This is a genomic window from Selenomonas sp. AB3002, from assembly GCF_000702545.1.
GTDB lineage: Bacteria > Bacillota > Negativicutes > Selenomonadales > Selenomonadaceae > Selenomonas_B > Selenomonas_B ruminantium_A.
In genome coordinates this window covers 512,153-627,495 of record NZ_JNIO01000002.1, presented here as the reverse complement: position 1 = coordinate 627,495, position 115,343 = coordinate 512,153, and the positions used below count along the sequence as shown (strand labels likewise).

The 115,343-nt window shown below is 51.7% G+C and carries 103 protein-coding genes (2 of these 103 running past the window's edge); 85 read left to right on the top strand and 18 right to left on the bottom strand.

The window, feature by feature from the left end; all coding sequences use genetic code 11:
• The 3 genes from P159_RS0103215 to P159_RS0103205 form a co-directional block, all read left to right on the top strand.
• A protein-coding gene (locus tag P159_RS0103215; RefSeq protein WP_029541358.1) for a YdcF family protein crosses the window boundary here: on the top strand, positions 1 to 306 show its end. 492 nt of this gene lie to the left of the window's left edge; only the last 306 of its 798 coding nucleotides appear in the window; its start codon lies beyond the left edge, outside the window; the stop codon is at positions 304 to 306.
• A complete protein-coding gene (locus tag P159_RS0103210) occupies positions 303 to 1,661 on the top strand; it encodes an MATE family efflux transporter (protein ID WP_029541356.1) in 1,359 nt (452 codons plus the stop codon). The genes P159_RS0103215 and P159_RS0103210 overlap by 4 nt, the downstream gene beginning before the upstream one ends.
• 165 nt (positions 1,662 to 1,826) lie before the next feature.
• The gene (locus tag P159_RS0103205) at positions 1,827 to 3,509 is read left to right on the top strand and encodes a phospho-sugar mutase (RefSeq protein WP_029541355.1); all 1,683 of its coding nucleotides are present in this window, start codon (positions 1,827 to 1,829) and stop codon (positions 3,507 to 3,509) included.
• Positions 3,510 to 3,724: 215 nt separating this feature from the next.
• Here P159_RS0103205 and P159_RS0103200 read toward each other — a convergent pair whose 3' ends face one another.
• Together P159_RS0103200 and P159_RS0103195 are read right to left on the bottom strand one after the other, a co-directional pair.
• Complete coding sequence (locus P159_RS0103200; protein WP_029541353.1) at positions 3,725 to 5,062, bottom strand: hypothetical protein; 1,338 nt, start codon at positions 5,060 to 5,062, stop codon at positions 3,725 to 3,727.
• 150 nt (positions 5,063 to 5,212) lie between these two features.
• Positions 5,213 to 6,763: a DASS family sodium-coupled anion symporter gene (locus tag P159_RS0103195; protein WP_029541351.1), complete on the bottom strand. Its 1,551-nt coding sequence runs from the start codon at positions 6,761 to 6,763 to the stop codon at positions 5,213 to 5,215.
• Positions 6,764 to 6,997: 234 nt separating this feature from the next.
• On the opposite strand from P159_RS0103195, the gene rpsF reads away from it, so the two are divergent.
• From rpsF to P159_RS0103165, 6 genes are all read left to right on the top strand, one after another.
• Positions 6,998 to 7,285 (top strand): 30S ribosomal protein S6, encoded by a 288-nt coding sequence (gene rpsF / locus P159_RS0103190; protein ID WP_029541350.1) that lies wholly within the window; start codon positions 6,998 to 7,000, stop codon positions 7,283 to 7,285.
• A 30-nt stretch (positions 7,286 to 7,315) separates the two neighbouring features.
• Entirely contained in the window at positions 7,316 to 7,756 is a 441-nt protein-coding gene (locus P159_RS0103185; RefSeq protein WP_029541348.1) for a single-stranded DNA-binding protein, read from the top strand.
• 45 nt (positions 7,757 to 7,801) lie between these two features.
• On the top strand, positions 7,802 to 8,032 hold the full coding sequence (gene rpsR, locus P159_RS0103180; RefSeq protein ID WP_029541346.1) for a 30S ribosomal protein S18: 231 nt from the start codon (positions 7,802 to 7,804) through the stop codon (positions 8,030 to 8,032).
• A gap of 133 nt (positions 8,033 to 8,165) precedes the next feature.
• Entirely contained in the window at positions 8,166 to 8,786 is a 621-nt protein-coding gene (locus P159_RS0103175) for a DedA family protein (RefSeq protein ID WP_029541345.1), read from the top strand.
• Positions 8,787 to 8,947: 161 nt separating this feature from the next.
• Complete coding sequence (locus tag P159_RS0103170) at positions 8,948 to 9,376, top strand: PaaI family thioesterase (RefSeq protein WP_029541343.1); 429 nt, start codon at positions 8,948 to 8,950, stop codon at positions 9,374 to 9,376.
• Between the two features lie 82 nt (positions 9,377 to 9,458).
• Complete coding sequence (locus tag P159_RS0103165; RefSeq protein WP_051650072.1) at positions 9,459 to 10,277, top strand: hypothetical protein; 819 nt, start codon at positions 9,459 to 9,461, stop codon at positions 10,275 to 10,277.
• Between the two features lie 62 nt (positions 10,278 to 10,339).
• Here P159_RS0103165 and P159_RS0103160 read toward each other — a convergent pair whose 3' ends face one another.
• Both P159_RS0103160 and P159_RS0103155 read right to left on the bottom strand, forming a co-directional pair.
• Positions 10,340 to 12,247: a flagellar hook-basal body complex protein gene (locus P159_RS0103160; protein WP_029541341.1), complete on the bottom strand. Its 1,908-nt coding sequence runs from the start codon at positions 12,245 to 12,247 to the stop codon at positions 10,340 to 10,342.
• 256 nt (positions 12,248 to 12,503) lie between these two features.
• The gene (locus tag P159_RS0103155) at positions 12,504 to 12,701 is read right to left on the bottom strand and encodes a CopG family transcriptional regulator (protein ID WP_029541339.1); all 198 of its coding nucleotides are present in this window, start codon (positions 12,699 to 12,701) and stop codon (positions 12,504 to 12,506) included.
• A 209-nt stretch (positions 12,702 to 12,910) separates the two neighbouring features.
• Here P159_RS0103155 and P159_RS0103150 point away from each other — a divergent pair, with 209 nt between their 5' ends.
• From P159_RS0103150 to P159_RS0103120, 6 genes are all read left to right on the top strand, one after another.
• The gene (locus P159_RS0103150) at positions 12,911 to 13,249 is read left to right on the top strand and encodes a transposase (protein ID WP_029540641.1); all 339 of its coding nucleotides are present in this window, start codon (positions 12,911 to 12,913) and stop codon (positions 13,247 to 13,249) included.
• Positions 13,152 to 14,060, top strand: a complete 909-nt coding sequence (locus P159_RS18260; RefSeq protein ID WP_318253488.1) for an IS3 family transposase — start codon at positions 13,152 to 13,154, stop codon at positions 14,058 to 14,060. The genes P159_RS0103150 and P159_RS18260 overlap by 98 nt, the downstream gene beginning before the upstream one ends.
• 280 nt (positions 14,061 to 14,340) lie before the next feature.
• Positions 14,341 to 15,888, top strand: coding sequence for a flagellar hook protein FlgE (locus tag P159_RS0103140; RefSeq protein ID WP_029541338.1), 1,548 nt, complete (start codon positions 14,341 to 14,343; stop codon positions 15,886 to 15,888).
• Between the two features lie 104 nt (positions 15,889 to 15,992).
• Entirely contained in the window at positions 15,993 to 16,349 is a 357-nt protein-coding gene (locus tag P159_RS0103135; protein ID WP_029541336.1) for a type II toxin-antitoxin system RelE/ParE family toxin, read from the top strand.
• Positions 16,346 to 16,657, top strand: a complete 312-nt coding sequence (locus P159_RS0103130) for a helix-turn-helix domain-containing protein (RefSeq protein WP_029541334.1) — start codon at positions 16,346 to 16,348, stop codon at positions 16,655 to 16,657. Before P159_RS0103135 ends, P159_RS0103130 begins: the two co-directional genes overlap by 4 nt.
• A 257-nt stretch (positions 16,658 to 16,914) precedes the next feature.
• Positions 16,915 to 17,157, top strand: a complete 243-nt coding sequence (locus P159_RS0103120) for a hypothetical protein (protein WP_029541331.1) — start codon at positions 16,915 to 16,917, stop codon at positions 17,155 to 17,157.
• A 207-nt stretch (positions 17,158 to 17,364) separates the two neighbouring features.
• Here the strand turns inward: P159_RS0103120 and P159_RS0103115 are convergent, their stop codons facing one another.
• The gene (locus P159_RS0103115; RefSeq protein ID WP_029541329.1) at positions 17,365 to 18,471 is read right to left on the bottom strand and encodes a glycosyltransferase family 9 protein; all 1,107 of its coding nucleotides are present in this window, start codon (positions 18,469 to 18,471) and stop codon (positions 17,365 to 17,367) included.
• A 120-nt stretch (positions 18,472 to 18,591) separates the two neighbouring features.
• Here P159_RS0103115 and P159_RS0103110 point away from each other — a divergent pair, with 120 nt between their 5' ends.
• The 6 genes from P159_RS0103110 to P159_RS0103085 all read left to right on the top strand — a co-directional run bounded on the left by P159_RS0103110 (position 18,592) and on the right by P159_RS0103085 (position 30,065).
• Positions 18,592 to 22,011 (top strand): DEAD/DEAH box helicase, encoded by a 3,420-nt coding sequence (locus P159_RS0103110; RefSeq protein ID WP_051650071.1) that lies wholly within the window; start codon positions 18,592 to 18,594, stop codon positions 22,009 to 22,011.
• A gap of 522 nt (positions 22,012 to 22,533) precedes the next feature.
• Positions 22,534 to 23,562, top strand: coding sequence for an ABC transporter substrate-binding protein (locus P159_RS0103105; RefSeq protein WP_029541326.1), 1,029 nt, complete (start codon positions 22,534 to 22,536; stop codon positions 23,560 to 23,562).
• A gap of 371 nt (positions 23,563 to 23,933) precedes the next feature.
• Positions 23,934 to 25,448 (top strand): sugar ABC transporter ATP-binding protein, encoded by a 1,515-nt coding sequence (locus P159_RS0103100; RefSeq protein WP_029541324.1) that lies wholly within the window; start codon positions 23,934 to 23,936, stop codon positions 25,446 to 25,448.
• Complete coding sequence (locus tag P159_RS0103095; protein ID WP_029541322.1) at positions 25,445 to 26,530, top strand: ABC transporter permease; 1,086 nt, start codon at positions 25,445 to 25,447, stop codon at positions 26,528 to 26,530. Before P159_RS0103100 ends, P159_RS0103095 begins: the two co-directional genes overlap by 4 nt.
• Positions 26,527 to 27,558, top strand: a complete 1,032-nt coding sequence (gene yjfF, locus P159_RS0103090; RefSeq protein WP_029541320.1) for a galactofuranose ABC transporter, permease protein YjfF — start codon at positions 26,527 to 26,529, stop codon at positions 27,556 to 27,558. Before P159_RS0103095 ends, yjfF begins: the two co-directional genes overlap by 4 nt.
• 626 nt (positions 27,559 to 28,184) lie before the next feature.
• Positions 28,185 to 30,065, top strand: a complete 1,881-nt coding sequence (locus tag P159_RS0103085) for a CocE/NonD family hydrolase (protein ID WP_051650070.1) — start codon at positions 28,185 to 28,187, stop codon at positions 30,063 to 30,065.
• A gap of 51 nt (positions 30,066 to 30,116) precedes the next feature.
• Here P159_RS0103085 and P159_RS0103080 read toward each other — a convergent pair whose 3' ends face one another.
• From P159_RS0103080 to P159_RS0103070, 3 genes are all read right to left on the bottom strand, one after another.
• On the bottom strand, positions 30,117 to 30,797 hold the full coding sequence (locus P159_RS0103080; protein WP_029541317.1) for an MgtC/SapB family protein: 681 nt from the start codon (positions 30,795 to 30,797) through the stop codon (positions 30,117 to 30,119).
• A 257-nt stretch (positions 30,798 to 31,054) separates the two neighbouring features.
• Positions 31,055 to 32,476 (bottom strand): glycoside-pentoside-hexuronide (GPH):cation symporter, encoded by a 1,422-nt coding sequence (locus P159_RS0103075; protein WP_029541315.1) that lies wholly within the window; start codon positions 32,474 to 32,476, stop codon positions 31,055 to 31,057.
• Between the two features lie 38 nt (positions 32,477 to 32,514).
• Complete coding sequence (locus P159_RS0103070; protein ID WP_029541314.1) at positions 32,515 to 33,117, bottom strand: cytidylate kinase-like family protein; 603 nt, start codon at positions 33,115 to 33,117, stop codon at positions 32,515 to 32,517.
• A 478-nt stretch (positions 33,118 to 33,595) separates the two neighbouring features.
• Here P159_RS0103070 and P159_RS0103065 point away from each other — a divergent pair, with 478 nt between their 5' ends.
• From P159_RS0103065 to P159_RS0103000, 14 genes are all read left to right on the top strand, one after another.
• Entirely contained in the window at positions 33,596 to 35,407 is a 1,812-nt protein-coding gene (locus P159_RS0103065; RefSeq protein WP_029540396.1) for an IS1634 family transposase, read from the top strand.
• A 304-nt stretch (positions 35,408 to 35,711) separates the two neighbouring features.
• Positions 35,712 to 35,951 carry a hypothetical protein gene (locus P159_RS0103060; protein WP_029541310.1) on the top strand — a complete coding sequence of 80 codons (240 nt, stop codon included), beginning with the start codon at positions 35,712 to 35,714 and terminating at the stop codon, positions 35,949 to 35,951.
• 128 nt (positions 35,952 to 36,079) lie between these two features.
• Positions 36,080 to 37,207 carry a metallophosphoesterase gene (locus P159_RS0103055; protein WP_029541309.1) on the top strand — a complete coding sequence of 376 codons (1,128 nt, stop codon included), beginning with the start codon at positions 36,080 to 36,082 and terminating at the stop codon, positions 37,205 to 37,207.
• A 10-nt stretch (positions 37,208 to 37,217) separates the two neighbouring features.
• A complete protein-coding gene (locus P159_RS0103050; protein ID WP_051650069.1) occupies positions 37,218 to 38,591 on the top strand; it encodes a hypothetical protein in 1,374 nt (457 codons plus the stop codon).
• A gap of 135 nt (positions 38,592 to 38,726) precedes the next feature.
• On the top strand, positions 38,727 to 39,563 hold the full coding sequence (locus P159_RS0103045; protein WP_029541305.1) for a class I SAM-dependent methyltransferase: 837 nt from the start codon (positions 38,727 to 38,729) through the stop codon (positions 39,561 to 39,563).
• A gap of 108 nt (positions 39,564 to 39,671) precedes the next feature.
• Positions 39,672 to 41,090 (top strand): carbon starvation CstA family protein, encoded by a 1,419-nt coding sequence (locus tag P159_RS0103040; RefSeq protein WP_029541304.1) that lies wholly within the window; start codon positions 39,672 to 39,674, stop codon positions 41,088 to 41,090.
• Positions 41,091 to 41,275: 185 nt separating this feature from the next.
• Positions 41,276 to 42,721, top strand: a complete 1,446-nt coding sequence (gene uxaC, locus P159_RS0103035; protein WP_029541302.1) for a glucuronate isomerase — start codon at positions 41,276 to 41,278, stop codon at positions 42,719 to 42,721.
• A 32-nt stretch (positions 42,722 to 42,753) separates the two neighbouring features.
• A complete protein-coding gene (locus P159_RS0103030) occupies positions 42,754 to 43,254 on the top strand; it encodes a hypothetical protein (protein WP_029541299.1) in 501 nt (166 codons plus the stop codon).
• A 64-nt stretch (positions 43,255 to 43,318) separates the two neighbouring features.
• On the top strand, positions 43,319 to 44,728 hold the full coding sequence (locus tag P159_RS0103025; RefSeq protein ID WP_051650068.1) for a potassium transporter TrkG: 1,410 nt from the start codon (positions 43,319 to 43,321) through the stop codon (positions 44,726 to 44,728).
• Between the two features lie 21 nt (positions 44,729 to 44,749).
• A complete protein-coding gene (locus tag P159_RS0103020; protein ID WP_029541296.1) occupies positions 44,750 to 45,406 on the top strand; it encodes a TrkA family potassium uptake protein in 657 nt (218 codons plus the stop codon).
• A gap of 393 nt (positions 45,407 to 45,799) precedes the next feature.
• On the top strand, positions 45,800 to 46,870 hold the full coding sequence (locus P159_RS0103015; protein WP_029541294.1) for an ABC transporter ATP-binding protein: 1,071 nt from the start codon (positions 45,800 to 45,802) through the stop codon (positions 46,868 to 46,870).
• Complete coding sequence (locus P159_RS0103010; RefSeq protein ID WP_029541292.1) at positions 46,863 to 47,708, top strand: ABC transporter permease; 846 nt, start codon at positions 46,863 to 46,865, stop codon at positions 47,706 to 47,708. The genes P159_RS0103015 and P159_RS0103010 overlap by 8 nt, the downstream gene beginning before the upstream one ends.
• Positions 47,705 to 48,508, top strand: coding sequence for an ABC transporter permease (locus tag P159_RS0103005; protein ID WP_318253485.1), 804 nt, complete (start codon positions 47,705 to 47,707; stop codon positions 48,506 to 48,508). The genes P159_RS0103010 and P159_RS0103005 overlap by 4 nt, the downstream gene beginning before the upstream one ends.
• Positions 48,505 to 49,581 (top strand): ABC transporter substrate-binding protein, encoded by a 1,077-nt coding sequence (locus P159_RS0103000; protein WP_029541288.1) that lies wholly within the window; start codon positions 48,505 to 48,507, stop codon positions 49,579 to 49,581. The genes P159_RS0103005 and P159_RS0103000 overlap by 4 nt, the downstream gene beginning before the upstream one ends.
• 88 nt (positions 49,582 to 49,669) lie before the next feature.
• On the opposite strand, the gene P159_RS0102995 is transcribed toward P159_RS0103000, so the two are convergent.
• Entirely contained in the window at positions 49,670 to 51,361 is a 1,692-nt protein-coding gene (locus tag P159_RS0102995) for an AAA family ATPase (protein WP_037376849.1), read from the bottom strand.
• A gap of 172 nt (positions 51,362 to 51,533) precedes the next feature.
• Between P159_RS0102995 and P159_RS0102990 the strand changes: the two genes are divergently transcribed.
• From P159_RS0102990 to P159_RS18255, 4 genes are all read left to right on the top strand, one after another.
• Complete coding sequence (locus P159_RS0102990; RefSeq protein ID WP_029541283.1) at positions 51,534 to 52,016, top strand: MarR family transcriptional regulator; 483 nt, start codon at positions 51,534 to 51,536, stop codon at positions 52,014 to 52,016.
• A gap of 69 nt (positions 52,017 to 52,085) precedes the next feature.
• The gene (locus tag P159_RS0102985; RefSeq protein ID WP_029541281.1) at positions 52,086 to 53,198 is read left to right on the top strand and encodes an HlyD family efflux transporter periplasmic adaptor subunit; all 1,113 of its coding nucleotides are present in this window, start codon (positions 52,086 to 52,088) and stop codon (positions 53,196 to 53,198) included.
• A complete protein-coding gene (locus tag P159_RS0102980) occupies positions 53,179 to 54,366 on the top strand; it encodes an ABC transporter permease (RefSeq protein WP_029541280.1) in 1,188 nt (395 codons plus the stop codon). The genes P159_RS0102985 and P159_RS0102980 overlap by 20 nt, the downstream gene beginning before the upstream one ends.
• A gap of 261 nt (positions 54,367 to 54,627) precedes the next feature.
• Positions 54,628 to 55,191: a universal stress protein gene (locus tag P159_RS18255; protein ID WP_029541278.1), complete on the top strand. Its 564-nt coding sequence runs from the start codon at positions 54,628 to 54,630 to the stop codon at positions 55,189 to 55,191.
• A gap of 175 nt (positions 55,192 to 55,366) precedes the next feature.
• Here the strand turns inward: P159_RS18255 and P159_RS0102970 are convergent, their stop codons facing one another.
• From P159_RS0102970 to P159_RS0102960, 3 genes are all read right to left on the bottom strand, one after another.
• The gene (locus tag P159_RS0102970) at positions 55,367 to 56,023 is read right to left on the bottom strand and encodes a hypothetical protein (RefSeq protein ID WP_029541277.1); all 657 of its coding nucleotides are present in this window, start codon (positions 56,021 to 56,023) and stop codon (positions 55,367 to 55,369) included.
• Between the two features lie 101 nt (positions 56,024 to 56,124).
• The gene (gene rpmF / locus P159_RS0102965; RefSeq protein WP_029541274.1) at positions 56,125 to 56,304 is read right to left on the bottom strand and encodes a 50S ribosomal protein L32; all 180 of its coding nucleotides are present in this window, start codon (positions 56,302 to 56,304) and stop codon (positions 56,125 to 56,127) included.
• A 330-nt stretch (positions 56,305 to 56,634) separates the two neighbouring features.
• A complete protein-coding gene (locus tag P159_RS0102960) occupies positions 56,635 to 59,127 on the bottom strand; it encodes a cell division FtsA domain-containing protein (protein WP_080705887.1) in 2,493 nt (830 codons plus the stop codon).
• A 138-nt stretch (positions 59,128 to 59,265) separates the two neighbouring features.
• On the opposite strand from P159_RS0102960, the gene P159_RS0102955 reads away from it, so the two are divergent.
• The 4 genes from P159_RS0102955 to panD all read left to right on the top strand — a co-directional run bounded on the left by P159_RS0102955 (position 59,266) and on the right by panD (position 63,210).
• Positions 59,266 to 60,516, top strand: a complete 1,251-nt coding sequence (locus tag P159_RS0102955) for a DAK2 domain-containing protein (RefSeq protein WP_029541270.1) — start codon at positions 59,266 to 59,268, stop codon at positions 60,514 to 60,516.
• 478 nt (positions 60,517 to 60,994) lie between these two features.
• The gene (locus P159_RS0102950) at positions 60,995 to 61,945 is read left to right on the top strand and encodes a bile acid:sodium symporter family protein (protein ID WP_029541269.1); all 951 of its coding nucleotides are present in this window, start codon (positions 60,995 to 60,997) and stop codon (positions 61,943 to 61,945) included.
• 14 nt (positions 61,946 to 61,959) lie between these two features.
• The gene (panC, locus tag P159_RS0102945) at positions 61,960 to 62,823 is read left to right on the top strand and encodes a pantoate--beta-alanine ligase (protein ID WP_029541267.1); all 864 of its coding nucleotides are present in this window, start codon (positions 61,960 to 61,962) and stop codon (positions 62,821 to 62,823) included.
• Complete coding sequence (gene panD / locus P159_RS0102940; RefSeq protein ID WP_029541265.1) at positions 62,824 to 63,210, top strand: aspartate 1-decarboxylase; 387 nt, start codon at positions 62,824 to 62,826, stop codon at positions 63,208 to 63,210.
• 68 nt (positions 63,211 to 63,278) lie between these two features.
• On the opposite strand, the gene P159_RS0102935 is transcribed toward panD, so the two are convergent.
• The gene (locus tag P159_RS0102935; RefSeq protein ID WP_029541263.1) at positions 63,279 to 63,800 is read right to left on the bottom strand and encodes a PilZ domain-containing protein; all 522 of its coding nucleotides are present in this window, start codon (positions 63,798 to 63,800) and stop codon (positions 63,279 to 63,281) included.
• A 252-nt stretch (positions 63,801 to 64,052) separates the two neighbouring features.
• On the opposite strand from P159_RS0102935, the gene P159_RS0102930 reads away from it, so the two are divergent.
• The 4 genes from P159_RS0102930 (at position 64,053) to P159_RS0102915 (ending at position 67,001) form a co-directional block, all read left to right on the top strand.
• On the top strand, positions 64,053 to 64,907 hold the full coding sequence (locus P159_RS0102930) for a GTPase (protein ID WP_051650067.1): 855 nt from the start codon (positions 64,053 to 64,055) through the stop codon (positions 64,905 to 64,907).
• 25 nt (positions 64,908 to 64,932) lie between these two features.
• Positions 64,933 to 65,868, top strand: coding sequence for a hypothetical protein (locus P159_RS0102925; RefSeq protein ID WP_029541260.1), 936 nt, complete (start codon positions 64,933 to 64,935; stop codon positions 65,866 to 65,868).
• Positions 65,869 to 65,934: 66 nt separating this feature from the next.
• The gene (locus P159_RS0102920) at positions 65,935 to 66,432 is read left to right on the top strand and encodes a nitroreductase family protein (protein WP_029541259.1); all 498 of its coding nucleotides are present in this window, start codon (positions 65,935 to 65,937) and stop codon (positions 66,430 to 66,432) included.
• A 158-nt stretch (positions 66,433 to 66,590) separates the two neighbouring features.
• A complete protein-coding gene (locus P159_RS0102915; protein ID WP_029541257.1) occupies positions 66,591 to 67,001 on the top strand; it encodes a hypothetical protein in 411 nt (136 codons plus the stop codon).
• Positions 67,002 to 67,127: 126 nt separating this feature from the next.
• On the opposite strand, the gene yqeB is transcribed toward P159_RS0102915, so the two are convergent.
• From yqeB to queF, 4 genes are all read right to left on the bottom strand, one after another.
• On the bottom strand, positions 67,128 to 67,985 hold the full coding sequence (yqeB, locus tag P159_RS0102910; RefSeq protein ID WP_051650066.1) for a selenium-dependent molybdenum cofactor biosynthesis protein YqeB: 858 nt from the start codon (positions 67,983 to 67,985) through the stop codon (positions 67,128 to 67,130).
• Positions 67,986 to 68,947: 962 nt separating this feature from the next.
• The gene (locus P159_RS0102905) at positions 68,948 to 69,607 is read right to left on the bottom strand and encodes a TatD family nuclease-associated radical SAM protein (protein WP_029541251.1); all 660 of its coding nucleotides are present in this window, start codon (positions 69,605 to 69,607) and stop codon (positions 68,948 to 68,950) included.
• Between the two features lie 175 nt (positions 69,608 to 69,782).
• On the bottom strand, positions 69,783 to 70,613 hold the full coding sequence (locus tag P159_RS0102900; protein ID WP_029541249.1) for a pyridoxamine kinase: 831 nt from the start codon (positions 70,611 to 70,613) through the stop codon (positions 69,783 to 69,785).
• Positions 70,614 to 70,790: 177 nt separating this feature from the next.
• Complete coding sequence (gene queF, locus P159_RS0102895) at positions 70,791 to 71,282, bottom strand: preQ(1) synthase (protein ID WP_029541247.1); 492 nt, start codon at positions 71,280 to 71,282, stop codon at positions 70,791 to 70,793.
• A 131-nt stretch (positions 71,283 to 71,413) separates the two neighbouring features.
• On the opposite strand from queF, the gene P159_RS0102890 reads away from it, so the two are divergent.
• The 26 genes from P159_RS0102890 to P159_RS0102765 all read left to right on the top strand — a co-directional run bounded on the left by P159_RS0102890 (position 71,414) and on the right by P159_RS0102765 (position 99,539).
• On the top strand, positions 71,414 to 72,097 hold the full coding sequence (locus P159_RS0102890; RefSeq protein ID WP_185753583.1) for a phosphoribosyltransferase family protein: 684 nt from the start codon (positions 71,414 to 71,416) through the stop codon (positions 72,095 to 72,097).
• A 124-nt stretch (positions 72,098 to 72,221) separates the two neighbouring features.
• Positions 72,222 to 73,910 carry a biosynthetic-type acetolactate synthase large subunit gene (gene ilvB, locus P159_RS0102885; protein WP_029541243.1) on the top strand — a complete coding sequence of 563 codons (1,689 nt, stop codon included), beginning with the start codon at positions 72,222 to 72,224 and terminating at the stop codon, positions 73,908 to 73,910.
• Between the two features lie 26 nt (positions 73,911 to 73,936).
• Positions 73,937 to 74,437 (top strand): acetolactate synthase small subunit, encoded by a 501-nt coding sequence (gene ilvN / locus P159_RS0102880; RefSeq protein WP_029541241.1) that lies wholly within the window; start codon positions 73,937 to 73,939, stop codon positions 74,435 to 74,437.
• A gap of 188 nt (positions 74,438 to 74,625) precedes the next feature.
• Positions 74,626 to 75,036 (top strand): flagellar protein, encoded by a 411-nt coding sequence (locus tag P159_RS0102875; protein WP_029541239.1) that lies wholly within the window; start codon positions 74,626 to 74,628, stop codon positions 75,034 to 75,036.
• A gap of 139 nt (positions 75,037 to 75,175) precedes the next feature.
• Positions 75,176 to 75,460 (top strand): flagellar biosynthesis anti-sigma factor FlgM, encoded by a 285-nt coding sequence (gene flgM / locus P159_RS0102870; RefSeq protein WP_029541236.1) that lies wholly within the window; start codon positions 75,176 to 75,178, stop codon positions 75,458 to 75,460.
• A gap of 32 nt (positions 75,461 to 75,492) precedes the next feature.
• Positions 75,493 to 75,972, top strand: coding sequence for a flagellar protein FlgN (locus P159_RS0102865; RefSeq protein ID WP_029541235.1), 480 nt, complete (start codon positions 75,493 to 75,495; stop codon positions 75,970 to 75,972).
• 29 nt (positions 75,973 to 76,001) lie between these two features.
• Positions 76,002 to 76,499, top strand: a complete 498-nt coding sequence (gene flgN / locus P159_RS0102860; RefSeq protein WP_029541233.1) for a flagellar export chaperone FlgN — start codon at positions 76,002 to 76,004, stop codon at positions 76,497 to 76,499.
• A gap of 27 nt (positions 76,500 to 76,526) precedes the next feature.
• Positions 76,527 to 78,380, top strand: coding sequence for a flagellar hook-associated protein FlgK (flgK, locus tag P159_RS0102855; protein WP_029541232.1), 1,854 nt, complete (start codon positions 76,527 to 76,529; stop codon positions 78,378 to 78,380).
• Between the two features lie 41 nt (positions 78,381 to 78,421).
• Positions 78,422 to 79,795, top strand: coding sequence for a flagellar hook-associated protein FlgL (gene flgL / locus P159_RS0102850; RefSeq protein WP_029541230.1), 1,374 nt, complete (start codon positions 78,422 to 78,424; stop codon positions 79,793 to 79,795).
• Positions 79,796 to 79,847: 52 nt separating this feature from the next.
• Positions 79,848 to 80,426, top strand: a complete 579-nt coding sequence (locus P159_RS0102845) for a DUF6470 family protein (protein ID WP_029541229.1) — start codon at positions 79,848 to 79,850, stop codon at positions 80,424 to 80,426.
• Positions 80,427 to 80,451: 25 nt separating this feature from the next.
• Positions 80,452 to 80,892, top strand: a complete 441-nt coding sequence (fliW, locus tag P159_RS0102840) for a flagellar assembly protein FliW (RefSeq protein ID WP_029541227.1) — start codon at positions 80,452 to 80,454, stop codon at positions 80,890 to 80,892.
• Positions 80,893 to 81,030: 138 nt separating this feature from the next.
• Positions 81,031 to 81,264: a carbon storage regulator CsrA gene (gene csrA / locus P159_RS0102835; protein WP_029541225.1), complete on the top strand. Its 234-nt coding sequence runs from the start codon at positions 81,031 to 81,033 to the stop codon at positions 81,262 to 81,264.
• A 109-nt stretch (positions 81,265 to 81,373) separates the two neighbouring features.
• The gene (locus P159_RS0102830; RefSeq protein WP_029541223.1) at positions 81,374 to 81,808 is read left to right on the top strand and encodes a flagellar protein FlaG; all 435 of its coding nucleotides are present in this window, start codon (positions 81,374 to 81,376) and stop codon (positions 81,806 to 81,808) included.
• A gap of 13 nt (positions 81,809 to 81,821) precedes the next feature.
• A complete protein-coding gene (gene fliD / locus P159_RS0102825; protein ID WP_029541222.1) occupies positions 81,822 to 83,729 on the top strand; it encodes a flagellar filament capping protein FliD in 1,908 nt (635 codons plus the stop codon).
• A gap of 188 nt (positions 83,730 to 83,917) precedes the next feature.
• Positions 83,918 to 84,331 (top strand): flagellar export chaperone FliS, encoded by a 414-nt coding sequence (gene fliS / locus P159_RS0102820; protein WP_029541219.1) that lies wholly within the window; start codon positions 83,918 to 83,920, stop codon positions 84,329 to 84,331.
• On the top strand, positions 84,321 to 84,674 hold the full coding sequence (locus P159_RS0102815) for a flagellar protein FliT (RefSeq protein ID WP_029541218.1): 354 nt from the start codon (positions 84,321 to 84,323) through the stop codon (positions 84,672 to 84,674). The genes fliS and P159_RS0102815 overlap by 11 nt, the downstream gene beginning before the upstream one ends.
• Before the next feature lie 364 nt (positions 84,675 to 85,038).
• Positions 85,039 to 86,580 carry a flagellin gene (locus P159_RS0102810; protein WP_029541216.1) on the top strand — a complete coding sequence of 514 codons (1,542 nt, stop codon included), beginning with the start codon at positions 85,039 to 85,041 and terminating at the stop codon, positions 86,578 to 86,580.
• Positions 86,581 to 86,870: 290 nt separating this feature from the next.
• Positions 86,871 to 88,433: a flagellin gene (locus P159_RS0102805; protein ID WP_029541213.1), complete on the top strand. Its 1,563-nt coding sequence runs from the start codon at positions 86,871 to 86,873 to the stop codon at positions 88,431 to 88,433.
• A gap of 290 nt (positions 88,434 to 88,723) precedes the next feature.
• On the top strand, positions 88,724 to 90,265 hold the full coding sequence (locus tag P159_RS0102800; RefSeq protein ID WP_029541210.1) for a flagellin: 1,542 nt from the start codon (positions 88,724 to 88,726) through the stop codon (positions 90,263 to 90,265).
• A gap of 270 nt (positions 90,266 to 90,535) precedes the next feature.
• Complete coding sequence (locus P159_RS0102795) at positions 90,536 to 91,939, top strand: glycosyltransferase (protein WP_029541209.1); 1,404 nt, start codon at positions 90,536 to 90,538, stop codon at positions 91,937 to 91,939.
• A gap of 18 nt (positions 91,940 to 91,957) precedes the next feature.
• On the top strand, positions 91,958 to 93,220 hold the full coding sequence (locus P159_RS0102790) for a glycosyltransferase (protein ID WP_029541208.1): 1,263 nt from the start codon (positions 91,958 to 91,960) through the stop codon (positions 93,218 to 93,220).
• An 18-nt stretch (positions 93,221 to 93,238) separates the two neighbouring features.
• Positions 93,239 to 94,426 (top strand): glycosyltransferase, encoded by a 1,188-nt coding sequence (locus P159_RS0102785; RefSeq protein WP_029541207.1) that lies wholly within the window; start codon positions 93,239 to 93,241, stop codon positions 94,424 to 94,426.
• Positions 94,427 to 94,437: 11 nt separating this feature from the next.
• Positions 94,438 to 95,136, top strand: coding sequence for a methyltransferase domain-containing protein (locus P159_RS0102780; protein WP_051650064.1), 699 nt, complete (start codon positions 94,438 to 94,440; stop codon positions 95,134 to 95,136).
• A 50-nt stretch (positions 95,137 to 95,186) separates the two neighbouring features.
• On the top strand, positions 95,187 to 96,530 hold the full coding sequence (locus P159_RS0102775) for a glycosyltransferase (RefSeq protein ID WP_029541201.1): 1,344 nt from the start codon (positions 95,187 to 95,189) through the stop codon (positions 96,528 to 96,530).
• A gap of 16 nt (positions 96,531 to 96,546) precedes the next feature.
• Positions 96,547 to 98,136, top strand: a complete 1,590-nt coding sequence (locus tag P159_RS0102770; protein WP_080705885.1) for a hypothetical protein — start codon at positions 96,547 to 96,549, stop codon at positions 98,134 to 98,136.
• A gap of 167 nt (positions 98,137 to 98,303) precedes the next feature.
• Positions 98,304 to 99,539, top strand: a complete 1,236-nt coding sequence (locus tag P159_RS0102765) for a glycosyltransferase family 9 protein (RefSeq protein ID WP_185753582.1) — start codon at positions 98,304 to 98,306, stop codon at positions 99,537 to 99,539.
• Between the two features lie 118 nt (positions 99,540 to 99,657).
• Here the strand turns inward: P159_RS0102765 and P159_RS0102760 are convergent, their stop codons facing one another.
• The gene (locus P159_RS0102760; protein WP_221174043.1) at positions 99,658 to 101,334 is read right to left on the bottom strand and encodes an AAA family ATPase; all 1,677 of its coding nucleotides are present in this window, start codon (positions 101,332 to 101,334) and stop codon (positions 99,658 to 99,660) included.
• Positions 101,335 to 101,422: 88 nt separating this feature from the next.
• Here P159_RS0102760 and P159_RS0102755 point away from each other — a divergent pair, with 88 nt between their 5' ends.
• From P159_RS0102755 to P159_RS0102700, 12 genes are all read left to right on the top strand, one after another.
• Positions 101,423 to 103,810 carry a glycosyltransferase family 2 protein gene (locus tag P159_RS0102755; RefSeq protein ID WP_029541192.1) on the top strand — a complete coding sequence of 796 codons (2,388 nt, stop codon included), beginning with the start codon at positions 101,423 to 101,425 and terminating at the stop codon, positions 103,808 to 103,810.
• A gap of 164 nt (positions 103,811 to 103,974) precedes the next feature.
• Positions 103,975 to 105,009 carry a heat-inducible transcriptional repressor HrcA gene (gene hrcA, locus P159_RS0102750; protein ID WP_185753581.1) on the top strand — a complete coding sequence of 345 codons (1,035 nt, stop codon included), beginning with the start codon at positions 103,975 to 103,977 and terminating at the stop codon, positions 105,007 to 105,009.
• 47 nt (positions 105,010 to 105,056) lie between these two features.
• Complete coding sequence (grpE, locus tag P159_RS0102745; RefSeq protein WP_029541187.1) at positions 105,057 to 105,677, top strand: nucleotide exchange factor GrpE; 621 nt, start codon at positions 105,057 to 105,059, stop codon at positions 105,675 to 105,677.
• A gap of 43 nt (positions 105,678 to 105,720) precedes the next feature.
• A complete protein-coding gene (dnaK, locus tag P159_RS0102740; protein ID WP_029541185.1) occupies positions 105,721 to 107,583 on the top strand; it encodes a molecular chaperone DnaK in 1,863 nt (620 codons plus the stop codon).
• Positions 107,584 to 107,718: 135 nt separating this feature from the next.
• Positions 107,719 to 108,885, top strand: coding sequence for a molecular chaperone DnaJ (gene dnaJ / locus P159_RS0102735; protein ID WP_029541182.1), 1,167 nt, complete (start codon positions 107,719 to 107,721; stop codon positions 108,883 to 108,885).
• Between the two features lie 52 nt (positions 108,886 to 108,937).
• On the top strand, positions 108,938 to 109,882 hold the full coding sequence (gene prmA / locus P159_RS0102730; protein WP_029541179.1) for a 50S ribosomal protein L11 methyltransferase: 945 nt from the start codon (positions 108,938 to 108,940) through the stop codon (positions 109,880 to 109,882).
• A complete protein-coding gene (locus tag P159_RS0102725; RefSeq protein WP_029541177.1) occupies positions 109,879 to 110,616 on the top strand; it encodes a 16S rRNA (uracil(1498)-N(3))-methyltransferase in 738 nt (245 codons plus the stop codon). Before prmA ends, P159_RS0102725 begins: the two co-directional genes overlap by 4 nt.
• Positions 110,617 to 110,874: 258 nt before the next feature.
• On the top strand, positions 110,875 to 112,173 hold the full coding sequence (mtaB, locus tag P159_RS0102720; RefSeq protein ID WP_029541175.1) for a tRNA (N(6)-L-threonylcarbamoyladenosine(37)-C(2))-methylthiotransferase MtaB: 1,299 nt from the start codon (positions 110,875 to 110,877) through the stop codon (positions 112,171 to 112,173).
• A gap of 171 nt (positions 112,174 to 112,344) precedes the next feature.
• The gene (locus P159_RS0102715) at positions 112,345 to 112,761 is read left to right on the top strand and encodes a SoxR reducing system RseC family protein (RefSeq protein ID WP_029541174.1); all 417 of its coding nucleotides are present in this window, start codon (positions 112,345 to 112,347) and stop codon (positions 112,759 to 112,761) included.
• Between the two features lie 31 nt (positions 112,762 to 112,792).
• The gene (rsxC, locus tag P159_RS0102710; RefSeq protein ID WP_029541172.1) at positions 112,793 to 114,148 is read left to right on the top strand and encodes an electron transport complex subunit RsxC; all 1,356 of its coding nucleotides are present in this window, start codon (positions 112,793 to 112,795) and stop codon (positions 114,146 to 114,148) included.
• Entirely contained in the window at positions 114,145 to 115,209 is a 1,065-nt protein-coding gene (locus P159_RS0102705; protein WP_051650062.1) for an RnfABCDGE type electron transport complex subunit D, read from the top strand. Before rsxC ends, P159_RS0102705 begins: the two co-directional genes overlap by 4 nt.
• On the top strand, positions 115,209 to 115,343 hold the start of the coding sequence (locus P159_RS0102700; RefSeq protein WP_029541169.1) for an RnfABCDGE type electron transport complex subunit G. It continues 417 nt past the right edge of the window; only the first 135 of its 552 coding nucleotides appear in the window; the start codon lies at positions 115,209 to 115,211; the stop codon falls past the right edge of the window. The genes P159_RS0102705 and P159_RS0102700 overlap by 1 nt, the downstream gene beginning before the upstream one ends.

Sequence of the window (115,343 nt, the reverse complement as noted above, 5' to 3'; positions counted from 1 at the left end):
GAGAAAATCCTGGTGGAGGACCAGAGCCTCAATACCACCCAGAATGCCCGCTACTCTGCCCAGATCATGCAGGAAAAGGGGCTGAAAAATCCCGTGCTGGTGACTTCTGCCTTCCATATGAAGCGGGCTATGCTGAATTTCCAGAAGCAGGGCTATGAACCTGTGCCCTTCCCATCTGATTACCGCACGGGTAAGAAACACGTCTTCCACTACGTGAAGCTGCGTCCTTCCGTGGATGCCATGTATGACAATGCGGTGGTCCTGCAGGAGACTTTGCGGACTCTTGTGACGAGGTATTTTGAATGAGTGCAAGTACGAAGAATCTCACAGAGGGTGAGCCCTGGCGGCTCATTCTCTTTTTTACTCTCCCCCTGATTGCGGGGAATATTTTCCAGCAGCTATACGGCTTTGTGGATACCCTCATCGTGGGGCGCATCCTGGGGGTGGAGGCCCTGGCGGCGGTGGGCTGTACGGGGCCACTGCTGTTCCTGATTATGGGCTTTGCCATGGGTACCACTTCGGGGCTGTCTATCTATACGGGGCAGCGCTTCGGAGCAAAAGACGAGAAGGGGGTGCGCCAGAGCGCGGCGGCCTGCCTGTTGCTGACTCTGGCTATTGCCATAGTGATGACGGTGCTGGCCTACGGTCTCTGTCATCAGCTGCTAGTCTGGATGGAAACGCCGCCGGAAATCATGGACAATGCTTACGCCTTCATCAGCATCATCTTTGGCTGGCTGGTGGTGCCCTTCTTCCTGCTGATGATTACCAATATGGTGCGGGCCCTGGGGGACAGCCGTATGCCTACGGTAATCCTGGCCTTTGCCCTGACCTGCAATATCATCCTGGAACCTGTCTTCATCATGTTCTTCGACTGGGGGGTGCCCGGAGCGGCCTGGGCGGTGATTGCTGCCCAGAGCCTGGGCGTGGCGGCGTCAATACTCTACATCTGCAAGAAGGTGCCTGCCCTGCACATCCAGAGGGAGGACTGGCATCTGACCAAGGAAATCCTCTGGGGGCATCTGCGCATCGGCCTGCCCATGGGCTTCCAGACTTCCATCATCGCCATCGGTGCAGTCATCCTGCAGGTGGCGCTGAACAATCTGGGGCCGGTGGCGGTAGCTTCCTATGCCGCCTCCCAGAAGGTTGACTCCCTGGCCCTTATGCCCATGATGTCCTTCGGCATGGCCATGGCGGCCTACACTGCCCAGAACTACGGGGCGCGGAAGTTCCACCGCATCAGCGAGGGCGTGAAGAAATGCGTCTATATGTCCGTGGGCTTTGCCATTGTGATGGGCATCATCAATGCCCTTTTCGGTCCCTGGCTGGTGGGGATGTTCGTCACGGAAGAGGCGGAGCAGGTGGTTGAGTACGGCAGCATGTACCTGCTGATCCAGGGCTCCTGCTACTGGGTGCTGGCTCTCCTCTTCATCTTCCGCAGTGTCCTGCAGGGCATAGGCCAGAGCGTGGTGCCTACCTTCGCTGGCATCATGGAGCTCCTGATGCGCGCCGGTGCCGCCCTGATACTTTGCGAGATGTGGGGTTATCTGGGAGCCTGCTGGGCCAGCCCTTTGGCCTGGATTGGTTCGGCGCTGCCCCTGATGATTGCCTTTTACTTCACCAGGAAGTCTTTCATCAGGAAAGGCATGCGGGAAATGGCGTGAAACTTGGCCTTCCCCTCAAGGGGAAGGCTTTTATGGACAAATGTCTTTATAAGTATTAAAATACAAGGCAGGGAGGATTTTCTCCCTGCCTTGTCGTATATACATTATAGTATGTAGCAATGCAGATGAAGTATCAATTTTTTTACGGGAAGGGTGGATCAATTTATGTATCAGGACGAATACAAGCGCTGGCTTGAGGCGGATCTCATTGACTGTGACTTGGGAAAAGAACTGAGGGACATTCAGGGGGACGATGAGGCCATCAAGGAGCGTTTTGCTGCTTCCCTGCAGTTCGGTACTGCAGGTCTGCGCGGCACTCTCGGTGCCGGCACCAACCGCATGAACATCTGGGTGGTGCGACAGGCTACCCAGGGTGTGGCTGACTGGGTGAAAGGCGAGGGCGGCACTCAGACGGTAGCTATCAGCTACGATACCCGCCTCAAGGGCTGGACTTTTGCCAAGGAGGCCGCAGGCGTGCTGGCTGCCAATGGCATAAGTGTCCGCATCTACGATGAGCCCATGCCGGTACCTGCCCTGTCCTTTGCCACCCGCTTCTACAAGGCAAATGCAGGCATCATGGTCACCGCCAGCCACAATCCGGCCAAGTACAACGGTTACAAGGCCTACGGCCCGGACGGTTGCCAGATGACGGATGATGCTGCCGATGTGGTTTACAATGCCATCCAGAAGACGGATGTGCTCACCGGGGCAAAGTACATGTCCTTTGCTGAGGGCGTGGAAAAAGGCCTGATCAAGTTTGTGGGCGAGGACTGCAAGGACGGCCTCTATGAGAATATCGAGGCTTGCCAGGTGCGCCCGGGCCTTTGCAAGACTGCTGGCCTGAAACTGGTTTATTCCCCGCTGAACGGCACCGGCCTGGTGCCTGTGACCCGGGTGCTGCGTGACATCGGCATTGACGATGTGACCATCGTGCCGGAGCAGGAGTATCCCAACGGCTACTTCACCACCTGTTCCTATCCGAATCCTGAGATCCTGGCTGCCATGGAAAAGGGCGTGGAGCTGGCCAAGCAGGTGGGGGCAGATTTGATGCTGGCCACCGACCCGGATGCTGACCGTGTGGGCATCGCCATGAAGTGCCCGGATGGCTCCTATGAGCTGGTGTCCGGCAATGAGATGGGCGTGCTGCTCCTTGACTATATCTGCGCCGGCCGTCAGGAAAAGGGCACCATGCCCAAGGACCCTGTGGCTGTGAAGTCCATCGTTTCCACCCCGCTGGCTGATGCCGTGGCCAAGCACTATGGCGTAGAGCTTCGCCATACGCTGACCGGCTTCAAGTGGATTGGCGACCAGATCCTCCAGCTGGAGGGCAAGGGCGAGGAGAACCGCTTCATCTTCGGTTTCGAGGAAAGCTACGGCTATCTGGCCGGCCCCTACGTCCGTGACAAGGATGCCGTAGTAGCTTCCATGCTGATTTGCGAGATGGCAGCTTACTACAGGAGCAAGGGTTCTTCGATCAAGGCCCGCCTGGAGGAAATCTACAGCCAGTACGGCCGTTACCTGAACAAGGTAGACAGCTTCGAGTTCCCGGGCCTGTCCGGCATGGACAAGATGAAGGGCATGATGGAGAACCTGCGCAAGGATCCCATCAAGGAACTTGCTGGCAAGAAGGTCGCGAAGGTCATTGACTACCTGGACACCGCTGCCACCGGCCTGCCTAAGTCCAATGTGCTGACTTATGAGCTGGAGGATGGGTCCAGCGTGATTATCCGTCCTTCCGGGACGGAGCCGAAGATCAAGGCTTATTATACTACCAAGGGGAAGGATCTGGCGGAAGCTGAGGCTGCTAAGGAAGCGTTGGCTGCTGCTGTTAAGCCGTATCTGTCATAAACGTTTCGGCTGTTCATTTTCTTTGGCGCAAAGAAAACGAACCAAAAGAAAACGTGGACTGAAATCACATCGTGTGATTTCCGCGTCCACGGGGCCCATCCATGGGCCCTGGGGTTCGGGGGTTCGACCTCGCCGCCTTTGGCGGCATCGGGGTTCGGATAGTTCGAGCAATAAAAAAGAGCCTTAACGGCTCTTTTTTTATTGCTATTTTTGCTTCAGTTATCCCAGAAGCATAGCATCCTTTCTGCCTGGGCCTCCTGCTTTTCTGCCTCTACTTCCTGGGTGATGTTGAGGTCTTTCTGCCCATATCCGTCGGTCAGATTGATATTTTTGGACAGCCATTCGTCGGAGAAGAGGGGCTTGTCTATGAGGATGGCCCTGATCTGTGCCCGGACTTTGTCTATGGCGGCTTTGTCCTGAGAGGACAGGAGGAAATCTCCCAGCAGGCGGCCTACGGTCTGCATGGAAGGTTCTTTCAGGGCACGGGTGGTGGGGTCAAGGGCGGAGAGGCGCAGGATGGGGAAGGTGAGGCCTTCGTCGGAGGTTAGCATCTTTTCGCCTTTCACCAAGAGGCCGGCTTCTTCCAGTTTCTCAGCCATTTTTTCCGGGGCTTTGCCTTCGGGCAGACGGGCCAGTACCAAGTGGCTTTCGGTGTCGCCACAGAGGGTTTTGAGGCCGGCATCGCGCAGGCCTTTCTGCAGGGCACGGGCGTTTTTCAGCACCTGTTCGCAGCAGGCTTTGTAGGGGGCAGCGCCTGCTTCCAGGAAGGTGGTGGCAAGGGCTGCCAGGACGTTTTTCTTCACCATGGCATGGCCTGTTTCCAGCACAGCCTTGTCCATTCTGTCAGCCAGCTCCCTGGTGGTGAGGATGACGGCACTCTGGGGGCCGTGGAGGGCATCGTTGGTGGGGAAGGTCACCACATCGGCATAAGGTATGGGGGAGGGAGCGCAGCCGGCGGCTACTGCGCCGCCGTTCTGGCCGATGTCCACCCAGAGATAGGCTCTCACGCCTTTGGCGATGTCATGCAGCTTCTCGAAATCCATCTGCCGGGGATAATTGACAGGAGAGTAGATGATCAGCCTGGGCTTCCGGGCCTGGGCAATCTTCTCCACCCTCGCCAGGTCTATGAGTTCTGTGTCCGGGTCAATGCTGAAATTCAGGAACTCAAAATTCATCCAGTCCCCGCTGCAATGCTCAGATTTGCGCCGGTTGAAGGAAAGCACCGTGCCTCCCTCCTGCAGCAAGGCATGGAAGACCACCCGGGAAGCGGAAGTGATATCCGACAGCCGCACGATGGCATGGTCTGCCCCAAAGAGTTTTTCAGCCCGGTGGGCGGCGATGTCTTCCAATTTCACACGCGAGTTCACGGCATGATGGTCAAGGTATCCATTGCCGAAGATGCTGCCCTTCAAATAAGCGCAGAAGGGAGAAACAGCATTGGAGGTAGGCAAAAGGGAAAGGGTAAACCGCTGCCGCTGCACCTCCTCCTGCAGCAGCCCATATATTTCCGGATCAAAAGCCGAAAGGCTTTCAGTAAGTGTCTGATTCTGCATAAGGAACCTCCTTAAGAGCCTTCAAACTAACGAACCCCGGCGCCCATGGATGGGCGCTTCCTGTGGCCCTTCGTGTTTGAGGATTAAACCGGGGCCACTGTTTTCTTTTGTTACTTTTCTTTGCGCCAAAGAAAAGTAAAAGCCGAAGGCTTAACCTGTTATCCAGTTAACAAAGTAGATGGCAAGAGGAATGGTCACGCACGCAATCCCTATAAAGTCGATATAGACGCCAGTCTTTATCATCTTCGTAATAGGAATATACCCCGACGCATACACAATGGCATTAGGCGGTGTGGACACCGGCAGCATAAACCCAAGTGAAGCCGACAGGGCAATGCCCACAGACACGGGTATGGGGCTGATGCCTGCGGAAAGGGCTGCCGTGATGGCCAGGGGCCCAATCATATTGGTAGCCGCCGTATGGCTGGTGAGCTCGGAGAGCAAGAGCGCCATGACTGAGAAAATGGCCACCATGGCCACCTCAGAGGGTGCCCCGCCCATGGAGCTGACAATGAGGTCGCCCACCCACTGGGAAAGGCCCGTCTTGTACATCATGCCGCCCATGGCAAGACCGCCGCCAAAGAGAATCAGAGTGCCCCACTCGATGCCCTGCATGGCCTCGGACCATTTCAGGGTGAACTGACGCTCCTTGAAATTCACTGGCAGGAGGAAGAGCAGAAGGGCGCCAGCCATGGCTGCGATGGCCTCGGGGAAGAGGAGGTTATACATTTTCAGCATGGGGTCTGTGCTGCCAAAAGCAATGGACATGAAGCCCGGCAGCACCCAGAGCGTCACTGCCACGATGAAGGCCAGCAGAGTGTTCTTCTGGGCACGGGTCCAGCTTCCCAGTTCGTCCCGCTTGGTCTTGATAAAGACATCTGCCCCCTCGATGCGGGTGACATCAGCAGGGAACAAATGGGAAAGCACCACATAGGCAATGGCGAAATAAACTACCATGGCAATGAGGCCCCAGGTCATCCACTGGAAGAAGGATACATGGATGTCGCACATGGTATCCAGGAAACCCAGCATGATAAGGTTCGGAGGAGTGCCAATGGGGGTCAGTACGCCGCCGATGGAGCAGGAGTAGGCCGTCATCAGCATGAGGCCGGTGGCGTACTTGTACTCGTGGAGATGGATTTCCCTGCCATTGGCAGCAAACATTTCTTTTATAGAAGTCAAAAGTCCAAGGCAGATGGGGAACATCATGGCGGCGGTGGCAGTGTTGCTGACCCAGCCGGAGCACAGGGCTGCTGCCAGGCCTACCGCCAGGAAAATCCTTTTGGGATTGGAGCCCACCCACTCACGGGACAACAGCCAGTAGGCAAAGCGCTTATCAAGGCCGTGGGTCATCATGGCCTTGGCCAGGATAAAGCCGCCCATGAAGAGGAAAATCATGGAGTTGGCGAAGGCTGCAAAGGCCGTGCCCACGGGCACCACACCAGTAATGACCGCCAGGGTGGGACCGATAAGGGAGGTCACCGGTATTGGCACGGGCTCCGTGATCCACCAGAGAGCTACCAATACCATGATGGCTAAAAGCTTGTGAGCTTCCAAGGTAAGTCCGGCAATGGGAGTCATGAAAACCAGCACAGCCAGGATGGGAGCACCGAAAAGACCTATGGTGCGCCGTTTGCGGTCAAAGGCCTCTTCGGCCTTTTTGACAGCATCTGCTTCGCTTTGTCGCTTGTCCAAGTTCATACGCCTCCTTCATATGTAGTGAGAGAAAGTTGCTTACTTTATTGTTCTTGCTGAGACGGCTTTTCCCTGCTTTGGCGAAGATTTTATTCAGCTATGAAAAAACTCTTGCACAACCCTTGTAATGATGGTATAATTCTCTAGTCGTAATTAACGCAAGGTTTATGTAAGGAAACTTATTGAACCTCTGCCCCGGGCACAGACCCGTGGCCAATGACCAGAGAGGGAGGTGATTTCGTGAGAAAGTACGAGATCATATTCATCGTTAAGCCGATGGAGGAGGAAGCTACCAACGCTGTCATCGAGAAGTTCTCGAACCTCATCAAGAAAAACGGCGGTACGATCGAAAATGAAGATCGCTGGGGCAAGAAGCGTCTTGCCTATGAGATCAAGGATTGCGCTGAAGGCTTTTACTGCCTGTTCAACGTTGCGTGCGAGCCTGCCGTTGTGGCTGAGTGCGACCGCGTGATGAAGATTACGGACGAGCTCCTCAAGCACATGATCGTCAAATCCGACGAAGAGTAATATCTTAAATCCAGTCAGGGAGGATTTGCCATGAACAAAGTTGTGCTTATTGGCCGCCTGACGCGTGATCCGGAACTGCGCTATACTCAGTCCGGCAAGGCGTTTGCGACCTTTACTCTTGCAGTAGACCGCCGCTTCCGCAGACAAGCGGAGCAGAACGGCCAGCCCACCGCTGACTTCATCCCCTGCATGGCATGGGATAAGCTGGCGGAGATAATTGGCAACAACCTTGCCAAGGGCCGCCGTGTAGGCGTGGAGGGTCGTCTTCAGACCCGTACCTATGAGGCTCAGGATGGTTCCAAGCGCAGCGCCTTTGATGTGGTGCTGGACGAGCTGGAATTCCTTGATCCCAAGGGCTCTGCACCGCAGGGTGGGTTCGGCCAGGGCTACGGCGCCCCGGCACCTCAGGCACAGCAGGCACCGGCCGATAATTTCGGCCCCAATATCTCTGACGAGGAAATCCCATTTTAAGGGACTGAACGCATAAGTCCCTAAAGGCAAGGAGGGAAAGAATCGATGAGAAGAGACAGAGGCAGAAGGCCCCGCAGGAAAGTTTGCTCTTTCTGCGTGGACAAGGTCGAGCATATCGACTATAAGGATGTAGCTAAGCTCCGCCGTTTCGTGACTGAGCGCGGCAAGATCCTGCCCCGCCGTATTTCCGGCAACTGCGCAAAGCATCAGCGTCAGGTGACCGTGGCTATCAAGCGTGCACGCAACATTGCACTGCTGCCCTTCACCGCTGAGTAAGCGATATCAAGGCGTCAGCCCCTTTCGGGGAGGGCGTCTTTTTATTTTTGCTTTTTTCATGGAAAAAACAAAAATAATGCTGTATAATGCCTCTTAGAGTTAGTGTTAATGTAAGAAAGGACGATAGAGAAATATGGAGAGCTTTTCCGGGGTATTCCTGCAGTTCATTGCTGACTGGGGCTATGTGGCAGTGGCAGTGCTGATGGCAGCTGAGAACGCCTGCATTCCCATTCCCAGCGAGCTGATCCTGGGCTTTGCTGGTTTTATGATCTTTTCCGGAGATATGACTTTTATTGGTGCTTTGAACGCCGGCATGATTGGCGGCATCGTGGGCTCGGTCTTTGCCTATGCCGTGGGGCATAAGGGCGGCCGCAGCTTCGTAGATAAATACGGCAAGTATTTCTTCGTGAAGAAGAGCCATGTGGATATTGCCCAGAACTGGTTTGACAAATATGGCCTGAAGGCTGTGTTCTTCAGCCGCATGTTGCCTGTGGTGCGCACTTTCATCTCCCTGCCTGCAGGCTTTGCCCATGTGGACTTCAAGCGCTTCATCATCTACACCATCGCCGGCAGCCTGCCCTGGACGGCCCTCATTCTTTTTGCAGGCATGATGCTGGGCAAGAGCTGGGAGGTCATGCTGGCTGTGGGCCATCAGGCCAGCCTTGTCTTTGTAGGCGTGTGCGCAGTGGTGATTGGTGTGCTGTATTTGCGTCACCGCAAAGCGCAGGCACGAACGAAAGCACAGGTCGAATAATGATTGCCTTCCCCTTGAGGGGAAGGTGCCCCGCAGGGGCGGATGAGGTGTTGCGTTTCAGGTTATGTTAGCTAAACGAGCTGGGTTCCACCTCATCCGTCACCCCTTCGGGCTGCCACCTTCCCCTCAAGGGGAAGGCTTTTTCTATGAGGAGCTATACCATGATCGAAGAACAGAATTTAACCGAACGCCAGCGCCAGATTATCCGCTTTTTCCATCAGAATACCTTTGCTGACCACATGAACGTGGAGGTGGTGCCAGAAGAAGGAGGCAGCGTCCATCTGGAACTGGTGGTGGAGGAATACCATACTAATCTCTACAATATCGTCCATGGCGGAGTGCTCATGACCCTGGCAGATACCGCCATGGGGGCGGCCTGCCTGGAACTGGGCAAGAAGGTGGTCACCATGCAGCTGGGGACAGAGTTCCTGCACTCGGTGCCGCTCACGGAGCGGATCATCACCAAGGCGAAGGTGCTTCACGATGGACGCCGCACTATGGCCTGCGAGTGCGAAATGCTGAGCCGGGAAGGCAAGCTCTTTGCCAAAGCTCATGGAACTTTCTACGTTTTGGGACAACTTGAAGAATAATATTACTTCATTATGTTTTCAGCATGATATGGTAGAATTACGCTCGTATTTTGTGATATATGGGAAAATAGGAGCTGAAAACATGATTCAGATACAGACTGTCAATATGGTGAAGAAGATAGGGGCTGGCCTTTGTTTGGCAGCCCTCCTTGCCATGCCTGCTGCACCTCAGGCTGAGGCGGCGGTGAGCCTGCCGGAAAAGACTTTCCAGTGGGTGCAGTCCACCTCCCGCCAGAACTACTACTTCAATATGGAGCAGATGTGCTATGCGGTGAACGCACAGGGGCATATCGACCTCAATCACCTGATCGTGCCTACTGTCCGCACTTATGATGCTGTGCAGATAGAGGATGTACGTTCCAAGCGTCGTTGGAACGGCCTTTCTCTGGACGGTTATGGCGATCTGGTGGGGGCGGCTGAGTATCTGGATTTTGACCTCAAAAATAAAACCGTTACCATAAGCCAGCATGATGATCTGGACAGCGGCTTCGGTGTCATCAACTCGGTGAAGCCCGTCGAAAAAGACGGGGGCGTCATCAAGCTGGAGAACCTTTCAGAAAAAGATGTGGATGGCAAGTTCTACGCCGCCATCCTCAAGTATGCCGAGGCTCATCAGGACGAACTCATCGCCCGCACCCGGGGGACTCTCACCCATGAAGATGAGCTGAAACTGGAAGCGAAGAAGCACCCGGAAAAAGGCCTTTCCAAGGCAGAGCTTGCAGCAGCCCACAAGAACAGGCAGGCGGCCATAGAAAAGGCAGCGAGGGAACTGGAACACAAGAAGGCCAAGGCCGAGAGGCTGAGAGATAAGGCTAATGCGGCTGTTGCCGAGGCAGAGAAGGCTGAAGCAGAGATGAATGAAGCAGCGGACAAACTGGCGCTGCTGCAGATAACAGAGTGATGAGCATAATAAAGGGAGCAAGCCCGATGGTGGGCTTGCTCCCTGTTTGCTATGCAGTTATTTTATCTCTTCATATTGATGACGGTCTCAAGCATTTCGTCGCCTACGGTAATCATCTTGGAGTTGGACTGGAAGCCGCGCTGGGTGATGATCATGTCTGCGAATTCGTTGGCGATATCCACGTTGGAGAGTTCCAGAGCAGACGGCGTAATCTTTACGCCTAAGTCGGTAGTGGTTTTCACATTGGGGGTACCGGAGTTGCTGGAGGCCTGATAGAGGGAACTGCCGGTCTTGGTGAGGCCTGCGGCATTGGTGAACTGAGCCACAGCTACCTGAGCCTCTGCCTGCCGGACACCGTTGGTATAGGTGCCGTAGATGGTGCCGGTGGTGTCAATGGAGATGCTCTCCAGCGTACCAGCGGCATAACCATCAGTGGTGCCGTTGACGGTGTTGTTGCCAGCGAACTGGGTGAGGGAAGCGAAATCAAGGGTTACAGTCTGCGTGCCGCGTGAACCATTGGTAAGGGTAAGGACGCTGGTTCTGCCGCCGAGATTTCTGGTGGCGTCGGTATCATATTTGCCCATTGTAGTGAAATCTACTGTCGTATCTGACATAGTCACAGTCGTGGTAGTTCCATCGGCTTCGGAAAGGGTTACAGTGCCGCTTCCGTTTGTAGCAAGGGATACAGTCCAAGAGTTACCGCTGGTGCTGTCAATAGCTGTTTTTGTGAAATATACAGGCAGACTATGCACGTTGCCCAAAGTATCATAGATGGTTAAAGTAGTAGTGATAGGAAGACTCTCACCCTCACAGAAGGTGCCGCTGGTCTGGCTTATCTTGGTGCCGTCACTCATCGTCATAGTAATGGGGTTAGTTATGCTGGCAGTTTTGGGAGTAACAGTAGTGCCGCCAGTATAGGTTGCAGCAGTACTGGCAGCTGTAGTACTGGTAGCGGGCGTTTTAAGGGCTACGGTCTGCGTATTCCCTTCAGAATCTTCCAAGGTAATTGTGGTGTCACCGGAGGCTACTGCCTTGGAGAAGGTGTAGGTTCTTTCGCTATAGAAAGTACCGCTGGTAATCTCATAGTCGTTGGTGCCGTCATTTATGATGACTGTATTGCTAGCTGAAGCCTTGGTTTTTGTGAAGTCAGTAGAGGTGCCGCCTGTGACAGAAGTAACAGCCGTATCGGCAGCAACAGCAGTCGTATTGGCATCAACGGTAATAGTTTGTTCATTGCCATCTGAATCCTTGACTTTCATAGATGTGGCACTAGCAGTATATGCCGCTGATACAGTATACGTTTCTTTGGTAGAAAAAGTTCCAGAAGTAGCAAGATATTCGACACCGTTTATGGTAAGGGTGACTTTATCGGCGGCGGAAGCTGTAAGTGTGCCTTCTGCTGTACCGCCATCCATGGAGGCAATGGTAAGTGCAGCTGCGTTAAGGTTGTTGGCATAATTGGCCATGACGGTAGCGGAAGCTGCCATGCTCTTTCCTACCTGCACATTGATATCAGTTACCGCAGTGCTGGTGTCGAGAGCACCGTCTGTCCCGTTCCAACCTTGTACCTTGAAGCCGCTGCCCGGCAGCACATAGTTGCCGTCCCCGTCAAACTCGAAAGCGCCGTTGCGGGTGTAGTAAGTCTGGTTGCCTTCCTTGATTACGAAAAGGGCGTTGCCAGAGAGACAGAGGTCAGTATTCTTGCCCGTGGATTGCACGGAGCCATCGGTGAAGAGGGTATCAATGCTGCTGACAGAGGAACCGAGGCCGATTTGCTTGGGGTTGGTGCCACCCAGGTTGTCAGTACCACCAGTAGCCGCACTGATGGTCTGATTCAGGGTGTCCACAAAGTTCACCCGGCCTGACTTGAAGCCGGTGGTGTTCACGTTTGAAATGTTGTTGCCTATGACATCCATGCGGGTCTGGTGGTTCTTAAGGCCGGAAACGCCGGAAAACAGTGAGCGCATCATAATATATCGTCTCCTTTTTTATAGTCATTAGGCGAGCCGACTTTCCCTGTCATTTTTGCCTGTAATTCATGCTTGATTTAACATGATTTTCATCCGTGTTTTCTTTTCAATTTTTATATCGGAAAAACGTCTTTTGAACTTAATGATTACAACTATTGTTTTTTGAAAAAACATAAAAATTAAACATAATTTATAACATAAAAACGAGGCTTATTCTGACAGTCAGAATAGCCTCGTTTTTTTGATTATCTGAATCTTATTTCTCAGTGACAACCTCGCTGTTAGCCAGCGCGAAGTCAAGTAGCAAGCCGATTAGCTCGTTCCTAGTCCTCCCCGTGACATCCGAAAGTCGCCCTATTTCATCCACCGTATCTTCCTTCAAACGTACCGAAAAAACCTTGTAGCCATCGGTGCCTCTGGCGTTCTTTTTGGTAATCAATAATTTCTCTGCCATTATCACATCACCTCGATATAATTCTAACAGTTTTAAAGTTAATTTTATATGTTATTTTAATCAAAGAAATTATGTTTATTCTTTAACATTAATTAGGTGATTTTTAAAAGGAAAAATCACTGTATAATGGGCCCATGAATTCAGACCAGTACTGAAAATTTTAAGAGTGCATGATATAGTATAGGTAACGAAAATTGGAGGTTGCCATTATGCCAAGAAAAAAGTACACTGCTGAATTCAAGACCAAGATTGTTTTGTCAATTCTTCAAGGCGACAAGGAATTCAATGTCATCTGCTCTGAAAACGGCCTGAATCCAAACATGGTCAGAAAATGGAAGCAAGAATTCTTGCAGAATGCCTATCTCGCCTTTGGCGCAGACTCTGAGCGTAAGGCCGTTCAGAGGAAGGAGGACGACCTGAAGAAAAAGAATGACCAAATGCTAAAGACCATTGGTCAGCTTACGCTTGAACGCGACTTTCTTCAGGACTGCTTTCGCCAGGCTGGGGAGACCATCCCACGAATCCCGGAATATGATCCGAAAGGGTAATGGTCTTTCCATACGCCGTCAGTGCGAGCTGCTGGGACTAAACCGCTCAAGCCTATATTACACGCCCACTGAACCAGATAAAGCTGCTGTCAAGCTTGATGAAGCCTTAATGGCACGTATCGACTACTGGCATACCAGGTGTCCTTATCTCGGCTCTCGTAAGATTGTTGCCAAACTGCAGGAAGAAGGTTTTTCAGCCTGTCGCAAGACAGTACGGCGACTTATGCTGAAGATGGGCATCTATGCCGTTTACCCTAAACCTAATCTGTCCAAGCGCAATTTCAAGGAGTCTATCGTGCCTTATCTGTTACGCAATTATAATGTGTCTTTCCCCAACCAGGTGTGGTCCATTGACATCACCTATATTCCGATGCCACATGGACACATGTATCTGACTGCAATAATTGATTGGTATAGCCGGCGGCTGGTCGGCCATTATCTTTCAGATAGTCTGGAAGCAGAATCTGTCATTTATGCCGTAAAGGAAACCGTTAAGGCATGTGGCGTTCCAGCCATCATCAATTCAGACCAGGGCAGCCAGTTTACCAGTGATGACTACAAAGACCTGCTTCGTAGCCTTAACATCCGTCAAAGCATGGATGGCAGGAGCCGCTGGGCTGACAACATCATGATTGAACGCTGGTTTCGCAGCCTCAAAACGGAGCAGCTCTATCCTAACGAATACCGTACGCCAAGAGAGCTTCGCCGCCTGATCAACCAATACGTGGATGATTACAACAATATACGTCCCCACGAGGCTTTAGGCTACAAGGTTCCTAACGAATTCTATTTTGGCTGCTTCGCTGCGTAGGATACTCTGTTCACTGACACTCTTAAAATTTCAGGATGTGGTCTTGACAAGGGGCCCATTATACTGTAATTTATGTATTTTTACGTGGTGATTTTTATGTTGAAAATTTTTAACATAAAAATATTTAAGTTTTTCTAAGTTTTATACGATATATATGTCGTAACATAAGTATGTTATAAATCATGTGATAAACAGGGAAGAACAGGGCCGTCAGGCCACGCCGACAGGGAACGTCGCAAGGAGCTGCCTATCTATACATAATAAGGAGATGTGATTTACTATGATGCGTTCGCTCTTCTCAGGCGTATCCGGCCTCAAGAACCACCAGACGAGAATGGATGTCATTGGCAACAACATTTCTAATGTCAATACCACAGGGTTCAAGTCCAGCCGCGTGACTTTTGCTGATACCTTGAATCAGACTATGAGCGGTGCTGCAGCACCTACTGGAACAAAAGGCGGTGTAAATGCCAAGCAGGTAGGATTGGGTTCTGGTGTGGCTAGCGTAGATTTGCTTTTTAGCGATGGTTCCGTGCAGTCAACAGGTAAGAACACAGATTTGTGTATCTCAGGTAATGGACTTTTTGTGGTAAAAGACAACAAACAGACATACTATACTCGCAATGGTGACTTTGAATTTGATGCTGATGGCAACTATGTAATGCCTGGCAGTGGTCTTAAAGTGCAGGGATGGATGGCGGATGATAGTGGTGCCCTTAGTACTACGGGCCCAACAACGGATATTGTTGTAAAGCTAGGACAGACCATGGCGGCAGAAGCAACAAGCACAGCTACATATACAAATAATCTTGATGCTGATGTGCCTGTAATTACATCGTATTCTTTTGTTAAGCCTTCTGATGGCACTACACATACAGAAACCACTGCAGGAAAATACATTGGGGCTTCATCTGAGCAGCCAGTGACTTTGTATTTTAGTGATGGCAGTAAAATGACTGTTAATTCAGGAAGGTATGTTATTGGTCGTTCTATGCCTCAGACTACAGCCTGGACTTATTATGATAGCCTAGGGGTAGAACATACATCTACTGTTTTGTTTGAGAAAAGTGTTGTAGCAGACCTAACTTATACTAATGAGGAAGGGAATCCTGTAACTAAAAAAGCCACGGCGTGGGTAATGTCCTTGCCAGAAGCGACTGTGAATGAAGCCGATGGGTCTACGTCCACTTATACTTTGGGATCTACAACGATAACTTTTGATTATGACGGTATTATCAGGGAAGGTACTTTTAGTGGAACAGAAACATTGGTTGCTGATACAAATTCGGAGGTAACTATCACTACACCTCCAGGGGCGCTTGATGGTGACAGCGTCAAAAAAAGCTCTTTGTCTGTTACGCATACGGCTCCCAATGGCTCTTCGACCCCACAGAGCATAAGTCTGGAATTAGGCGATTTGACTCAGTATGCTGGTATGAATACCATCAATGGCGATGCTGATGGCAATGCGGCGGGGTCTCTCGAAAGCATTTCTATTGATAGTTCCGGGGTTATCATGGGAACTTACACAAACAGTGTTCAGAAGGCAGAAGCACAGGTAGCTATTGCTCAGTTCACTAATGCTTCTGGTCTCACTAAGACCGGCAGTTCGCTGTATCAGACCTCTAACAACTCTGGTGCAGCAAACGTAAAAACTGCTACCGATCTTGGCGTGAAGATTACGCCATCCGCTCTGGAAATGTCCAACGTAGACATCGCCAACGAATTTGCAGATATGATCATCACCCAGCGCGGCTTCCAGTCTAATTCAAAGATTGTCACCGTAGGTGACGAGATGTTGGAGACCGTCATCAATATGAAGAGGTAAAGTTAGCCACATAAGTAAAAGAGGAGCAGGCCCGGCGGGCCTGCTCCTCTTTTGCTTGCTGAACCCTATCAAATAGGGTATAATATAAACAAAGGGGCGAGAATATGCTGGTATCACGAGAGTTTATACATGGCAAGAAATTTGATGAACAGTGGAAGGCTCTGGGGCTAACCGATGAACACATGAAGGAACTGCAATCTATATTGCTGGACAATCCTAAAGCCGGTGCTGTTATGCGTGGCACTGGCAGGTTGCGGAAAATGCGTTTTTCCTACGGGAATCGGGGGAAATCTCACTGTGCCCGTGTATGTTATGTGGACTTTGAAATCCACGGACGTATTTTTCTGGTCATGGTATTTGCGAAGAACGAGATGGAAAATCTCTCACAGGCAGAGCGGAACGGTTTGAAAGCCTTGATTGAGCGTTTGGAAAAGAGTATGCAGAAGGGAGTAACAAAATGAGCAGGACTTATGATATGATAGCTGGTTCATTAAATGAACTTATTGCTGATTATGAAGAAAATAATGGGGCTAACCTTACCCATGAAACTCTAACCATAAACATTGCCCCTGCCCGCAAGTTCAGCGGTGCTGAGGTGCGCAGCATTCGCTTGAAGAACAACCTAACCCAGGCTGTCCTTGCTAAATACCTCTGTGTCAGCAAGAAAACCATAGAAGCATGGGAATCGGGTCGGAATACACCCAATGGACCATCTAGCCGTCTTCTGGAACTGCTGGACAGACAGGCTGTTTCCATTGTCACGGCATAAATGCAGCCATGCCAACGAATTTGCAGATATGATTATCACCCAGCGCTGCTTACAGTCCAACTCTGACGTAGACTGCATAATAGGACCGATAGCTGACCGCCGGGTTCGTGAAGATGCTTTGGATTGCGAAGAGGGAAAACTTAGCAAGTTTGAGTTTTTGCAAAATATTTCTGAAAAATCGTTAGGGATGCAGTATGTCTTTAAGACAGAGAAATCTCTATCTTACCTGAAAATATTACAAGTGGAGGTGTTTTGAAATGGTTCTCGACAGGTATGCCCGCAAAATGAGCGACCAGCGGTATTATTTCTGTTATACCGTATTGGAATTGGTAAAACGTGGCTACAGCGGCAAAGAAGCCAAGGCCATGGTGAAGGCATCTCCCCTGACGCAGCAAATAAACAGTCCGGAATCATGGGCTTATATGCATGACATGGGTAAACGTGATTGGGCTGACATGGTAGAAAAATGTCACAATCTGGCAAGACGTGGCAGACTGTAAATCGCAGCTTTGATTCTGGCAATGTCCAATGTTGACATCACCAACGAGTTTGCCGACATGAACATCCTTCAGTGCGGCTTTTAGGATTACCCCAAGATGATCGCCGTAGGTGATGAGATGCTGGAGACCATAATCGATATGAAGCAGTAAATTCAATCACATAAGCAAACAGGGAGCAAGCCCGCCGCTGGGCTTGCTCCCTTATTTTTAGATGCACAGATGTATTAAAACCTTTTCCAGTTCCTTCGCCGCCTCCCCCGGCTCGATGGCCTCCATGCAGGCGTTGCCCTTGGGGCATTTGGTCTTGCAGCAGGCCTTGCATTCATGGGGGGAGATGTAGAAGTGATGGCCTGGGGAGAGGGGACCGTAGATGGTGGGGAGCGTCGGGCCCCAGAGGGAGAAGGTAGGGGTGCCTACGGCTTCGGCCACGTAGAGAGGGCCGGTGTCGCAGGTGAGGAAGAGGGTGGCGGACTTGATGAGGGCCGCCAGTTCCCTCAGTGAGGTTTCTCCCGCAATGCAGATGGCTCTGGAGGCAAGCTCAGGGGCGTTTTCTTTTAGGTAGTCCAAAGTTTCTTCTATATACGGCTTGTCCCCGGGGGCGCCGGGGAAGATGAGCTGCATATCATCAGGGATATTGGCTTTCTCCAGAAGCTCACCAAAGACACGGGGTCGCAGGTGCTTGTCCGGCCAGGTGGTGCGGATGTTCACCATGAGGATTGGCTTCTGTGGGTCTATATCATGCTCTTTCCAGAAGCCATGGGCATAACTTTTCCAGTCGGCATCAAGGGTCAGCACTGTGCCTGGCACGAAATCCTCCTGCTGCCAGCCCAGGGGCATGAGGGCTGTGAGGTAGCGGCGAATCTTGTGCTTGTCGTCTATGTCCGGGGCCATATCAGTCATGAAGAAGGGATTGCCCTCATGGCGTTCGTGGATGCCGATGCGGCGCCCACAGCCGGTGAGCAGGGCGAGGACACCTGTGAGGAAAAGCCCCTGGATGTCCAGGACGGCATCAAAGGGACCATGCTCCTTGAAAAGGCGGCGGGCTTCTTTGAGAGAGCGGAAGGCCTGGCCGAATCTGTGCTCAGAGATGGCCGTGTCGAATATCCGCCTGTCCCAGCTGATGACTTCATCCACATCCGGGTTGCCCCGCAGCAGGTCATCTGCCGGAGGGCTGCAGAGCCAGGTAAGGTGGGCTTCCGGCAGGAAGAGTTTCAGGTTGCGGGCCACGGAGGTGGCATGGAGCACATCGCCTATGGCAGAGAGACGTATCATGAGAATGCGGGGACAGGGAGGCAGCCCCGTGGCTTTATTCATAAGGTGTTCAGACCTTTCCAGATTACTTCTGATTATGCTAGAATATTAAGATAGATAAAGTTTAACATAACGCTGTGATTGGTTCAAGGCGGTTTGCATAGATGAGGGGAGAGGGATGGCTTGCTGGATATTGAAGCCATAAGGTATACCACTAACAGCACATATTTGTCCAGAGGAAAGAGTTACTATAAGCAGGGACGAGTTTTCGAGCTGGAGAGCGAAGGAGAACAAGCGTATTCGGCTGTGGTCAAGGGAACACGGAAATATCGTGTGTCGGTAGAGCTTTCAGAGGATGGAAGTGAAGTATATGATTGGCACTGCAATTGTCCCATTGGAGATGAAGAGGATGCTTGCAAGCATGTGGTGGCAACTCTTTTCGCCATTCGTGAGGAGCAGAAAAAAGAAGAAGGTTTCGAAAAAATTGTCCAGCATATAGAACGAACCAATGCAAAGCCTGCGCAGGTTTTGGAAGCTTTGATGGAAACCTTTGGGGAGTTCAAAAATGACCTCAAGACCGGCAGGGATTTGGCCAGGGAGCAAAAGAAGAAACGGGATGCGAAAGTAAGTAAGGAACTGTTCGAGTTTTACGCTCCTCAGGTGGAGTCGGCTCAGGAAAACAGGTGCAGGCAGAGGATTCAGCTGGTGCCGAAGCTCATGGTAGTGGAGATGCGTGGTGGTTATGAGCGGTGGCTGGAATTCAAGGTGGGGGAGGACAGGCTTTATGTGCTGAAAGACCCTCTTTCCTTCCGCCAGTGCGTCAAGGAGGGCCAGTCCTGGCCTTTGGGCACCAAAAATTCCATTGATACCAGCAATTTCGTCTGGGCAGATGAGACCTCGGAGAAGCTGTTCAAGCTGATAGATGAAGCCCGGCGGCGGGAACGGGACCTGATGTCCTGTTCGGAATACGGCTATTACAGTTATGGCTACTATGGCCGCAGCCTGACCTTTGATGCCAAGAAGTTCAAACTTGGCAATGAAAATTTTGCCAAGTTCCTGGAAATCATGGCAGGGCAGCCCTTTGAGTTCAATATAAATAATTCCCAAACGGAGACAGTGGAGACAGCACCGGGAAATCCTCCTTTCAAGCTGACGGTGGAGAGAGAGGATGATGGGGGCGGCCTGATTGATTTTGCGGTGGGGGATACTGCCTGCTTCCTGGACGATGAAAACAGGTATCTCTATGTGGATGGCAAGATTTATCATACTGACGATGATTTTGATAAAGATGTGCGGCCTTTCATGTATGTGGCCAGGAATAATCCCCATGGCATCAGCCTTTCCCCTCAGGATATGACCCGTTTCTTCTCCCTGGTCCTGCCTCGCCTTCGCCGTGTGGTGGAGGTGGAAGTGGCTGAGGGCTTTGAGGATAAGTTCATCTTCGAGCCCCTGGCCTGTGAACTCTATCTTGACTATGAAGGTGAAGGCATTTCCGTGCGGCCTGTCTACGCCTATGGTGATAATAAGTTCAATCCTCTGGTTGATAAGAAGCTCCAGCTCCCTCGGGGCCAGCAATTGGTGCGCAACGAGAGCGGAGAGAAGGAAATCGAGTTGCGACTGGCCAATTACGGCTTTCAGCCGGAAGGGAACCGTTACGTGCAGCGGGATGAGGAGAGGAGCTACGATTTCCTCTATGAGGAACTGCCTGCCCTGCCGGAATGGGTGGAAATCTTCTATGAGGATGCCTTCCAGGAAAAGCCTGTCCGCCGTATGCCCAAGGTGACGGCAGGGGTCAGCGTCAATGACGATAATCTGCTGGAAGTGTCCTTCAAGGCGGAAGATCTGGATTTCAAGGAAATGATGGATATTCTGGCCTCTTACCGCAAAAAGCGCCGCTACCACAGGTTGAAAGACCGTACCTTTGTGACTCTGGGGGATCAGCAGCTGGCGGCTCTGGCAGAGTTTGTGGAAAACACGGGTTTGGGCAAGAAGAATGTGAAAGCAGGGGAAACCGCTGTACTGCCCCTGGCTCAGGCCATGTATATTGATACGCTGGCCCGGGAAAATCAGGGTGATATAACTTTGAAGCGCAGCCAGATCTTTCGTCAGGTGGTGCGGCGCGTGAGGAGCCCTCAGGATTCGGACTACGAAGTGCCCGCAAGTCTCACTGATACCCTGCGCGACTATCAGGTAACGGGCTTCAATTGGCTGTCTGGCCTTGCCCAGTGCCATCTGGGGGGGATTCTCGCCGATGACATGGGTCTGGGCAAGACCTTGCAGGTGCTAACCTTCCTGCTGGCCAAGAAGGAGGAAGATGAGAAAGAGGGTAAGGTTTCGCCGCCTTCCCTGGTGGTGGCTCCCACCTCTTTGGTCTACAACTGGCTGGATGAGGCCCGGCGCTTCACGCCCCGGCTCAAAGCCATAGCGGTGGCGGGCACCAAGGAAGAGCGAGAGGAAATCCTCAAAAAATCTTTGCCCCAGAAGAATCAGCCCGGGGAGGCAGATCTTCTTATCACCACTTACAATATGCTGAAGCGGGATATTGATCTTTATGCTCCCTGCCATTTCCGCTATGCCATCCTGGACGAGGCCCAGCATATCAAGAATCCCGGCACCCAGAATGCCCATAGCGTGAAGCAGCTGCAGGCAGAGGGTTTCTTTGCCCTCACTGGCACGCCTATAGAGAATACTTTGACGGAATTGTGGTCGCTTTTTGATTACCTGATGCCCGGGTATCTCCTGACCCAGCCGAAGTTCAAGCAGAAATATGAAACCCCCATTGTCAAGGAGCAGGACGAGCAGGCGGCCGCAGACCTCAGACGCCACATCATGCCCTTTATCCTGCGCCGCCTGAAGCAGGATGTGCTGACAGAGCTGCCTGACAAGGTGGAGCGCCGCCAGACCTGCGAGATGACCCCGAAGCAGGACAAGGTCTACAAGGCCTGGTTCCTCAAGAGCCAGAAGGAATTCAACGAAGCTCTGAAAGAGAGGAATATTGGGGAGACGAAGATCAAGATCCTGGCTATCCTCACCCGTCTGCGGCAGATTGCCTGCGACCCTTCGCTCTTTTTGGAGGATTACAATGGCGGCTCTGGCAAGCTGGATGTGCTGGAGGAAATCGTGGGAGATGCGGTGGAGGCTGGCCACCGCCTGTTGATTTTCTCCCAGTTCACCACCCTTCTGGGGCATATTGGGGACAGGCTCCAAAAGATGGGCATGAAGTATCACTATCTGGATGGCAGCACCCCTGCTCTTGAACGCCTTAATCTGGTGAAATCCTTCAACGCAGGCAACAGGCCTGTGTTCCTGATTTCCCTCAAGGCCGGTGGCACGGGGCTGAATCTCACGGGGGCGGATATGGTGCTGCATGTCGACCCCTGGTGGAACCCCGCCGTGGAGGACCAGGCCACCGACCGCGCCTACCGCCTGGGCCAGAAGAACAATGTGCAGGTGGTGCGCCTGATCATGAAGGATACGGTGGAGGAGAAAATCTACGACCTGCAGCAGAAGAAAAAGAATCTCATAGACAAGATGATACAGCCCGGCGAAAACTTCCTGTCCAAGCTGACGGATGAGGAGATAAGGGAGCTGTTTCAGAGGTGAGGGGCAATGAGCTATACTTGCGAGCAGTGAATTTTTCCATTTAGGGGGCTACGTTTTTAGCAGACCTTACCTCCACCGCTTGCGGGGGAGGGGGACCGGCGAAGCCGGTGGAAGGGGGAATCGAAGCCGTTACGTTACCATCGCCCCTTCCACCGCCTGGCGGCGGTCCCCCTTCCCCGTTTCACGGGGCAGGTAAGGCCTATAATGTACGCTTCTAAAACTTATCCGTCAGCCCTTCGGGCTGCCACCTCCCTCTGAGAGGGAGGCTTTTTTATATGTGTATGTCCAAATTTATATGGTGCACCACGAGAAAGTGTGCTCGAACCGATTTATAAAAATAAAATTCAAGAAAGAACTTGACAACTGTCTGATAAATGTGTATCTTATAAGTAGATTGAAATTGTGTTCGAGCAAACTTGCTCGAGGGGTACAATTTTGAGGAGGGATGGGAGACTACAAACAGGGGAATTTCAAGAGTTTAGTTTCAGTCTAGGTTCTGGCAAACCCAAAGGAGACGAAGAAATGAAAAAGATTCTTGCATTAGTAATGGCCATCATGATGATGGTAGTGGCCGCAGGCTGCGGTGGCGGCGATGAGAAATCCTCCGGTTCCAGCTCTGGCTCCAGCGCCGGCGGGGACAAGAAAATCACCATGGGCTTCTCCCAGATCGGAGCGGAATCCGAGTGGAGAACTGCCAATACTGAATCCGTCAAGCAGGCTGCCAAGGACGCAGGCATTGATCTCCAGTTCTCCGATGCTCAGCAGAAGCAGGAGAACCAGATCAAGGCCATCCGTTCCTTCATCGCCCAGGGCGTTGATATCATCGCTTTCGTTCCTATCGTTGAGACCGGTTGGGACACTGTGCTGAAGGAAGCAAAGGATGCCAAGATTCCCGTCATCGTAGTTGACCGCGATGTGAAGCTCTCTGATGACAGCCTCTATGTTGCAAAGATTGGCACCGACTCCGTGAAGGAAGGCCAGAACGTCTTCAAATGGCTCGATGAGTACATGAAGAAGAACAACAAGACCCCCCGCGCTGGTGGCGACCAGTTCCAGGTAGTTGTCCTTGAAGGTACTGTTGGTTCTTCCGTGGCTATCCGCCGCCAGGAAGGTTTCAAGAATGCTATGGCAGAAGCTGCTGATGGCAAGAAGTTCAATATCCTCGCTTCCCAGACCGGTGAGTTCACCCGTCAGAAGGGCCAGGAGGTCATGGAGTCCTTCCTGAAGTCCGACCGTGACAAGATTGACGTTCTCTTCGCTCATAATGATGACATGGCTCTCGGCGCTATCCAGGCTATCGAGGCTGCAGGCCTCCAGCCCGGCAAGGACATCACCATCGTTTCCATCGATGGCGTGAAGGGTATCTTCCAGGCTATGATCGAGGGCAAGGCAAACTGCACCGTAGAGTGCAACCCCCTCCAGGGCCAGCTGCTCATGGAGACTGCCAAGAAGATCCTCAAGGGCGAAAAGGTTGAGAAGCTCGTATACGTTGACGAAGGCATCTTCCCTGCTGATGTAGCTGAGAAGACCCTGCCGGAGCGCAAGTACTAAGAACAAACTAATGATCCAAACCTAGACACAGCAAGCAGGAAAGGCCGCGCCCGCCAGGGGAGTATCAAAAGCCTCCTAAGGCAGCGCGGCCCTTTCTATGCCCAAAAGGGCGTAGGGCGTGTTGATTAATTCACTCAGCCCATCTTCACGGGTCTTGACTGTCCCTGCTGCGTTGACAAATCCTCGACATAGCACCGCTATGCCTCCGGTTTGTCGCCTTGCATTGGATAGCCAATCCCCGCAAATCTGGACCAAGCTCATTTAATCAACACGCCCTGGCACGGAAACTTTTATATAATTTTATGCAATGCTATAATAAGTGTGTATTATCATGCAGAAGCATGGATTCTGAAAGTTATGGGGTGGGATTTATGGAAGAAAAAGCCTTGTTGGAAATGCGGCACATCGACAAAGTTTTTCCGGGAGTCAGGGCGCTCTCCAATGTGGACTTCACCCTCCACGCAGGTGAGATTCACTCCCTGATGGGTGAGAACGGTGCAGGAAAATCCACATTGGTCAAGGTGCTGACAGGGGTTTATCAGCGTGATGGGGGCACCATCACCCTGCAGGGGAAGCGCATTTCTCCCCGCACGCCGAAGGAAGCCCAGGAATGCGGCATTTCCACCGTGTATCAGGAGGTCAACCTGTGCAAGAATCTGACGGTGGCAGAGAATATCTATATCGGCAGGGAGCCGCGCAAGTACGGTTTCATCGACTGGAAGACCATCAACCAGCGCTCTGAGGAGCTGCTGGCAGGTTTGGGAGTAAACATTGATGTCACCAAGACTCTGGACCATTATTCAGTGGCTGTGCAGCAGATGATAGCCATCGCCAGAGCTGTGGATATCGAAGCCAAGATTCTGATTTTGGACGAGCCTACTTCTTCTCTGGACGAAAAGGAAACGGAACGCCTCTTCAGGATCATCCGCCAGCTGCAGAAGCGGGGCATGGGCATTATCTTCATATCTCATTTCCTGGAACAGATTTACGACCTTTGCGACCATATCACAGTGCTGCGCAACGGCGAACTGGTTGGTTCTTATGAAGTGGCCAAGCTGCCCCGTTTGGAGCTTATCGCCAAGATGGTGGGCAAGGATCTCTCCGAAGTGGCCCATATGGACGATGCCAACGACAAGAGCAAGCCGCAGGAAGAAATGTTCATCGAAGCAGACCATATTTCCCAGGTGGGCAAGCTGGCCGATGTGGACCTGCAGATCCACAAGGGCGAAGTGGTAGGTTTTGCAGGTCTGCTGGGTTCTGGCCGCACGGAGACAGCAGAACTGCTCTTCGGCGTGGAGGGCATCAGCAAGGGACAGCTCAAGGTCAAGGGCCAGCCCGTGAAGTTTGGCAGCCCCATGAGCGCCATGCGGGAGCGCATTGCTTTCTGCCCTGAGGACCGCAAAACCTCCGGCATCATTGGCGATCTTTCTGTGCGCGAGAACATTATTCTGGCCATGCAGGCCAAAGACGGCATGATGAAGCATATTCCTTATAAGAAGCAGTGTGAGATTGCCGACAAGTACATCGATCTGCTGAAAATCAAGGTGTCCGACCGTGAGCAGCTCATCAAGAACCTTTCCGGCGGCAACCAGCAGAAGGTCATCATCGCCCGCTGGCTGGCAACCCAGCCGGAGCTCCTGATTTTGGACGAGCCCACCCGCGGTATCGACGTGGGCACCAAGACGGAAATCGAGAAGCTGGCCATCAAGCTGGCCAAGGAGCGGGGCATGGCCGTGGTCTTTATCTCTGGTGAGATGGACGAGATGGTGCGTACCTGCACGAAGCTCATTGTCATGAAGGACCGCCGCAAGGTGGCGGAGCTCACTGGCAGCGAGGTCAGCTCTGACAACGTGATGCGTGCTATTGCAGGAGGTGAAACGGCATGAGGGAGAAATTAAAGGCTTTCAGCGACAGTTCGCTGTTCTTGCCGGTAGTGGCGCTGGCAGTGCTTCTGACCTTCAATGCCCTGTTTGTAGATGGATTCATGACCATACAGCTTACCGAGGACGGCAGGCTGTACGGGAGACTGATAGATATCCTGAACCGCAGCTGCTCACTGGTCATCCTGTCCCTGGGCATGACCTTCGTCATTGCCACGGCAGGCATCGATATCTCCGTAGGTGCCGTGGTGGCTATTTCCGCTGCCGTGGTCTGCAGCCTTATCGGCGGCCGCGGGGACGGTGTGGCTGAGACCCCCATGTTCCTGGCTATCCTGGCTGCCATCGGTGTAGGTATTTTCTGCGGTATCTGGAACGGCCTCCTGGTGGCCAAGTTCAAGATCCAGGCCATGGTGGCAACCCTGATTCTCATGACCGCAGGCCGCGGTGTGGCCCAGCTCATGACCGGGGGCCAGATCATCACTGTGTACTACAAGCCCTTTGAGTACATCTCCGGCGTCATTCCTGGCAATATCCTGCCCACCAATATTTTCATCGCCTTGGCAATGGTTCTCCTGGTGGCCTTCTTAATGAAGAAAACCAGCATCGGCCTCTTCATCCAGTCCGTGGGTATCAACCCCACCGCAGCCCGCTATGCAGGCATCAATGTCACCATGGTCATCTTCCTGGTGTACGCTTTCTCCGGTCTCTGCGCTGGTGTCTCAGGTCTGATTGAGAGCTCCCTGATTCGTGCGGCTGACGCCAACAACGCAGGCCTCAATATGGAAATGGATGCCATCCTGGCCGTGGCCCTGGGCGGTACCCTGCTCTCCGGCGGCAAGTTCTACATCGGCGGCTCCGTGGTGGGCGCCATCACTATCCAGACCTTGACCACTACCATGTACGCACTGGGTGTTTCCTCTGACCAACTGCCAGTGGTGAAGGCCGCAGCCGTCATCATCATCTGCCTCATCCAGTCCAAGAAAGCCCAGGAAATGTTCGCTGCCTGGAAGGAAAAACGCAACCAGAAAGGCAAGACGGCAGTTCAGGACCCTCACAGGCTGGCTGAAAGGATGGTGAATGAAGCATGAAACGCAGATTAAACGATCTTATTGCCTCACCCTATTTTTCCTTCTTTGTGACGGTGGCTCTCTTTGCCATCCTCTACGGGGCAGGCATCATGGCTTACAAGGGGTTCTCAAGGCCCCAGGTTTTCCTCAATCTCTTTATTGATAATGCGGCCTTGATTATCGTGACCGTAGGCATTACCTTTACCCTGATCATCGTGGGCATCGACCTTTCTGTAGGTGCTGTGCTGGCCCTGTCCTGCATGGTGCTGGCATGGCTCCTGGCCAATACTTCCATTCCCGTGGGACTGGCTGTGCTTCTCGTGCTCCTGATGGGCCTGGTTTTCGGTGCCGCTCAGGGGTATATTATCACCAAATTTGATTTGCAGCCCTTCATCATCACCCTGGCAGGCATGTTCTTCTGCCGCGGCATGACGGCTGTGATTTCCCGTGATACCATCCAGATTACCAATGAGACTTTCGTAGCTATTGCCAGCTATCGCATTGACCTGGGCTTTGGCTTCCTGTCTGTGGGCGCGGTGCTGGCCATGATAGTTCTCGCCATCGCAGCTGTGGTTCTCGGGTTCACCAAGTTTGGCCGGGCTGTCTTCGCCATCGGCGGCAGCGAAAGCTCTGCTGCCCTCATGGGCTTGCCGGTGTTCCGCACCAAGGTCATCGTCTACACCATCAGCGGATTTTGCTCCGCTCTGGGCGGCGTGGCCTATGCTCTCATCATGCTGACGGGCTACAACCTCCACGGCCTTGGCATGGAAATGGATGCCATCGCCTCCTCCGTCATCGGCGGCACCCTGCTGTCCGGCGGCGTGGCCTTCATCCCTGGCGCCCTCTTCGGTGTGCTGATCCAGGGCGTCATCCTGACCTTCATCTCCTTCCAGGGCACTCTTTCCGCCTGGTGGACGAAAATCGTGGTAGGAGCCCTGCTCTGCGTCTTCATCGTCATGCAGGCCTTCATCACCGAGCAGAAAAACAAGCTTTCCCAGAAATCCTCCATGGAAGAGCCCCCCAGCGACCCCAAGCCCAGTGCGGTGTGAAGTTGTCCTGGCGAGGCGTTCGGTACACAGGCACAGCAACGCTTCACTTGGACTTCGGCCTGCGGCCAAATTCCACACGTTCCGCTTATGCTGTGCCTGTGCCCCTCACTTACTGAACCTATGCCACGTGAACGAAACTATTGAGTTTTTGGGTAACGGGTGATATAATCTAATTGCAAAATCATTGAGTAAACGACACTTACTCACAAACAAAAAGAACCCCCAAGGGAGGCGCAAACTCCCAAGGGGGCTTTTTGTACGATAGGCTAGATTGCTGCTAATCTAACCATTTGCTCACAAAGTGGACAATCAGAGAAGCCACTAAGCTTGCCAATACCGAAAGCAAAAAATCATTGAACGACACCTAACTCACCTCCTTCCGTTGGAGAGAAGGGGCAGCATTTACATTATAAGGCCATTGTTCCAGCTTTGTCGATAGACAAAGCTTCCTCTTGGCCTTTCAACGAGGCGGGAGATATGTGCTCACCGCCTGTTATGATATTCGCCACCCCTACCTATAGAGGTGGGGGACATCTTGTTCCTCGTTATAGCACAGTAATAGAAAAATGTAGAAAGGTATGATTTAAATGAAAAGAACCTTGAAACGTGTCTTATGTGCAAGTCTGATGTTTTCAGTCGTAACTGGCATAGGCGGAGCAGCAGAAGCTGCCGACCCGGTATCAATCACTATCCCTCAGAAAATGGGCAATGGTGAAACCGTAGAAGTCTATTACCGCAAGGGCAATCCCCTCACTGCCCCCAGAGTCCGTGCTGCAGAGCACAAGACAGAAACCCTGCTGCTGAAAAAGGGCACTATCCGCCGTGAGGGCGCCATGCCTTTGCCCTGTGACATCATAATGGAGAAGGACACTCCCGTTACCCTGCGTGACGGCACTGTCATTTACACTGATATATTCCGACCTGCTGACGAAGGCAGGCACCCGGCACTGATGGCCTGGAGCCCTTATGGCAAGGAAATCGGCGGCCAGATGCTGGACGACGTGCCCATGCGGGCGGGGATACCTGTGGCAGCCACTTCCGGGCTGGAAAAATTCGAGGGTCCCGACCCTGCCTATTGGGTAAGCCACGGCTATGTCATCATCAACCCTGACAGCCGTGGGGCATATTACTCTGAGGGCAACCTTAATTACTGGGGGAGCCAGAACTCCCAGGACGGATACGACACCATTGAGTGGGCGGCAAAGCAGCCCTGGAGCAATGGCAAGATTGGCATGAGCGGCAATTCCTGGCTCACGGTGTCCCAGTGGTTCATCGCAGGGGAGCAGCCGCCACATCTGGCTGCCATCGCGCCCTGGGAGGGATTTGTGGACCACTTCCGAGAGACTGCCAACCGTGGCGGTATTCCCAATCCCGTCTTTCCCGAGGCCATCTTTGACACCTTCACCAGCCAGAATTACCTTGAGGATCAGCCCCGCATGGTAGTGACCCACACCCTCATGGATGCCTACTGGCAGGACAAGATTGCGAAACTGGAGAATATCAAGATTCCCGCCTATGTGGTGGCCAGCTATACCAATCCCGTGCATACCCATGGCACCTTCGCGGGCTTTCGGGAGATTGCTTCCAAGGACAAGTGGCTGCGCGTCCACAATACCCAGGAGTGGTTTGATTACTATACACCCGGCAATATGGAAGACCTGAGGAAGTTCTTCGACCACTATCTGCTGGGAGAGGATAACGGCTGGGAAGCAACGCCTAAGGTGCGCCTCGCCGTGCTTGACCCGGGCCATGAGGATGTAGTGAACCGGGTGGAGCAGGAGTTCCCCCTGGCGAGAACCGAGTACAAGAAGCTCTACCTTACGGGTGGGCAGGGGCTTTCCGTGACGCCTCAGAAGCAGGAAGATACCGCTTCCTATGATACATCTGTCAAGGAGGCTGTTGCTGCTTTCACTATGACCTTTGACAAGGACACGGAACTTACCGGCTACATGAAGCTGCACACCTATGTGGAAGCGGACGGTGCTGATGATATGGAACTCCATGTGCAGGTGGAGAAATTGGACGAGAAGGGCAATCCTATCCCTGACAGGATGACACATCAGCCCATCGTGGCCGAGGGTTATCTCAGGGTATCCCAGCGTGCCCTGGATGAAGCAAAATCCACGGAGGTAGAGCCGGTACTGAAGCATGACCGTGAGGATTTGCTGAAGAAAGGCGAGATTGTTCCCGTGGATATTCCCATCTGGCCCATGGGCATGAAGTATCATGCAGGGGAGAAGATCAGGCTGACGGTGAGAGCTTACAATCCGCCTTCGCCTGATATGGTGCCCGCCTTTGGCTCCGCCAAGATTACCGTGCCGGAAGAAGGCTATACATATGAACCGGGCACGAAAGTGTCCATGAAGACGGTGGGAGGCCTGGACGGCAGGAGTTATGTGAAAAAGACTGTAACCCCGCCCAAGACACGAAATAAGGGCAGACATATCATCCACCTGGGGGGCAAATACGAAAGCTACCTGCAGGTGCCGGTGGTGCCAGAGAAATAAGCAAATAAGCAAATAAGCAAATAAAATGGGAGCAGGGAAACCTGCTCCTGTTTAAGTTATATTTACACTGGTAACGCCTGGTATGTTCCGCAGCACTTCGATGATCTCGGCGGTCGGAATACCTTTGTAGTTGAAGGCATCCAGCTCTATATAAAGCTGCTTTGTCTCTTCGCTTTCCACCTCATCTTCGTCCGCTTTTACTTTTATGCCTTTGACCTTGAACTGCATTTTGTCAACGCATTTGTTGATCAGCATGAGCTGCCCCGGCTTGTCGATGGTGTGGATGACGAGGGAGAGCCGCTTTTCGTGGTCTACCCAGTCGTCCAATCGGGAGAGCCTGCCCAGGGCGATGAACACCAGCAGTCCCGTGAAGATGGCACCCACGTAGAAGCCGCCTCCAATGGCCAGCCCTACTCCTGCCACCACCCAGAGACAGGCGGCGGTGGTGAGGCCTGTGACGGTGAGGCCTTCCTTCATGATGGCCCCGGCCCCCAGGAAACCGATGCCGCTGACTACCTGAGCCGCCAGGCGGGCCGGGTCCGCATTGGTCTTGCCTTCCACCTGCTGGTACATATCCTGGGACAGCACCATGATGAGGCAGGAGCCCAGGCAGACCAGCATGTTGGTTCTGAGCCCCGCCGACTTCCGCCGTGACTGCCGCTCATAGCCAATCACGCCGCCCATGACACAGGACAGAAGAAGTCGGAAGCAAAGTTCCCAGTCCGAAATCATAGCTTCACCCCCTGAGATTTTTTCATAAGGCCATTGTTCAAATTTTGCCGCAGGCAAAATCTTCCAATTAGCCTTTCAACGAGGCGAGAGATATATGCTCGTTGCTTGTTATGACATTAGCCACCCCAAAAACTATAGAGGTGGAGGACATCTTCTTCCGAGTTATACATTATGAGAATATTTCCACATAGGTGCAAAATATCCTGCTATGGGAAAATAAAAAAGCCTTCCAATTAAGGAAGACTTTTCCAAGAGAATTACTTGCTCATCTCGTCCCATTTCTCTTCGAGTTCGCGGACGATGCGGGCATGTTCTTTTTCGGTAAGGGTAACTTTGGCTCTGTAGATGAAAGCGGCTGCGGCAATCAGTACCAGGGGAGCTGCGAACATTACCAGCTGGAAGTTGGCGAGGCCCTCAGTAGTGATGCTGTCAGCCGTGGCGCCGGCGGTCATGCCGACCCATACAGCGGTGAGGCCTACGACGCCGCTGGTGATGGCGCCGGCGAGCTTGTCAATGAGGGGGCGCACGCAGAGCACCAGGGCTTCGTCACGGTGGCCCAGCTTCAGCTGGCCGTACTCAACAGTATCCGTGATGGTCATGAGCACTACCAGGAAGATCAGGGGCTGGGGCAGGCTGAAGATGCCGGCGCCCAGCAGTGCCATGCTGACGTTCTTGCCGGAGAGGGCGTAGCAGACGATGCCTGCCAGCATTACTACAATGGAGGCAAAGAACAGCTTGCGGCGGCTGAATTTGGTGGTGAGAATGGGGAAGAGGGCCACGGCAGCCAGGCCGATGACTACATTGATGACACCCAAAATGGAGAATTCAGAATTATCACCGATAACATAAGTGAAGTAGTAGAGGTTGAAGTTGTTGATAAGGTTCTGGCCCAGGCCAAAGACCAGGTAAGCGATAGCTACCCAGAGAAGCTGGTCATTCTTCAGGAGGATCTTGAAGACATCTTTGAAGGAAGTCTGGGTCTTGTTCTCACGGAGAGTGGATTTCTGCTCTTTGGTGAAGAGGCCGAGGATGATGGCGCCCAGAGTGGCAATGCCGCCGCCGATGCAGGCAAAGGCAAACCAGCCGGTGGGATCGCCTGCGCCGCCGTTGGCATCATGGGAGAAGTACATGACCACGGGGATGACCATGATGGTCACCAGCTGGCCGCCGAACACAGAGCCGATACGGGCAAAGGTAGCGGTGACTTCACGCTCGTGGGAATCAAAGGAAATGGCGGGGATCATAGACCAGATAGCCACGTCCTTGGCGGAATAGAACACATCCATGACAAAGTAGATGATGGCAAAGAGGACAAGGTAGGTGATGGGGGAGCTGACAGCCAGGCCGCCCATGTCAGTGAAGAGGAAAGCCAGGGTCAGGGCTGCCACGAAAGCGCCTACGATAACCCAAGGCTTGAATTTGCCCCATCTTGTTTCTGTCTTGTCAATGATGTTGCCGATGAAGGGGTCAATGAAGAGCTCACCAATGCGCAGCACCAGGATAATGGTGGTGACAATGCCGATCATATAGGCATCACGGCTGGGATTGTCAGAATGGAAAAGATTGCTGGTGACAAAAATCATGAAGTAGGTGCCCAGCATGGCGTAAAAAACATCGTGGCCAAAGGTGCCGCAGGCATAAGCCACGCGGGGCCAGAAGTTGCTTGTCTTCTCGTTCACGGTAGATTCCTCCAAAACTGCGGTATTTTCCATGCTCATCAGTTTTTCACCCTTTCAATGTAGGCAAGAATCGCATCGGCGATTTTCTCCAGAGGCTCACGGCTGGTGTTTACCACCAGGTCGTAGTTGGCGCCGTCACCCCAGGTGCGGCCTGTATAGTAGTCGTAGTAGCGGGCGCGCTTCTCGTTTTCCTTGTCCAGCTCCTTGAGGCTCTTGCCCTCGTAGACCTCCTGGCCGCGCTTCTCGCGGTACTCGTCATCGGCGCAGACAAAGATGGAGAAATTATTGGGGTCATTGCGCAGCACATAGTCGCCGCAGCGTCCCAGAATCACGCAGGAGCCGTCCTTGGCCAGCTTCTTGATGGCGGAAGACTCGGACAGGAACATGCCATGGGAGCTTTCTCCCATGTGGGTGCCGAAGGAATGGAAGGGAATGAAGCTCATGGAAAGGGGCTTCACCTGGTTCTCCATCTGCAGCAGTTCCTCTTCGCTGAGGTCGTTGATGCCCAGCTTGGCGGCGGCGATATGGACAATCTGCCTGTCATATAGCTTCACGCCGAGCTTGTCCGCCAGTATCTGCGCCAGCTCCCGTCCACCGGCGCCATACTGGCGGCTGATGGTGAGCACTAGATTCTCCTTCATGATGATACCTCCTACTTTCGTAAACGTTTTCATTTCTGTCCTAAAATAAAAGGGAAAATCTTTCCCGAATGGACAGGCTTAGAGATTGTGTACAGTGAAAATATATTTTCGTGGAAATCATTCGTGTTTAGTACAGTAAACGATTTCTTTACTCTTATTATACACGATTTCTTCCGATATGCAATATGCTTCGAAAAGAAAATAAATTCTGATAAATATTTCAGCATATTCCTAAGTATATAGCTCCATCGTAATAATAACCCTATATATAGTATAAATAAAATTTTCTCTCTTTTTCAATTAAGATAAATATTTGACATCTGTACACAGTTACAGATTTATGATATAACCCGACTTTGCCACGAAATTTAAAATCAGACACCTAAAAAAGTAAGGAATTTCAAAGGTTTTCCTTGCTTTTTTATTGCTTTTATGTTATAATTATTTAGTAGGTATATATTTACATAAGGAGAGGACTATGTTTGTCGAGCTGTGCAAGAACAATGGCATCCCTTACCTCCGTCTGATGCAAAGCTGCCGGGTTGAAGACAGCCAGGGGCGCAAGGTCTCCCGCAAGAAGACCGTCATGAACATTGGCCCCTTGTCCCGCTTCGATGACGGCAAGCCGGATTTCGTGCAGCGTCTGAAGGATTCATACAAGAACGGAATCCCCATCATTGATTCTCTGCTTCCTTATGTCGATTCCCCACTGCCGCAAAAGCATGTCGTAACTTACGTCGAAGGAGAGGCTGCCTGTATAGGCGCGCCAAAACTCGTTGCCCAGTTTCTGCTTGACCGACTGTTTGGGCAGCTGGGGCTGGACAAGCTTTGTGCAACTTTGAAGCACTCATTGGGACTTACATATGACCTGGCCGGATTCATACGCCTGCTCATTTTCGGGCGCATACTGCAGCCTGCTTCCAAGTGGGAAACCGCACAGCAGAACGAGCAGTATTTTGCCCCGTTGGCAGATGTTTCCTATCCCTACCATATCTACGATGCACTGGATGTGCTGGCGGAGCACAAGGAACAGTTCATCCGCCGGATGCATTCTTCCATCTGCAAATCCGTAGGACGTTCCACGGCGCATATTTACTATGATGTCACGAACTTCTTCTTTGAGATAGAAGATCCAGATCCTGATGAGCGCGTAAACGGTGATACGCAAAAAGGCCTGCGGCAGAAAGGCGTTTCCAAGGAGAATCGCAGAGAGCCAATCGTGCAGATGGGGCTTTTCCTTGATGACAACGGCATCCCCATAACCATTGAGTCATTCCCCGGCAATACCCTTGACCAGGCTACGCTGCGTCCTGCCCTGAAGAAAAGCATGGGGAGACTTGAGACGGAACGTTTTGTTCTGGTGGCTGACCGAGGCATGCATTCTTTCTACAACCTCTGTCATCTTGTCAGGGATGGACAGGGCTACATAGTAAGCAAGAGCATACGCAAGACCCCGAAGGCTGAGAGACATTGGATTCTGGAGCAGGAAGGCTATACATCCAAGGGCAGTTCCTTCCGTCTGAAATCACGTATTCTGACCCGCAGGGTAAAGGATGAGGACGGCAATACCGTGGAACTCAAAGAGAAAGTTGTTGTCTACTGGAGCGAACGCTTCTACAAGCGCGAGTACCACGAGCATAAGAGATTCCTGGATTTTCTGGAGAAACTGCGCAATAACCCGTCAACATTCCGCGTGACGGCAACACAGTCCCGCCAGCTCAAGAAATATTTCAAGAAAGAGTTTGTCCACAAGGAAACCGGGGAGATGATCGAGTCCGGCAAACTGCTGGGCATGCTGGATGAAGAAAAGCTTGAGGAACTAACGGCATACATGGGTTATTACCAGATTGTGACTTCGGAAACAGACATGGCCGATGAAGATGTTGTGGAGGCTTACCACGGGCTGACGCAGATCGAAGACCAGTTCAGGGAAATGAAAGGAACGCTGGCCACACGCCCAATATATGTCTCAACCAGGGAGCATATACAGGCGCATCTCCTGGTATGCATGATGGCATTGACAATGCTCCGCCTGATTCAGAAAAAAGTTTTATCTGCTACCCCTGGCGGAAATGCTGACAGCCTGTGGAGTTACGGCCTTTCTGGCAGACGTGTCCAGTCAGCCCTGCAAAAGTGGCAAATTGACAAACTGCCCGGAGACCTTTACCGATTCAATAACACAATGGATGATGACCTAAAGAAGATACTGTCTGCGTTCTCACTGGATATTGTCCCGAAGCTTTACACAAGAGGTGATTTACGAAAGATGAAGGCTGATATGGACCTTTGAAGTGTAGGTGTATATTATTTTCGAAAAAATAAGCACGAAGCCATATGTACTGTGGCTTCGTGCATTTTTTACGTGGCAAAGTCGGGAAAAGAAAATAAATTCTGATAAATATTTCAGCATATTCCTAAGTATATAGCTCCATCGTAATAATAACCCTATATATAGTATAAATAAAATTTTCTCTCTTTTTCAATTAAGATAAATATTTGACATCTGTACACAGTTACAGATTTATGATATAATAAAAGCGCCGCGAAGTAGCATCTCAGCAAGTTTTGAAAAACATACTGTGGGGGGATTCGGTATGGCAATCAAGAACATTGAAATGGACCGTCGTGACAGCGCAAGTTATCGCAAGATGTTGAAACGAGGAGGTTTCCTATCAGCAAGCTACCTGTCCGTCAGCGGCTTTGACGTGGCTTCACTCAAGAAGCTGGCCCTAGCAGGAGAGCTTGATGCCGTTCGCTGTGCTATTGGCAAATCTACCCGCTGGTATTATCGGGAGAATCAGGCAGAAAACGCGCACCTGCGCGGCCTGGCTTAAAGGAATCATTTATTGCGGCATACTCGAAGACCGGTTCGCCGGTCTTTTTTTTATCCTCTTGCAAAGGTTAACAGGAAGGAAATGCAGAATATTTACGACAGATAGTGCAATTAGTGGAGGAATCCGTTATGGGGAATTTTTTTGTGATGGTATTGGTCTTTGCCGTGGTGCAGCTGCTCTGGTCTGCCTGGTCGGCCCGGCGCTTGTGGAGAGGCTGGCGGCTGTGGCTGGCCTGCCTTTGCTTTGGGGCGCTGGATCTGGGGCTCGTATGGTTTATTCTGCGCCATCTGCCCAATTACCATGATGTGGGCAAATATCTGATTTGGGCTATGGTGCTGCTGCTGGTGGTCCAGTCCATCTTCAACATGCTGGTGACGGCGGCCTGGCTTATCAGGTTCCTCTTGCGGCGGGTGCATAGGGTGCCCTTTGATTCCAGGCGGAGGGAACTCATGAAAAAGTCTTTCTTATATCCTCTGCTGGCTGGCGGTCTTTCTGCCTACGGGGGACTGGTGGAAAGCCGCCATCAGGTGCTCCGGGAGGTGGAGATTCCCGTGAAAGGGCTGACGGCACCCTCAGGCTACCGCATCTTGCAGCTCAGTGATGTGCATCTGGGAGAATTCTTCAATCTGGAAGACTTTGCTAGGCTGCTGCAGCAGGCAGAGAGCCAGGGAGCAGACCTGCTGGCGGTGACGGGAGATCTCTTTGATGATGAGAGGATCAACGCGGAAGCAGTGAAGCTGCTGGACAGCTTTGTACCTGCTTTCCCCGATGGCATTTACTTTGTCTTTGGCAACCATGAGCACTTTCGGGGCGTGGGACAGATCAAGAGCTATCTGTCCGGCACCCGCATCAATGTGCTGGAAAACGAGGCCCGCCAGGTGCCAGGCAGGGAATTGTGGCTGGCGGGGGTGGACTATCCCATGCGCAGGGACCATTTTGAGAAGGACAGACGGGAAATGCACCGTCAGGCCATGGCCAATGTGCCTGAGGGAGTGACCACGGTGCTGTTGGGGCATCATCCTGAGTGCATAGACGACGGGGCAGAGTCCGGTGTGGCCCTGACCCTGACAGGACACACCCACGGTGGTCAGTTCGGCATCCTGGGCAAGCCCATCTTTCCTTTCTTCCGCTATAATCGGGGGCTGGTGAAGACAGGGGGCAGTTACGGTTATGTCCACTCGGGCAACGGCAGCTGGTTCCCCTGCCGTATAGGGTGCCCGCCGGAGATTGTGACTTTCACTTTGCTAGCAAAGTAGGAGGGCGGCTATGGAACGTGATGCCTATTATTATGAGGAAAAGGCGGAAGAGTTCAGCCTGGCAGGGGATGCCGAGGGAGTGGCGGCGGCCCTCTATCAGGCAGCTGTCCATGACAAGTACCTGCGCAGCCAGCGGCAGCATTACTCGGGCTATCTCTTTGCCCTGCACTATCTGGAGGAAATAGGGGCGGAGGATTTGCGGGCGGCTCATCTGGCCTATGGGGAGCTGTATGGTGAGGAAGAAGCTTTGCCAGCTGCTTCGAACTATCAACACAGGAGAATCCGCATAGGTTTTCTGGCGCCCCGATTTGTAGAGAGTTCAGTCATGCGTTTTGCCGAGCCGTTGCTGCTGGGATTGGACAGGGAACAGTTTGAAGTTTTTGCTTTTGCTATTGAGGAAGAGGAGGACAGCTTCACCTCATATCTGAAGGAGCAGCTTGATACGCAGGGGGAGCATTACTTCTGCCTGTATGGTCAATCCCTTGAGGAAGGAGCCTGGGCTATTCGCAATCAGGAAATAGACATACTCTTTGACCTGGGGGGCCATAGCGAAGGCGGACAGACCCTGATGCTTATGGCGAAGAAACCTGCACCGATACAGCTTTCCGGGCTGGGTTACTTCGATACCTTGGGATTGCCTGAAGGTACGGTTGATGGTTTGCTGGCTGATGGAGCATTGGTACAAAATGGGGAGGAAGGCTTTTTCACCGAGCCAATCTTCCGCCTGCCTCAGGCTGTGGCTTTTCAGCCTACGGCTGCCATGAGAGATTTCCGGGAGGGAATGTCGGCAAGAAGGGCGCAGGGGCCAGTGACCTTTGGCGTGGTGCAGAATGTGCTGAAGGTGACAAATGGGGCATTGCGAGCATGGGGGCGTGTCTTGCAGGAGCTGCCGGCCAGCCGGTTGATTATCAAGGACGTATTGCCCCAGTCGGAAAGGTTGGAACGGCTCAGGAGAAGAGCGAAAGACCTGGGTCTGCCCATGGAGCGTGTGAAACTGCAGGGGGGCAGTCTCAGTTATTGGCATTTTTACCAAGAGATTGACATAGTGCTGGATACCTTCCCTTATCCCGGAGGCTTTATGACGGCGCTGGCACTGTATTTCGGGGTGCCGGTGGTGACACTAAGAGGCTGCAGCTATGGGGCAAGGTTTGGGGCTTCGATACTTAAAGCGGCCGGCAGGGAAGAGTGGATTGCTGGCAGCGTGGAAGAGTATGTGGGGAAGGCGTTGGAGCTTGGTGGCGATGCCGTGAAATTGCGGCAGGAGCAGGAAAGGCTGTTTGAAGAAATTGTTGATTCATCGTTGCTGGATGTCAGCACATATGTTAGAAAGCTGGCTGATGAGTTATCATACCTCCACCGCTTGCGGGGGAGGTGGCAGCCGTAGGCTGACGGAAGGGGGAATCGAAGCAGTAACGTTATCTTCGCCCCTTCCACCGTCTTCGACGGTCCCCCTTCCCCGTTTCACGGGGCAGGTAAGGCCTGTAAGTTCAGTTTTTCTGCGATTTGAGAGGTTAACTATATGAGGGACGTATTGGAATTTCTCCCTGCAGGAGGCATAAAACAAAAAGTTGATATTCTGACAGTCGACACTTCCCGCCTGTTGCCGAAGTTGCGCAAGCTCTGCCCCTATGCCCGGATAACTGCCGTAACCCGTCTGGAGGAGGTGCCGGAGCTGCCGCCTTTGCAAGGTCTGGAGGTTGACTGGCACGTCCTGGACCACCGCAAGGAGCAGCTGACCTTTCCGGAGGAAGCCTTTGACTATGTGCTGGCAGAAGAAGCCTTGACTACTTGTTACGAACCTTACCTGGAACTGATGGCTCTGGGCAAGCTGGTGAAGGGTACGGGGGAACTTTTCACCCGGTTCTATAATGTGCGCTATCAAGGCGTCTTGGAAGCTTTGCGGCAGGGGGAGTTCAATTACCGGGCGGAGCATCTTTGGGCCAAGGCAGAGGTGGTGCGGCTGATGGATGATACCCTGTTCAAGGAAGTTGCCTTTGCCCCGGGGGAGCAGGACGGCGGGGAGGAAGACGAGAAGGCCTGGGCAGAACTGGGCTTTGATGACTTCAGCCGTGACCTGGCAACTTCTGTCTGGCTGGTGAGGGTCTGCCGCTCCACTGCTGCCGTGGCGAATCTCAAGAGCCTTTACAGTCCGGAACTGCGCCGGAGGCTGGCGTTCCTGCTGCACAGGGTGGAGTATGATATTGATCCGGAAGCAAGTTTCAGGGAATTGCAGGAGCTGTGCAGGGAGGAGCAGATTTTCCCGGACTACCTGGAAGATTTCATAGGAGAAGCCTGCGCTCACCCAAAAAAAGTTTTTTCTTTCCTGTCAAGCAGGAATTTTTTAAATAATCTATAATATAGAGATAGAACCCAGTAAAATTTCATAATCCGGAGGGGAGGCGGACATTAAGAGGATCAGGTATATTTGGGATATTGTGGGAACCAATAGAATGGGGTGTATTGTATGGTAACTTTTTTGGTAGCTCTACTGGCACTGATACTTGGTTTTTTCATTTACGGCAAGATCGTGGATACCTTCTTCGGTCCCACGGACAAGCCTACTCCTGCTGTGGTGCATAATGACGGGGTTGACTACATCCCTCTGCCCACCTGGAAAGTCTTCATGATCCAGCTCCTGAACATCGCAGGCCTTGGCCCTATATTCGGTGCCCTGGGCGGTGCTATGTGGGGGCCCAGTGTTTATCTCTGGATTGTGTTCGGTACCATTTTTGCCGGCGGCGTCCATGACTACCTTTCGGGCATGATTTCCTTGCGCGAGGATGGCAAGAGCATCTCTGAGGTGGTAGGACATCACATGGGTAGTACCATGCTGATGATCATGCGCGTTTTCGCTGTGGTGCTGCTGGTATTGGTAGGTACAGTGTTCGCAACGGGCCCGGCGGGCTTGCTGTCCAAGCTCACTGGCGTGGCCGTGACCTATGTGCTGCCTTGTGTGTTCCTCTATTACTTCCTGGCCACCCTTTTGCCGGTGGACAAGATCATCGCCCGTTTCTATCCTTTGTTCGGCGCCTGCCTTATCATCATGGCGCTGGGCATCATGGGAGCTATGCTCCTGGGCGTGGGCGGTCATCATATGCCTGAGCTTACCCTGGCGAACCTGCATCCTGCAGGCGCTGATAAGATGCCCATCTGGCCGCTGATGTTCATCACCGTGGCCTGCGGCGCTATCTCAGGCTTCCATTCCACCCAGTCCCCCATCATGTCCCGCTGCCTGAAGGACGAGCGTCTGGGCCGTCCTGTGTTCTACGGCGCCATGGTGGCTGAGGGCATCATCGCCCTGATTTGGGCAACTGCCGGCATCACCTTCTATGAGAGCACTGGCGGCCTGGCTGCAGCCATGAAGGCTGGCGGCGCTGGCACCGTGGTTTATGACATTTGCGTTGGCTTCATGGGCACTGGCGTGGGTGCAACCCTTGCCATGCTGGGCGTGGTGGCCTGCCCCATCACTTCCGGTGATACGGCTTTCCGCAGCGCCCGCCTGACCTTGGCTGACTGGATCGGCATGGAGCAGAAATTCCCTGCCAAGCGCCTGATGCTGGCTGTGCCTATCCTGGCTATCGGCGGCATCCTCTCCCAGATGGACTTCAACATCATCTGGCGTTATTTCTCCTGGACCAACCAGACTCTCGCCATGATTGTTCTCTGGACCGGCGCCGTGTATCTCTACCGCACGAAGCCCGGCAGCAAGGCATATCTGATACCTGCTATTCCCGCTACTTTCATGGCAGCGGTGACCAGCACCTACATCCTGCAGGCACCTGAGGGCTTCCAGCTGGCAAGCTCCATCACCTATCCGATAGGTATCGTGTTTGCAGTGGTATGCGTGTTCTTGTTTGCTAAGTCAACACTGATGAAAAAGTAGCGGCGGTTACTTTCTTTGGTGCAAAGAAAGTAACCAAAGAAACTGCGGCCTCGATTTCGTCCGTAAAATCGGAAGGCCGCTGAACGCCCATCCATGGGCTGAGGTTTGAATTATTTGGGCTATTTTATCCGGCCATTTTCGTACGGAAGTGGCCGGATTTTTTAAGAATATTAGGGGGGATCATTATGCGCAGCTTTATGGACAAGGATTTCCTGCTGCAGACGGAAACTGCCAAATCTCTCTATCATAGATATGCGGAGCCTTTGCCCATAGTGGATTATCACAGCCATCTGTCCGCCAGGGATATTGCTGAGGACAGGCAGTACAACAATCTCACGGAGGCCTGGATTGATACGGACCCGTACAAGTGGCGCCTTATGCGCACGGCGGGCATTGAGGAAAAATACATCACGGGCAAGGATACTGACCCTTATGAGCGTTTCCTGAAATTTGCAGAAATCCTGCCCAGGGCTGCGGGAAACCCGGTCTTTCATTGGTCGCACATGGAGCTGAAGAAGTTCTTTGGCTTCCAGGGGTTGCTTTCTGCTGAGACTGCCAAAAAAGTCTGGGATATGTGCAATGAGAAATTCTCCGGCCCGGGCTATTCTGTGCGGGGACTCCTGACCCAGGCCGGGGTGGAGGTGCTTTGCACCACCAATGACCCTACGGAGGATTTGCGTTGGCACAAGAAAATGGCCGAAGATCCTGACTGCTCTATGGAGATACTGCCCACTATGCGGCTTGACTATGTGCTGCGCATAGACCATCCCCAGTGGTGCAACTATATACGGCATGAGTTGGCTGTGTCTGCGGAGGTCGAGGCTGAAGATGTGGCTACCATGCAGGATATCCGAGATATTCTCAAGAAGCGCATCAACTACTTTGAGAAGCTTGGCTGCCGGGCAGCTGATATCGTGCTTGATCACATGTACTATGCTCCTGCAGAAGAGTATGAGCTTGATGATATCGTGGGCAGGACTTTGGGAGAACGAGGCAACCCCGATTGCAACAAAGCAGAGCAGTATAAGACAGCCATGCTCATGTTCCTGGCCAAAGAGTGCACCAAGCGCGGCTGGGTCATGCAGATACGCTTCTCTGCTCTTCGCAGCGTCAACTCCAGAATGACGGAAAAGCTGGGCATTGAGGCTGGCTGTGATGGCATGGGGGACTTCTCCTGCGCCCAGGTGCTGGCAAACTTCCTGAATGCTCTTGATGAGCGCTGTACCTTGCCCCGCATGGTCATATACTCCCTCAATCCTGCCGACCAGGCAGTGATTGGTTCTATCTTGGGAGCTTTCCAGGAAAGCGTGGAGAACCAGGAAGGGGAGGGAATCAGGGGGCGCTTGCAGCAAGGCACGGCCTGCTGGTTCAATGATGCCAAGCGGGGTCTGGAGCGTCAGCTTATCACTGTCAGTTCCCTGTCTCTACTGGGAGAGGACATCGGCATGCTGGCAGATGCCCGCACACCTTTCTCTCTGTCCCGACATGAGTATTACCGTCGCATCCTCTGCAATTTCATAGGAAATATGGTGGAGAATGGAGAATACCTGGCAGATACGGGGAGGCTGGGACTCATGGTCAGGGATGTCTGTTATGCCAACGCTCTGCGCTACTTTGGCTTCAGGGTCTGAGTAGTTTGCAGCAATAGAAAGGAGCAATTTATATGCCAAAGAAAAGCAGCGAAGAAAAAGATGTCAAAGGGGTGGAGTCCAACGAGAAGGCCTTGAAATTCCAGTCCTTCCTGGTGGACAACAACATCAATGTCTTCAGCACGGAGTCTCTGGAAGATGAGTATGAGACGGTGCTCTTCCGTTCCCGCATAGAGGTGCGGGGGCAGATGCTGCCCATGGTCATCATCATCGACAAGAGCGTCTTTACCATCATCCGCACCCAGATTGTCACGGGTATTGAAGATGCCCAGGCAGACAAGCTCAAGACCTATCTCAATGATTTGAACCGGGAGTTCAAGATTTTCAAATACTACCTGCGTGAGGATGGCAATGTCTACCTTGATATCTGCCTGCCCTTTGTGGACGAGAGCTTTGACAGCCAGATGGTGCAGCTCATGCTCTCCATCCTGGTGAAACATCTGGAGGCAGTCTACGGCGATGTCATGGCCTTTGTCTGGGCCAAGGATGACAAGGCAGAGAAGAAAAAGAAGTAAGAACAGATTTTGCAAGCCTTCCTAAAAGGGAAGGCTTGTTTCCTAAAGAGGGGAGGGATGGCCTTTGGATGAGGAAAAGATGGACAGGGATCTGGAGGGACTTGCGGTCTTCCGTCCCCTGCAAAAAGTAACCGGGGTCAAGGCCCAGCAGGAATTCCGCCTGAAACCAACCCAGACTATCTTGCTCAGTTTTGTATTGATGATTGGCATAGGCACCATTTTGCTTATGCTGCCCATAAGCTCTGCCAGGGAGACGAGCCTGCCCTTCATTGATGCCCTTTTTGTGTCCACCTCTGCCTCCTGCGTCACGGGATTGACGGTGGTGGATGTGAAAAATGACCTGAGTTTCTTTGGCAAATGCGTGATGATTATGCTGATACAGGTGGGAGGCCTGGGAATCATGACACTGGGCACCATGGCCGTCCATGCCATGGGCTACCGTTTCCGCCTGAGGGAAAGCCTGACCTTGCAGGAGTCACTGGGCCAGAGCGGCCGGTCGGGGCTTTTTGAGCTGATACGGCGCATGATAAAGTATACACTGGCAGTGGAGGGTTTCTTTGCCCTGCTATTGACGGTGCATTTTATCCCGGAGTTTGGCTTCGATGCCATAGGCTATGGCATCTTCCATGCGGTTTCTGCCTTCTGCAATGCCGGGTTTGACCTCTTTGGGAATTATGACAGCCTGTGCAAGCGGCAGGATGATATTTTCCTGCTGGCGGGTATTGGCTTGTCCATTATCCTGGGAGGCATTGGCTTCACGGTCATGCATGATGTCATGCACCGCAGGAAATGGCACAGGTTTTCCCTGCATACCAAGATAGTGCTCGCTGTCAACAGCGTCCTGATTGTTGGAGGCACCTTGCTTATCTTCGGGGTGGAAAGCCGCTATGACGGCGTATTGGTGGGCATGCCCCTGGCAGAGCAGCTGGCCAATTCCGCCTTTATGTCAGTTTCTTGCCGCACGGCGGGGTTCAACAGTTTTGATATCGCTGCGTCCACCCAGGTCACCAAGTTTGCCATGATCATCCTCATGTTCATTGGGGCATCGCCCCTGTCTACTGGGGGCGGCATCAAGTGCACCACCATCTTTGTCCTGCTGCGCTCCGTATGGGCGATTTTCCGCGGTGAGAACGAGGTCACTGTCTTTGGCAGGACTATCAGCACCAGAGCGCGGAACCAGGCCTTTGCTATTTTCACTGTGGGCACCCTCTGGGTAGTGACCATGGGAATCCTGCTGGCAGTGGTTGACGGAGAAACAAATGACCTGGGGAGGGTGATTTTTGAGACAGTTTCTGCCTTTGGCACCGTGGGCATGGGCATTGGCATTACGTCGGAGTGGGATGAATGGGGCAAGGTTCTGCTGTGCCTGACCATGCTGCTGGGCAGGGTGGGCATCATGACCTTCCTGCTGTCCCTGATACAGCAGAGGCAGTCCATCGTCAAGTATCCGAAGGAAGAGATTATGCTGGGCTAGATTGAAGGAAGTGCTGAAATTATGGGAAGCAGGAAGCAGTTTGCTGTATTGGGACTGGGCCGCTTTGGTCTCAGCGCTGCCAGGACTTTGGAAGAGATGGGGGCTGAGGTTCTGGGGGTGGATATGGATGTGAACCTGACAGAGAGCCTGACGGGCATTTTGTCCCAGGTGGTGAGTTTTGACATCCGTGATGCCAGGGGGCTTGACCAGGTGGGCATAGGCAATTTCGATGCAGTGATCATTGCCTTGAAAAATCTGGAAGCCAGCCTTATGGCTACTATGCTCTGCAAGGAGAGGGGGGTTACCGAAATCGTGGTGAAGGCCATTGATGAACGCCATGCAGAAATGGCCCGCAGGCTGGGAGCTACCCAGGTGGTCTTTTCGGAGCGCGATATGGCACGCCGCACGGTTATGCATCTGGTGAGCAAGAATGCGGTGGACTATATCGATCTGGCGGGCAGCGTCAAGATCATCAGCATCATCGTGCCGGAGTCCCTGGTGGGGAAAAGTCTCATCGAGTCAGACCTCAGGAGGCTCTACAATATCGTGGTCATCGCCATCCGCCATGGGGCAGAGACCATGGTCACCCCTTCGCCCTCCTATTGTTTTGCCGAAGGAGACAATCTCTTCATCATCGGCACTGAGCAATCCCTGGCAGAGTTTGAGCGTGATTTCTGAGCAGGCAGGAAGGGGGACCTTCCTGCATACATAATACATTGAAAGTTCAAAAAATTCCCTTGACTTTTGCCCGCCGATGAAGTATCATTGAATCAAGCCCAAAGAGGTGAGGTGTTCCACCTCAAGTGGCAGCCGACATGCAAATCTAATCGGGAGGGGAGTCCGATGGGCTAGTTAGGCCATAGGGCAATTGCAAGATGAGTGAAGTGAATAATGACTGCGTATGGTAACCGCCTGAGGTGACGAGAAAGCCTGGGCGGTTATTTCATTGCCTGAAAATGCTTTCTGAAAAGAATCTCAAAGCAAGGCTTAAAGCTATCGTTTTTCAAGTAGTTTTGTGGTATCATAACATGGTTAAGCATTGTTATTTTGCAAGAAGGAAAGGGTCGATAAATGGCGAAAGAGCTTTTGCGCCTTGAGCGCGTCAACAAGGCCTTTGATGGCCGGCAGATTCTGGAGGACCTGGATCTGACTATCCATGAAAATGAATTCCTAACCCTTTTGGGGCCTTCGGGCTGCGGCAAGACGACTATCCTGCGTCTGATTGGCGGCTTTGAGATGCCTGACAGCGGGAAAATCTGGTTTGACGGCCAGGATATCACGAACCTGCAGCCGGAGAAGCGCCAGGTGAATACTGTTTTCCAGAAGTATTCCCTCTTTTCCCACATGGATGTGGCGGAGAACATCGCCTTCGGCCTGAAGCTGAAGGGCAAGAGCTCAAGCTACATCAAGGATAAAATAAAATATGCTTTGAAGCTGGTGAATCTGGACGGCTATGAACATGCCCGGGTCACCCAGATGTCCGGGGGCCAGCAGCAGCGCATTGCCATCGCCCGGGCTATCGTCAACGAGCCGAAAGTGCTGCTGCTGGACGAGCCTCTTTCTGCTCTTGACCTGAAGCTCAGGCAGAACATGCAGCGCGAGCTGGTGAAAATCAAGCGCGAGCTGGGCATCACCTTCGTCTTTGTCACTCATGACCAGGAGGAAGCCCTTTCCATGTCCGATACGGTAGTGGTCATGAACCAGGGCTGGATCCAGCAGATCGGCACCCCGGAGAATGTGTACAATGAGCCGGAGAATGCCTTTGTGGCAGACTTCATCGGTGACAGCAACATCATTGATGGCATCATGGTGCGTGACAAGCTGGTGCATCTCTTGGGCAGGGACATTCCTTGCATCAATACGGGTTTTGGGGAGAACGTGCCGGTAGATGTGCAGATCCGCCCGGAGGATATCCAGATCTGCGCTCCTGGGGAAGGCCAGTTCAACGGCAACATCCGCCAGGTGGTTTTCAAAGGCACTGTCTATGATATCACCATCGAGGCCGGTGGCTTTGAGTGGCTGGTGCAGACCATCACGGGCCATGAGCAGGGCAGCGAAGTGGGCATCCGCCTGGCTCCGGCCAATATCCAGATCATGGCCAAGCCTGCTTCTGAGGATGAGGAGGCTGTGAGCGATGAATGAGCGCATTGCGGCCAAGCTTGCCACCCACCGCTTCCTGGCTCTGCCCTTCGCCCTCTGGGCGGTGCTCTTTATTGTGCTGCCCTTGTTTTTCGTGCTCTTTACGGGGCTGACAAACGGGGCTGGCAATTTTACCCTGGAAAATATCTCTACGGTGCTGCAAAGCGAGTATCTGAAGGCTCTGGGCCTTTCTGTAGAACTTGCTCTCGTCAGCACCTTTATCTGCCTTTTGCTGGCTTATCCCCTCTGCCTTATCCTAAGGGAGAGGAAAGAGAGCCGGGGGCTTTTGGTGTTCCTGCTTTTCCTCCTGCCCCTCTGGATGAACTCACTGCTTACCACCATGGCCTGGCAGACCATCATGGAGAAGCACGGCCTTATCAATATGTTTTTGGCTTATCTGGGGCTGCCTGAGGTGCACCTCATCAATACTTCTGCTGCCATCATCATCGGCATGGTGTATAATTTCCTGCCCTATATGGTGCTGCCCCTCTATGTGAGCATCAGCCGCATAGATGAAAGCATCATTGAGGCCGCCAGGGACCTGGGGGCGAATTCCTGGCAGACTCTGCGCCATGTGCTCCTGCCCCTGTCCCTGCCGGGGATTGTCAGTGGCTCCACTATGGTCTTCATTCCCGCCCTCACCACTTTCGTCATCAGCGCCCTCCTGGGCGGCAACAAGGTGCTGCTGGTGGGCAACATCATCGAGCAGGAGTTCACGGCTGCCTATGACTGGCAGCTGGGCAGCGCTCTCTCCATGGTGCTCATGGTCTTCATTATCCTCAACATCCTGCTGGAGGCCTTCACCGACAGCGGGGAACAGGGAAAGAAGGGGAGGTCATGATGGAGAAACTGAAGAACGGTTATCTGGGAGCCATTGTGCTCTTTCTTTATGCGCCTATCCTGGTACTGATTGCCCAGTCCTTCAACGCCAGTCGATATCGGGGCCAGTGGACGGGCTTTACCTGGCAGTGGTATGAGCGCCTCATTGAGAATGAAGAAATCATTGCGGCTTTCACCAATACCCTGACCATTGGCGTGACCTCCGCTATCCTTGCCACTTTGCTGGCTTTGGTCACGGCTCTGGGCATGAGGCAGATGGGCCTCAGGGGCAGGATGCTTTTCAGAGGCATTGCTAACGTGCCCCTTTTGAATGCGGATATCGTCACGGGCATTTCCCTGATGCTGCTGTTTTTGGGGCTGGGGCTCAGGCTGGGCTATGATACTATTCTGCTGGCCCATATCGTCATCAGTCTGCCCTATGCCATGCTCTGCATCCTGCCCCAAGTGCTTTCAATGGACGATGTGTGCTATGAGGCGGCCAGGGACCTGGGAGCACCGCCGGTGACGGCTTTTCGCAAGGTGATCCTGCCGGAGCTGGTGCCGGGCATCGTGGCGGCCTTTCTCCTGTCCTTTGCCATGAGTGCCGATGATTTCATCGTCACTTACTTCACCAAGGGGGCAGGCATCGAGACTCTGACTACGGAAATCTATGCAGAATTGAAGCTGGGGGTACACCCTGAGATGTATGCCCTTTCTACCTTGTTCTTCTGCGGCGTGCTGGTCTTTGCAGCCCTCCTGATGCTGAACTACAAGGTCATCCGTCGTTACCGCGAAGCTGGCAGAGAGGAGGAAGCCGCATGAAGCATCTGCGCTATCTCTTGGCCCTGCTGTTGCTCTTTGTGCCATTTGCCCTGGCTGGCTGCGATATGTTTGCCCAGGAGGAGGAAGAGGGGGAAGATATCCTCTACGTCTACAGCTGGGGGGATTATCTCAGCGAGGAGGTGCTGGAGCAGTTTGAAGAGGAGACGGGCATACATGTGGTGCTGGACGAATACGACACCAACGAGAGCATGTATCCCCGCATCGCCGAGGGGGCAGAGGCCTATGATATCCTGTGCCCTTCGGACTATATGATCAACAAGCTGATACACAATGAGCTGTTGCAGCCCCTGGATTTCGGGAAGCTGCCCAATGCCAGGAAATACATTGGCAAGGATTTCTTCGACCAGTCCAAGGCTTTTGACTGGGAAGGCAAGTACACAGTGCCTTATTGCTGGGGTACCGTGGGAATCATGTACAACACCAACCTGGTGGATGAGCCTGTGGACAGCTGGGCCATTCTCTGGAATGAGAAATACAGGGATAATATCCTCATGCAGGATTCTGCCCGGGATGCCATCATGATTCCCCTCAAGCTGATGGGCAAATCCATGAATACCATGAGCGAGGCTAATCTCGTAAAGGCAAGGGATATGCTCATAGACCAGAAACCTCTGGTGCAGGCTTATGGCGTGGACGATATACGTGACAAGCTGAGCTCCGGCGAGGCGGCTCTGGGGGTTATCTTCTCCGGTGAGGCCATCAACCTCATGGAAGCCAACCCCGATCTGAAGTTCCAGCCCGCCCCCAAGGAGGGCACCAATGTCTGGATTGACGGCTGGGTGATTCCCAGGAATGCCCGCCATGTGGAAAATGCCCATAAATTCATCAACTTCATGTGCCGCCCGGACATAGCCGCGGATAATTTCCGTCGGCTGGGCTACTCCACTCCCAATATTGCTGTGCGGGAGCTGGTGGAGGATGAACTGGAGGACAAGGCAGAGATAGCTTTCCCTCCCGAGGAAGTCTACAAAGGACAGGAATCCTACAGCTACCTGGGGGAGGAACTGGACAAGATATATACCAAGCTGTGGCTGCAGGTGAAGGTGTCATAGCCTTCCCGGTGCCGAAAGGCAGCAGGAAGATGTCCTGATAGCAAAAAGGGAACGCTGCGCGTCCAATTGACGCGTGCGTTCCCGTTTTTCATTCCTGTGTGCCTGTCATGCAGACCTTCTTGCCGTGGAAGGCGATGCCGTAGCGCCAGATATCTGACGCGCCCTGACGGGATAGCTCGGCACAGTATTCCTTCTCTGCAATCTGCTGCAGGGCTTCTTTTGCCCTTTCTTCCAGTTCTTCCTCAGAGCCAGCGGCTTTCAGCTCCAGGATAACGCCGGGAGTGCCGGGGCGCAGGGGGAAGAAGGCCAGATCGAAGCGGCCGTAGCCGCTTTCGCGGTTTGACTTTACCCTATACTCTCCCTCCATCAGGACGGTGAGGCCAAGCATCAGGCCGTGGTAGAAGCTTTCTGGCTGGGCGGTGTCGTGGTAGCTTACCATATCTCTTAGAATCTTGCTCAAATGCTTTTGGAAAACCGATGCCTTGCCTGCCGTCATGGCCTTCAGCATGGCAAAGAGGGGAACCCGGTTGCCAGGGCCTGCCACCCTGGCCAGGACTTCGTCTTCGTAGGCCAGCAGGACTTCACGGTTCGGTATCTGCAAGCGGCACCACCAGCGGCCACGGCGATCCTGCCAAGTGTCGATGGCTTTCAGGTAGCCTGTGGTCAGGAGCATCATGTAAAGGGCATTGTCATCCGTTTCGATATCTGGGTAGATGATGCCCTCATCCATCAAGGACTCTACATAAGATTCCCGAAAACTGAGCAAGCTCTGCAACTCTTCGTAGCGGTCTTCGCTGGCATTTTGAAGCAGGACTTGCAGAATGCTATTGCCGGAGACATTGACCCAATATCGCTGGAAATTGCAGTCATTGTCGAGGTATTGGATAACCGACCAGGGGTTATAGATTTCGGCCTGACCGAATCGATAGCCATCATACCACTGTGCCAAGTCTGGCAGTTTGTCAGCTGCACCGCATTCGGCCATGAGTTTTGCGGCTTCCTCCGGGGTAAAGCCGAAGATGTCGCAGTAGCGGTTTGACAGCACCGAGCAGACCTTGAGATTGTTCAGACCCGAGAAAATGCTCTCCTTGGAAATCCGCGTGATGCCCGTCAGGACGGCAAAGCCTAAGGCAGGGTTCGTTTTCAGGGCAGCCCCCAGGAATCCCCGCATGAAGTCTATGCACTCCTGGTAGTAGCCATTTTCCCAGGCGGAAAGGATAGGGGCATCGTATTCGTCAAGCAGCAGGACAGGCTGGGTTCCATAGTGCTTTTCCATGTATGCCATAAGTCGTTTCAAGGAAATAGCCATGTCTTCCTCGGAACCTTTCCCTGCCAGTATCAGCTTGAAATATTCTGCTTCTGGCTCTTCAAGGTTATTGCTGTCCAATATGCAACGCTGCTGTTCATAGATCTCTTGCAACAGAGAAGCAAGCATGGCCAGCATGGACGTGTGACTCGGGCGACGCACTTCCTTGAGGGTCAAAAACACTACCGGCCGGGTGCCCTGCTGGTTCATGTATTTCTCACCGGCCCGCTCTATGTCCAGCCCTGCAAAGAGCTGGCGGTTCTCTGCGGCATTTTCGAGAGTGAAGAAGTACTGCAGCATGGAAAGGCTCAGGGTCTTGCCAAACCGCCGGGGGCGGGTGATTAGGGTGACGACCCCCTGAGTATCTATGAGTTCTTTGATGAATCTGGTCTTGTCTATGAAATAATAGTTGTCCGTTACAAGTCGTTTGAAATCCTCAATGCCCACGGGCATGGGCCGCTTTAACTCCTGCATTACTGTCACCTCATTTCGTAGAACTTTCTAATATCATTGTAGCAAATAGGTTAGGGGTGTCAACATGAAGTCATTTCTTAGAAGGTTTTCGTTGACATTCCCAGGTTGATTAGCTATAATCACATCATGATAGTTAGCAAACTAACTAATTTGCAAGTGAGGAAGTGAGCATGTGAAGCGGGAAATGATACCTACCTGGGAAGAGCTGCAGAAGCACAGGGAACTGGTGGCGGAGATAAATCCCTCGGCGGTCATCGCCATGCTGCGCATCAAGCAGGCGGCGGAGGAAATCCAGCAGGGAATCCTGGATATCCTGCAGAGCGAGTACCATCTTTCCGAAGGAAAGTTCTGCGTGCTGGTGGTGTTGCATCAGCACACCGAGGGCATTGCCCCTTCGGTGCTGGCAGAGAAGGTGGGGGTGACCCGGGCCACCATCAGCAGCATGCTCCAGCGCATGGAGCGGGACGGGCTGGTGGCGGTGAAAGCTGACAAGGCAGATGCCCGCAGCAAGAAGGTGAAGCTCACCCGCGCAGGCAATGATTTCATGCAGGAGATTTTGCCTCCGCATTATCTGAGGGTTTCCAAGCTGATGGAAAAGCTCAGCGAGGAGGAGCAGAAGGAAGTCATCAGGCTGCTGCACAAGCTGACGGATTGACAGGAAAGGGCCGCAAGGCCTTTGTACGGGAAGATAGTTAGCATTCTAATTAAATAAGGAGAAGAGAGAATGAACAGCAATGAAAAAGCCAAGCGGGTGGGCATAGTCTTTATCCTGCTTCTCATTATCGGGGGCGTGGCCCTGATGTATACGGGCAATGATGCCATTGTCCAGGGCATGAGCAAGAAGGAGGGCATCCTCACTGCCGAGCAGGTGAAGATGTCCTTTGATTCTGTCAGCGGGCGCCTCATCAGGGAAGGTGTCAAGGAAGGGGACATGGTGAAGAAGGGTGATATCATCATGGAGCTTGACCCCACAGACACGGACCTGGCCATTGAAAAGCTTAAGGCCCAGATTGCCCAGATGGAGGCCCAGATAAACTCCACCTCCGGTACCATGGGCATCAATTTCAACCGGGCCAATACTGCCGAGACCCAGAGCTTCCGTCAGATTGACCAGCAGAAGGCGGCTGTGTCCAGTGCTCAGGCAACCCTGAAGAATGCAGAAATCAATTACAACCGCACTGCGGCGCTGGTACAGGCGGGAGCCGTGGCCAGGGCCCAGCTGGACGATGCAACCATGAACCTGCAGGTGGCTCAGGAAGCTGTAGCCCAGCAGCAGCAGGTCCTGCAGAGTCTCCTGGGGGGCGCCGTGGACACAGGCAGCACTGACAGCCTGAGCCTGCCCACCATTGCCAACGAGCGGGATTCTGCTGCCAACATGGCCAATGACATCGAGGCCCTGCGCCAGCAGAAGGCCCAGCTGGAAGTGCAGCTGAAGGAACTCATGGTAGCCAAGGAACGCCTGGTGCTCCGCGCTCCTGAGGATGGCAAGATCCTGAAGGTCCTGGCCAAGGAAGGGGAGATGATTTCTCCCTCCACCCCTGTGGTGCTGCTGGAAAGCAGCCGCAGCTACTATGATATCTACATCAGTGAGGAGCAAGCCCAGCATCTGGCCGAAGGAGATGCGGTGACAGGAGAATCTGTGGCCGGGGAAAAGAAGGTCACGGGCACTGTGCGCCTGCTCACCAAGGCCCCTGGCTTTGCTGACCTCAAGCAGTCACGTGAAAAGGGCCAGTCCGACCTCACAGCTTTCCAGGTGCGCATTTACATCGACCCCCAGGAGGGCATTATCCCGGGGATGACCATTGGGGTGAAAGACAGTGAATTCACTAAGAGATGAGATAAAGTTCCTGTTCTCCGGGCAGGGCATGCCCTATGAAAAGGTGTGCATCATGGTGGCCATGGTCATTTCCGTGGTGCTGTCGGTACTGCTGTCCGGCAACTTCGGCAAAGATGTGGAAGTGGTGGTCATTGACCTGGATAATTCTGCCTATAGCCGGGATTTGACCAACAGGATTGACGCGTCAGAGTACATGCAGGTCACGGCAGTGCTGAATACCCCCGTGGACCCCAAGGAACTCATGTACCGGGATCAGGCCTATGCGGTGGTGTATTTCCCCCAGGGGCTGGAAAAGGACCGCTATACGGGAGTGGAGACTAATATCGGTGTGTTCTACGATACCACCAATCCAGCCACTACATCCAATATCAAGGTGGCGCTGAATGAGATTGTCGGCATGGATAATGCCGTGGCAATGGGAGATACAGGCAGCACCAATGACACGCTGATGGGGAGCCTGAGCCTGGCAGACAGGATACTGTTCAACCCCCAGGAATCCACCAGCAATGCCACTACCATGAACTTCCTGTTCTTCTTTGGCGCCATGTTCTTCACCTTTGCCACCATCGGCATGATACCGCGCCTGCGCCTGACCGGGCAGCTGGATAGGACCCTCATGGAAGGCAATCCCTGGGATCTCATCCAGCGCTTGCTGCCCTATGCAGGCTGCCTGATCGTTTCCTGGGTGGTGGGCCTGGCGGTGCTGCGCCTTTGGGGAGATTTGAATTTCTCCGGCCATCTGGTGACTTTCCTGTTTCTGGAAATCTTTGTAGTCATGGTGGTGGGCATGCTGAGCCTCCTGTTCGGCTGGACGGCGGCCAATCCGGGCATTGCCTCCTCCCGCATGATCCTCTTCATCCCCGGGGGCTTCATCCTGGGCGGCCCCACAGGGCCGGTGACTTCCTTCCAGGATTGGGTGGTGACCCTCAGCCATGTGTTCCCCCTGACCTGGGAGTTCCACTTCACCCGGGACATCATTTCCCGGGGAGCGGGGCTTTTGGACATCACTCAGGAGATAGGGGCCTTCATGCTCTATATGGCGGCTGTGATCATGCTGTTCTGCTGGAGGTTCTATAGCGCCAAAAAGGCAGCTCAGAAGCGGCTGGAGAATGCAGACGAGCATCAGCATAAACTGGACAAGCTGGCGGCAGAGATTGTAAGCAAGTAAATATAGTAAACGTCATTATGAATGACAACATAGCCTTCCACTCTGGGGAAGGTGTCAGTCCGAAGGAATGACGGATGAGGTGGGGCGTTACAAGGCATTACAACATTAACTTGTTAGGTCGCACCTCATCCGCCCCTTCGGGGCACCTTCCCCAGAGGGGAAGGCTTTTGCACGTTATTGTCTTTTCGATAGGCAGGATTTTTTTCTTTTTGTGGATAATTATTACATAGACGATTGAATTGACAGAAAGGGCGGGTCTACATGGCAGAGAACACAACAGAAAAGAACGCAGAGGAACTGATCGAGGAAATACAGAACCGTCCCAGGCAGGAGCGGAAGATGGAGTGCAAGCGCATCCTGGTGCCCACAGACGGCTCCGGCCAGGCTTTCAAGGCAGTGAATCAGGCCATACATCTGGCAGCCGTGACGGGGGCGGAAATGACGGTGATGATGGCGGTGGATCTGAACCGCAATATCTCTGCCTTTGAGCAGGTGAGCCTCTCCGGCTATATCCCCGCCGAGCTGAAGGTAGCCGCCTTCCAGTTCCTGGCAGACCTCATGCATGTCATTCCCCCGGAAGTCAATGCCCACACCAGGGTGGAGATAGGCGACCCCGGCGAGTGCATTGCAGATGTGGCGGAAGAAGAAGAGAGCGACCTCATCGTCATGGGCTGCCGCGGCTTCGGCACCATACGCAGTCTCCTGGTAGGGAGCGTGTCAAACTACGTCATGCAGCATGTGGAGTGCCCCGTGCTGCTGGTGAAGGGGATGCCAGATGATTGGGATGATGAGGACAATTTCCGGGTGAATAAGGGGAAGGAGTAAGGGGGTAAAAATATTTGAGAAAAGTTTTCAATAAAGTATTGACAATGAATATCATTTACTGTACTATAAATACAGGCTTTCGTTAAGCTCTCCTAAATACAATACACAGCCAAAAAGCGGCCGTACTGCTCATACGGCCGCTTTTTGGTGTGTGCAATATATTTATGCTCTGAGGTTATTCCGTCATAGCCATCCTGATTTTGGTGGCTTCTTTCTCTACCTCGGCCAGGCCTTTCTTGATGCCCTTTTCTATGGCGTGGCCGGAGTCGCCCATGCCTGCGTAGTAAGAGGTGGATTTGCCGGTGGTCATGGCGCGCTTCATGTAGATGAAGTCATTCTTGGATTTGGACCAGATGCGGAAGTCCATGGTGACATTGACCTGCTGTCCGGCGGAGAACCAGTCCACTTTGATCTGGGGGACGCTGTTGGTGATGCGGATGTAGACCAGATAATCGGAGCCGAAGTGGTCATTCAGGGTTGCTAGGTCGTTTTTCTTGAGGGTGAGATCGCGCATGCCATTGCCTGCGGTGTATCCATCGTCAACACTGGCAGCCTGACAGTGTTCTTCGCGGTAAACCTGCACATAGGCTTCGTTGTCTTCGATGGGCTGGATTTTGTAGATGGACTTGTTGGGAAAGATTTTGTCCAGGGATTCCTTGATGGAAGTGTAGACTCTTTCAGGTTCTGCAGCGTAGCCTGCCGGGGTGTCCAACACCACGGAGATATTAGTAGTCTTGGCATTAAGGGTGCTGAGGTCAATGGCGGCTTCTGCAGCGGGAACATTGCAGCATATGATGACAGCTGCCAGAAGCATAAAGATTTTTTTGAACATGCAAATCATCCTTTCGCGGTATGTGAGATGAGAATTGTGGTGCGGGGAAGCAGGCAAATGAAAAAGACCCGGCAGATAATCCGACGGGTCTTTGACTTTGCTTACTCAGCGGCCTGGATTACTTCCTTGCCATCGTAGTAGCCGCATTCGGTGCAGACATGATGGGGGAGCTTAGGCTCGTGGCACTGAGGGCAGGACACGAAGCCAGGGGCCTCCAGTTTCCAGTTGGCACGGCGGCTGTCGCGGCGGGCCTTGGACATTTTTCTCTTTGGAACTGCCATTTTTGGTTCACCTCCGGTGTGATGCAATACCGGAAATTCTCCACAGACAATTTGGTTGATGCTGAATGGAATATTTCTCGGTTACAGTTTTCGACACATAAAGCAATTATAACTGTTTTTGGCTAGTATTGCAAGAAAAATTTACGGGGCAGTGCTAAGGCGTTCGGGGCACAGGCATAGCAACGCTTCACTTGGAAATTTACCATAGAATCTAAGCTCCCACTGCGTGCAGCTCTGCTTCGCAGTGCTGCACTTGTGCTCGCTAAGATTTATGGTAAATTTCCACACGTTCCGCTTATGCTATGCCTGTGCCCCTCACTTGATTTTTCCTTAATCGTGGCGGATGAAGTCTTCGATAGTTACCTTGCGCTCAGGCAGGCCGGCGTTCAGTGATGAGAGCTTGGGGGCGGTGGTGCCTTTGTCCGTCAGGTGGGGATTGTCACGGTCCAGGCCGGAGGTGGGGGGATGGATGCCGTCTCCCAGGGGGGCAATCTTCACTTCCAAGGTGTCGCCGTTCTTCACCGGGTCGGTGAAGTCTACGGGTTGACCGTTCACCAGGATGGTGAAGCTCACCCGGCTGGTGGCAGAGGGGGGATTGAAGTTCACGGCCAGCAGTGCATCGCTGACGGTGACGGAGGCCTTGGCGGAGCGCTGGAAGCGCACGTCACAGCCATCGTCCAGGATGGTGCCGGTGCTGGCTTTGCGGCCGTTCACTGTCAGTTCCAGGCTGCCGCAGGGGATTTTGCATTCATTTCCTTCATAGTAGATGGTGATGGCGGTGTCCGTGTCCTTGAGTTTCAGCACATCGCCCAGTTTTGGCTCATCATGGGGGATGTAGTCGATGTGGTCTCCCTCATGGATGGGCTGGGAAATGGTGGCTGGGGCATCCTCCAGCAGGATTTCCGGGGTACAGGTGTAGACACTCTCGGTGCCGTTCAGCTTGTAGCTGATGCGGCGTCCCTGGGGCGGGTAGCCTGCGGCCTGCAGGGCCTCTCCCAGGCTCTTGAATTCCCGGTTCTCGATGATGTCACCGTCTTTCAGTTGGCGGTCAGGAGCGGATTCCTCGCCGTTGACCGTGACTTTCTGGCGCAGGTGGTTTTCCCTGCCGTTGATGTAGACGGTGTATTCCTGGCCGCTGGTGACGAGATCCCCCAGATAGATTTCCGGGGTGAAGCCATCCTTGCCGGGTACGATGCCTATGCGGCTGCCATCGTGGATGATGGTGTCCAGCGTTGCGTCTTCTCCGTCCAGCGTGACCTTGGCCAGGCTGCCCATGGTACCGGGGAAGGATTTGCGCTCTCCTCCCAGGCTTACCATGAGGCCCAGGCCGGGACGGCCGTTGTATTTCTTCAGGCTGATGCCGGCGTTCAGCAGGGCATCGGTGATGGTGAGGTCGCGGAAGTTGAAGAGGCTGTATTCCTCATTGTTCACATAGACCGTCAGGAAGTGCAGGGTGTTCTGGGAAGCAATCTGCAGGATGCCCAGGGGGGTCACCGCATCGGGTTTCTGCAGTTCTTCCGGCAGGCCCTCCATGTCCACTACCTTGTCGGGATGGCGCACTGCCACGCGGCTGATGGGCATATCCAAAGCTGATGCCACATATTCCTGCAGATGAGGAGTGAGGGAGCCGCCTCCCACCAGCATGACTGCCTGTGGAGCTTCGCTGTTGAGCTCCAGTATCTGCTTGGTGATGGCATTGGCCAGATTCTCCACGTTGGGCAGGATGGGCTCGATGACTTCTTCGGCGGTGAGGTTGTACTCCATGCCCAGGATATCTGTGAAGGTGACATTTTCTCCTATGGCAGCCTGTCTCTTGATGTGTTCTGCCACGTTGAAGTCCAGCAGGAACTTCTGGGAAATTGCCTCGGTGATTTCATCGCCAGCCAGAGGCACCATGCCGTAGGCGGTGACGGAGCCGTTCTTGGTGATGGCCACGTCGGAGGTGCCTGCGCCGATATCCACCAGCACCAGATTCAGATGGCGCATGGTGGGCGGTATCAGCACGTTGATGGCGGCGATAGGCTCCAGGGTCAGGGCGCGCATTTCAAGGGAAACGGCGTGCAGGGCAGACTGCATGGAGTCAATGACCTGGCGGGGCAGGAAGGTGGCGATGACCACGGCCTTGGCCTTCTTGCCCCGCTGGCCGATGAGGCTCTTGAGCTGGATGTCGTCCAGGATGTAGCGCACGGTGCTGTAACCCACGCAGTAGTATCTGGTGGGGTCCTCAAGGGTCTGGCTGTCAGCCAGGAGCTTCTGGGCAGCCTGCACGCCTGCAAAGTCCAGATCCTGTTGCAGCTGGGCGGAGATGACGCCGTTCACTACCATCTCTGCTTCAGCGGTCATGGTGTAGAGGGCGCGGCCTGCGGCTGCTACAGCGGCAGTGCGCAGGGGACCGTATTTCTCGTCCAGGGGGCCCTTGACTTTCTCGATGATGGCAGCTACCTGGGGCACATCATGTATCTGCCCGTCCAGCATGGCCCGGGTGATATGTTCCTGGCGGTGGGTGCCCACGATGTGCAGTTTGCCCTCCTTGTCCCGGTCAGCCACCACGCCGATGACACTGCGGGTGCCGATATCCAGGGCGAAGATGCGCTCCACGATTTCTGCAGGCGCTTTCTCTTCCTGAGAGAATCCTGCCGGAGGGGCAGGGACTTTGGCAGGGCTTTCTGCAGCCGCTGCCTGGTTTTCTGCTTTTATGGTTTTGTCTTCAGTGGAGGGGGCTGCTTTGGCAGAAGCCTTTTTGGCAGGGGCCTTCACCTTGGCATTTTCCTTGATTTTAGCCGTGTCCTTGTTATTTCCAGCTTGGCTTTTTATATTTGGCATAGGCGTCTCCTCAACTCATGTTGATATTTTTCATAAGTATCTTACTACATTTTGAAGGAATATGACTACTATTTCGAGAAAAATAGAGTATAATCCTGTTATAAGATAAAAAAACAACGCAGAAATGGACGTGATATTATGACGGGCAATAAAGAAGTTATTACTGGCAGTGATTTCAAGCGTATGGTGACGGGGGCTTACAGCGAATTCTTGCTGGACTATGAGCAGATAAATGCCATGCCTGGGGCGGGCAGCCTGCCGGGCACCCATGTCCTTCATACCATGGGGGCGGCGGTGATGCCGCTGGCAGAGAGCAAGGATGGCAGCATCGGGGGGCTTGCCCGCCGTGTCAGTGCGGCGGCGGTCTTCGGCGCCCGGGGCAATGCGGGCGTAGTGCTGGCCCAGCTTTTCCGCGGTCTGGGCAAGGGGCTTTCAGGCAAGTACAACGCCACCTCTTCAGAGTTTGGCAAGGCCTTCCAGTATGGCATCCTCTACGCCCAGCGCATTATTCCTGAGAATATGGAGCGGCCCATCATCACCGTGGCAAAGGCTGTGGCCAAGGGGGCCTATCATGCAGTGCGCGCCAACATGCCTATCACGGAAATCCTGGAAAAGGCCATTGAGGCAGGGCAGGAGTCTATGGAAGGCATGGAGGCAGATGCAGGTGCCCGCATCATGTTCACTTTCCTCAGGGGATGCCTGCGTGGTCTTGACGGCAATTTCGTTTCCCCTGCGGTGAGCCTTTCTCTGGGGCTTGAGTCCAGGCAGCCGGGCCTGCCCGATCCCAGAGAGGATCTTGTGCGCCCCTATTGCGTGCGCTTTGCCATCAAGAATGCCAAGATAAACATGAAGGAACTGGAAAAATCTTTCAAGGACTTCTCCAGCTTTGTGCTGACGGAGCGCCAGGGGGACAGGGTGCTGGTGCACCTGCATACGGACCATCCCGGCGAGGTCATCGAGCATGCCGTGGGCTGGGGTCCTTTGAAGGAAGTCCATGTGACCAATATGAGCGAGGGCCATGCACTCACCATGCACGGCGCCCTGTCGGCTGTGGCAGTGCTGGCTGTGGCTGGCAACAAGATACAGGCCCGTGAGCTGCAGGAGAACGGGGTGCAGCTTATCGTGCGGGGCAGCGAGGAAGAAGGTCCCAGCGTAGCCGAGCTGGTGAGCGCTGCTCATAGCGACCTGGCTGCCAGCTATGTCATGGTGGCCTGGCACAGGGATTTCTGGCTGGCTTATCGTCAGGCCAAGCGCCTCCTGGGCAACCGGGTGGAACTGGTGCTGCTGGAAAGCAAGGCACAGCAGGCAGAAGCACTGAAGGCCTTCAATCCCAAGCACAGTGCTGCTGAAAACGCCAAGGCCATGCTGGCGGCGGCCAAAACCAACTGATGCATCTCCTAGGCGTGTTGAAAAACGGAAACTGTCCGCTGTAGCGTGCAGGTGGAGTTTTTCAACACGCCTTAGTTGCATGGGGAGGGCAGTTGTGCTAGAATCAAGAACGGCAAGAGATGACATCACGAAGGTGAGTTATACTTTTCCGTTATAAATGTTTCAATACACTTGGCTGAAGGCTCATGCTCAGATTCATGGAACTGAGACAGGGGAATAGCATGGCCAATGATGACGGGATACGTGTACGCCCTTTGCTTGGTGCGCCGATTTTTCGGCCCCTTGCAAAGGGCGTTTTCTTTTGCCTCCGTTATATTTTTATAAGGCCATTGTTCCAGTTTTGCCGAAGGCAAAACTTCCTCTTGGCCTTTCAACGAGGCGGGAGATATTAACTCACCGCCTGTTAGTAAGTTACCGCCCCCCACTTATAGAAGTAGGGGACATCTTGTACTCGTTATATTTTGAGGAGGTTTTTCGTTTGGAAAAAATCTGCAAGACCATTGTGGACAGCATGGCCTTTCTGGTCATCGGCGTGGCGGTGCTGGGGATAGCTTATCCCCCTGCCCTGACCTGGGTGGGCCCCTATATCCCCTTTATGCTGGGGCTGGTGATGTTCGGCATGGGCATGACTCTGTCGGTGGATGATTTCAAAGGCGTTTTGCAGCACCCGCTGGAAGTGGGCATTGGTGTCTTTGCCCAGTTCCTGCTGATGCCCCTGATTGCCTGGGGGCTGGTGAAAGCCTTCGGTCTGCCGCCGGAACTGGCCATCGGTGTGGTGCTGGTGGGCACCTGCCCCGGCGGCACTGCTTCCAATGTCATCGCCTACCTGGCCAGGGGGGATGTGGCCCTGTCCGTGTCCATGACTATGGTGACTACGCTCCTGGCCCCCTTGGTGACACCTGCCCTCACTTATTTCCTGGCGGGAGCCTGGATTGAGATTTCCATGTACGCCATGATGGTTTCCATTGCCCAGATGGTGCTGGCTCCCGTGTTGCTGGGGCTTTTGGTGCACCACTATTTCGGCAGTATCGTAGAGAAGGTTTCTCCTCTCCTGCCTGTGTTCTCCGTGGCTATGATTGTCACCCTGGTGGGCGGCGTGGTGGCCCTGAGTGCAGGGAAGCTCCTGGAGGTAGGGGCTCTCATGGCGGCAGTGGTGGTCCTGCACAACGGCTGCGGCCTGGCCTTGGGCTATGCTTTGGCCCGCACCTTCAAGCTGGACAGCAGGAAGTCCCGCACGGTGTCCATTGAGGTGGGTATGCAGAATTCCGGCATGGCAGCTTCCCTGGCCCTCTTGTACTTCTCTCCTGCGGCAGCCATTCCCGGCGCCATCTTCAGTGTCTGGCACAATATTTCCGGGTCGCTGCTGGCAAACTTCTTCGCCCGTCGGGAGGATAAGGAAGAAAAAGCAGAACGTGTCTTGAGCTTGTAAGGAGTATGAGAGATATGAAGATACTTAGAACCATTGAGGAAATCAAGGAATTTGCTGCAGAGGCTGTCAAGGGGAGCAAATCCATCGGCCTGGTGCCTACCATGGGAGCACTCCATGAGGGGCATCTGACCCTTATGCGGGAGGCCAGGAAAGCCTGCGATACAGTGATAGCTTCCGTCTTTGTGAACCCCACCCAGTTCGGTCCCAATGAGGACTATGAGGCCTATCCGCGGAAGTTCGAGGAGGACTGCAGGAAGCTGGAAGAAGCAGGCATTGATGCGGTGTTTCATCCTGAGCCTGAGGAGATGTATCCTGAGGGGTATACTGCTTATGTGACAGTGGACGGAGATATCACCAACAAGCTTTGCGGTGCCCGCCGTCCCGGCCATTTCCGCGGGGTGGCCACGGTGCTTACCAAGCTCTTCAACCTCTCCCGGGCCACGGATGCCTTCTTCGGCCAGAAGGATGCCCAGCAGGTAGTGGTGGTGCGCCGGTTTGTGGAGGATTTGAACATCCCTGTCAATATTCACATGGTGCCCATTGTGAGGGAAGAGTCCGGCCTGGCCAGAAGTTCCCGCAATATGTACTTGTCTGCTGAGGAAAAAGAGGCGGCGCTGGTGCTGTCGAGAAGCTTGAAGAAGGCAGAAGAAGCTTTCAAGGCTGGCGAGAAGTCTGTCAGCGTTTTGAAAGACCTGGTGCGCGATGAAATTGGCAAGGAGAAGCTGGCGGAGATCGACTATGTGGAAATCTATTCCTTCCCGGGACTGGCTGAAATTGGGGAGGTAACTGAATCTGCCTTGCTGGCTATTGCGGTGAAGATTGGCAAGACCAGGTTGATTGATAACGTAATTCTCGGTTCTGAAAGGCAAGGTAGATAAATGTTCCTTCATTTGCTTAAATCCAAGATTCACTGTGCCACAGTGACGGAGGCGGATCTCCGCTACATGGGCAGCATCACCATTGACGAAGAACTCATGGAAGCGGCGGGCATCCTGCCTCATGAGCGTGTGCAGGTGGTGGACAACAATAACGGCGCCCGGCTGGAAACATACGTGATTCCCGGTCCCCGCGGTTCCGGGGTCATCTGCCTGAACGGTGCGGCAGCCCGCTGCGTGCAGCCAGGTGATGTGGTGATCATCATGGACTATGCGGTGTTCACTCCCGAAGAAGCCAGAGATTTTGAACCCACCGTGGTGATGGTGGATGAGAAGAATCACATAAGGGAAATACGTGGCAGGGAGAGCCACGGGGAAATACAGGCATGAAAAAAAGGTTTCCGCTCGGTAGGCGGAAACCTTTTTTGATGAAAATTTTCAGTTGCGGGCAGATGGCATCAATGGATGGCATCCGCAAGTTTCTGGGCGCGTTCTTCCTTTTCTTTCTCTGCTGCCTGTTCCTGCCGGGACTGGAAGATGGCGCGGCGCTGCTGCTCGAAGATGCTGGAGACCAGGCGGTCCCGCATACGGGTGGAGAGCTCGTCCAATACGCAGGCCAGCTTCCAGGCGGGGGGAGCTTCCTCTTCTGCATCCTCTTCCTCGATGGGCACTGCACGGACTACTGTCACATGAGTGTCCAGCTTTTCAATGATAGGCAGGTCTGTCAGGAGAATGTGCATCCTGTCGCCAGGGGCTGCCTGGCAGTCAGTGGTGAAGCACAGGCCGCCTCCGCTAATGTCGGTGAGATCTCCTACATGAGTGTCTAGTTCCTGGCCAATGTGGTCAAGAAGCTGCCATTCAAAGGGCTTGTCCAGGCGCACCCTGTAAAATTCCCTGGACTGGACAAAGCCGCCAGCGGCAGGCTTATCCTCAACCCTGCTGCTCTGGCTGGCGCCATTTCTTTTCAAACTTTCTTGCATAACAGAATCCCTTCCAAAACTTAGTTAAACCCTGATTAGATAGAATGGTTCCGATTAATATAGTACCAAAGTCCTAGGCACATGTCAATGAAAAGAAGTCTAAACAGGACAATTTCCCCTGCACTTCTGGGCAGATACAGGAGAAAATGTAGTTTATTTGGAAGTTTTGTGTTATACTATATGATAAATGTGAAAAATTTTTGGCAAGTGTGCCGAATTTTTAAAAAAAGAGAATTTTGGGAGTGATGGAGCGTGGGAATTCAAGAGGAGCAGGAGCTGGCGCCTTTTCGCATCGGCCTTTACGGCAGGCGGGGCAGCGGCAAGACATCACTGATAAATGCCTTGACCGGCAGGCATTCTGCCCTGGTGAGGGCGCTGCACCACAATGATATGGAGAGAGTCTACAAGGTTCTTTCCATCAAGGGGATAGGCCCGATAACCTTCAGTGAGACATCCGGCACTGATGACATGTGGAAGCATGACAATTTCGGTCAGGAGACTGCCAAGGCTTCCGTCAAGGAAACGGACCTTGCTTTGGTGTTGTTCCGTGAGGCAGATATGCACGGGGAACTCATCTGGTTCAAGCATTTTGAGAAGGCAGGCAAACCAGTGATTCCTGTGATCAGCCGGGTGGATGCCTTGGGGGATGGAGGCAGGGTGCTGGCCCGCATCGTGGAGCAGAAGACTGGGCAGGAACCCCTCTGCATCAGCGCCATGACTGGTGACGGCCTGCAGGAACTGAGGGAAGAAATCGTCAAGCGCTTTTCCGAGGTCTTTGGCGGCTATGCAATAAAGGGCAATCTGGTGGGAGAAGGGGAACTGGTGCTCCTGGTGAGTTCCCGGGAAATCCGCGGGGCCAAGAACAAGGAAAGCCTGCCGCAGTTCAAGCTTATCTGTGAGCTTTTGGGCAGGAAATGCCTGGTCATGAACTGTATCCCGGAAATGATGGAAGAGACACTTTCCAAGCTTGTGGAGCCGCCGAAGCTGATTATCACCGATGAAGGCCATCTGGACGAGGTGCGGGCTAAGAAGCCTGCAGACAGCATGCTTACATCCTTTGCAGTGCTCAGTGAGGATTGCACGGGAGAAGATGAATCAACAGACTGAGAAATCTGGACAAGAGGTGGACAGGATGATATTTACCAAGCGTCAAGCACGAAGACTAGCCATTATAGGGGTATGCACCTGCCTTTTGAGCGGGACGGCTTTCGTGGATGAAGCCGGGGCGGCAGCCATTGCCCAGGACTCCCAGACGGAGCAGCAAAGAGCCGCTGAGGCCTGGTATTGGCTTTCCTCTGATGACAAGTACAGCAAGTTCTTTGACCCTACATCTGTGGTGGTTGTGAAGGCTGCCAAGAAGGAAAATGGGGAGAAGGTGGCCACAGAAATCCAGGCCTGGATCAAGACAGGCTACAGCTATGGCGGTGCCAAGGAAACCATTGACAGCTACGGCATAGGTGCTGTGCTTCAGCCGGGGCAGCTTGCCTATAGTCTGGCTCAGGTAACCATCAACCCTCAGAACCGCAATATCCAGTATTTGAAAGAAGATTTCTATAATTCCAAGGGCGAAGTCGTTTGGTCTACCACCGAGGGCCGGGTCAAGGAGATAAACTCCCAGGAGTTCGACGAGGCTTACTATGACGCCGTGGTGGATGAGGTCTTCCGCGTGGGCGAAATGAAACGGGCAGCTGCTGAGGACCGCTGGATTGACCTCTGGAAGGATGAGTCTGAGGACGGCCAGGTCACCACTTCCACCGCTGATACCACTACTATGCGCATGAAGGGCTCTAACCTCATTGTCTGGGAGTGGCAGGAGACTAAGGACAAGAGCGGCAAGGTGCTGGAAATAAAGTTCGTGAAAAAGGCTGTGAATCTGGCTCAGGGTACGGAGCGCATTGTCATGGGGGATTACTGGAGCGGCGGCACTGGCTGGAAGCCCGTGGAAGATGAGTACGAGGGAGCCTATCGCGCCATCAACCCCAACGAGCCAGCCATCAAGGGTCTGACCCGCCTGCGGGCTTATGCAAAGGGGTACTCTACCTGGGTGAACAGGTACAGCCTGAAATAGTAGATGAGCCTACCCCATTTCACGGGGCAGGCTTTTGCTATATATAGAGTGAGGAGGTAATGCTTTATGAAGGAAATCTTTGCACGTGCCAGCGTTCGTTCTTATGAGGAAAGGCCGGTGGAAAAGGAGAAAATCGAGCAGCTGCTGAGGGCAGCTATGGCCGCTCCTACGGCTATGAACCAGCGCCCCTGGGAGTTCTATGTGGTGGAAAACAAGGAAGTGCTGGAGAAGATTGGCACGGCCAGCAAATATGCCTGGCCGGCAGGCAAGGCCCCGGCGGCTGTGGTTATCTGCTATCGGAAGGAAGGCAATCCTGCACCTGAGATGCTGGATATTGATTGTGCCATTTGTACGGAAAATATCTGGCTGGAGCTGACCCATTTGGGACTTGGCGGCCTGATGCTGGGGATTGCTCCTGTGGAGGAACGCATGAAGATAGTGGCAGAGGCTCTGGAGCTGCCTGACAGCCTGGTGCCCTTTACGGTCATTCCCTTCGGCTATCCCAAGAAGGAAAAGGAACGCCCTGACCGCTATGAGCCGGAGCGGGTTCACTGGCTTGAATGAAGCACTTTCATTCAGATTTAAAGTATTTTTTTAACGTTCTAATGAAATTTTAATGAAAAAATTTCATAAAACATTTAAGAAAATCCCTTGATCAAACGATATTAATAGTATGCAGGGCTGAATGCTTCCTGACATATAGATGAAAGGAGGTGTGCAAGATGACTATTAGTTCATTGAACGGGCTCAGCAGCATAAATCTCAATAATATCAGTGCGGCTTATAACCGTGAGCAGCAGGCTGTCCGGCCAGTAGTTCCAGAAATAGACAAGGAGGAAGACTCCAAGACTTTTGGAAATCTGCTGGCGGAGGTACAGAAAGCTGATGAAGTGCCAGAGTCAGGCGGATCTGCGGCTAGTACCATGACCCTTGCAGATGTCATGCCAAATGGTTCCCTGTTGGTACAGAAGGTAGACGGTGACCAGCTGATTGAGGAGAAAGTGCTGGACGTTGCGCGCATTCAGATTGATTTCGATCTTCAGGGAATGCCAGGGCAGGTCTTCCGTGCTTATATGGCAGGGATGGGCATTGCTACCGCGCCGGCAGGAGCCATCTTCAATGCATTCATCTGAGTTTAGCGAGGAAGCTGGACAGATGCCTGCATAAGGTAGGGATTGTGCGATGAAGGATTCGTCAGATAACGAAATACCAATGGAATAGGCCGCTGCCCAGGTACAGGCAGCGGCCTATTAGTTCTTTTAATTGATGCTGATATGGTTGAAGGGGAACTTGCTTTTCTTTGTGTCCTGGCTTTCCCATGCCATGATGGCGGTGAGGACGGAGCCGCCGATGCAGCGGGCTTTGTCGGAGATGGCAAAGCATTCCTCCCGGCTCATGTGGGGATGGATGTCGGCAATCTTCTGCCCCTTTTCTACCGTGAGGCCGCTGTGCACGGCTCCGCGGAGCATGCCGTCAATGGTGGCACAGACCTCCGTCTTCTTGCCCTTGGAGGTGATGACTGCCAGGGGCTCTCCTTTTTTCACATACATGGAGATATTCTGCAGGATCTTAACCTTGCCAGAGGCTGGGGCAAAGACCAGATGCTCAAGGTTGGCCGGATCGCCTACCAGGCCTCCGTCGCTCTGCTGGTCGCGGTAGGAGTAGCCTTCATATATGAGGCGGCCCAGGTTGTGGCCGCGCATGGTTTCCACCACCACATCCACATCGCGCCCGGCGCAGAAGCCGGGGCCGAGAGCCACCGTGTGGTCAGCCATCTCACGGTTGGTGCCTGCTACATTTTCATGGCGCAGCAGGGCATCTACCACTACCCGGGGCTTCAGTTCTTTGATGCTCTCGCCTTTGGGGTCGCAGAGCATGATGAGCTCGCCCTTCTTCACCCTCTGCTTCGCTTCTTTTACGTTCTGAGCCAGATGGCAGGTGAGCCTTTCCACAGTGGCCTCACCCCGGTAAATAGCATCGGCAAAGGAAACTCTGCGGCGGGTGGCGGTGGGCTGCTCCTGTTCCAGGATGATGACCCTAAGCCCCGCCTTGTACAGGCAATGGATGACCCCGGAAGCCAGCTCTCCGCCGCCCCGGACGATGACCAAATGTTTCATGGCAGTTGCTCCTCTTTTTGCACATACACTACATCGTACTCCGGGCCCCATGGATGGGGCCCTGTGGCCGTTGAATTTAGGACAAATTCAAGGCCGTAAACATGCCACTGGCATGTTTACTTCTTTTGGTTCATTTTCTTTGCGCCAAAGAAAATGAACAGCCGAAACTTGACTTTATAATTATAACGCAACGTCAGCGTGTTTGACAAAGACGAATTTTTTTTAAGAAATTATATCAAAACCATTGCAATAGTCTGAATAGAGTGCTATAATAATAATCGTAAAGAGGAGATGGATAGATAAGCCGAATGGGCATGAGTCCTAGAGGGTGATTGCTCCTCAGGGTGTCTACCAGCCGAAAAAGGCTCTCTTCAATCCCTTGCGTGAAAGGATGTGAGCGGTTATTGAAGATGTCTTGCCGCGAGCTTCCTTTGAGTTCCGGATAGCAGTGCAGAAGATGAAGTGAAAGCATCTGCCAGACAGAAAATGGGACGTGATGATGACTTGGTCGCCAGTCGTACCCAGAGCTAGGTGGATAAAAGGCACGAGGCCGGTTCCAAAGGGGTTCTCTATCCCGGGTATCTTTACGAATCATCGTTAGCCATTCGAAACCAAGGTAAACCAATCGGTATCCTATCGTTATCGGTAACGGCAAACGGTATGTGTGGTGTACACTGAAGTTGTGATGCTGAATCACTAATGTTTGGGCCAAGCAATCAAATACTTCGCTTCGGTTCCTGCTCGAGAGGGAGCCATGGCAGACAAGTGAATAAGAAGGGTAAAATTTTGATGGTTTCTACTGTATAAAAGCGGCTTGCGTATCCGATAAGATGCAAGCCGCTTTTTAGTGTGTATGCAATTATCGAACCCCGGGCCCCAGGGATGGGGCCCTGTGGCCGTTGAATTTAGGACAAATTCAAGGCCACGTTTTCTTTGCGCCAAAGAAAATGAACAGCCGAAACTTATGAGTTTTCATACGGACGCACCCGCAGTGTCAACCCTCTGCTCTCGCAGATTTTCCTGCACTTCTCAATATCTTCCTCGCTGGTCACATGATCAACGATAGTAAGTACCACATTTGGCACATATTCCTTGCAGTGCTCCGCGAAGGTCAGCATGCCCTCATAAGATTCCAGACCATATTTAGCCCGGGTCAGTTCATAATATTTCTCTGGAGAGGAGGCATTGAGGCTGATGGAAACAGTATCGAGGATGCCGCGGAAGGCAGAGGCTGTCTCATGTCCGTACTGCAGCTCGCTGAGTCCGTTGGTATTGACTCTGGTGGGATGCTCGGGGTAATTCTCCTTCACGAAGTGCAGCAGTTCCACCAGGGCAGGGAGACGCAGGGTGGGCTCTCCGAACCCGCAGAACACCACTTCGGCAATCTTGTCCCAGGGCAGGGCATTGAGTTCATTTTTCACTTCGTCAACGGTGGGCTCGCTTTTCAGCCAAAGGCTGTGCTCTTCAGCCATTTCCTTCATATTGCGCAGGCAGAAGGTGCAGGCGCAGTTGCATTTATTGGTAAGGTTCACATAGATATTGCGCTTGCCCTCCGGCTGTTCAGCCAGACTTTCTTCAATCGGCAGGTATCTGCCGCCCTTATGTGTAGCATAAACGATCATTTCTTATATGTTCTCCTTTTGGGGGCAATCTATCAAGTGAGGCTGGCGCCCATGGATGGGCGCCCTGACGGGCTTTGGATTCCGTGAAGGAATGCAGCCCCGTAAACATGCCACCGGCATGTTTACTTCTTTTGGTACTTTTCTTTGCGCCAAAGAAAAGTACAGGCCGCAGGCCTTACTTGAGTTCAGTCAAGTATTCTTCAAAAGGCAGTCCGTAATTCCATGGCTGTTCCAACTTCTCTGCGTATTGCAAACACCTGCTGATGAAGTCGGCTGCCTTCTGCACAGAACTTTCCAGTGTCTCTCCCTTGATCAGCGAAGCTGCCAGTATACCTGCAAAAGCATCTCCTGTCCCGCTTCTGTCATGGCCGATTTTGGGCACTTCCAGCAGGGTGCCACGCTCTGCCTCATAGATGAAGTTGCGGATGCTCTTGCCATCGGGAGTGCCCAGTCCTGTGATTACCACCTGTGAGGGGCCGCGCTCTGAGAGTTCTGCCGCCATGTATTCCAGGGTGTCAAAGGAAACCTGCCCGTCCTCAGGGTAGGGCACATCCAGCAGTTCGCAGGCTTCGGTAAGATTAGGAGTGATGAGGTCAGCTACCGTTAAAAGGCGCTTCATGCTCTGGCACATCTCGGGGGTGTAGGACTTGTAGAGCTTGCCGTAGTCACCCATTACCGGGTCCACCATAATGCGGGTGGACTTGCTTTTGAAGCGGCGGATGAAGTCCAGCACAATCTGTATCTGCTGCTCGGAACCGAGAAAGCCTGTGAGAATCCCATCAAAGGACAGGTGATTGGCCTCCCAGTTGTCCATATAGGGCCTCATGCGCTCTGTGTAATCGTCCAGATAATGCTCGGCAAAGCCTGTATGAGTAGAGAGAATAGCAGTAGGCAGTGGGCAGGCCTGGACTTTCAGAGCAGAGATCAGGGGAAGCTCCACCGTAACGGAGCACCGCCCAAAGCCGGTTATGTCATTTATCAGTGCAATGCGTTTCTGCCGTTTCAAATGCAGCCCCCCAGAATAATTGTATTATCCGAACCCTAGGGCCCAAGGATGGGCCCCGCGGACGCGGAAATCACAGGATGTGATTTCAGTCCGCGTAAACATGCCACCGGCATGTTTACTCTTTTGGTTCGTTTTCTTTGCGCCAAAGAAAATGAACAGCCGTAACCAAACAAAGAATCATCTATTGTCTACTTTATCAAGTGAGTAGAGGTCATGCTTGGCAAACCTCTCCCAGGCAAGTTGTTCGTACTTCGTCCCCGGCCGCCCATAATTGGCAAACGGGTCAATGGAAATCCCGCCTCTGGGCAGGAATTTGCCCCAGACTTCAATATACTTGGGATCCATCAGCTTGATGAGGTCCTTCATGATGACATTCACCACATCTTCATGGAAGTCGCCGTGGCTGCGGAAGCTTACCAGATAGAGCTTCAGGGATTTGCTCTCCACCATCTTGTGGTCGGGGATATAGGAAATATAGATGGTGGCGAAGTCTGGCTGACCGGTGATGGGGCAGAGGGCGGTGAATTCGGGGCAGTTGAATTTCACCCAGTAGTCATTGTCCGGGTGCTTGTTCTCAAAGGTCTCCAGAATCTCCGGGCAGTAGTCATAGTGATATTTGACCTTTTTCTCTCCCAGCAGGGTGATTTTCTCTTCGGCTTTGTCTCTCATAGCTTGCTCCTTACTTTAATACATTTTCTCTAATAATAAATCAAATGGCTTCTTAAATCAACGTTTAGCAGGAAAAGTGCCATTTAGGTCGAAGTTTGTATTCTGACGGTGAAAGAAGGGAGGCGTGCATTTTGCCGAAACTTAATGAGATGTCCCGGGACATACTGGGAAGCTTTTGGGATTTTCTCTTTCCCTCACGCTGCCCCATGTGTGGCCGATATGTGGCAGAGAGGAGTGGCTGGTGTCCGTCTTGCTTGCAGAAGGCTTTGACGGTGAGGAAGCTTGCCTTGCCTCCTGGTTCGCCCTTTGAGGAAATCTGGGCCTTGAGCTTTTACAAAGAGTATTTGCAGAAGCTGATCAAGGATTTGAAGTACCGCAGGAAGATGAGCACGCTGCCTTATATCAAGTCCCTGCTGCAGGGCTCGGAGCAGGAACTGGTGTGGCTGGCAGACAGTGATTTTTTAGCAGTGCCAGTGCCTCTCTTTGCCGACAAGGAAAAAGCCAGGGGCTTCAATCAGACGGAGAAGATTTTCGGCGAATGGCTGCAGGAGAAGGGCATATCCACGGTGCGGGGCCTTATCCGCAACCGTGAGACTATGGCCATGTATGGTCTTAGTCCTGCGGAAAGGGAGGAGAATCTGCGAGGGGCTTTTTCAGCAGTGGAGGAAGCTGGCGTGCCTTTGGTGCAGGGGAGGAAAATCCTGCTGCTTGACGATATCTTCACCACTGGCAGCACTATGGAAGCCTGCGGCAGGGTCCTGAAGGAGGCAGGGGCAGAAAGGATTGTTGGCCTGGTTTTGGCCAGCGACCATTGAAGTTGTGGTTGTAACATTGTATACAATAGGCTATACTATATGAGTGTATATTTGTAAATTGATGCTATACTGGACAAACAGTTGCACAATATGACGTAATATTGGAGGGGGCTTTGCATTGAAGATGAATGGTGCCCAGGCTGTACTGGAAAGCCTGAAAAAAGAAGGCGTGGAAGTGGTGTTTGGCTATCCCGGAGGAGCTGTGCTGACTCTTTATGACGCCGTATACAAGATGAAATTTCCCCATATCCTGACCCGCCATGAGCAGGGGGCAGTGCATGCTGCGGATGGCTATGCCCGGGCTACGGGGAAGGTGGGGGTGGTTTTCGCCACCTCCGGCCCCGGTGCTACCAACCTTATCACCGGTATTTCCACTGCCAGCATGGACTCTGTGCCTTTGGTCTGCATCACTGGGCAGGTGGCCAATCCATACATTGGCAAGGATTCCTTCCAGGAGGCTGATGTGTGCGGCATCACCACCCCCATCACCAAGCACAACTATCTGGTGAAAAAGGCCAAGGACTTGCCCCGGGTGCTGAAAGAAGCGTTCTTCATCGCCCGCACGGGCCGTCCCGGCCCGGTGGTCATCGATGTGGCCAAGGATGTCTTCGATACGGAGATTGACTACAAATATCCGGAGAAAGTTTCCCTCAAGGGTTACAGTGGTGAGTATGAAGGGGACGAAGCTGAGGTGGATGCGGTAGTGCGCGCCATCCAGAAGGCCAAGAAGCCCCTGATCTTCACCGGCGGCGGCGTGAATACTTCTGATACGGCGCAGGAACTGCGGGAAATAGTGCAGCGCCTGGGCGTCCCTGTCACCACTACCCTTTTGGGCATTGGCACTTACCCTGCTGATGGGGAGGGCTTTTTGGGCATGGCTGGCATGCACGGCAGCTACGGTTCCAATATGGCTATCCAGGAATGCGATTTGCTCCTTTGCATCGGCATGCGCTTCTCAGACCGGGTGACGGGCAAGGTAGCGGCTTTTGCACCTCATGCCAAGATCGTGCATTTCGAGCTGGATGCTGCCGAGGTGAACAAGAATGTGGAGGCGGACCTCAGAGTGCTGGGAGACCTGCGCTGGTCCCTGCCTTTGCTGAGGGACAAGCTCTCCAAGGCAGCCGATGATTTCAGGAGCCGTTTTGCCCCCTGGTTGGAGCAGGCTGTCGCCCGTGCCAAAGAGAAGCCCTTCGGATATTTGGAGGAAGGAGAACTCATCAAACCGGGCGCCCTGATTTCCAAGATAAGTTCTCTTATGCCCCGTGATACCATTGCTGTGACAGACGTAGGGCAGCATCAGATGTGGGCGGCCCAGTTCTTCAATGTCTACGAGCCACGCCACTTCCTCACCTCCGGCGGCCAGGGCACTATGGGTTACGGCCTGCCGGCGGCTCTGGGAGCAAAACTGGGTAAGCCGGACAGCCCTGTGGTGCTCTTTACAGGCGATGGCAGCATCATGATGAACTGTCAGGAGTTTGCCACCATTGCGGATAATGATATCGACCTCAAGGTGGTCATACTTCACAACAGCATCCTGGGCATGGTGGCCCAGTGGCAGCGGCTTTTCTACAGCCATCACTATTCCCAGTCCGAGCTCAAGGGCAAGACAGATTTCGTGAAGCTTTCCGAAGCTATGGGAGTGAAGGGCTATCGCCTGACTAAGAAGGAGGAACTGGAAACTGTACTGCCCAAGCTCCTTTCCGAAAAAGGCCCCATGCTCATAGATGTGATGGTGCCTGAGGACGAGGATGTGCTGCCCATGGTGCCGGGTGGCAAGCGTTTGGACCAGATGGTATTGGGAGGTAAGGACTGATGGGAGATAAAGTGCAGATGGAGAATATGCAGAAATACCTTTTGGCCATCCTGGTGGACAACAAGCCCGGTGTCCTCACCCACGTTTCCGGCCTTATCAGCCGCCGTGCTTTCAATATCGAGAGCATTTCTGCAGGTTACACCGAGGAGCCGGAAGTCACCCGCATCAACATCGTGGTGTCCGTGGAAAGCGACAGGGAGCTGGACCAGGTGGTTACCCAGCTTTCTAAGCTAATAGACGTCATCAAGATAGTGAACCTCACCAAGCTGCCCAGCATTGCTAGGGAGCTGGTGCTCATCAAGATCAAGGCTGGCAAGGAAAGCCGCGCAGACATCAAGAATATCGTGGAGATTTTCCGCGCGAAAATCGTGGACATCAGTCCAGAGAACGTGGTGGTGGAGCTTACTGGACAGCAGAGCAAGATTGACGGCTTCATCGATATGTTTGCCGACTATGAAATCATCGAGATTGCCCGCACCGGGGCAATTGCCCTCTCCCGCGGGCCTGTGCCAGTTAAAGAAATGTAAGATAACAATGTAACGGCGTCCATGGATGGTGCAAATGCCCCGGTGGGGCATTTGCTAAAAGCGGCCTTTCCAACATTAAATCCAAACCGAAAATAAAATTAGAGAAGGAATTTTAGTTATGTTGGCGAATAGACATAGCGACAGCTAAAATTGTCCGGTACATGTTGTGTGGAAGGGAGCGAAATTCAATGGCTGGAAAGGTAAAGAATTGTCCTCATTGTGGCAAGCTGTACGCTGATTACGGCGCACATATGTGCCGTGACTGTGAAGACAAGATGCGGGAGAAAGAAGCGGAAGTAGTGAACTATGTCCGCGACAATCCTAAGGCCAAGATTCTTGAAATCACCGAGGCTACAGGCTGCAGCGAGCAGCTGATCAAGAAACTTATCCGTGAAGGACGCTTTGAGCAGGTGGGCGTGAAGATGACCTACCCCTGCGAAAAATGCGGTGCCCCCATCCTCAGCGGCAAGTTCTGCCAGACCTGCAAGGAGAATATGCAGAAAGAACTCCAGAAGCAGGCGGCAGGTGTGGTGGCCGCCCGCCAGGCAGCCAGTGCCAATCGTGGCCAGGGCATGCATTCCAAGGATAAGGGCCGTTAATAGTAGAATATATGAGGATATAGAAGTAAAACAAAGATATTTTAAGATAATCTCATATAAAAGACCAAAAGCGGGAGTTAAGACTCCTGCTTTTTTTTTCGATAGAATGAGCAGAAGTATAAGAAGGTGGTGAAAAACGATGTATGTAAGCAACAACAGCGCTCTCCAGGCCCTGGCCAGTCTTTACAGCAACGATCAGGTAAAGAGCGTCAAACGCACCCAGCAGGCAGAGGGCACAAGCTTCAAGGATGAACTGGTTCTCTCCCAGGAGGCCCAGAGTTTCAGCGATATGCTGAATGAGCTGAAGACCATGGATGAGGTTCGCAGCGAGAAGGTAGATGTCCTTGCACAGCAGGTGAAGTCTGGTTCTTATGAGCCGGATGTAAAAGCCGTGGCAGAGCGCATCATGAACCTGCAGTTCTGAGAGGCTTGATTTAGGCTTTAGGGAGGCATTATATGTGGCAGGAATTACTCAAGATTCTAAGCAAGCTAAGCAGTGATTATGGTGTTGTGGCAGCCCTGGGCAAAGAGAAGCATAGAGCGCTGGTTGGGGTGGATATGAAGACCCTGGACAGGCTGATAAAGCGTGAGGCAGACCTTGCCTCCTCTATCCAGAAAACCGAGTCTGCAAGGCAGGAATTATGCTTGAAAATCATTAAGGCATATCCCTCCATTACTCCTGAAATGAAGATGCAGGAAGCGTATCAGCTCGCGGGCCCGCTGGCCGGCGAGCTGAAGAGCGCCCACGAAGCACTCACGAAACTGGTCGAGGATGTCAAATCCCAGGCAGAGATCAACAATATCCTTGCCATGGGGGCTCTGGGAGCCGTGAATCAGCGCCTGGGGCAGATTGGCGGTGTGTCAGTTGACCCAGTCTACGGACGGGGCGGCAGGGAAAATGTCAGCCACAGGCAGAATTTTGAATACGATGCGTAGTTTATATAGCAATCATCGAGGTAGGGCCTATGGAAAAGCAGGAAGCGGGAAAAGCCGCTATGAAGGAGGCCATTGCGCTCCTGAGGAAGCAGTTGTTACTGGGGAATAGCTGTGTGGATTGGCTGCGGGAAATGAAAGCAGCTTTGATTCATAATAGCGGAGCGGAAATCACGGGAACCGTCCAGGCTTTGGAACCGGCTCTGGGGGATTATGCCCGTCTGGAGGAAGAACAATCAGCTTTTCTCAGGGAGCAGGGAAGCCCACACATGTCGGCCTTTGTAGCCAGCCAGCCTGACTCTGTGGAAAGGGATGTGGCCTTTCGGCTGGTGGACAAGGTTAATGCTTTGGGCAGGACTCTCCGTGAGAGCATAGCCCTGAACCAGCAGCTCATGAGCCGCAGCAAGGAATACATAGACTTTCATGTGAATCTCATGAGCGGCGTTGATGCCGGCACTATCTACTCAGCTCCGGGAGGGCCGGGCAGAGATGGAGGCCGGGAAAGAAAGATGTTTGATTCCAGCGTCTAGGCGCTGTGCATAGAAAGAGGGATGACGATGCGTTCAACCTTTGCAGGCCTCAATACTCTGGTACGGGGCATCAATGCCAACCAGCTTTCTGAGAACACGGTTGGCCACAATATCTCCAATGCCAATACAGAAGGATATTCCCGCCAGAGCGTAAATCTCGCAGCCGTAGATGCCCGTAAGGAAGCGTCCCTCTACGGCAATGTGCTGGTAGGACAAGGTGTGGATTCCACATCTCTGACCCGCGCCAGGGATGTTTATGCGGACAGGCAGTACTGGAGCGAGAACTCCACCAGCGCCTATTATACGTCCCGGCAGAAGGAATATGACAAGATAGAGTCGATTTTCAATGATACTACACTGGAGAACATCCAGAACTCCATTCAGGATTTTTACAAGGCCTGGTCCTCTCTCTCAGCCAACGCCAGTGATTCTTCCACTCGCATTACAGTGGTGGAAAAGGGCAAGGTTTTCGCAGACCGCATCCATACGGCAGCCCAGAAGATGCAGGAGCAGATAGATGCCAACTACAAGGATATGGAACTCAATATCACTAGGATCAATGATTATACTGACCAGATAGTGCAGCTAAACAAGAGCATCATGAGCACAGAAGCCACTGGCGGTATGGCCAATGATTTGCGTGATCAGCGGGATCTCTTGATAGACAAGCTTTCCAGCTTTGTCAACGTAAATATATATGAAGATAGCAATGGCATGTACAGCGTGGTGTCAAACGGCGTATCCCTGGTGAATGGAGTAAACAAGCTTACCCTTGAGCTTTCCGACCCCATTGCCAATGACACTTATGGCATCAATGATTATACAGTTCTGTTGAAGGAGTCGGGCATAGCCTATCAGCCTACCAACGGCACATTGAAGGCCCAGATGGATCAGATAGAGGAAGACAAGGCCTATATCGATTATCTGGCCAAGATGTCAGCCTTCATGCTCACTACCTTCAACCATCAGCATCAGCAGGGCATAGGCATTGACAGTGCTGCCTGCACCGCCACCTATGGCACAGAGGATTTTGATGATACGTCTCCGACTTATGGTGAGATTACTGATTCTGGCAACAAGGTAGTAACGGCGGCGGGTACGGATCTTACTGGCACTTCCGGTGTCAACTTCTATGGGGCAGCCGATGTGATATACACTTGGGATGAAGCGACCCAGACTGTGACAGCCACCAAATACAGTGCAGGCTGGCATATGGTGGTTTCCACCTATGAAAAAGAAGAGGCCGGGCTTATAAATTATTACAGCAAGGCTACTGTGAAAGAAAACACGGGCAGTACCCAAACCGCGGAAACTTTGAAGGCTATTGACATAATTAAAGCTTTGGAACTTAACGCCCAGCTTACCGCAGAGAACGGGCAGAATCTGGTGGCCGCACGCACTTGGGGCACTACCACTACCAGTGTTGATCCCACTACTCATGTGGCAACGGATCTTGGAACTCATGTAGCGGAAGCCAATGGTTCCGGTGATGGCACCAATGCGGTGGATCTCAGCACATTGTTTAATATGAATCAGGAAAACACACAAATAGATTTTATCGCCAAGCAGTTCACCGGCAATCAGCAGACCGGCACGGACAGGCGCTCTATGGGCACCATTTCCCTGGAAGCCTATTACAATCAGCGCATGACTGCTCTGGGCAGCGATGCTGAGACAATGGATTCCAAGGTGAAGGCTCAGAACGAAGTGCTGGTGCAGGTGGAAGAATGGCGCGAGTCCGTATCCGGGGTAAACTGGAACGAAGAACTTACTAATATGATCATGTTCCAGCAGGGCTACAGCGCCTGCTCTAGATGCCTCACCACTATGGATGAGATGCTGGATAAGCTTATTAATGGCACCGGCACAGTCGGCAGGTAATATAGCATAAGCCGTAGCAACCGAAAGGACAGGTGGAAGCAATGCGTGTAAGCAGTACTCAGATGATAGGCCGCTACCAGAAGCAGCTTAACGATAGCTACGAAGACCAGGCAAAGCTCATGGAACAGTCCGATGGCAGCAGGCTGCACCGTCCTTCGGATGATTCCGTCAACTATTCAAAGTTCCTACGCTATCAGAATACCGATACGGAGAACGACCAGTTCCAGAATAACGTGAAGACAGGTATTTCCTGGATGAAGACAGCCGATTCGGCTATGGCCAATATGAAAGACCTACTGACCACCATCCATGAAAAAACCGTCCAAGCGGCTACCGATACCAACGATACATCCAATATCCAGGCCATAGGCAAGGACGTGCTGGCCAAAGTGAGAGAACTCGTTTCCTTGGGCAATACCCAGCAGGGCGACCGCTATATGTTTGCTGGACAGAGCGATTTGACCCAGCCCTTTACCATTACTAGTGCCAAAGTGGAGCGTGGACTTACCAAGACACTAGATGACCCGCAGAAGGCATTTTTCTCCACAATAGCAGACTCTAAAGGTAATACGGTGGCGGACAGCAAGGGAAATATGACCCAGATGTTGGTACTCAACGGCGATGACGGCAACACTTACTATCTCAGCACTACCACAGGCAAGGTTTATACCCGTGAATTTATGGATGAGGGATATAAGAGAAAAGTAGGTAATGGTCAGACTCAGGTAATGGATGGAGACGAGGTGGACACTCTTGACAATACAGAATGGAGTGCTTCTACTGATGTGTCAATATATTTCGATAAAAATGGCCAGAGAAGGAAAGACCCAGTAACCAAAGAGAATGTTCCATTTGGCAAAGAAATTGAGGTAAATGGCAATACGGTTAAGTTGGAATTTGCCACCATCGAGCAGTACGTGGTGGAATACACCGGTGATGACAAAAAAATCTCCATGGTCAAGCGTAACGGCACCACCGATCCCACTGCTGATACAGTCAATGTTACAGGACAGGATCTCTTTGGCTCCGATATTTTCGACAATGAAAATTCCGGCAACCAGGTGAATGGTTCTTCTGGTGGTACTGCCGCTCTCAATGATCTCTTGCAGGTTATCGCTAAGATGGAAGCAGGGGATGTGATATGGCTTTCCTCGGATGGACTTACCGCCACGGACAAAGCTCATGTGCAGGTAGTGGAGGCAGAGACCTCTGCTGCTGCCCGCCAGAATGTCTACGACAGCGTTTCCACTATGCTTGACAAGCAGAACGAGACCATCACCGAGGACATCAGCAACTGCAGTGATGCGGACGTGGCGAAGCTGGCCATCGACCTTATGACTATGCAGACTATCTATAATATGTCGCTTTCTGTAGGTTCCAGGATCCTGCCTCAGTCCTTGGCTGATTATCTGTAAAAATATGAGTAACTAAGCAGGAATTTCCCAAAGGAAGGGGGAATAAAAAGGTATGTTGCGATTGAATATCCGTCAGACCTACACACAGATAGGAATTCGCACGCAACCGTCCACACTCGCAACGCATTACAAACCGGCCGAAGCCCACACGGAGTATGTGGCGCCCAGGTCGAACATGGGGATTACTCAGCCAAAGCTTGATATCAACAGCTATCCCAGCCGCCACTCATACGGTCATAGCACCTGCGATGACCTGACCAAGGCGGCTGGGCAGCGTGGCTTACAGGACTTGCAGGCGGCCATCAAGCGCCACAATCACGAAGGCCTGGCCATGGCCAACAGTGGCGCCAAGCGCGGCCATGACGAGATAGCCGCTCAGGCCAAGCAGCACATCGCCCAGGAAATCAGCAAGAGGCGCATCATAGTGGCTCAGCACATACCAAATCCCGAGATTCATTACACACCAGGCCAGCTGGTGGGAACACCTGATCCGGGCAAGTATGACTGGACGGTGGATGCTGATTACAAGGCAGATGTGAACTTTACTCCTGCCAAGGCTGAGACCTATATTGCGCAGCAGGGAAGCGTGCGGCAGTGGGTCACCGAGGGAAAATATGATATCTATGCTTGATTCTTCATTTTAATGGAGGCGCACTATGAGAAAAGTCGATACCCTGCGTTTTGGAACTATTGAGATTGAGGAAGAGAAGATCACCCATTTCTCCCATGGCATACCTGCCTTTGAGGAGGAAAAGGAATTTGTCATCATTCCCTATGACAGTGAAAGTCCATATCTGTTCATGCAGTCGCTTTCTACTCCGGATCTGGCCTTCCTCATCACCATGCCCTTCTTGTTCTTCCCGGACTATGAGTTTGAGTTGGACGATGCCACGCAAAAGGAGCTGGGCATCAAGGATCAGGAAGAGATGCTCATCTATGTGATCATCACCATTCCCCAGGGCAGGATTGAGGACATGACCGCCAATCTCACGGCTCCGGTGGTTCTCAACAAGAAGACCATGCAGGCCAAGCAGGTAGTGCTGGAGAAAGGCGGTTACACCACCAAGCACAGACTGTTCCCCGAAAAGAAAAAGTAAAACTAGAAGATGCAGCTTTGTAGCAGAACATGCCTCCACCGCTTGCGGGGGAGGGGGACCGCCGAAGGCGGTGGAAGGGGGGCTTCGAGAGCCAACTTTCATCGTTTTGCTATATCACACTAAGGAGGCTACTAGTATATGTTAGTTCTTACACGCAAACCGAGACAGCAGATTATGATAGGTGATGACGTTGTCATCAATGTGGTAGAAGTGCAGGGCGAGAATGTCCGACTGGCCATCGATGCGCCGCGTGAGATCAAGATTTACCGCGGGGAAATCTACCGTGCCATCCAGGAGGAAAACCAGAAGGCAGCTACTCCGGTGCCCAAGAATCTGGATTTCAGCGCAGTGATGCCGCCGCGTGAATCCTAAGGGATTATTTATTTTTCTGCGGAGGTTCCGCTATGCAGGGAGGCCGTCCAAGCGGCAAGATTAATCTGAAGGTTAGGGACAACTTTTATTATCTATGGAGGGATAAAACATGATTGGGAAAGTCAATGATATGGTATCCGGTGCGGTGGTAATCGGTTCCATGACCCAGGACTATGCTGCTGGGACGGCAGCGCAGCGCCAACAGGATCAAGGCGGCGCATCAGCGGCTCCTGTAGATGAACTGCAGAAGGCTAAGCAAGAAGAAGGCATGAATGTACAGGAAACTGTAGAGGCCAATGCCCAGAAGAAAGAGGAACCCAAAGATGAAGATATGCAGGAGATGATCAAGGAGCTCAACGAGCTAATGAGCCGCATCAACTGCAATCTGGAATTCAGCTATCACAAAGAAGTGAACGTCATGTCCGTCAAGATGATTGACAAGTCCACCCATGAAGTCATCAAGGAACTTCCTCCGGAAGAGATGATTGACAACATGATTCAGGCCAAGGACTGGATAGGAGCGTTCCTCGACAAGAATGCCTGAGGAGGTGTGACTCATGAGTGCAACAGGTATCTATGGTCTCTCAGGCTCCGGCATCGATGTCGACTCCATGGTAAAAGTCGGCATGCTGACCAAGCAAAATGAGTATGACCGCATGTACAAAAAGGAAGTCCGGCAGGAGTGGACGAAGGAAGCCTACGCCAACCTCTACTCAGACCTCACCACCTTCACCACCTCTACCATGTCGAAGTACAAGATGTCTGCGACTTTGAATCCCCAGACGGTGAGTTCCAGCAACTCTGCAGCTGCCACCGCCACGGCAAACGCCGATGCGGCGGCTATGACACACTATGTGGATGTCCAGAGCATGTCCTCAAATGCTTATCTGCTGACAGGCAATGAGGGCATTGAACGTCTTGATGGCGATGATAAGAAGGGCAGCCTTTATCTTAAGGATATAGTAGATATCACAAATATGGATCGCGACGGTCTTAGTTTCACCGTCAGCGATGGTCAGAAGGATGCCACCATTACCATCACCAAGGAAGAGCTGGGTAGACAGACTCTCAATGACCTGGTTTCTGCTTTCAACGGCGCGGGATTGGGGCTTAAGGCGAGTTACGATGCTACCAACGACTCTTTCACTTTATACAATAACACCGGTGGCAAGGAAAATGGCATCTATATGAAGTCTAATGATGGCTATTCGAAGCAGTTGCTAAATAGCCTGAATCTGCACACGGTGAGTGTGAATGCCGAAGGTGAAAGTTCTCTTAGTGGCAATGCCCTGACCTTCGATGGCTATGCGGGTGGACCTACGACGGAAACTGAAGATGTGGCAATAGGTGGAAATATCGGCTACAATGCAGAGAAAAACACCTATACAGGGGTCAACGTAAACGGTACCACAGGCGATATCGTCATAGGCACGGATGGCAGTACATTCACATTTAAGGCAGGCGAAAAGAGTTATAGCGGCACTTACAGTGGGGATATATCCACGGGGATGGCATTTAACCTTGACTTTGGCAGCTCTGTCAATGGCGACAAGATGGAAGATGTGTCTTACACATTTACCTTGAAGCAGAATGGTGACAAGTATCAGCCTGAGCCTGAGACCGGCACTAAGACCATTACGTCACATAAGCTTAGTGGCGCAGCGGGGGAAGATGCCACTGTCGTGATTGATGGCAAGGAGTACAAAACTAATACTAATAAGTTGACTGTCAGCAATGTTACCTATACTTTCGCAGGTACTGGCAAGTCCACCATGACTGTTTCTCAGGATACTGAGAAAGTCGTTGAAAATGTCAAGGCTTTTGTAGATGACTACAACAAGCTATTGGACAAGCTCAATGATATGTACAATGAGCAGAAGTACTCCGACTACGATGTGCTCACCGAGTCCCAGAAGAAGGGCATGACGGAGGAGCAGATTGAGAAGTGGGAGGAAAAGGCCAAGAGCGGGCTCATGCACCGCAATGAGTATGTGGGCAGGCTTATCAGCGACCTGCGCGAGGCCATCTACACCCCAGTGGAATCTGTAGACGGCAAGTACAAGACTATGATGTCCCTGGGGATAGAGTCCAAGACTGATAGAGGTCATCTGAAGATTGACGAGGACAAGCTGAGGAAAGTCATCGCGGAAGACCCGGACATCGTTTATCAGATGATGGGCAATCTGGACAAGGATGATGACTACAGCAAGAATGGCGTAGTCCAGCGCGTCAGCGATGTGGCCAATAAGGCCATGAAGTCCATCAAGTCCTACGCCGGCACTTCCACGGAAGTGGCAGACGGCAGCTCCCTGGGCAAGCTGATTCAGGACATGCAGCAGAAGATGAGCAATTTCAAGGTCATGATGAATGCCTTTGAAAGCGCCCTGTATAAGAGATACGACAAGATGGAGTCCGCCATCCAGAAACTTGGCATGCAGCTGGGGTATATCACTGGCGGACAGTAAGGTGGAAATTAGAGATGCAGTGAGGGATGACAAAAGCCTCCCCCGTTTACGGGGGAGGGGGACCGGCGTAGCCGGTGGAAGGGGGCTTCGAAGCCGCAATGCGACCCCTATTCCCCCTTCCGTCAGCCTTTGGCTGCCACCTCCCCCGCAGGCGGGGGAGGCTGTAATAACAAGATGGGGAGGATACTATGGTAAATGCAGCTGAAGCCTATCGCAGGCAGCAGATCATGACCGCAACGCCGGAGGCGTTGACACTTATGCTTTACAACGGGTGCCTGAAGTTTATCAACGAAGGCACCGAAGCAATTGAACGCAAGGACTATGAACAGGCAAATATCTCGCTGCAGAAAGCGCAGAATATCATCTCCGAGTTCCGCATCACTTTGAACATGGATTACGAGATATCTCATCAGCTTATGCCCCTGTACAACTACTGCTATGACAGACTGGTAGAGGGCAACCTCAAGAATGACACCAAGCAGATAGGGGAGGCCAAGGATATCATCACAGAGCTGAGGGATGCCTGGGCACAGGCCATGAAGAAAGCCCGCCAGGAAAAGCAGCCCCAGAAGGCAGCCGGAGGCGCAGGCTATGTCGGGTGAGCAGGAAGTGCAGGCCAAAAGGGATTGGGAGCTTTATAGGACGCTCACCCATGAGCTGATAAAGTTCATGGACAAGGAAGATATAGAAGAATTCCTCCAGCTGGTGGACCAGCGGGAGGTACTGGTGGACCGCATGAAGGAAAACCCTGCCTGCGATGCTTATCGTGATACTCCGGAGTGCCAGGCTCTCATTGAGGAAGTGGTGCCCCTGGACCGCCAGATCATGTATAAGGCTAAGTCCTGGCTCAATAAGAGTCGCCGCCAAAACGCCGCTGTCCGCTCCTACGACCTGACGGCTCCAAAGTTCGGTGTGGTGGGGAATATACTGAACAAGAAGATGTAAGACAAAGCCTTCCCCTTGAGGGGAAGGTGGCAGCCCAAGGGGCTGACGGATGAGGTGGGATTTTTCTCATGTTGCATAATGATATAAGAATGGCTTCACCTCATCCCTCCCTGCGGGTAACCATCTCTTCACGGGATGGCAATAAAAAAATCTAAAAAACTTCAAAAACACTTAAGTAAATCGGAAATCCTCCGATAATATAAGTGTAAGGCAAAGGTAATAAACTAAACACAGCCAAGAAAAAGGTAAGCTAGCAACCTCTCCTTGTTGTGCGCAGGTTTATTATATAATTTTGGCAAAAACGGTCACGGATGGCCGTTTGCAGATAGTTTATTGTTACTAAACAATCAGGGAGGAAAATATCATGGCAATGGTAGTAAAGAACAACATGTCGGCAATCAATACTCTGAACACCTTGAACCAGAACAGCTCGGCTCTGTCCAAGAGCTTGGCTAAGGTTTCTTCCGGCATGAAGATTAACGGCGCAGCTGATGATGCATCCGGGTACGCAATATCCGAGCGCATGAGAGTCCAGATTCGTGGTCTCGACCAGGCAAACGCCAACACCCAGAACGGCAGTTCTATGATGAAGACCGCTGAAGGTGCTGTAAGCTCCACTGTTGACATCCTCAAGACGTTGAAGGAAAAAGTCATCAGCGCAGCCAACGATGATAAGACCGATGCAGACCGCCAAGCTATCCAGAAAGAGCTTGACCAGTCCATCGACCAGATTAACGACAATGCAAACATCACCTACAACGGCAAGTATCTGGTAGACGGCAGCCACAACAACAAGATTGACACTGCTACCACCACTTCTTTCACCAACCAGTCCCTTAACGAGAGTACCAAGGGGAGCACCGAGTTCACCGCTATGACTGACCGCAATGGCAACAGCTTGAACATTCAGTCTGATGATACGGTGTCCATCTCCTTCGTGAAGCAGGGCAAGACCTATACAACTTCTCTCCAGGCTTCTAGTGCAAATATGCAGAGCTTGATTCAGGAAGCCAACTTGGCATCGTTCAAGCAGCAACTGGTTGAGAAGGGGTATGACTTCTCCAATTCTACTGTTAAGAGCGATTGGGCTTCACTGACTACTGCCTACAAGTCTAATGTTAGTGCTTATATTACTGAATTGAACAAGGCCGATACTCAGGCTACTCCAACCGGTAAGATTAGTGCTATTAACAATGCAATCTCCACTAAGAAGGAGAGTGCTATGTCGGCCACCTTTGGTACGCTTACTCTTAAGGCGTCCATAGATTACAACGTTGGTAATGACACTATTATTGGTAAGGATACTGCAGGTGACACCGTTTACACGGCAGACCGTAGCAATGGTATCACTATTCGTGCAGCAGCGACTGGCGTTTCTGCTCAGGTCTCTGGTATTACTCTTAGTGTCAGCAACACCAAGGGTGCAGTCCAGAAGAGCGTCAACGCAGCTCTGGATAACTTCTCTGAGACTATCCGTGCTCAGAATGTTTCCAAGGACAATGCCATCACCTTGCAGGTGGGCACCAAAGCCAACCAGTCCATCCGCGTAGGTCTCACCGATATGCGTGCTGAGGCTCTCGGCCTCCAGAGCAGCAACGGTGAAACCCTGAACGTTTCTACTCAGAAGAACGCCAACGCAGCTATCAACGTGCTGGACAACGCTATCCAGAAGGCTCTCGATCAGCAGACCACCATCGGCGCTATCGAGTCCCGCCTCGAATACACCAGCACCAACCTGACGACTTCCAGCCAGAACGTCCAGGCATCCGAGTCCACCATCCGCGACGCAGATATGGCCAAGGAAATGACGAACTACACGAAGAACAACGTTCTTCTGCAGGCCGCTCAGTCCATGCTGGCCCAGGCCAACCAGAGCAGCAGTTCGGTTCTGTCCCTGCTCCAGTAAGACCATATCGCTTAGGCGAAGTGTTACCATTAACTATGAATCCCCCTCCTTCGGGAGGGGGATTTTTTGATGTTGAAAAAATTTTTTAAAAAAAGCTTAAGAAAATCCCAAAATCTACGATAAATAGGTATAAGCCAAGATAATGAGCCGTCCAGATTCACCTGTCAGGTCAGCTAGCAGCCAGACAGTGGGTCTATTCGGTTTATTATATAAGAGTTTGGCAAAGACGGTCACGGAAGGCCGTTTGCAGATAGTTTATTGTTACTAAACACTCAGGGAGGAATATTATCATGGCAATGGTAGTAAAGAACAACATGTCGGCAATCAACACTCTGAATACCTTGAACACCAACAGCACGGCTCTCAGCAAGAGCCTGGCAAAGGTATCTTCCGGCATGAAAATCAACGGCGCAGCTGACGATGCATCCGGGTACGCAATATCCGAGCGTATGAGAGTCCAGATCCGTGGTCTCGACCAGGCTAACGCCAACACCCAGAACGGCAGTTCTATGATGAAGACCGCTGAAGGTGCTGTAAGCTCCACTGTTGACATCCTCAAGACGTTGAAGGAAAAAGTCATCAGCGCAGCCAACGATGATAAGACCGATGCAGACCGTCAGGCCATCCAGAAAGAGCTTGACCAGTCCATCGACCAGATCAACGACAATGCCAACATCACCTACAACGGCAAGTATCTGGTAGACGGCTCTCACAACAACAAGATTGATACCGCCACCACTACTTCCTTTACTAACCAGTCTCTGAACGAGAGCACTAAGGGAAGCACCCAGTTCACCGCCATGACTGACCGTAATGGCAACAGCCTGAACATCCAGTCTGATGACACGGTGTCCATCTCGTTCGTGAAGCAGGGCAAGACTTACACAACTTCTCTCCAGGCTTCTGGTGCCAATATGCAGAGCCTGATTCAGGAAGCTAACTTGGCATCGTTCAAGCAGCAACTGATTGAGAAGGGGTATGACTTCTCCAATTCTTCGGTTATTTCTGCTTGGGAGACAACGGCTTCCAACTATAAGACGGCTGTTTCGACGTATGTATCGAATTTGAATTTGGCGGACTCTCAGGCTACGCCGGCAAATAAGATTTCTGCAATTAACAGTGCTATCAATGCAACTACTGGCGGTAAGGCCTCTGCTATGAGTGCAACCTTTACTATCGGTGGTTCGTCTGTTGCCCTCAAGGCATCCATTGACTATAATATCGGTAATGACACTATTATTGGTAAGGATACTGCAGGTGACACCGTTTACACGGCAGATCGTAGCAATGGTATCACTGTTCGTGCAGCGGCGACCGGTGTTTCTGCTCAGATTTCTGGCATTACCCTCAGTGTCAGCAACACCAAGGGCGCCGTCCAGAAGAGTGTCAACGCAGCTTTGGATAACTTCTCCGAGACCATCCGTGCTCAGAATGTTTCCAAGGATAACGCCATCACTCTGCAGGTAGGCACCAAGGCCAACCAGTCCATCCGTGTGGGTCTCACTGATATGCGCGCTGAGGCATTGGGACTGCAGAGTAGCAACGGTGAAACCTTGAACGTTTCTACCCAGAAGAATGCAAACGCTGCTATCAACGTGCTGGATAATGCTATCCAGAAAGCTCTGGATCAGCAGACCACTATCGGTGCTATCGAGTCTCGTCTTGAGTATACCAGCACCAACCTGACGACTTCCAGCCAGAACGTCCAGGCATCCGAGTCCACCATCCGCGACGCAGATATGGCCAAGGAAATGACGAACTACACGAAGAACAACGTTCTTCTGCAGGCCGCTCAGTCCATGCTGGCCCAGGCCAACCAGAGCAGCAGTTCGGTTCTGTCCCTGCTCCAGTAAGACCATATCGCTTAGGCGAAGTGTTACCATTAACTATAAATCCCCCTCCTTCGGGAGGGGGATTTTTTGATGGTAAAAAAATTTTTTCAAAAAAGCTTAAGAAAATCCCAAAATCTACGATAAATAGGTATAAGCCAAGATAATGAGCCGTCCAGATTCACCTGTCAGGTCGGCTAGTAGCCAGACAGTGGGTCTATTCGGTTTATTATATAAGAGTTTGGCAAAGACGGTCACGGAAGGCCGTTTGCAGATAGTTTATTGTTACTAAACACTCAGGGAGGAATATTATCATGGCAATGGTAGTAAAGAACAACATGTCGGCAATCAACACTCTGAATACCTTGAACACCAATAGCTCGGCTCTTTCCAAGAGTCTGGCAAAGGTATCTTCCGGCATGAAGATTAACGGCGCAGCTGATGACGCATCCGGGTACGCAATATCCGAGCGCATGAGAGTCCAGATCCGTGGCCTCGACCAGGCTAACGCCAACACCCAGAACGGCAGTTCTATGATGAAGACCGCTGAAGGTGCTGTAAGCTCCACTGTTGACATCCTCAAGACGTTGAAGGAAAAAGTCATCAGCGCAGCCAACGATGATAAGACTGATGCAGACCGTCAGGCTATCCAGAAAGAGCTTGACCAGTCCATCGACCAGATCAACGACAATGCCAACATCACCTACAACGGCAAGTATCTGGTAGACGGCTCTCACAACAACAAGATTGATACCGCCACCACTACTTCCTTTACTAACCAGTCTCTGAACGAGAGCACTAAGGGAAGCACCCAGTTCACCGCCATGACTGACCGTAATGGCAACAGCCTGAACATCCAGTCTGATGACACGGTGTCCATCTCGTTCGTGAAGCAGGGCAAGACTTACACAACTTCTCTCCAGGCTTCTGGTGCCAATATGCAGAGCCTGATTCAGGAAGCTAACCTGGCATCGTTCAAGCAACAACTGATTGAGAAGGGGTATGACTTCTCCAATTCTACTGTCAAGAGTGATTGGGCTTCACTGACTACTGCCTACAAGTCTAATGTTAGTGCTTATGTTGCTGAATTGAACAAGGCTGATACTCAGGCTACTCCGACCGGTAAGATTAGTGCTATTAACAATGCAATCTCCACTAAGAAGGAGAGTGCTATGTCGGCCACCTTTGGTACACTTACTCTTAAGGCATCCATAGATTACAACATTGGTAATGACACTATCATTGGTAAGGATACTGCAGGTGACACTGTTTACACGGCAGACCGCAGCAATGGTATCACTGTTCGCGCGGCAACGACCGGTGTTTCCGCTCAGGTTTCAGGCATTACCCTTAGTGTCAGCAACACCAAGGGGGCAGTACAGAAGAGTGTGAACGCAGCTTTGGATAACTTCTCTGAGACTATTCGCGCTCAGAACGTGTCCAAGGACAATGCCATCACCTTGCAGGTAGGCACCAAGGCTAACCAGTCCATCCGTGTGGGCTTGACTGATATGCGTGCTGAGGCTTTGGGATTGCAGAGCAGCAACGGTGAAACCTTAAACGTTTCTACCCAGAAGAATGCAAACGCTGCTATCAATGTGCTGGACAATGCTATCCAGAAAGCTCTGGATCAGCAGACCACCATCGGCGCTATCGAGTCCCGTCTCGAATACACCAGCACCAACTTGACGACTTCCAGTCAGAACGTCCAGGCTTCCGAATCCACTATCCGCGACGCAGATATGGCCAAGGAAATGACGAACTACACCAGGAACAACGTCCTGTTGCAGGCAGCTCAGTCCATGCTGGCCCAGGCCAACCAGAGCAGTTCTTCGGTCCTGTCTCTGCTCCAGTAATTAAACATCGCGTCAACGTAAAGTTGCCATTAACTGTGAATCCCCCTCCTTTGGGAGGGGGATTTAGTGTTGCATCCATATAAAATAAAACGAAAAATTATGATATTTACAGCGACGACTATATATGGATAGTTTCAAGTAAAGAACATTATGATGATTGATAGTTCCGCTTCAGTGGGGGGCTTAAATTATTTTAATCTATAAAGGTTTTTTACATCAACTGTCGAATGTAGTAAGAGGATGTAAATTACTATTGGAGGGGTGAACGACATGGAACAAGATGAAAGAAAAATAGAAGTGCTTTATGCATTGGTGGACAAGAAAGGTACTTATAGTAAACTAGCAGGGACTTCAATATGTTCATTGTTTGAAAATACAAAAGAAAAGGTTCGTATACATTTGTTTCATGATGGGAGCATAAAAGGAAAAAACAAATTAAACTTTGAAAAATTAGCATTGGATTATAAGCAAGAGATTGTTTTATACAATGTAAGAAAGTTATTGCCGAAAGTGTGGAAAGAAGCAGAAAAAATCAAGAAAGAAGCTATAAGGGATGCTAGATTTACAGAGGCAACGCTGTATAGACTTCTTGCACCAGAAATATTATCGAGTAATATCTCACGTTTGATTTATATTGATGCAGATACTATAGTGCATATTGATATAAAGAAACTTTGGGAGGAAAAAATTGGTGAAAATGGCATGGCGGCTGTTAGAGAGAATGATTTATTGATGCAGTACGGTATGCACGGTACAGGGGTTGGAGAAGAACTGCAGAAATTATTGGATTATTGGGAAAGTCTGGGGGAGAAAATTGATGAATGTTTTAATGCAGGAATTCTCTTGATGGATTTGGATAAAATACGACCTATGGGTAATTTACTGCTAAAAGGATTGAAGGTTGCATTGAATTGCGATGCTGATAATAATTTCTATGATCAGAATATCTTGAACTTTTATTTTGCTAGAAAAGTGACACCTTTGCCATGGTACTATAATATTCTTCAGCATTGGGAGAGGGAATTTAAAGGACCGAGGGAAGTCGAGGGTATATATCATTATATGGGTAGAAGCCTTAAGATGGATGAACATGATGTAAGAGATACATTGTACTATGATTATTTTTTGAAAACTCCTTGGGCAAACGGCAAATTTTTATGCAGTTTTTATCATAAGATGGAAGAAATATATTTGTGGCGTACATCTCAAAAAATAATTTCATTGCGGAAAATTATAGGTTCGCTGGCAAAGAAGAAACTGGTTTTAGCGGTGAGTGATGAAAAGAAATATTTGGTCAGTCATTTGATAACAAAACCGGAAGACTTCGATTATCATATAGAGGAAGCGGCTAATTTGAATCCCAAAATAAGAGACGGGAAAACAGTAGTGAAAAAGAGTAATGTTAGGGCAAAAAAACAAGGCAAATTTATAATTCCAGATGATGTCTGTTATTATCCATTAGGAGAAGAGGGGCGTTTTAATCTCAATTTGCCGTATGATGTTGATGAGTACTATTACCTCTTTTTTGTCAATAATTATGTGGAATTGAAGGTTATGTTGGAACAGGCTGGGTTGGAAGAAGAAGGAAATTATATGGATGGTAATATATTTATTGAAGATACACCAGGAACAGGTGGTCTCACAAATCCTACCAAATTGTTTGAGATGCTGTGAAAAGGGAGGCGAGTAAGTTTGAAAGAAAATATCATAGATATTCTTTATGCATTAAAAGACAGAAATGGGAATTACAGTAAATTAGTAGGGACATCTATATGTTCTCTATTAGAAAATACAAATTCTCGAATTAGGATTCATGTTTTTCATGATGGCAGTGTTTGTGGCAAGAACCGCGAATGTCTAGAACAGCTGGTCGAAGTTTACCAGCAACGAATAAAGTTTTATAATGTAAGGGAACTTCTTGTGGATGTGTGGGAAGAGGCAGAACGAATCTTGCCAAAAGCGATTAGCGATTCACGTTTTACAGAAGCAACTTTGTACCGCTTGCTTGCACCACAGATACTGTCGAATATTGAACGTTTAATATATTTGGATGCAGATACTGTGGTTAACATTGATATCATAAAATTATGGCAAGAAAGAATTGGCCCTTCTGGATTAGCGGCAGTTCGTGAAGCAGATGTGATAAAACACTTTGAATTGAAGAGATTAGATTCACCTTTCCAACAGACTGTTGAAGATATGTCTGCTGGTGGTGTGAATATAGATAATTGCTTCAATGCTGGAGTTTTGCTTATGAATTTACATATCTTGCGAAAAAGGGGGAATTTGTTGCTGGATGGTTTTAGAATGTTGACTGGTATTAGTGATGAAACAAATTTTTATGACCAAAATATTCTAAATTATTACTTTGCTAAGGATTTGACACCTTTGCCGAGTAGGTATAATTTGTTACAGTATTGGGATAAAAAGAATGGAAATACAAAGACGATAGAGGGGATATATCATTATTCAGGTCATAGCTTGACACTCAATCCTAAAGACGAACGTGACACTATGTACTGGAATTACTTTTTAAAGACTCCTTGGGCTGACGGAGAATTTTTTTGTCGCTTTTTTAGTGAATTTAGAAAGTTATATCAATTAACAGGCAGCACAACTTTCAAAAAGATACGTGCTGTATTATCAGCTATAGGTGGTAAAACTTTGGTAGTAGTCTATGCCGATGGCTTTGGTTCTAGTGTTCATAAATTGTTTAATGAAAATACGATTTATTGCCAAGCGGGGCAAGGAAATTCCTTGCAGTTGCGTTTTGAATATGATGTGGAAACTCATTTCTATTTGTTATTTTTGCCAGATTACCCCAAAATTAAAGTAATGCTTGAAAAAGCAGGTTTAGTAGAGGGAGAGCATTTTTTGGATGGGGATATGTTCCTAGAGAATAGAAAGCTGGTAGATGACTTGTATACTATCCAAGAGATTTTCGAGGGTATGTAATATCGAGGTGATGTACATATGGCGGCAGAAAAAATCAATGTTTGTTATGCACTGTCTGATACAGATGGAGGTTACACGAAGATAGCAGGAACATCTATTTGTTCGTTGCTAGATAATACATCGGGAAATGTAATAGTTCATATTCTGCATGATGGTACTTTAAATAAAAGAAATGTTGATTACTTGTACGGACTTGTTGAAGAAAAGTACAAGCAAAAACTTGTCTTGCATGATGTGAGTACATCTTATTCAGATCTATGGGAAAGAATCAACGGCATCATTCCAAAACTCGCAAATTCCAGATTAAGCATAGCAACATTTTTTAGGCTAATTATGGGGGAGGTCCTCTCATCAGAAAAACGTATTATTTATTTGGATGCTGATACTATTGTCAATATGGACGTTCGTGAATTATGGCATGAAAAAACAGGGCCTAATGGTATAGGAGCAGCAGCAGATCCTTTTATACAGAAATATCATCATAATATAACGCGTAATGCTATTGTACCTCAGAAAGAATATTTCAATGCCGGAGTACTGCTGGTGGATTTAGATAAATTTAGATTAGTAGAAGATTTGACGGACAAGGCATTGTCTTTTTTGATGAGACATGATCCTGATTATTTGGATCAAGATATACTTAATTATTATTTTCCTCGTAGCTGTGTGTTGGATGGTAAATATAATGCAGTTGTTTGGATGGAGCAGGAATCTCACAAGAGTGTGGGTAAATGTATATATCATTACGTCAATAACTGCTTGGGGTTTGAAATGAGAGATGAGTATAATGCTCTTTTTTATAGATATTTTTCTAAAACTCCATGGTGTGATGAAATATTTATAGGCAATATGAGTCGTATGATAGAATATGTAAGATTTGAAATATTGGATTTGGGAAATAAATGCGCAAATAAGCGAAGAATTGTTGTTGGGTTAGATAGTGCAAGGGATAGCATTTGTAATATGCTGATGCTACGAGAAGATGAGTTGTTTATACCGTTTGAGAAGATGGAGGAGTATATATTTGATTTTAATAAGAATAAAGATGTTTTATTGATTGCGCTGAATCAGCCAGAGTATGAATCTATGAGAGAAAACCTTAAATCCCTTGAGCTGACAGAAGATATTCATTTCTTCAATTTGCTTCAAAAACTTGGTATAGAAAAAAGCAATACTAAAGAGTATAATTTGTTCTTAAAATGTTAGGGGGATAGGGAATGGGTACATATGACGAAAAGTTTTATCGGTCACAAAAAGATGGAAGTTATGAATCTGCGAGGATAGTAATACCTTTAGTTAAAGGATTTATTAATCCGCGTACGGTAGTTGATATGGGGTGTGGTCTGGGAACGTGGCTGGCTGTTTGGAAGTCTGAGGGTTCCCAGGTATATGGTGTGGATGGTGATTATGTAGATAGAAATATGCTTTATATTGAAGAAGAAGAGTTTATGGCGGCAGATTTATCTAAAAACTTTGTAAATGTGAGTCAAAAAGCAGATTTGGTTGAGTCCCTTGAAGTGGCAGAACATCTCCCTAAAGAGAGAGCCGTTGAGTTTGTACGCAATCTAACGGAAATAAGTGATGTGGTGTTATTTTCAGCGGCAATACCTTTCCAAGGTGGGACAAATCACATCAATGAGCAGTGGCAGTCCTATTGGGCAGATATATTTTACAATTTCGGTTATGTTCCCATAGATTGTATTCGTCCACAAAAAGATAAATTGCAAGGATGCATTATTTGTTATGCTCAAAATATGATTATTTATGCCAGAGAAACTACATTGTCTCAGCATCCCTTGCTACTGGATTATTATTTGAAGCATCGTGAATGTCAGGTATTGGATTATGTTGATCCGCAGATGTTCATGAATACTATTGACTGGTTTATAAAGTTGCTTCCAAATAAAAATTCTTGACAATAAGTCGGCAAGAATATTATATGGTATTAATTCGGGAGGCAATGCAGATGACTGGTAATGATGCAATAATAGACATTCTCTATGCAATGGTGGATAAAAATGGAAATTACAGCAAGGTGGTGGGAACATCTATCTGTTCTCTTTTGGAAAATACCAGTGAGAAGGTGAGAATACATATTTTTCATGATGGCAGTATTTCAGAAAAGAATAAAAGTAAGTTTGAGGAATTGGTGAATTGCTATGGGCAAAGAATACTTTTTTATAATGTACGTAAAATAATACCAAAGTTATGGGAAGAAGCTGAAGAAATTTTTCCCAAGGCCATTCATGATGCACACTTTACAGAAGCTACGCTTTACAGGCTTTTGGCTCCAGATTTGCTCCCAAGAGAATTGGGCCGCATAATCTATCTAGATGCAGACACTATTGTAAACATAGATGTTAAAGAAATTTGGCAGGAAGAAATAGGAATTGCGGGGTTATCTGCTGTAAGGGAATCGGATATTTTAACACATTATGGAGTGAAAGCCGAAGGGGAGGCACAGGATATTCTTTCGAGGCGTATGGGGGATAAAGGTGTTTCGTTGACAACGTATTTTAATGCAGGTGTTTTGTTGATTGATTTAAGAAAACTAAGATGTAAGGAAAATTTATTGATAGAAGGCCTCAAAATATTGGCAGAGCATCCTGATGAAAGTGAATTTTATGATCAGAGTATACTGAATTATTATTTCGCTGCTGATGTGACTCCTTTACCTTGGTATTATAACATTTTGATTAATTGGGATAAAGATTACGGCAAGCCCTGTGAGGTTCGGGGCATATATCATTATTTAGGTCATCATCTTGGACTTGATAAAGATGATCCGAGAGATTTGCTTTATTTTAAATATTTTCTCAAGACGCCTTGGTGCACACCTGAATTTTTTTGTCAATTCTTTGATACATTCACTCAAGTGTTTAAGGGGTACTATGCACCTATGGTAATAAATAAGACTATCCTCCTACGGCAAATGGCAAGTGTTCTTTGTCATAAGTCTTTGGTCATTGCCTCGACTAGCGAATTTATGCCCAAAGTAATAAATATGCTAAAAAATCCATGCACATTAGATGGCAGTGAATTTTCTATGAACGATAGTGTGGATCCTTTTAAAAGGGAATATCGTATATGTTTTCTAGGCACAAATGAACATTTGAAATTGGAACTGAGTTATGATGTTGAAAAGCATCTATATCTTTTTTTTGTACCAGATTATCCGCGTATAAATAGTTTGCTATCTTCAGCTGGATTGAAGGAAGGCTTAGATTATCTAGACGGTGCATCCTTGCTAGATGAATATATATGCTTAGATTTATCAGTGAAGCCGCAAATTGTGTTTGAAAAACTGTGAGTATAAGCGGGGAATTATGATGGTAGACTCTGTTGAAGTGAGAGGTTTTTTTGTTGTATATGAACGAGCCTTGGGATTGTTCAAGCAGAAAGCTTATGACGAAGCCTGGCAATTATTGGAGAGTTATTACCAGCAAACAGGCGCAAAGTCACTTGTGTCAGAACTTTTAAAGTCACATATTCTATGGGAACAGAAAAAGTATGTATCTACGATTGTCCAGCTGAAGGCATTGCTGAGGGAGTATGCCACCAGCGAAGATAAAAAGAGATTGGCTGGTGCTTTTAGCATTTTGGGGGGGACATATGCCAGACTAGGACAGAGTGAGAAGGCTGTAGAATCTTATATGAAATCGGCACAACTTGAGCCAGAAATACCACAAAAGCTTGTGGAAATCAGTAATGCCTTATTTGTGGCTAATGCAATAGAGAATTTGTCATCGGATAGATTACAGGAAGTTTACCGACTGTATAGGTATTACCTAAAGAAGATGAAAATAGAGGCATATCCTTTACCACAATGGCAGCATGAAAAAATTCGTATAGGTTATCTTTCCGCGGATTTGATGGACCATGCAGTAGGGCAGTTTGTTCGCCCTTTTTTCTTTGATTTTGATAGAAGATTTTTCAAGGTGTATGTTTTTCAACTTAATAAAAAAAGTGATTTTGTAACGGAAGATTTGCAGAGCGCACCAGTTTATTGGAGAAATATTGCTGGCAAGAATTTTGATGAAATCGCCAGTGATATACGGCGTGATGAAATTGATATCTTGGTTGAACTTGGGGGGCATACGGGAAATAATGCTTTGCCGGTCTTAGCTTACCGGGCTGCTAAAATACAGATTTCTGGGATTGGCTATTTTAATAGTACAGGTATTTCGGAGTGCGACGGTTTTTTATCAGATATATATTGCGCTCCAGAGGAATATTCTCCCTACTTTACAGAAAAACTCCTCAGATTGCCACATACTCATTTTTGTTATTGCCCTTATAAGAAATTTCCTCAGGTTGTGCCACCGCCCTGCCTAAGAAATGGGTATGTCACATTTGGTTCCTTTAATAATTTCGTTAAGGTCAATGATGGTATGCTGAGTCTGTGGAGGGAAATTTTGGCTCAAGTTCCTAGTTCTAGATTGATGCTTAAGCATCAGCTTTTGAGTACAGATGAGGGGCGTGATTATACAATTAGACGTTTGAAGAGTCTGAAGATGCCTTTGGAACGCATCGAGTTGAGGAGCTATTCGGTAGATTATTTACAGGAATATGGAGAGATTGACATTGCACTGGATACCTCACCTTATCCTGGCGGACTTACAACCTGCGAAGCTTTGTACATGGGGGTTCCGCTGGTGTCCTTGTGCGGCAATCGTCACGGAGCGAGGTTTGGGGAGAGTTTCTTAAGGAATTTGGGTATGGGGGAACTATCAGCCGATTGCGGGGGGAAGTATGTGGCCATTGCAGTAGAGTTAGCCAGTGATTATGAATTTTTGTCAATATTGCGTAGCAGACTAAGGCAGATGATGCAAGAATCTCCATTGATGGATAGACATGCCTATATGCGAGATGTAGAAGAGTTATATAAAAATTTGCAGGAAGATGTCGTACAATGAAAAGCTCCAGTTGGTGTAGGAGCACAGTTGTTTTTGCAGAAGATTGTGCTGTATTGCAAAGTCATTGCCGAATGTTTGAGAGTGAGGGAAAAGGTGTGGATACAGCGGTTGAGAGAATGTTGGCGGCTGAGAGGAATTTTTTTGAAAGGCATAGAGGGGAGACTTCTTTGCCCTTGGCGTCTTTGACCTGCGAGTTGGAACCTGCATTTCGTGAGAACGGCTGGCGGGAGACTGGGGAGGTTTCATCTATTCTGCTTCTGCATAGTGAAGCCAACGGCGATTTTATTATGTCCTCAGCTTTGATAAGAGAAATCAAGAGAAAATATCCCAAAGCTTTTGTCACTTTGCTGGTGCCAGAAAACAGCAGAGAACTGGCGGAGAAATCTCCTTATGTGAATGAAGTGAAAGTGAGATGTGATTCGTATAGTTTTGAAAATTGGCAGGATTATGTGGCTGCCTTTTTGGAAGAATTACCAAAAATTTTAGCACACCGTTACTCTTTGGGCTTTACCTGGAACGAAGCTCGTGGAGCAAATGATAAACTATGGCTGTATCTGGCAGGTGTCCGGGAACGTGTCGGCTATGGGCCCTATGTTTTTGAAGGAGCAGAAATGAAGCCGGAGGCTAAACTCTGGTATGATATGCTGACGCTTGCTGTGCCGAGGAATAGGGGCGAAGTTTTGCGTGATTCGGAGAAGGCTTTGCGGCTTTTGGAAGCGCTGACGGGAAAGACAGTAGAGGACAGGTCGCTGGAGGTCTGGACCGATGAGGAAGATGAAAAGACGGCTACGGCGGTATTGAGAAGTCTGCGTGTCAGGGGCTACCGGCAAATTTATGCTCTGATGCCGGGGGTGAGCGAGGAGCGGAGACGCTGGCCGGTGGACCGGTGGGCCAGATTGTCAGAGGCAATTTTAGCCAGAGAGCCAAGGACAGCGATAGTGATATTGGGGGGGCCTAGGGAACAGAGAATTGCTCATTGGCTGGAAGAAGAATTGAATAAAAATTTTCGGGGCAGGGTGGTATCAGTAGCAGGTCGGCTCACTTTTAGGGGAACAGCTGCTCTTTTGAAGCGTTGCCAGAAGTACCTGGGAAATGATACGGGAGCAGTGCATCTTTCGGTAGCTCAGAAGGTGCCTGTTCTGGTGGCTTATGCCTATCCGTTGGATTTGAAGCTATATAGTGTTTCCATGCCCGTCCGCTTCGCCCCCTGGGGTGTGCCTGCCGTGCAGGTCTTCCCTAAAGAGCACCGTGATGACTGCCATGATATTGACGGCCCCGGCTGCAGCCGGAAGGATGAGGCCCACTGCATATTGGGCATCAGCGTGGAGACCATGCTGTATGCCTATGAAGCCTTGAATATGCAGATAGCCAAGGGGGCACAGAAGCCTATAAGATTTTGCTAAGACCTGCTGCCAATAAAAAAGCTCCCGCTTTGGCGGGAGTGTGGGTTAGAATAAATCTGAGTGTGTGCCTGCGCGTGAGGCAGTCAATATTAGATAAAAGAAAATTTGTAGTTATTAGTTATATTTTTGCTGCTATATGGCTTTTTTTGCCGCAGAAGGCTATGCCGTACTGCCATACTTGCTCTATTCCTTTATTGCGGAACTCGGCCATGTAGTCCATGCTTTCAATTTGGGTGAGGGCTGCTTCGGCCATTTTAGGCAAGGCTGCTTCGCTTTCTGCTACCTTGAATTCCATGATAACACCATTTTGGTGTTTCCGATTCGGGAAGATTGCTATGTCGAATCTGCCATAACCGCTTTCCCGGTTCGAGCGGACTGTGTAATCAGGCAATAGAAGAGCCAGCAGGCCCAGGAGAAAGCCGTGGTAGAAGTTCTCCCGGTTGGCGGTGTCATAGTAACTTGCCAATGTTTCCAGATACTCATTGAGTCTGGCAGAGAATTCCTCTACATTGCCGGATAGGAGATTGTCCATCATGCTCAGGAGATTAGGCTGGCCATCCATAGATTCTATGCGTTCCAATATTTCCTTGGCGTAAACGGCGCGGATTTCTTGGTTGGGGATGCGCAGGCGGGCTGAAAGGGTGAAACCTGTCAGGCTAGGTTGGGAGACCGGGGTCAGATAGCCGGTGGTGAGGAGCATAGTGTAGAGAGCGTTGCGACTTTTGCTGATATCGGTATATATGATGCTTTCGTCAATCCTGGCAGTGATTGAGCCGCCGCGTAGCAAGGTATAAAGCTCTTTTTCCTGTTTTTTATCGATATGTTTCAATAAATCGTTAAGTATGGTGTTGCCAGAGGTGTTCAACCAATAGAGAGCAGGCTGGCAGTTATGGAGTATGTAGTTGATGACTGACCAGGGATTATAGATTTCCTGCCCCGAAAAATTGTAACCGTCATACCAGTCTTTGATTTCTTCCAGTTTTTGGGGACAATTGAAATCAGTTGCTACTTGCTCAATTTCATGATAGTCAAATCCCATGGCGGATTGATATCTGCCAGAAACAACGCTGGCAATTTCAAGATTGTTCAGGGAACTGAAGATGCTTTCCTTGGCAATCCTAAGCACACCGGTTATTACTGCGAAGTCCAGACTTGGGTTCGATTTCAATGCGGAGCTAAGGTAATTGCGCATGAATTCAATGGCTTCATCGTAGTAATCGTGGTCAAAAGCATATTGTATGGGGGCGTCATATTCGTCTATCAGCAATAAGACAGCTTTTTGGTGATACCGTTGCAGCCAAACGGTCAGTTTTTTCAGGGAAAGCTGAAGATCTACACTGTCTGCTTGGCGAGTGACTATCGAATGGAAGTATTCACGATCATATTCATTTAGGCAGTCACTGTCCAGAAGATAGCTGTGCAGAGCATACAGATCCTGCATGAGAGAACTGAAACTTCTCATCATGCGTGTGAAGTCCACTTGCTTGATATCTTTTAAGCTGAGGAAAATGGTAGGCTTGGTGCCTTGATGTTTCATGTATTTTTCACCAGCTGTTTCAACTTTGCAACCTTTGAACAGATTTCTGTTAGCGCCTGCGTCCTCCATGGTAAAGAAGTAGTACAGCATGCTCATAGCCAAAGTCTTGCCGAAGCGTCGTGGGCGTGTGATGAGGGTCACTTTGCTGTGACCGTCAATAAGAGCTTTGATAAAGTCTGTCTTATCAACATAATAGTACTCTTCCCGCACCTGGCGAAAATCGTCTACGCCTACGGGCATGACATAATTCTGCTTCACAATACGACACCTCCTGGTAATTGGATTCATAGGATAATTTTATATCAATAGCATAGCAAACGCAACGCATAAGCGTGGAGGTAGCTCTATGGTTAACCTTTCTGCCTGTGTCATAGTGAAAAATGAGGAGAAGCATCTGCCTCGCTGGCTGGCTTGTGTGCGGCAGCTGGCAGATGAGCTTATCGTGGTGGATACTGGTTCTGAGGACAGGACGGTGGAGATAGCTGAGGCTGGGGGAGCGCGGGTATTTAGTTTTCCCTGGCGGGATGATTTTTCTGCGGCCAAGAATTTTGCTCTGGAGCAGGCCACGGGGAAGTGGATTCTCTTTTTGGATGCGGATGAGTATTTTCCTCCTGAGTCCATTTCCAGGGTGCGTTCTCTTTTGGAGGAGACGGACAGGGATATCAGGACGGCGGGGATTCTTTGTCGGTGGGTGAATTTTGATGAAGACAATGGCATGCAGCTGCAGAGCGCTGCGGTGCAGCTGCGGCTTTTCCGCAATTTGCGGGGACTGCGGTACAAGGGGCGTATCCATGAGGCGCTGGATGTCCCCCAGCGCTACAAGGTGCTGGCCACCAAGGAAATTGAAATACACCATACGGGCTATTCCCAGAACATAGCTGCGGACAAATTGCTCAGAAATCGTCGCTTGCTTTTGAGAGATATAGAAGAAGCGGGAGGAAAGGCTTCTTTGCAGCAGAAAAAATATCTCCTTGACTGTGCCTACGGTCTGAAGGAGTGGGAGGAAACCTGCCGCCTGGCGGAGGAAATACTGAGTGCGGAGGACAGGGAGCAGGAGATTTCTACGGATAATCTGGCAGGGCTGTATAGCGCCTATCTCTCAAGTCTTATGCGACTGGACAGTCCTTTGTCTGAAATAGAAAAAGTGACTGAGGCGGCGGAAGTTGCTCTGCCTATGTCCGCAGAGTTTCCCTGGATGCTGGGGCTTTATCTGCATGAAAAGAAAGAGCCGGGGGCGCAGGAGCTTTTGCGCAGGGGCCTTTCCATATATGAAAGCTGCCAAAGTCTGGAGACCACAAAGGATTTTGCTGCCCTGGGGGCAAATGCGGCGTACCTTTTGCCCCTGGTGGGGGAAGTACTGAAGGAGTACGGGGGAGATATGTTTATTTCTGCTTGTGTGATAGTGAAAAACGAGGCAGAGAACCTGCCTAAGTGGCTGGCTTCTGTGAGAACTTTTGCCGATGAAATGATAGTGGTGGATACGGGTTCAGAGGATAATAGCAAGGAACTAGCTAGGGCAGCAGGCGCCAAGGTCTTTGATTTCCAGTGGATAAATGATTTTGCTGCCGCCAAGAACTTTGCCATAGGGAAGGCTAGTGGCCGCTGGATTGTCTTTCCTGATGCTGATGAGTATTTTGATGAGGCCTCGCAGCAGCGCATACCTGCCTTGTTGAAAGAGTTGGAGGGCAGGAACATATTAGGGGTTACCTGCCCTTTGATCAATATAGATAAGGACGATAACAACCGGGTCATGGAAGCTATCGTGCAGTTGCGGATCTTCCGCAATCTGCCCCAGCTCAGATATCAGGGGTATATCCATGAAGTCCTGGCGGGGATTCCCCAGCAGAGCATCTATCTGGCCCGTGAGCTGACAGTCTACCACACGGGCTATTCCTCCCGGCAGCAGCTGAAGAAGTTCACACGCAACCTGGAGATGCTGGAGGCAGGACGGCAGCAGTATGGTGACTCCCCCGGGGAGTGGCACTATTTCATGGATACTTACTATGGCTTGCGGGACTATGAGAAGGCCATGGTGTATGCAAAAAAGATCATCGAAGAACCAAATCTTCCCCCACATGACCGCAAGAATGCCTGGGAGACCTGGGCCAGTAGCTGTCTCAAGGGGGGACATACCATACGGGAGGCATTGGTGCCTTTGGAAGGTGGGCTGAAGGAGTATCCGAGATTCTACCGCCTGCAGGCTATGAAAGGGCTGTGCCTCTTCGAAGCACGGCTTTATGAGGAAGCGGAGCAAATCCTGCGAAAGGCTTTAGACGGGGAGGAAGAACTGAGCAAATCTCAGGGGGATGAGGCTGTCACTGACAGTTCCCGCAGGCTGCTGCCCCATATCCACGCCCGTTTGGGAGAGATGGCATATATGGGAGGAAGGGAAGATGAAGCTCTGAATGAGTATCTGGCTGCCCTGCAGCTGAGCCGCCACTTGCCAGATATCCTGCGTGCCTTTCAGTCGCTCTTGCAGAAGCAGGGCATAGGTGCTGCTGATCAAATTGAGCTTTTGGGTGGTTTGTACAGCGGCAGGGAGGATATGATCTTCCTGGCAGAGAACCTCACCCCCCGGGCAGGGCAGGTGTGGCTTTATTATAGGAAGAAGGCTGGGCTGGCTGTGGAGGAGGCGGATTCCTTCCTGATTGGCGGGCATATACCTGCGGCGGCTTTGGAAGCTGGCAGAGTTTTAGGGGCCTGCCGAAGAGTGCGGAACTGGGCAGGAGGCTGAGTGTGTTTGACAGGTGTCTTCATCTGAAGCAGATGGGGACACTTATTTTTTGACTTTTTGATTTTTCTATTGACTTTTTGTTTTATGCGGTGTATATTCTTATTAGATTCAATTTAGCACTCATTTAACGAGAGTGCTAACAGGACCCGGCGGGGAGGTGAGGGGTGCCAATGGAACTGGATGCACGCAAGCAAAAAGTGCTGAAGGCCATTATTGATGACTACATCGAATCGGCTGAACCGGTTGGTTCCCGTACCCTTGCCCGCAAGCATGATTTGGGGGTTAGCCCCGCCACCATCCGCAATGAGATGGCGGATTTGGAGATGCTGGGTTACCTGGAGCATCTGCACACTTCTTCGGGGCGGGTGCCCTCATCCAAGGGATACCGCTTCTATGTGAATGGGCTGATTCCGCCGAAGCCGGTCAGCGATGAGGAAAAGAAACTCATCAACGACTGGTATCAGGCAAGGGTTCGTCGCATTGACGAGGTGTTCCAGGAGACTGCCAGGATCATTTCCAAGGTGACGAAGAACGTCTCCCTGGTGTTGGCACCTCAGCTGACCCAGGCCAGGTTCCGGGTGCTGCAGTTCCTGCCCCTGGATGACAGGCGGGTCATCACGGTGCTGATGACGGATGCAGGCTTTGTGGAAAACAAGATTGTGGAGATGCCGGATGGCGCTACTTTCGAAGATTTCCAGCGCATGGCTGCTGTCATCAACAAGAATCTGGCGGGCAAGTCTCTTTCTGCCATCTCTCCTGACAGGCTGCTGCCTATCCGGGATGAGATTGGGGACGAGGGCTTGTACGAATCTGCCCTTGAAGTGGTGAATCGGGCGCTGGACTCAGGCAAGCAGGAAAGGCTTTACCTGGGAGGCACCACTCAGATGCTGACACAGCCTGAGTTCCACGATGTGGAGAAGGTCAAGCACACTTTGATGATGCTTGAGGAGGAGGAACTTATCAAGGATATCCTCCACGCCCACATGGGAGACGGCCTGGAGGTCACCATCGGCCAGGAAAATGAGGATTCCCACATGAAGGACAGCAGCATCATCACGGCCACGTATCATCTGAACGGGGAGCTTCTGGGCACCATTGCAGTGCTGGGACCTACCCGCATGGAGTACGCCAAGGCCATGAGCCTGCTGGAATATATGAATGACAATCTTACCGAGGTCATCAGAAAGTACAACTGGTGAAGCGGTACGAGATGACCATAAGGAAGGTGAAGGAATTGCCATCATTCATGAAAGATGAATTAAAGAAAAAAGATGAGCAGAAGCTGGCGGACATGCAGGAGGAAATCAAGCGTGCTGTAGGCAAGGAGGCGGAGGGAGAAGCTGAAGAGGCTCCTACTGCCGAAGAAAATGCCGAGACTGAAGCTCAGGCAGAACCTCAGGAAGAGGTTGCCATTGCCAAGGCTGAGCTTGAAAAGCTGCAGGCGGCTGTGCAGGAAAAGGAAGAGCGTGCTCTTCGCCTGCAGGCTGATTTCGAGAATTTCCGCCGCCGCACCGCCAAGGAAAAGGAAGAGCTTTCTGCAGTGGTGACTCAGGGCATCCTGAAGGATATGCTTCCTCTTCTGGATAACTTCGAGCGGGCCATGGCTGCTGAGGCCAAGGACATTGATTCCTTCAAGCAGGGCGTGGAGATGATCTTCAAGCAGTTTGGGGAAGTCCTAGTGAAGAACGGCCTTGAGCATATCGAGGTTGAGGGCGCTAAATTCGACCCCAACTTCCACCAGGCAGTCATGCGGGTGGAGAACCCGGAGCTGGAGGATGAGACCATTGCCCAAGAACTCCAGAAGGGCTACATGGTGAAAGGCCGCGTGATTCGCCCCAGCATGGTGCAGGTTGTAGCGAACAGCTAAATATTTTGTTAATAATTTAGTTTACACATATAGGAGGATTATCATGTCAAAGGTTATTGGTATTGACTTAGGTACTACGAACTCCGTCGTCTCCGTCATGGAAGGCGGCGAGCCTACTGTTATCACGAACCCCGAGGGCAGCCGCATCACCCCGTCTGTGGTGGGCTTCACCAAGGACGGCCAGCGTCTGGTGGGCCAGTTGGCCAAGCGCCAGGCTGTGTCCAACCCGGACCGCACCATTGCTTCCATCAAGCGCCACATGGGCGAGAGTGACTACAAGGTCAGCATTGATGGCAAGGATTACACTCCTCAGGAGATTTCCGCTATGGTGCTCCAGAAGCTGAAGGCTGATGCCGAGGCTTATCTGGGCGAGACCGTAACTCAGGCTGTCATCACGGTGCCGGCTTACTTCAACGACAGCCAGCGCCAGGCTACCAAGGACGCAGGCCGCATCGCAGGTCTGGAGGTCCTCCGCATCATCAACGAGCCGACGGCAGCTGCTCTGGCTTACGGCCTGGACAAGGATGAGGACGAGACTGTGCTGGTCTTCGACCTGGGCGGCGGTACCTTCGATGTGTCCATCCTGGAGCTCTCCGGCGGCACCTTCGAGGTTCTGGCTACCAACGGTGATACCCACCTGGGCGGCGATGACTTCGACAAGGCTGTCATGGACTGGATGGTTGAGGAGTTCAAGAAAGAGAATGGCATCGACCTTTCTCAGGACAAGATGAGCGCCCAGCGCCTCATCGAGGCTGCTGAGAAGGCTAAGATTGAGCTTTCCAGCATGACCCAGACCAACATCAACCTGCCCTTCATCACGGCAGATGCCTCCGGCCCGAAGCATCTGGACCTGACCCTTTCCCGTGCAAAGTTCGATGAACTGACCCGCGACCTGGTAGAGCGCACCATGGAGCCTACTCACAAGGCTATGGCAGATGCTGACCTCTCCGGCAGCGACATCAATAAGATCATCCTGGTGGGCGGTTCTTCCCGTATCCCCGCTGTGCAGGATGCTATCCGCAAGATCCTGAACAAGGAGCCTTCCAAGGGTGTGAACCCGGATGAGTGCGTGTCCGTGGGTGCTGCTATCCAAGGCGGCGTGCTGGTAGGCGAGGTCAAGGACGTGCTCCTGCTGGATGTCACTCCGCTGTCCCTGGGTATCGAGACTCTGGGCGGTGTCTGCACCAAGCTCATCGAGCGCAACACCACCATCCCGACTCACAAGAGCCAGGTGTTCTCCACCGCTGCTGACAATCAGCCCTCTGTTGACATCCATGTGCTTCAGGGCGAGCGCGAGATGGCTGCAGGCAACAAGACCCTGGGACGCTTCGAGCTCTCCGATATTCCTCCTGCACCCCGCGGCGTGCCCCGCATCGAGGTTTCCTTCGATATCGATGCCAACGGCATTGTGCACGTATCCGCCAAGGATCTGGGCACGGGCAAGGAGCAGAAGATCACCATCCAGTCCGATGGCGGCATGAGCAAGGAAGACATCGACCGCATGGTGAAGGAAGCTGAGGCTCACGCAGCTGAGGATAAGAAGCAGAAAGAGGCTGTGGACACCAAGAACACCGCTGAGCAGATGGTTTATCAGGCTGAGAAGACCATCAAGGATCTGGGCGACAAGGCCGATCAGGGCAAGGTGAAGGAAGTCCAGGCAGCCTGCGAGAAGGTGAAGGAAGCTCTGAAGGGCACCGACACTGAGGCCATCAAGAAGGCTACTGAGGAGCTCCAGAAGCCCCTCTATGAGCTCTCCGCTGCCGCTTACCAGCAGGCTCAGGCCGCAGGCGCTCAGGGTGCTCCCGGCGCTGATGCAGGTGCTGCAGGCGCAGCCGGTGCCCAGCAGCAGGCCAAGGCTGATGATGATGTAGTGGACGCTGAGTTCACCGAGAGTGACAAGAAGTAAATAGTCTGATATTCAGATAAATGAGGTATGGAGGTGGTTCCCACCTCCATTTCTCTTTAATGAAAGGCTTGCCTTGAGCAGGCTTAGCGTATATTATATATATGGCTCAAGCTAGATTTACGAGGATGGTGCAACGTGAGCGAGAAACGCGATTATTATGAGGTGCTGGGCATTCAGAAAGGCGCCTCTGAGGCTGAGATCAAGAAAGCCTATAAAAAGATGGCCCGCAAATATCATCCGGACCTGAATCAGGATGATCCCAAGGCCGCCGAGGAGAAAATGAAGGAGGTCAACGAGGCCTATGATGTGCTGAAGGACCCCCAGAAGAAATCTGCCTATGACCAGTTCGGTCATTCAGCCTTCGAGGGCGGCGGCGCTGGTGCCGGCGGTTTCGGTGGCTTTGGTGGTTTCGGCGGCTTTGGCGGCGGTGGTTTTTCTGGCGGCGGCAGCGGTTTTGAAGATATCTTCGATGCTTTCTTCGGAGGTGGCGGCAGGCGTTCACGCCAGCCCGGTCCGGAGCGTGGGGCAGATCTGCGCTATGACCTGGAGCTTACCTTTGAAGAGGCGGCCTTCGGCAAGGAAGTGGAGATTTCCGTGCCCCGCACCGAGGAGTGCAGTGAGTGCCACGGCACCGGCGCTGCTGCCGGTACCTCTCCTGAGACTTGTCCCGACTGTCATGGCACAGGCCAGCAGCAGGTGGTGCACAATACCCCCCTGGGCCGCATGATGAGCAGCCGCACCTGCGGACGCTGCGGCGGCACGGGCAAGATAATCAAGAAGAAGTGCCATGCCTGCGGCGGCACAGGCCATATCAAGAGACAGCGCACCGTCAAGGGCAAGGTGCCCGCTGGTGTGGACCAGGGCTCCAGAGTGCGCCTCTCCGGCCAGGGCGAGGCTGGCGTGCGCGGCGGCGGCTACGGCGACCTCTATCTCTACATCTTCATCAAGCCCCACAAGTTCTTCAACCGTCAGGGCTCAGATGTCATTGTGGAGGTGCCCATCAGCTTCGTGCAGGCGGCTTTGGGTGATACGGTGCAGGTGCCTACTCTGGACGGTCCTGTGGACCTCAAGATTCCCGCCGGCATCCAGAGCGGCAAAGTGTTGCGCATGAAGAATCGCGGCATCCCCTTCCTGCGTGGTACGGGCCGCGGTGATCAGCATGTGCGCATCAAGGTCCTCACTCCCCAGAATCTTTCCGACAAGCAGAAAGAACTGCTGAAGGAATTTGCCGAGCAGGGCGGGGACAAGGTGAACCCGGAGCAGAAGAGCTTCAAGGAGAAGCTGAAGGATTTGTTTAACTGATAATGTTGGCTCCCCCGACTGGGGAGCCGTTTTTTTAGGAAGGAGCATTTTCATGGAGTGGTCCGAGGTCAGCATCCGTACCTCCCACGAGGCAACGGACGTAGTGGCGGAGATTTTCCACGATATCGGCGCCTCCGGGGTGGTTATCGAAGACCCGGCTTTGGTGAACGATTACATACAGGCCGGGGGCTGGGACTATACTGATATTCCCAGGTCTGAGCAGACAGAAGTGGTGACGGTGAAAGCTTACCTGCCCGTGGACGAAGAACTGGCTGAACGCATGGCGGAACTGGAAGAGAAGGTCAGGGCCATGCAGGCAGCCACACCTGCTGCAGGCCCCTGTGACATTACCAGCCAGAGTGTACGTGATGAGGACTGGGAGGACAACTGGAAAGCTTACTTCCACACGGAAAAAGTGGGAGCGCTGGTGGTGGTGCGCCCTGCCTGGGAGGAATACGAGGCAGCTCCTGATGACATCGTGGTGAGCCTTGACCCCGGCGCCGCCTTTGGCACCGGCACCCATCCCACCACCTCCATGTGCATCAGAGAGCTGGAGGGACTTATCAAGGGCGGCCAGCGCGTCTTCGACGTGGGCACCGGTTCCGGCATCCTCGCCATCACCGCTGCCAAGCTGGGAGCCACGGACATCACAGCCATGGACTACGACAACACCGCCGTCAGGATTGCCGGGGAAAATATCCGTGCCAATGGGGTGGAAAGCCGTATCAGGACGGGGCAGAGCGACCTGCTGAAATCCTTCGAGGGCAAGGCAGATATCATCATTGCCAACCTCATTGCCGACCTGGTCATCCGCCTCTTTGAGGAACTGGATGAGCATCTGGCTGAGGGGGGCAGGCTGCTGGCCTCCGGCATTATCACGGAAAGGCTGGCCGAAGTGACAGAAGCGGCCCTGGAGCATGGCTTCGTGGTGGCAAAAGTGGTGGAGGAAAAGGGCTGGACAGCTATTACCATCGTCCGCAAAGGTGAAGCAGCATGAGGCGGCTCTTTTATAAAGGGATCCTGGCTGAGAAAATCAACATCACCGGCCAGGATGCCCATCACCTCATGCACGTCATGCGTGCCAAGGCCGGGCAGCAGGTGACGGTAGTGGACGACGAGGGCAGCGTGGCACTGATGGAAATGACTGCCTTCACTGCTGAAAGTGTAGAGCTGACCTTGAAGGAACGTCTGGAAGGCACAACGGAATCTCCCTTGGAACTGACCTTAGTCCAGTGCCTGCTGAAGTCCGACAAGATGGACTGGATAGTGCAGAAAGCCGTGGAGCTGGGAGCCAACAAAATCCAGCCCCTGGCCAGCCGCAACTGCGTAGCCCAGTACGATGGCAAAAAAGCCAAACAGCGCCAGGAACGCTGGCAAAAGATAGCCGACGAAGCCGCCAAACAATGCGGCAGGACAAAACTCCTGCAGGTTGAGCCCATCATGGGCATCAAGGAATTCCTAGCAAAGTCAGGATTCGGTGAAGACAACCCATTATACTTCTGCTATGAAAACGAGGAGCAGAAGACCCTCAAAGAAGCCCTGCAAGCCTCCAAGGCGAAAAATGCCTCAGTTCTGATTGGCCCCGAGGGTGGCTTTACTCTTGATGAGGCCAAGGCCATAGAAGAAGCCGGCGGCCAAAGCGTAACCTTGGGCCCAAGGATACTAAGAGCAGAGACAGCTGCGATAGCGGCTATGACTGTGATTCAATATGAGTTGGGGGATTTGGGGTAGTGTAAAAACATTCATTTTGCACGTGTAGCTGACTTTAGAATTACCCCCTAAATTGTAGGCCTTACCTGCCCCGTGAAACGGGGAAGGGGGACCGGCGTAGCCGGTGGAAGGGGCGAGAAGGGCAAGTGACTTCGAAGAGCACGATTCGGCCCCTAGTTCCCCCCTTCCACCGCCTTCCGGCGGTCCCCCTCCCCCGCAAGCGGTGGAGGTAAGGCCTTAAATTTCAGTGTGTCTATATTAGTGAAAGGAAGAATTATCTTGCCAAAAGCAGCCTTTATGACTCTCGGTTGCAAAGTAAATCAATTTGAGACAGAAACCATGGAGGGCCTCTTCAAAGCCAAAGGCTACGAAATCGTCCCCTTCAGCGAAAAAGCCGACGTCTACGTAGTCAACACCTGCGCTGTCACCAACCTGGGCGAAAAGAAATCCCGTCAGATCATCCGTCGGGCAGGCCGTGAGAACCCCAATGCCATCATCGCCGTTTGCGGCTGCTACTCCCAGGTGAAGCCCGAAGAAGTGAAACTGCTGGAGGGAGTCCGGGTAGTCCTGGGCACCAAAGAGCGCTCCCGCATCGTAGAATACGTGGAGTGCGCTGCCCGTGAAGATGGCAAGCCCTTGGACGGCGTGGGTGATGTGATGCATACGGACTCCTTCGAGGATATTCCCCTTTACGATATGCCCCGCCGTACCAGGGCTTTCCTAAAAATCGAAGACGGTTGCCAGAATTTCTGCTCCTACTGCATTATCCCTTATGCCCGCGGTCCCGTGAAGTCACGTCAGCTCTCTGCCATCCGCAGGGAAGCGGAAAAGCTGGTGGCGGCAGGTTTCCTGGAAATCGTGCTGACGGGCATCCATCTGGGCAAGTACGGCAGCGATTTGGAGGGCGACGTCACCCTCACCGATGCCTGCCGGGAGGTGCTGCAGGTGCAGGGGCTGAAGCGCCTGCGCCTGGGCTCCCTGGAATCCATAGAGCTCTCTCCAGAACTCTTTGAGCTGATTCGCAGCGACGACCGCTTCTGTGCCCATCTGCACCTGCCCCTGCAGGCAGGCTCCGACAAGGTATTGCGCGACATGAACCGCCGCTACGACACGGCGGAGTTCGCCCGCCTCATTGAGCAGGTGGAGCAGGAACTGCCCGGCGTAGCAGTTTCTACGGATATCATCGTAGGTTTTCCGGGTGAAACAGAAGAAGAATTTGCTGAGGGGCTGAAGTTTGTAGAAAAAATGAACTTCTCCCGTATGCATGTTTTCCCATACTCAAGAAGGGAAGGCACCCCCGCCGCTGCCCGCAAGGACCAGATTCCCGAGCCGGTCAAAAAAGACCGCGTCCACCGCATGCAGGCTCTGGCTGAAAAGAAATCCCGTGAGTTCTATCGCTCCTTCCTGGGCAGGACCATGCGGGTGCTGTTCGAGACCAACACCGACGGCATCACTGACGGCCTGACGGATAACTATATCCGAGTCTATACCGAGGATGAAGTTACCTGTGGGGAGATTTACCAGGTAGAGCTGGTGGAAGAATATAAAGATGGTGTCTTAGGGAAAGTGATTGGGTAATTTAAAATTATTCCTCCTGTTTTGTACGGGCTGTGGCTTGTACGGGCAGGGGGATTTTTGTGTTTTTCTACAATTACAAAAGGATTATCTGCATTTATGGCGAATACAAAAGATGTTAATGTAAATAAGTATCATAAATGAAATTTCTGAAAATCTGAGGTGGTGTGGCAGATGAAGGAGGAGGAAGGATTTGTTATTGGGGTGAATCCTGAAGATGGCACCGCCACGGTGAAGGTGGGGAGGCATGAGGATTGCAGCGCCTGTGGAGCCTGTGCCGGAAGCCGTCAGCTGACGGTGGAGGCGGTGAATGGGCTGGGAGCTGTCATAGGGCAGCGGGTCAAGTTTTCCATGCAGGAACAGCAGATGCTCAAGGGGGCCTTTGTGGTTTTCTTGCTGCCGCTGATATTGGCAGGAGCTGGGGGCATCATTGGCTGGCAGCTGGGGTATGGCGGGGAGGCTGAAGATTTATACCCCATGGGGCTGGCTTTCCTGGGGTTCTGCCTGGGGTCTGGCATAGTGAAGTGGTATGACAGGCGGGCTGCTGCCCGGCAGAAGGAGCAGCCAGTGATTACGGAAATCATTTCTTGATATATTTCAGGAGACTTACGAGGTGATGTTCATGCTGAAAAGATTCTTGGGAGGTATTCACCCCCGGGATGGGAAGGATTTGGCCAAGGACAAGGCTATTGAAGCCATGCCCTTGCCAAAGGAACTGGTGGTGCCTCTGAGCCAGCATATTGGGGCGCCCTGCAAGCCCACGGTGAAGGTGGGGGACGCGGTGCTCAAGGGGCAGCTTATTGCCACCAGCGAGGCCTTCATGCATGCGGATATCCATGCTCCTACTTCCGGCAAGGTGGCTAAGATTGAGGACAGGCCTCATTCCGGGCGCGGGATGTGTCCGGCCATTGTCATTGCTGTGGACGGCAGAGACGAATGGGCTGAGGGCTTGCCCCTCAGCCGCAATTGGGAGGCCATGAGCAAGGAGGAAATCCTTACGGCTATCCAGCAGGCGGGCATCGTAGGCATGGGCGGTGCGACTTTTCCCGCCCATATCAAGCTGAAGCCCCAGAAGCCGGTGGATGTCCTGGTCATCAATGGTGCGGAGTGTGAGCCATATCTGACGGCTGACTATCGGCTGATGCTGGAGGAGGCCCAGAAGATTGTCACAGGGGTGCAGATTCTCGCCAAGGCTCTTGGGACGAAGAAGAGCATCATCGGCGTGGAGGACAACAAGACTGAGGCGGTGAAGGCTCTGGACAAGGCGGCAGAGGACACGGAGATCGAGGTAGTGGCCCTGCCTACCCGCTACCCCCAGGGTGCGGAGAAAATGCTGATTTACGCCCTCACGGGCAGGGAAGTGCCCATGGGCGGCTTGCCCATGGACGCAGGCGCCGTGGTGCAGAATGTGGGTACCGTGGCGGCCATTGCGGACGCAGTGGAGCAAGGGATTCCTCTTATTGAGCGTGTGACAACCGTGTCAGGTGATGCGGTGGCAGAGCCGAAGAATCTCAGGGTTCGCATTGGCACCAGTTATCAGGCCTGTCTTGATCATGCCGGTGGCTTCAGGGAAACGCCGGACAAGATCCTGGCGGGCGGTCCCATGATGGGCATGGCCCAGCAGTCTTTGGAAGTGCCGGTGATGAAGGGCTCCTCTGGCATATTGGCCCTGACAAGGAAAATCACGGAACACGGCCCGGAGATGAACTGCATCCGCTGCGGCCGCTGCGTGAAGGCCTGTCCCATGGGATTGGTGCCAAGCATGCTGAGCATACTTTCCCAGCGGGGTGACTATGGCAAGTGCCGTGATGATTACGGTCTCATGAACTGTGTGGAATGCGGCTGCTGCACTTATATCTGCCCGGCCAAGCGCAATATCGTCCAGTACATCCGCCTGGCCAAGAATGAAGTCAGGGCTGAGGCAGCCCGGGCCAAAGCCAAGGCTGAGGCTAGGGAGAAAAAGGAGGCGGTGAAATGAGCGAAGCAGAAATCAAGGAAACAGCCGCTGTGAAGGCGGTACCGCCCAAGCAGCCGGAGGTTAAGGAGGAACTGAAATTCACCATTTCTTCCTCTCCCCATATCCGCGACGGGGAAACCATTCCCCATATCATGTGGCAGGTCAACCTGGCTTTGCTGCCTGCGGCTCTCTTTGCAATCTATTGGTTTGGGATTCCCGCACTTATCAATATGTTGGTTGGCATTGCAGCGGCCATCGGTGCCGAATATGTCTGGCAGCGGGCCATGGGGCAGAATATCACGGCTTTTGATGGCAGTGCCTGCATTACTGGCCTGCTGCTGGCCATGTCCATGTCCCCGGTGCTGCCGCCCTATATGGTGGCCGTCGGCTCTGTTCTGGCCATCGTGGTGGCCAAGCAGTCCATGGGAGGACTGGGATTCAATATCTTCAACCCTGCTCATATCGGCCGTGCGGCCCTTATGGTATCCTGGCCTGTGGCCATGACCACCTGGACGAAGATGCAGGACCTGTCAGCCGGGGCTGTGGATGCCGTGACAGGCGCTACCCCGCTGAACATCCTGAAGCTGCAGGGCTATGATGCCCTGGTAGCCACCTTCGGAGGTCAGGGGGAGATGTACAAGAGCCTGCTCCTGGGCACCCGCAACGGCAGCCTGGGGGAGACCAGCACCATCCTGCTGGTGCTTGGGGGGCTTTACCTTATCTATAAAGGCTATATCAACTGGGTGGTGCCTCTGGGCATGATTGCCACCGTGGGGGTGCTCACCTGGCTCTTCGGTCCTGCGGGCTTTGGCAGCGGCGACCCACTGTTCCATGTGATGGCAGGGGGACTGATGCTGGGCGCTTTCTTCATGGCTACTGACATGGTGACTATTCCCATGACCATCACGGGGCAGATGATCTTTGCCGTGGGGGCTGGAGCCCTGACGGTGCTGATCCGTCTGGCAGGAGGCTACCCGGAGGGGGTCTGCTATTCCCTGCTGCTGATGAATGCGGTGACGCCTCTTATTGACCGCTATGTGAAGCCCCGCATCTTTGGGGCACCGAAGGGAGGCGCAAACTGATGGCTGATGAGCATTCCATCTTCAAGATTGCCTCCAACCTAGCCCTGGCCTGTTTCGTGTCCGGTCTGGTCATAGGCGCTGTCTACTATGTGACGGCTCCCGTGGCGGCCCAGAAAGCAGAGGAAATGAAGCAG

What these genes read in the sequence shown, in the direction of transcription:
- P159_RS0103210 (WP_029541356.1), top strand. Translation starts at nt 303, where the DNA reads ATGAGTGCAAGTACGAAGAATCTCACAGAGGGTGAGCCCTGGCGGCTC.
- P159_RS0103205 (WP_029541355.1), top strand. Translation starts at nt 1,827, where the DNA reads ATGTATCAGGACGAATACAAGCGCTGGCTTGAGGCGGATCTCATTGAC.
- P159_RS0103200 (WP_029541353.1), bottom strand. Translation starts at nt 5,062, where the DNA reads ATGCAGAATCAGACACTTACTGAAAGCCTTTCGGCTTTTGATCCGGAA.
- P159_RS0103195 (WP_029541351.1), bottom strand. Translation starts at nt 6,763, where the DNA reads ATGAACTTGGACAAGCGACAAAGCGAAGCAGATGCTGTCAAAAAGGCC.
- P159_RS0103185 (WP_029541348.1), top strand. Translation starts at nt 7,316, where the DNA reads ATGAACAAAGTTGTGCTTATTGGCCGCCTGACGCGTGATCCGGAACTG.
- rpsR (WP_029541346.1), top strand. Translation starts at nt 7,802, where the DNA reads ATGAGAAGAGACAGAGGCAGAAGGCCCCGCAGGAAAGTTTGCTCTTTC.
- P159_RS0103175 (WP_029541345.1), top strand. Translation starts at nt 8,166, where the DNA reads ATGGAGAGCTTTTCCGGGGTATTCCTGCAGTTCATTGCTGACTGGGGC.
- P159_RS0103170 (WP_029541343.1), top strand. Translation starts at nt 8,948, where the DNA reads ATGATCGAAGAACAGAATTTAACCGAACGCCAGCGCCAGATTATCCGC.
- P159_RS0103165 (WP_051650072.1), top strand. Translation starts at nt 9,459, where the DNA reads ATGATTCAGATACAGACTGTCAATATGGTGAAGAAGATAGGGGCTGGC.
- P159_RS0103160 (WP_029541341.1), bottom strand. Translation starts at nt 12,247, where the DNA reads ATGATGCGCTCACTGTTTTCCGGCGTTTCCGGCCTTAAGAACCACCAG.
- P159_RS0103155 (WP_029541339.1), bottom strand. Translation starts at nt 12,701, where the DNA reads ATGGCAGAGAAATTATTGATTACCAAAAAGAACGCCAGAGGCACCGAT.
- P159_RS0103150 (WP_029540641.1), top strand. Translation starts at nt 12,911, where the DNA reads ATGCCAAGAAAAAAGTACACTGCTGAATTCAAGACCAAGATTGTTTTG.
- P159_RS0103140 (WP_029541338.1), top strand. Translation starts at nt 14,341, where the DNA reads ATGATGCGTTCGCTCTTCTCAGGCGTATCCGGCCTCAAGAACCACCAG.
- P159_RS0103135 (WP_029541336.1), top strand. Translation starts at nt 15,993, where the DNA reads ATGCTGGTATCACGAGAGTTTATACATGGCAAGAAATTTGATGAACAG.
- P159_RS0103130 (WP_029541334.1), top strand. Translation starts at nt 16,346, where the DNA reads ATGAGCAGGACTTATGATATGATAGCTGGTTCATTAAATGAACTTATT.
- P159_RS0103120 (WP_029541331.1), top strand. Translation starts at nt 16,915, where the DNA reads ATGGTTCTCGACAGGTATGCCCGCAAAATGAGCGACCAGCGGTATTAT.
- P159_RS0103115 (WP_029541329.1), bottom strand. Translation starts at nt 18,471, where the DNA reads ATGAATAAAGCCACGGGGCTGCCTCCCTGTCCCCGCATTCTCATGATA.
- P159_RS0103105 (WP_029541326.1), top strand. Translation starts at nt 22,534, where the DNA reads ATGAAAAAGATTCTTGCATTAGTAATGGCCATCATGATGATGGTAGTG.
- P159_RS0103100 (WP_029541324.1), top strand. Translation starts at nt 23,934, where the DNA reads ATGGAAGAAAAAGCCTTGTTGGAAATGCGGCACATCGACAAAGTTTTT.
- P159_RS0103095 (WP_029541322.1), top strand. Translation starts at nt 25,445, where the DNA reads ATGAGGGAGAAATTAAAGGCTTTCAGCGACAGTTCGCTGTTCTTGCCG.
- yjfF (WP_029541320.1), top strand. Translation starts at nt 26,527, where the DNA reads ATGAAACGCAGATTAAACGATCTTATTGCCTCACCCTATTTTTCCTTC.
- P159_RS0103085 (WP_051650070.1), top strand. Translation starts at nt 28,185, where the DNA reads ATGTTTTCAGTCGTAACTGGCATAGGCGGAGCAGCAGAAGCTGCCGAC.
- P159_RS0103080 (WP_029541317.1), bottom strand. Translation starts at nt 30,797, where the DNA reads ATGATTTCGGACTGGGAACTTTGCTTCCGACTTCTTCTGTCCTGTGTC.
- P159_RS0103070 (WP_029541314.1), bottom strand. Translation starts at nt 33,117, where the DNA reads ATGAAGGAGAATCTAGTGCTCACCATCAGCCGCCAGTATGGCGCCGGT.
- P159_RS0103065 (WP_029540396.1), top strand. Translation starts at nt 33,596, where the DNA reads ATGTTTGTCGAGCTGTGCAAGAACAATGGCATCCCTTACCTCCGTCTG.
- P159_RS0103060 (WP_029541310.1), top strand. Translation starts at nt 35,712, where the DNA reads ATGGCAATCAAGAACATTGAAATGGACCGTCGTGACAGCGCAAGTTAT.
- P159_RS0103055 (WP_029541309.1), top strand. Translation starts at nt 36,080, where the DNA reads ATGGGGAATTTTTTTGTGATGGTATTGGTCTTTGCCGTGGTGCAGCTG.
- P159_RS0103050 (WP_051650069.1), top strand. Translation starts at nt 37,218, where the DNA reads ATGGAACGTGATGCCTATTATTATGAGGAAAAGGCGGAAGAGTTCAGC.
- P159_RS0103045 (WP_029541305.1), top strand. Translation starts at nt 38,727, where the DNA reads ATGAGGGACGTATTGGAATTTCTCCCTGCAGGAGGCATAAAACAAAAA.
- P159_RS0103040 (WP_029541304.1), top strand. Translation starts at nt 39,672, where the DNA reads ATGGTAACTTTTTTGGTAGCTCTACTGGCACTGATACTTGGTTTTTTC.
- uxaC (WP_029541302.1), top strand. Translation starts at nt 41,276, where the DNA reads ATGCGCAGCTTTATGGACAAGGATTTCCTGCTGCAGACGGAAACTGCC.
- P159_RS0103030 (WP_029541299.1), top strand. Translation starts at nt 42,754, where the DNA reads ATGCCAAAGAAAAGCAGCGAAGAAAAAGATGTCAAAGGGGTGGAGTCC.
- P159_RS0103020 (WP_029541296.1), top strand. Translation starts at nt 44,750, where the DNA reads ATGGGAAGCAGGAAGCAGTTTGCTGTATTGGGACTGGGCCGCTTTGGT.
- P159_RS0103015 (WP_029541294.1), top strand. Translation starts at nt 45,800, where the DNA reads ATGGCGAAAGAGCTTTTGCGCCTTGAGCGCGTCAACAAGGCCTTTGAT.
- P159_RS0103010 (WP_029541292.1), top strand. Translation starts at nt 46,863, where the DNA reads ATGAATGAGCGCATTGCGGCCAAGCTTGCCACCCACCGCTTCCTGGCT.
- P159_RS0103005 (WP_318253485.1), top strand. Translation starts at nt 47,705, where the DNA reads ATGATGGAGAAACTGAAGAACGGTTATCTGGGAGCCATTGTGCTCTTT.
- P159_RS0103000 (WP_029541288.1), top strand. Translation starts at nt 48,505, where the DNA reads ATGAAGCATCTGCGCTATCTCTTGGCCCTGCTGTTGCTCTTTGTGCCA.
- P159_RS0102995 (WP_037376849.1), bottom strand. Translation starts at nt 51,361, where the DNA reads ATGCAGGAGTTAAAGCGGCCCATGCCCGTGGGCATTGAGGATTTCAAA.
- P159_RS0102985 (WP_029541281.1), top strand. Translation starts at nt 52,086, where the DNA reads ATGAACAGCAATGAAAAAGCCAAGCGGGTGGGCATAGTCTTTATCCTG.
- P159_RS18255 (WP_029541278.1), top strand. Translation starts at nt 54,628, where the DNA reads ATGGCAGAGAACACAACAGAAAAGAACGCAGAGGAACTGATCGAGGAA.
- P159_RS0102970 (WP_029541277.1), bottom strand. Translation starts at nt 56,023, where the DNA reads ATGTTCAAAAAAATCTTTATGCTTCTGGCAGCTGTCATCATATGCTGC.
- rpmF (WP_029541274.1), bottom strand. Translation starts at nt 56,304, where the DNA reads ATGGCAGTTCCAAAGAGAAAAATGTCCAAGGCCCGCCGCGACAGCCGC.
- P159_RS0102960 (WP_080705887.1), bottom strand. Translation starts at nt 59,127, where the DNA reads ATGCCAAATATAAAAAGCCAAGCTGGAAATAACAAGGACACGGCTAAA.
- P159_RS0102955 (WP_029541270.1), top strand. Translation starts at nt 59,266, where the DNA reads ATGACGGGCAATAAAGAAGTTATTACTGGCAGTGATTTCAAGCGTATG.
- panC (WP_029541267.1), top strand. Translation starts at nt 61,960, where the DNA reads ATGAAGATACTTAGAACCATTGAGGAAATCAAGGAATTTGCTGCAGAG.
- panD (WP_029541265.1), top strand. Translation starts at nt 62,824, where the DNA reads ATGTTCCTTCATTTGCTTAAATCCAAGATTCACTGTGCCACAGTGACG.
- P159_RS0102935 (WP_029541263.1), bottom strand. Translation starts at nt 63,800, where the DNA reads ATGCAAGAAAGTTTGAAAAGAAATGGCGCCAGCCAGAGCAGCAGGGTT.
- P159_RS0102925 (WP_029541260.1), top strand. Translation starts at nt 64,933, where the DNA reads ATGATATTTACCAAGCGTCAAGCACGAAGACTAGCCATTATAGGGGTA.
- P159_RS0102920 (WP_029541259.1), top strand. Translation starts at nt 65,935, where the DNA reads ATGAAGGAAATCTTTGCACGTGCCAGCGTTCGTTCTTATGAGGAAAGG.
- P159_RS0102915 (WP_029541257.1), top strand. Translation starts at nt 66,591, where the DNA reads ATGACTATTAGTTCATTGAACGGGCTCAGCAGCATAAATCTCAATAAT.
- yqeB (WP_051650066.1), bottom strand. Translation starts at nt 67,985, where the DNA reads ATGAAACATTTGGTCATCGTCCGGGGCGGCGGAGAGCTGGCTTCCGGG.
- P159_RS0102905 (WP_029541251.1), bottom strand. Translation starts at nt 69,607, where the DNA reads ATGATCGTTTATGCTACACATAAGGGCGGCAGATACCTGCCGATTGAA.
- queF (WP_029541247.1), bottom strand. Translation starts at nt 71,282, where the DNA reads ATGAGAGACAAAGCCGAAGAGAAAATCACCCTGCTGGGAGAGAAAAAG.
- ilvB (WP_029541243.1), top strand. Translation starts at nt 72,222, where the DNA reads ATGAATGGTGCCCAGGCTGTACTGGAAAGCCTGAAAAAAGAAGGCGTG.
- ilvN (WP_029541241.1), top strand. Translation starts at nt 73,937, where the DNA reads ATGCAGAAATACCTTTTGGCCATCCTGGTGGACAACAAGCCCGGTGTC.
- P159_RS0102875 (WP_029541239.1), top strand. Translation starts at nt 74,626, where the DNA reads ATGGCTGGAAAGGTAAAGAATTGTCCTCATTGTGGCAAGCTGTACGCT.
- flgM (WP_029541236.1), top strand. Translation starts at nt 75,176, where the DNA reads ATGTATGTAAGCAACAACAGCGCTCTCCAGGCCCTGGCCAGTCTTTAC.
- P159_RS0102865 (WP_029541235.1), top strand. Translation starts at nt 75,493, where the DNA reads ATGTGGCAGGAATTACTCAAGATTCTAAGCAAGCTAAGCAGTGATTAT.
- flgN (WP_029541233.1), top strand. Translation starts at nt 76,002, where the DNA reads ATGGAAAAGCAGGAAGCGGGAAAAGCCGCTATGAAGGAGGCCATTGCG.
- flgK (WP_029541232.1), top strand. Translation starts at nt 76,527, where the DNA reads ATGCGTTCAACCTTTGCAGGCCTCAATACTCTGGTACGGGGCATCAAT.
- flgL (WP_029541230.1), top strand. Translation starts at nt 78,422, where the DNA reads ATGCGTGTAAGCAGTACTCAGATGATAGGCCGCTACCAGAAGCAGCTT.
- P159_RS0102845 (WP_029541229.1), top strand. Translation starts at nt 79,848, where the DNA reads ATGTTGCGATTGAATATCCGTCAGACCTACACACAGATAGGAATTCGC.
- fliW (WP_029541227.1), top strand. Translation starts at nt 80,452, where the DNA reads ATGAGAAAAGTCGATACCCTGCGTTTTGGAACTATTGAGATTGAGGAA.
- csrA (WP_029541225.1), top strand. Translation starts at nt 81,031, where the DNA reads ATGTTAGTTCTTACACGCAAACCGAGACAGCAGATTATGATAGGTGAT.
- P159_RS0102830 (WP_029541223.1), top strand. Translation starts at nt 81,374, where the DNA reads ATGATTGGGAAAGTCAATGATATGGTATCCGGTGCGGTGGTAATCGGT.
- fliD (WP_029541222.1), top strand. Translation starts at nt 81,822, where the DNA reads ATGAGTGCAACAGGTATCTATGGTCTCTCAGGCTCCGGCATCGATGTC.
- fliS (WP_029541219.1), top strand. Translation starts at nt 83,918, where the DNA reads ATGGTAAATGCAGCTGAAGCCTATCGCAGGCAGCAGATCATGACCGCA.
- P159_RS0102815 (WP_029541218.1), top strand. Translation starts at nt 84,321, where the DNA reads ATGTCGGGTGAGCAGGAAGTGCAGGCCAAAAGGGATTGGGAGCTTTAT.
- P159_RS0102810 (WP_029541216.1), top strand. Translation starts at nt 85,039, where the DNA reads ATGGCAATGGTAGTAAAGAACAACATGTCGGCAATCAATACTCTGAAC.
- P159_RS0102805 (WP_029541213.1), top strand. Translation starts at nt 86,871, where the DNA reads ATGGCAATGGTAGTAAAGAACAACATGTCGGCAATCAACACTCTGAAT.
- P159_RS0102800 (WP_029541210.1), top strand. Translation starts at nt 88,724, where the DNA reads ATGGCAATGGTAGTAAAGAACAACATGTCGGCAATCAACACTCTGAAT.
- P159_RS0102795 (WP_029541209.1), top strand. Translation starts at nt 90,536, where the DNA reads ATGGAACAAGATGAAAGAAAAATAGAAGTGCTTTATGCATTGGTGGAC.
- P159_RS0102785 (WP_029541207.1), top strand. Translation starts at nt 93,239, where the DNA reads ATGGCGGCAGAAAAAATCAATGTTTGTTATGCACTGTCTGATACAGAT.
- P159_RS0102780 (WP_051650064.1), top strand. Translation starts at nt 94,438, where the DNA reads ATGGGTACATATGACGAAAAGTTTTATCGGTCACAAAAAGATGGAAGT.
- P159_RS0102775 (WP_029541201.1), top strand. Translation starts at nt 95,187, where the DNA reads ATGACTGGTAATGATGCAATAATAGACATTCTCTATGCAATGGTGGAT.
- P159_RS0102770 (WP_080705885.1), top strand. Translation starts at nt 96,547, where the DNA reads ATGATGGTAGACTCTGTTGAAGTGAGAGGTTTTTTTGTTGTATATGAA.
- P159_RS0102755 (WP_029541192.1), top strand. Translation starts at nt 101,423, where the DNA reads ATGGTTAACCTTTCTGCCTGTGTCATAGTGAAAAATGAGGAGAAGCAT.
- grpE (WP_029541187.1), top strand. Translation starts at nt 105,057, where the DNA reads ATGAAAGATGAATTAAAGAAAAAAGATGAGCAGAAGCTGGCGGACATG.
- dnaK (WP_029541185.1), top strand. Translation starts at nt 105,721, where the DNA reads ATGTCAAAGGTTATTGGTATTGACTTAGGTACTACGAACTCCGTCGTC.
- prmA (WP_029541179.1), top strand. Translation starts at nt 108,938, where the DNA reads ATGGAGTGGTCCGAGGTCAGCATCCGTACCTCCCACGAGGCAACGGAC.
- P159_RS0102725 (WP_029541177.1), top strand. Translation starts at nt 109,879, where the DNA reads ATGAGGCGGCTCTTTTATAAAGGGATCCTGGCTGAGAAAATCAACATC.
- P159_RS0102715 (WP_029541174.1), top strand. Translation starts at nt 112,345, where the DNA reads ATGAAGGAGGAGGAAGGATTTGTTATTGGGGTGAATCCTGAAGATGGC.
- rsxC (WP_029541172.1), top strand. Translation starts at nt 112,793, where the DNA reads ATGCTGAAAAGATTCTTGGGAGGTATTCACCCCCGGGATGGGAAGGAT.
- P159_RS0102705 (WP_051650062.1), top strand. Translation starts at nt 114,145, where the DNA reads ATGAGCGAAGCAGAAATCAAGGAAACAGCCGCTGTGAAGGCGGTACCG.